General features: G+C 51.2%; 103 protein-coding genes, 2 tRNA genes, 1 other RNA gene and 1 pseudogene (2 of these 107 cut by a window edge). 42 read left to right on the top strand and 65 right to left on the bottom strand.

From position 1 onward, the window contains the following. Positions 1 to 947, bottom strand: partial view of a PTS beta-glucoside transporter subunit IIABC gene (gene bglF / locus RFN81_RS08415; RefSeq protein WP_264498643.1) — the 5' portion only. Its footprint begins 937 nt before the window's first position; 947 of the gene's 1,884 nt are visible here — the first part of the coding sequence; it begins with the start codon at positions 945 to 947; its stop codon lies off the left edge, out of view. A gap of 310 nt (positions 948 to 1,257) precedes the next feature. Beyond that, positions 1,258 to 2,121, bottom strand: coding sequence for a BglG family transcription antiterminator LicT (gene licT / locus RFN81_RS08410; protein WP_264498642.1), 864 nt, complete (start codon positions 2,119 to 2,121; stop codon positions 1,258 to 1,260). Between the two features lie 643 nt (positions 2,122 to 2,764). Here licT and pykF point away from each other — a divergent pair. Together pykF and RFN81_RS08400 are read left to right on the top strand one after the other, a co-directional pair. Then, positions 2,765 to 4,177 (top strand): pyruvate kinase PykF, encoded by a 1,413-nt coding sequence (gene pykF, locus RFN81_RS08405; protein WP_264498641.1) that lies wholly within the window; start codon positions 2,765 to 2,767, stop codon positions 4,175 to 4,177. A gap of 315 nt (positions 4,178 to 4,492) precedes the next feature. After that, on the top strand, positions 4,493 to 4,729 hold the full coding sequence (locus RFN81_RS08400) for a major outer membrane lipoprotein (RefSeq protein WP_005970385.1): 237 nt from the start codon (positions 4,493 to 4,495) through the stop codon (positions 4,727 to 4,729). Positions 4,730 to 4,868: 139 nt separating this feature from the next. On the opposite strand, the gene RFN81_RS08395 is transcribed toward RFN81_RS08400, so the two are convergent. The 7 genes from RFN81_RS08395 to sufA all read right to left on the bottom strand — a co-directional run bounded on the left by RFN81_RS08395 (position 4,869) and on the right by sufA (position 12,023). Further along, positions 4,869 to 5,876 (bottom strand): L,D-transpeptidase family protein, encoded by a 1,008-nt coding sequence (locus tag RFN81_RS08395; protein WP_264498640.1) that lies wholly within the window; start codon positions 5,874 to 5,876, stop codon positions 4,869 to 4,871. A gap of 427 nt (positions 5,877 to 6,303) precedes the next feature. Continuing rightward, complete coding sequence (gene sufE / locus RFN81_RS08390; RefSeq protein ID WP_264498639.1) at positions 6,304 to 6,720, bottom strand: cysteine desulfuration protein SufE; 417 nt, start codon at positions 6,718 to 6,720, stop codon at positions 6,304 to 6,306. A 33-nt stretch (positions 6,721 to 6,753) separates the two neighbouring features. After that, a complete protein-coding gene (sufS, locus tag RFN81_RS08385) occupies positions 6,754 to 7,977 on the bottom strand; it encodes a cysteine desulfurase SufS (RefSeq protein ID WP_264498638.1) in 1,224 nt (407 codons plus the stop codon). After that, on the bottom strand, positions 7,977 to 9,320 hold the full coding sequence (gene sufD / locus RFN81_RS08380) for a Fe-S cluster assembly protein SufD (protein ID WP_264498637.1): 1,344 nt from the start codon (positions 9,318 to 9,320) through the stop codon (positions 7,977 to 7,979). The genes sufS and sufD overlap by 1 nt, the downstream gene beginning before the upstream one ends. Next, entirely contained in the window at positions 9,295 to 10,041 is a 747-nt protein-coding gene (gene sufC / locus RFN81_RS08375) for a Fe-S cluster assembly ATPase SufC (protein ID WP_264498636.1), read from the bottom strand. Before sufC ends, sufD begins: the two co-directional genes overlap by 26 nt. Before the next feature lie 97 nt (positions 10,042 to 10,138). After that, positions 10,139 to 11,638, bottom strand: a complete 1,500-nt coding sequence (sufB, locus tag RFN81_RS08370; RefSeq protein WP_264498635.1) for a Fe-S cluster assembly protein SufB — start codon at positions 11,636 to 11,638, stop codon at positions 10,139 to 10,141. A 13-nt stretch (positions 11,639 to 11,651) separates the two neighbouring features. After that, on the bottom strand, positions 11,652 to 12,023 hold the full coding sequence (gene sufA, locus RFN81_RS08365; protein ID WP_264498634.1) for a Fe-S cluster assembly scaffold SufA: 372 nt from the start codon (positions 12,021 to 12,023) through the stop codon (positions 11,652 to 11,654). Positions 12,024 to 12,426: 403 nt separating this feature from the next. Here sufA and RFN81_RS08360 point away from each other — a divergent pair, with 403 nt between their 5' ends. Next, positions 12,427 to 12,828, top strand: a complete 402-nt coding sequence (locus tag RFN81_RS08360) for a hypothetical protein (protein ID WP_264498633.1) — start codon at positions 12,427 to 12,429, stop codon at positions 12,826 to 12,828. Between the two features lie 45 nt (positions 12,829 to 12,873). Here the strand turns inward: RFN81_RS08360 and menI are convergent, their stop codons facing one another. Continuing rightward, entirely contained in the window at positions 12,874 to 13,290 is a 417-nt protein-coding gene (gene menI, locus RFN81_RS08355; RefSeq protein WP_264498632.1) for a 1,4-dihydroxy-2-naphthoyl-CoA hydrolase, read from the bottom strand. Continuing rightward, positions 13,290 to 16,343: a D-2-hydroxyglutarate dehydrogenase YdiJ gene (gene ydiJ / locus RFN81_RS08350; protein WP_264498631.1), complete on the bottom strand. Its 3,054-nt coding sequence runs from the start codon at positions 16,341 to 16,343 to the stop codon at positions 13,290 to 13,292. The genes menI and ydiJ overlap by 1 nt, the downstream gene beginning before the upstream one ends. Before the next feature lie 287 nt (positions 16,344 to 16,630). Here ydiJ and ydiK point away from each other — a divergent pair, with 287 nt between their 5' ends. The 3 genes from ydiK to apbE all read left to right on the top strand — a co-directional run bounded on the left by ydiK (position 16,631) and on the right by apbE (position 19,313). Next, the gene (gene ydiK, locus RFN81_RS08345) at positions 16,631 to 17,746 is read left to right on the top strand and encodes an AI-2E family transporter YdiK (RefSeq protein ID WP_264498630.1); all 1,116 of its coding nucleotides are present in this window, start codon (positions 16,631 to 16,633) and stop codon (positions 17,744 to 17,746) included. A 327-nt stretch (positions 17,747 to 18,073) separates the two neighbouring features. Further along, an RNA gene (rprA, locus tag RFN81_RS08340) (antisense sRNA RprA) lies at positions 18,074 to 18,176 on the top strand. A gap of 90 nt (positions 18,177 to 18,266) precedes the next feature. After that, the gene (apbE, locus tag RFN81_RS08335) at positions 18,267 to 19,313 is read left to right on the top strand and encodes an FAD:protein FMN transferase ApbE (RefSeq protein WP_264498629.1); all 1,047 of its coding nucleotides are present in this window, start codon (positions 18,267 to 18,269) and stop codon (positions 19,311 to 19,313) included. 172 nt (positions 19,314 to 19,485) lie between these two features. Here the strand turns inward: apbE and ppsA are convergent, their stop codons facing one another. Then, complete coding sequence (ppsA, locus tag RFN81_RS08330) at positions 19,486 to 21,864, bottom strand: phosphoenolpyruvate synthase (protein ID WP_264498628.1); 2,379 nt, start codon at positions 21,862 to 21,864, stop codon at positions 19,486 to 19,488. A 299-nt stretch (positions 21,865 to 22,163) separates the two neighbouring features. Between ppsA and ppsR the strand changes: the two genes are divergently transcribed. From ppsR to RFN81_RS08300, 6 genes are all read left to right on the top strand, one after another. Further along, positions 22,164 to 22,985 (top strand): posphoenolpyruvate synthetase regulatory kinase/phosphorylase PpsR, encoded by an 822-nt coding sequence (gene ppsR / locus RFN81_RS08325; RefSeq protein WP_264498627.1) that lies wholly within the window; start codon positions 22,164 to 22,166, stop codon positions 22,983 to 22,985. Positions 22,986 to 23,174: 189 nt separating this feature from the next. Continuing rightward, a complete protein-coding gene (locus tag RFN81_RS08320; RefSeq protein WP_264498626.1) occupies positions 23,175 to 24,212 on the top strand; it encodes a 3-deoxy-7-phosphoheptulonate synthase in 1,038 nt (345 codons plus the stop codon). A 200-nt stretch (positions 24,213 to 24,412) separates the two neighbouring features. Then, positions 24,413 to 25,465: a hemin-degrading factor gene (locus RFN81_RS08315; protein WP_264498625.1), complete on the top strand. Its 1,053-nt coding sequence runs from the start codon at positions 24,413 to 24,415 to the stop codon at positions 25,463 to 25,465. Beyond that, the gene (locus RFN81_RS08310) at positions 25,462 to 26,280 is read left to right on the top strand and encodes a heme/hemin ABC transporter substrate-binding protein (RefSeq protein ID WP_264498624.1); all 819 of its coding nucleotides are present in this window, start codon (positions 25,462 to 25,464) and stop codon (positions 26,278 to 26,280) included. Before RFN81_RS08315 ends, RFN81_RS08310 begins: the two co-directional genes overlap by 4 nt. Continuing rightward, the gene (locus RFN81_RS08305) at positions 26,277 to 27,281 is read left to right on the top strand and encodes a FecCD family ABC transporter permease (RefSeq protein WP_264498623.1); all 1,005 of its coding nucleotides are present in this window, start codon (positions 26,277 to 26,279) and stop codon (positions 27,279 to 27,281) included. The genes RFN81_RS08310 and RFN81_RS08305 overlap by 4 nt, the downstream gene beginning before the upstream one ends. Next, the gene (locus RFN81_RS08300) at positions 27,274 to 28,071 is read left to right on the top strand and encodes a heme ABC transporter ATP-binding protein (protein WP_264498622.1); all 798 of its coding nucleotides are present in this window, start codon (positions 27,274 to 27,276) and stop codon (positions 28,069 to 28,071) included. Before RFN81_RS08305 ends, RFN81_RS08300 begins: the two co-directional genes overlap by 8 nt. Positions 28,072 to 28,090: 19 nt before the next feature. On the opposite strand, the gene RFN81_RS08295 is transcribed toward RFN81_RS08300, so the two are convergent. The 8 genes from RFN81_RS08295 to RFN81_RS08260 all read right to left on the bottom strand — a co-directional run bounded on the left by RFN81_RS08295 (position 28,091) and on the right by RFN81_RS08260 (position 35,127). After that, entirely contained in the window at positions 28,091 to 29,542 is a 1,452-nt protein-coding gene (locus tag RFN81_RS08295) for a protein adenylyltransferase SelO (RefSeq protein ID WP_264498621.1), read from the bottom strand. 164 nt (positions 29,543 to 29,706) lie between these two features. After that, a complete protein-coding gene (locus RFN81_RS08290) occupies positions 29,707 to 30,723 on the bottom strand; it encodes a lipoate--protein ligase A (protein WP_264498620.1) in 1,017 nt (338 codons plus the stop codon). Positions 30,724 to 30,756: 33 nt separating this feature from the next. Next, positions 30,757 to 31,251 (bottom strand): NlpC/P60 family protein, encoded by a 495-nt coding sequence (locus RFN81_RS08285; protein WP_264498619.1) that lies wholly within the window; start codon positions 31,249 to 31,251, stop codon positions 30,757 to 30,759. A 145-nt stretch (positions 31,252 to 31,396) separates the two neighbouring features. Continuing rightward, entirely contained in the window at positions 31,397 to 32,170 is a 774-nt protein-coding gene (gene btuD, locus RFN81_RS08280) for a vitamin B12 ABC transporter ATP-binding protein BtuD (protein ID WP_264498618.1), read from the bottom strand. A 3-nt stretch (positions 32,171 to 32,173) separates the two neighbouring features. After that, positions 32,174 to 32,725: a glutathione peroxidase gene (locus RFN81_RS08275; RefSeq protein ID WP_264498915.1), complete on the bottom strand. Its 552-nt coding sequence runs from the start codon at positions 32,723 to 32,725 to the stop codon at positions 32,174 to 32,176. Positions 32,726 to 32,771: 46 nt separating this feature from the next. Then, positions 32,772 to 33,809, bottom strand: a complete 1,038-nt coding sequence (gene btuC, locus RFN81_RS08270) for a vitamin B12 ABC transporter permease BtuC (RefSeq protein ID WP_264498617.1) — start codon at positions 33,807 to 33,809, stop codon at positions 32,772 to 32,774. 171 nt (positions 33,810 to 33,980) lie between these two features. Next, a complete protein-coding gene (locus tag RFN81_RS08265; protein WP_264498616.1) occupies positions 33,981 to 34,745 on the bottom strand; it encodes a class I SAM-dependent methyltransferase in 765 nt (254 codons plus the stop codon). A gap of 37 nt (positions 34,746 to 34,782) precedes the next feature. Beyond that, positions 34,783 to 35,127 (bottom strand): cupin domain-containing protein, encoded by a 345-nt coding sequence (locus RFN81_RS08260; protein ID WP_264498615.1) that lies wholly within the window; start codon positions 35,125 to 35,127, stop codon positions 34,783 to 34,785. Positions 35,128 to 35,243: 116 nt separating this feature from the next. Between RFN81_RS08260 and RFN81_RS08255 the strand changes: the two genes are divergently transcribed. Beyond that, the gene (locus RFN81_RS08255) at positions 35,244 to 35,960 is read left to right on the top strand and encodes a Crp/Fnr family transcriptional regulator (RefSeq protein ID WP_264498614.1); all 717 of its coding nucleotides are present in this window, start codon (positions 35,244 to 35,246) and stop codon (positions 35,958 to 35,960) included. 536 nt (positions 35,961 to 36,496) lie between these two features. Here the strand turns inward: RFN81_RS08255 and cobB are convergent. From cobB to lolC, 5 genes are read right to left on the bottom strand one after another with little or no spacing between them, the layout of a single operon-like run. Further along, complete coding sequence (gene cobB / locus RFN81_RS08250; protein ID WP_264498613.1) at positions 36,497 to 37,327, bottom strand: Sir2 family NAD+-dependent deacetylase; 831 nt, start codon at positions 37,325 to 37,327, stop codon at positions 36,497 to 36,499. After that, positions 37,306 to 38,253 carry an N-acetylglucosamine kinase gene (gene nagK / locus RFN81_RS08245; protein ID WP_264498612.1) on the bottom strand — a complete coding sequence of 316 codons (948 nt, stop codon included), beginning with the start codon at positions 38,251 to 38,253 and terminating at the stop codon, positions 37,306 to 37,308. The genes cobB and nagK overlap by 22 nt, the downstream gene beginning before the upstream one ends. Positions 38,254 to 38,271: 18 nt before the next feature. Next, entirely contained in the window at positions 38,272 to 39,519 is a 1,248-nt protein-coding gene (gene lolE / locus RFN81_RS08240) for a lipoprotein-releasing ABC transporter permease subunit LolE (protein ID WP_264498611.1), read from the bottom strand. Next, entirely contained in the window at positions 39,516 to 40,223 is a 708-nt protein-coding gene (lolD, locus tag RFN81_RS08235; protein ID WP_264498610.1) for a lipoprotein-releasing ABC transporter ATP-binding protein LolD, read from the bottom strand. The genes lolE and lolD overlap by 4 nt, the downstream gene beginning before the upstream one ends. After that, positions 40,216 to 41,418, bottom strand: a complete 1,203-nt coding sequence (gene lolC, locus RFN81_RS08230) for a lipoprotein-releasing ABC transporter permease subunit LolC (protein ID WP_264498609.1) — start codon at positions 41,416 to 41,418, stop codon at positions 40,216 to 40,218. Before lolC ends, lolD begins: the two co-directional genes overlap by 8 nt. Positions 41,419 to 41,560: 142 nt before the next feature. On the opposite strand from lolC, the gene mfd reads away from it, so the two are divergent. Both mfd and yegD read left to right on the top strand, forming a co-directional pair. Further along, positions 41,561 to 45,013, top strand: a complete 3,453-nt coding sequence (gene mfd / locus RFN81_RS08225) for a transcription-repair coupling factor (RefSeq protein WP_264498608.1) — start codon at positions 41,561 to 41,563, stop codon at positions 45,011 to 45,013. Between the two features lie 181 nt (positions 45,014 to 45,194). After that, positions 45,195 to 46,547 carry a molecular chaperone gene (yegD, locus tag RFN81_RS08220; RefSeq protein WP_264498607.1) on the top strand — a complete coding sequence of 451 codons (1,353 nt, stop codon included), beginning with the start codon at positions 45,195 to 45,197 and terminating at the stop codon, positions 46,545 to 46,547. Positions 46,548 to 46,568: 21 nt separating this feature from the next. Here the strand turns inward: yegD and RFN81_RS08215 are convergent, their stop codons facing one another. The 6 genes from RFN81_RS08215 to hinT form a co-directional block, all read right to left on the bottom strand. Then, positions 46,569 to 47,108 carry a glycine zipper 2TM domain-containing protein gene (locus tag RFN81_RS08215; RefSeq protein WP_264498606.1) on the bottom strand — a complete coding sequence of 180 codons (540 nt, stop codon included), beginning with the start codon at positions 47,106 to 47,108 and terminating at the stop codon, positions 46,569 to 46,571. Between the two features lie 270 nt (positions 47,109 to 47,378). Next, the gene (locus RFN81_RS08210) at positions 47,379 to 48,683 is read right to left on the bottom strand and encodes an NAD(P)/FAD-dependent oxidoreductase (protein WP_264498605.1); all 1,305 of its coding nucleotides are present in this window, start codon (positions 48,681 to 48,683) and stop codon (positions 47,379 to 47,381) included. Positions 48,684 to 49,047: 364 nt separating this feature from the next. Beyond that, positions 49,048 to 50,076 carry a beta-N-acetylhexosaminidase gene (nagZ, locus tag RFN81_RS08205; RefSeq protein WP_264498604.1) on the bottom strand — a complete coding sequence of 343 codons (1,029 nt, stop codon included), beginning with the start codon at positions 50,074 to 50,076 and terminating at the stop codon, positions 49,048 to 49,050. A 65-nt stretch (positions 50,077 to 50,141) separates the two neighbouring features. Continuing rightward, complete coding sequence (thiK, locus tag RFN81_RS08200; RefSeq protein WP_264498603.1) at positions 50,142 to 51,002, bottom strand: thiamine kinase; 861 nt, start codon at positions 51,000 to 51,002, stop codon at positions 50,142 to 50,144. A gap of 4 nt (positions 51,003 to 51,006) precedes the next feature. Continuing rightward, positions 51,007 to 51,588: a penicillin-binding protein activator LpoB gene (gene lpoB, locus RFN81_RS08195; protein WP_264498602.1), complete on the bottom strand. Its 582-nt coding sequence runs from the start codon at positions 51,586 to 51,588 to the stop codon at positions 51,007 to 51,009. A 124-nt stretch (positions 51,589 to 51,712) separates the two neighbouring features. Continuing rightward, positions 51,713 to 52,069 (bottom strand): purine nucleoside phosphoramidase, encoded by a 357-nt coding sequence (gene hinT / locus RFN81_RS08190; protein ID WP_264498601.1) that lies wholly within the window; start codon positions 52,067 to 52,069, stop codon positions 51,713 to 51,715. A 494-nt stretch (positions 52,070 to 52,563) separates the two neighbouring features. On the opposite strand from hinT, the gene RFN81_RS08185 reads away from it, so the two are divergent. From RFN81_RS08185 to RFN81_RS08155, 7 genes are all read left to right on the top strand, one after another. Further along, positions 52,564 to 53,436, top strand: coding sequence for a MurR/RpiR family transcriptional regulator (locus tag RFN81_RS08185; RefSeq protein WP_264498600.1), 873 nt, complete (start codon positions 52,564 to 52,566; stop codon positions 53,434 to 53,436). A gap of 27 nt (positions 53,437 to 53,463) precedes the next feature. Then, a complete protein-coding gene (ddpX, locus tag RFN81_RS08180; RefSeq protein ID WP_264498599.1) occupies positions 53,464 to 54,045 on the top strand; it encodes a D-alanyl-D-alanine dipeptidase in 582 nt (193 codons plus the stop codon). 47 nt (positions 54,046 to 54,092) lie between these two features. After that, a complete protein-coding gene (locus tag RFN81_RS08175) occupies positions 54,093 to 55,670 on the top strand; it encodes an ABC transporter substrate-binding protein (protein WP_264498598.1) in 1,578 nt (525 codons plus the stop codon). 63 nt (positions 55,671 to 55,733) lie between these two features. Further along, complete coding sequence (locus RFN81_RS08170) at positions 55,734 to 56,750, top strand: ABC transporter permease (RefSeq protein ID WP_264498597.1); 1,017 nt, start codon at positions 55,734 to 55,736, stop codon at positions 56,748 to 56,750. A 3-nt stretch (positions 56,751 to 56,753) separates the two neighbouring features. Further along, the gene (gene ddpC, locus RFN81_RS08165; protein WP_264498596.1) at positions 56,754 to 57,665 is read left to right on the top strand and encodes a D,D-dipeptide ABC transporter permease; all 912 of its coding nucleotides are present in this window, start codon (positions 56,754 to 56,756) and stop codon (positions 57,663 to 57,665) included. A 1-nt stretch (position 57,666) separates the two neighbouring features. Next, positions 57,667 to 58,689 carry an ABC transporter ATP-binding protein gene (locus RFN81_RS08160; protein ID WP_264498595.1) on the top strand — a complete coding sequence of 341 codons (1,023 nt, stop codon included), beginning with the start codon at positions 57,667 to 57,669 and terminating at the stop codon, positions 58,687 to 58,689. Further along, the gene (locus RFN81_RS08155) at positions 58,689 to 59,636 is read left to right on the top strand and encodes an oligopeptide/dipeptide ABC transporter ATP-binding protein (RefSeq protein ID WP_264498594.1); all 948 of its coding nucleotides are present in this window, start codon (positions 58,689 to 58,691) and stop codon (positions 59,634 to 59,636) included. Before RFN81_RS08160 ends, RFN81_RS08155 begins: the two co-directional genes overlap by 1 nt. Positions 59,637 to 59,733: 97 nt before the next feature. Here RFN81_RS08155 and RFN81_RS08150 read toward each other — a convergent pair whose 3' ends face one another. From RFN81_RS08150 to RFN81_RS08120, 7 genes are read right to left on the bottom strand one after another with little or no spacing between them, the layout of a single operon-like run. Further along, positions 59,734 to 60,849 (bottom strand): M24 family metallopeptidase, encoded by a 1,116-nt coding sequence (locus RFN81_RS08150; protein ID WP_264498593.1) that lies wholly within the window; start codon positions 60,847 to 60,849, stop codon positions 59,734 to 59,736. Between the two features lie 16 nt (positions 60,850 to 60,865). Then, positions 60,866 to 62,089, bottom strand: coding sequence for a M20 family metallopeptidase (locus RFN81_RS08145; protein WP_264498592.1), 1,224 nt, complete (start codon positions 62,087 to 62,089; stop codon positions 60,866 to 60,868). A gap of 17 nt (positions 62,090 to 62,106) precedes the next feature. Then, a complete protein-coding gene (locus RFN81_RS08140) occupies positions 62,107 to 63,741 on the bottom strand; it encodes a dipeptide ABC transporter ATP-binding protein (protein ID WP_264498591.1) in 1,635 nt (544 codons plus the stop codon). Next, entirely contained in the window at positions 63,741 to 64,568 is an 828-nt protein-coding gene (locus tag RFN81_RS08135) for an ABC transporter permease (RefSeq protein WP_264498590.1), read from the bottom strand. Before RFN81_RS08135 ends, RFN81_RS08140 begins: the two co-directional genes overlap by 1 nt. Then, the gene (locus RFN81_RS08130) at positions 64,561 to 65,508 is read right to left on the bottom strand and encodes an ABC transporter permease (RefSeq protein WP_264498589.1); all 948 of its coding nucleotides are present in this window, start codon (positions 65,506 to 65,508) and stop codon (positions 64,561 to 64,563) included. Before RFN81_RS08130 ends, RFN81_RS08135 begins: the two co-directional genes overlap by 8 nt. Positions 65,509 to 65,523: 15 nt before the next feature. Beyond that, entirely contained in the window at positions 65,524 to 67,119 is a 1,596-nt protein-coding gene (locus tag RFN81_RS08125; RefSeq protein ID WP_264498588.1) for an ABC transporter substrate-binding protein, read from the bottom strand. Beyond that, positions 67,119 to 68,438: a M20 family metallopeptidase gene (locus RFN81_RS08120; protein WP_264498587.1), complete on the bottom strand. Its 1,320-nt coding sequence runs from the start codon at positions 68,436 to 68,438 to the stop codon at positions 67,119 to 67,121. The genes RFN81_RS08125 and RFN81_RS08120 overlap by 1 nt, the downstream gene beginning before the upstream one ends. Before the next feature lie 77 nt (positions 68,439 to 68,515). Between RFN81_RS08120 and RFN81_RS08115 the strand changes: the two genes are divergently transcribed. After that, the gene (locus RFN81_RS08115; RefSeq protein ID WP_264498586.1) at positions 68,516 to 69,289 is read left to right on the top strand and encodes a GntR family transcriptional regulator; all 774 of its coding nucleotides are present in this window, start codon (positions 68,516 to 68,518) and stop codon (positions 69,287 to 69,289) included. A gap of 108 nt (positions 69,290 to 69,397) precedes the next feature. Here the strand turns inward: RFN81_RS08115 and ptsG are convergent, their stop codons facing one another. From ptsG to yceD, 14 genes are all read right to left on the bottom strand, one after another. Further along, positions 69,398 to 70,831, bottom strand: a complete 1,434-nt coding sequence (gene ptsG, locus RFN81_RS08110) for a PTS glucose transporter subunit IIBC (protein ID WP_264498585.1) — start codon at positions 70,829 to 70,831, stop codon at positions 69,398 to 69,400. A 311-nt stretch (positions 70,832 to 71,142) separates the two neighbouring features. Then, entirely contained in the window at positions 71,143 to 71,937 is a 795-nt protein-coding gene (locus tag RFN81_RS08105; RefSeq protein WP_264498584.1) for a metal-dependent hydrolase, read from the bottom strand. A 15-nt stretch (positions 71,938 to 71,952) separates the two neighbouring features. After that, positions 71,953 to 72,966 (bottom strand): DNA polymerase III subunit delta', encoded by a 1,014-nt coding sequence (gene holB / locus RFN81_RS08100; RefSeq protein WP_264498583.1) that lies wholly within the window; start codon positions 72,964 to 72,966, stop codon positions 71,953 to 71,955. Then, on the bottom strand, positions 72,966 to 73,625 hold the full coding sequence (tmk, locus tag RFN81_RS08095; RefSeq protein ID WP_264498582.1) for a dTMP kinase: 660 nt from the start codon (positions 73,623 to 73,625) through the stop codon (positions 72,966 to 72,968). Before tmk ends, holB begins: the two co-directional genes overlap by 1 nt. Continuing rightward, entirely contained in the window at positions 73,615 to 74,634 is a 1,020-nt protein-coding gene (gene mltG / locus RFN81_RS08090; protein ID WP_264498581.1) for an endolytic transglycosylase MltG, read from the bottom strand. The genes tmk and mltG overlap by 11 nt, the downstream gene beginning before the upstream one ends. Before the next feature lie 11 nt (positions 74,635 to 74,645). Then, positions 74,646 to 75,446 (bottom strand): aminodeoxychorismate lyase, encoded by an 801-nt coding sequence (gene pabC, locus RFN81_RS08085; RefSeq protein WP_264498580.1) that lies wholly within the window; start codon positions 75,444 to 75,446, stop codon positions 74,646 to 74,648. A 128-nt stretch (positions 75,447 to 75,574) separates the two neighbouring features. After that, positions 75,575 to 76,816, bottom strand: coding sequence for a beta-ketoacyl-ACP synthase II (gene fabF / locus RFN81_RS08080; protein ID WP_264498579.1), 1,242 nt, complete (start codon positions 76,814 to 76,816; stop codon positions 75,575 to 75,577). Between the two features lie 79 nt (positions 76,817 to 76,895). Then, positions 76,896 to 77,132 (bottom strand): acyl carrier protein, encoded by a 237-nt coding sequence (gene acpP, locus RFN81_RS08075; RefSeq protein ID WP_012765204.1) that lies wholly within the window; start codon positions 77,130 to 77,132, stop codon positions 76,896 to 76,898. A 154-nt stretch (positions 77,133 to 77,286) separates the two neighbouring features. Then, positions 77,287 to 78,021 carry a 3-oxoacyl-ACP reductase FabG gene (gene fabG / locus RFN81_RS08070; RefSeq protein WP_264498578.1) on the bottom strand — a complete coding sequence of 245 codons (735 nt, stop codon included), beginning with the start codon at positions 78,019 to 78,021 and terminating at the stop codon, positions 77,287 to 77,289. A 14-nt stretch (positions 78,022 to 78,035) separates the two neighbouring features. Continuing rightward, on the bottom strand, positions 78,036 to 78,965 hold the full coding sequence (gene fabD / locus RFN81_RS08065) for an ACP S-malonyltransferase (protein WP_264498577.1): 930 nt from the start codon (positions 78,963 to 78,965) through the stop codon (positions 78,036 to 78,038). 17 nt (positions 78,966 to 78,982) lie between these two features. Next, positions 78,983 to 79,936: a beta-ketoacyl-ACP synthase III gene (locus RFN81_RS08060; RefSeq protein WP_264498576.1), complete on the bottom strand. Its 954-nt coding sequence runs from the start codon at positions 79,934 to 79,936 to the stop codon at positions 78,983 to 78,985. 6 nt (positions 79,937 to 79,942) lie between these two features. After that, positions 79,943 to 80,983: a phosphate acyltransferase PlsX gene (gene plsX, locus RFN81_RS08055; RefSeq protein WP_264498575.1), complete on the bottom strand. Its 1,041-nt coding sequence runs from the start codon at positions 80,981 to 80,983 to the stop codon at positions 79,943 to 79,945. Between the two features lie 29 nt (positions 80,984 to 81,012). Beyond that, entirely contained in the window at positions 81,013 to 81,183 is a 171-nt protein-coding gene (gene rpmF, locus RFN81_RS08050) for a 50S ribosomal protein L32 (RefSeq protein WP_005970518.1), read from the bottom strand. A gap of 17 nt (positions 81,184 to 81,200) precedes the next feature. After that, the gene (yceD, locus tag RFN81_RS08045) at positions 81,201 to 81,722 is read right to left on the bottom strand and encodes a 23S rRNA accumulation protein YceD (RefSeq protein ID WP_264498574.1); all 522 of its coding nucleotides are present in this window, start codon (positions 81,720 to 81,722) and stop codon (positions 81,201 to 81,203) included. A gap of 139 nt (positions 81,723 to 81,861) precedes the next feature. Here yceD and RFN81_RS08040 point away from each other — a divergent pair, with 139 nt between their 5' ends. Beyond that, positions 81,862 to 82,449 (top strand): Maf family protein, encoded by a 588-nt coding sequence (locus RFN81_RS08040; protein ID WP_264498573.1) that lies wholly within the window; start codon positions 81,862 to 81,864, stop codon positions 82,447 to 82,449. Positions 82,450 to 82,521: 72 nt separating this feature from the next. On the opposite strand, the gene rluC is transcribed toward RFN81_RS08040, so the two are convergent. After that, a complete protein-coding gene (gene rluC / locus RFN81_RS08035; RefSeq protein ID WP_264498572.1) occupies positions 82,522 to 83,478 on the bottom strand; it encodes a 23S rRNA pseudouridine(955/2504/2580) synthase RluC in 957 nt (318 codons plus the stop codon). 609 nt (positions 83,479 to 84,087) lie between these two features. Between rluC and rne the strand changes: the two genes are divergently transcribed. Beyond that, the gene (gene rne / locus RFN81_RS08030) at positions 84,088 to 87,402 is read left to right on the top strand and encodes a ribonuclease E (protein ID WP_264498571.1); all 3,315 of its coding nucleotides are present in this window, start codon (positions 84,088 to 84,090) and stop codon (positions 87,400 to 87,402) included. A 55-nt stretch (positions 87,403 to 87,457) separates the two neighbouring features. On the opposite strand, the gene RFN81_RS08025 is transcribed toward rne, so the two are convergent. After that, positions 87,458 to 87,745, bottom strand: a complete 288-nt coding sequence (locus RFN81_RS08025; RefSeq protein ID WP_264498570.1) for a putative quinol monooxygenase — start codon at positions 87,743 to 87,745, stop codon at positions 87,458 to 87,460. A 181-nt stretch (positions 87,746 to 87,926) separates the two neighbouring features. On the opposite strand from RFN81_RS08025, the gene pyrC reads away from it, so the two are divergent. From pyrC to RFN81_RS07995, 6 genes are all read left to right on the top strand, one after another. Further along, positions 87,927 to 88,970 (top strand): dihydroorotase, encoded by a 1,044-nt coding sequence (gene pyrC, locus RFN81_RS08020; protein ID WP_264498569.1) that lies wholly within the window; start codon positions 87,927 to 87,929, stop codon positions 88,968 to 88,970. A 105-nt stretch (positions 88,971 to 89,075) separates the two neighbouring features. Beyond that, positions 89,076 to 89,315: a DNA damage-inducible protein I gene (gene dinI / locus RFN81_RS08015; protein ID WP_264498568.1), complete on the top strand. Its 240-nt coding sequence runs from the start codon at positions 89,076 to 89,078 to the stop codon at positions 89,313 to 89,315. Between the two features lie 91 nt (positions 89,316 to 89,406). Continuing rightward, entirely contained in the window at positions 89,407 to 89,664 is a 258-nt protein-coding gene (locus tag RFN81_RS08010) for a hypothetical protein (RefSeq protein WP_264498567.1), read from the top strand. Positions 89,665 to 89,896: 232 nt separating this feature from the next. After that, positions 89,897 to 90,151, top strand: coding sequence for a biofilm formation regulator BssS (bssS, locus tag RFN81_RS08005; protein ID WP_264498566.1), 255 nt, complete (start codon positions 89,897 to 89,899; stop codon positions 90,149 to 90,151). A gap of 454 nt (positions 90,152 to 90,605) precedes the next feature. Next, positions 90,606 to 91,160 carry a cytochrome b gene (locus RFN81_RS08000; RefSeq protein ID WP_264498565.1) on the top strand — a complete coding sequence of 185 codons (555 nt, stop codon included), beginning with the start codon at positions 90,606 to 90,608 and terminating at the stop codon, positions 91,158 to 91,160. A gap of 25 nt (positions 91,161 to 91,185) precedes the next feature. Beyond that, positions 91,186 to 91,764 (top strand): YceI family protein, encoded by a 579-nt coding sequence (locus RFN81_RS07995; protein ID WP_264498564.1) that lies wholly within the window; start codon positions 91,186 to 91,188, stop codon positions 91,762 to 91,764. Positions 91,765 to 91,816: 52 nt separating this feature from the next. On the opposite strand, the gene RFN81_RS07990 is transcribed toward RFN81_RS07995, so the two are convergent. Then, positions 91,817 to 92,884: a rhodanese-related sulfurtransferase gene (locus RFN81_RS07990; RefSeq protein ID WP_264498563.1), complete on the bottom strand. Its 1,068-nt coding sequence runs from the start codon at positions 92,882 to 92,884 to the stop codon at positions 91,817 to 91,819. Positions 92,885 to 93,098: 214 nt separating this feature from the next. Here RFN81_RS07990 and RFN81_RS07985 point away from each other — a divergent pair, with 214 nt between their 5' ends. Together RFN81_RS07985 and RFN81_RS07980 are read left to right on the top strand one after the other, a co-directional pair. Next, positions 93,099 to 94,193 carry an NADH:flavin oxidoreductase/NADH oxidase gene (locus tag RFN81_RS07985; RefSeq protein ID WP_264498562.1) on the top strand — a complete coding sequence of 365 codons (1,095 nt, stop codon included), beginning with the start codon at positions 93,099 to 93,101 and terminating at the stop codon, positions 94,191 to 94,193. A 256-nt stretch (positions 94,194 to 94,449) separates the two neighbouring features. Beyond that, positions 94,450 to 95,370, top strand: coding sequence for a Kdo(2)-lipid IV(A) acyltransferase (locus tag RFN81_RS07980; protein ID WP_264498561.1), 921 nt, complete (start codon positions 94,450 to 94,452; stop codon positions 95,368 to 95,370). Between the two features lie 122 nt (positions 95,371 to 95,492). On the opposite strand, the gene mdoH is transcribed toward RFN81_RS07980, so the two are convergent. Continuing rightward, positions 95,493 to 98,042 (bottom strand): glucans biosynthesis glucosyltransferase MdoH, encoded by a 2,550-nt coding sequence (gene mdoH / locus RFN81_RS07975; RefSeq protein ID WP_264498560.1) that lies wholly within the window; start codon positions 98,040 to 98,042, stop codon positions 95,493 to 95,495. Beyond that, on the bottom strand, positions 98,035 to 99,537 hold the full coding sequence (locus RFN81_RS07970) for a glucan biosynthesis protein G (protein WP_264498914.1): 1,503 nt from the start codon (positions 99,535 to 99,537) through the stop codon (positions 98,035 to 98,037). The genes mdoH and RFN81_RS07970 overlap by 8 nt, the downstream gene beginning before the upstream one ends. A gap of 438 nt (positions 99,538 to 99,975) precedes the next feature. On the opposite strand from RFN81_RS07970, the gene RFN81_RS07965 reads away from it, so the two are divergent. Continuing rightward, positions 99,976 to 100,416 (top strand): DUF2946 domain-containing protein, encoded by a 441-nt coding sequence (locus tag RFN81_RS07965; RefSeq protein WP_264498559.1) that lies wholly within the window; start codon positions 99,976 to 99,978, stop codon positions 100,414 to 100,416. A gap of 95 nt (positions 100,417 to 100,511) precedes the next feature. After that, entirely contained in the window at positions 100,512 to 101,999 is a 1,488-nt protein-coding gene (locus RFN81_RS07960; protein ID WP_264498558.1) for a PepSY-associated TM helix domain-containing protein, read from the top strand. Between the two features lie 114 nt (positions 102,000 to 102,113). Here RFN81_RS07960 and RFN81_RS07955 read toward each other — a convergent pair whose 3' ends face one another. Both RFN81_RS07955 and RFN81_RS07950 read right to left on the bottom strand, forming a co-directional pair. Next, positions 102,114 to 103,772 carry a methyl-accepting chemotaxis protein gene (locus RFN81_RS07955; protein WP_264498557.1) on the bottom strand — a complete coding sequence of 553 codons (1,659 nt, stop codon included), beginning with the start codon at positions 103,770 to 103,772 and terminating at the stop codon, positions 102,114 to 102,116. A 787-nt stretch (positions 103,773 to 104,559) separates the two neighbouring features. Then, positions 104,560 to 104,841 (bottom strand): hypothetical protein, encoded by a 282-nt coding sequence (locus RFN81_RS07950; RefSeq protein ID WP_264498556.1) that lies wholly within the window; start codon positions 104,839 to 104,841, stop codon positions 104,560 to 104,562. 462 nt (positions 104,842 to 105,303) lie between these two features. Between RFN81_RS07950 and RFN81_RS07945 the strand changes: the two genes are divergently transcribed. Continuing rightward, positions 105,304 to 105,489 (top strand): GhoT/OrtT family toxin, encoded by a 186-nt coding sequence (locus tag RFN81_RS07945; protein WP_264498555.1) that lies wholly within the window; start codon positions 105,304 to 105,306, stop codon positions 105,487 to 105,489. Between the two features lie 89 nt (positions 105,490 to 105,578). On the opposite strand, the gene RFN81_RS07940 is transcribed toward RFN81_RS07945, so the two are convergent. The 5 genes from RFN81_RS07940 to RFN81_RS07920 all read right to left on the bottom strand — a co-directional run bounded on the left by RFN81_RS07940 (position 105,579) and on the right by RFN81_RS07920 (position 110,265). Beyond that, positions 105,579 to 106,007, bottom strand: a complete 429-nt coding sequence (locus RFN81_RS07940) for a universal stress protein (protein ID WP_264498554.1) — start codon at positions 106,005 to 106,007, stop codon at positions 105,579 to 105,581. 251 nt (positions 106,008 to 106,258) lie between these two features. Then, positions 106,259 to 107,047 carry a phosphate starvation-inducible protein PhoH gene (gene phoH, locus RFN81_RS07935; RefSeq protein WP_264498553.1) on the bottom strand — a complete coding sequence of 263 codons (789 nt, stop codon included), beginning with the start codon at positions 107,045 to 107,047 and terminating at the stop codon, positions 106,259 to 106,261. A 636-nt stretch (positions 107,048 to 107,683) separates the two neighbouring features. Further along, positions 107,684 to 108,199 (bottom strand): flagella biosynthesis regulatory protein FliZ, encoded by a 516-nt coding sequence (fliZ, locus tag RFN81_RS07930; protein ID WP_264498552.1) that lies wholly within the window; start codon positions 108,197 to 108,199, stop codon positions 107,684 to 107,686. A 202-nt stretch (positions 108,200 to 108,401) separates the two neighbouring features. Then, complete coding sequence (locus RFN81_RS07925) at positions 108,402 to 109,124, bottom strand: RNA polymerase sigma factor FliA (RefSeq protein WP_264498551.1); 723 nt, start codon at positions 109,122 to 109,124, stop codon at positions 108,402 to 108,404. A gap of 334 nt (positions 109,125 to 109,458) precedes the next feature. Further along, entirely contained in the window at positions 109,459 to 110,265 is an 807-nt protein-coding gene (locus RFN81_RS07920; protein WP_048211281.1) for an AraC family transcriptional regulator, read from the bottom strand. 77 nt (positions 110,266 to 110,342) lie between these two features. Between RFN81_RS07920 and RFN81_RS07915 the strand changes: the two genes are divergently transcribed. From RFN81_RS07915 to RFN81_RS07900, 4 genes and pseudogenes are all read left to right on the top strand, one after another. Then, the gene (locus tag RFN81_RS07915; RefSeq protein ID WP_264498550.1) at positions 110,343 to 112,379 is read left to right on the top strand and encodes an FUSC family protein; all 2,037 of its coding nucleotides are present in this window, start codon (positions 110,343 to 110,345) and stop codon (positions 112,377 to 112,379) included. Continuing rightward, positions 112,369 to 112,584, top strand: a complete 216-nt coding sequence (locus tag RFN81_RS07910; protein ID WP_048822680.1) for a DUF1656 domain-containing protein — start codon at positions 112,369 to 112,371, stop codon at positions 112,582 to 112,584. The genes RFN81_RS07915 and RFN81_RS07910 overlap by 11 nt, the downstream gene beginning before the upstream one ends. Beyond that, positions 112,581 to 113,363 carry an HlyD family secretion protein gene (locus RFN81_RS07905; protein WP_264498549.1) on the top strand — a complete coding sequence of 261 codons (783 nt, stop codon included), beginning with the start codon at positions 112,581 to 112,583 and terminating at the stop codon, positions 113,361 to 113,363. Before RFN81_RS07910 ends, RFN81_RS07905 begins: the two co-directional genes overlap by 4 nt. A gap of 84 nt (positions 113,364 to 113,447) precedes the next feature. Continuing rightward, positions 113,448 to 113,926: pseudogene (locus RFN81_RS07900) on the top strand (helix-turn-helix domain-containing protein). Positions 113,927 to 114,236: 310 nt separating this feature from the next. On the opposite strand, the gene RFN81_RS07895 reads toward RFN81_RS07900, so the two are convergent. Next, a tRNA-Ser gene (locus RFN81_RS07895) sits at positions 114,237 to 114,326 on the bottom strand. A 93-nt stretch (positions 114,327 to 114,419) separates the two neighbouring features. Between RFN81_RS07895 and mtfA the strand changes: the two genes are divergently transcribed. Together mtfA and RFN81_RS07885 are read left to right on the top strand one after the other, a co-directional pair. After that, positions 114,420 to 115,214, top strand: coding sequence for a DgsA anti-repressor MtfA (gene mtfA, locus RFN81_RS07890; protein ID WP_264498548.1), 795 nt, complete (start codon positions 114,420 to 114,422; stop codon positions 115,212 to 115,214). 108 nt (positions 115,215 to 115,322) lie between these two features. Then, positions 115,323 to 115,343, top strand: a tRNA-Asn gene (locus tag RFN81_RS07885); it runs 55 nt beyond the window's last position.

Raw genomic sequence — 115,343 nt, 5'->3', positions numbered from 1 at the left:
ATTAACGGCACCAGTCCCCAATGCAGGCCAAACATAACAAAGACCTGCCATAGTCCGCCCATAAAACCACCGGCAAGCGTTTGGTTGGTGCTATAGATAACCTGATAGCCGGTGGCCAATTGGTGGCTCAACCAGGTAGTGACCGGGCCTATGGCGAGGAATGTCAGCGGAACGGTGATAATCAAACAGAGTGCCGGTGTAAAAAAGTTACGAATATTGGCATGTAAGATCGTATTTAGCGGTTTTTCCAAACGGCAAGAAACCCACGCGGCAAATATAATGGGAATAACCGATGAGGAGTAATTAATGAATGTAATTGGGATCCCAAAAAAGTGTAATGGCTGATAATCAACCGCCGACATCGCATTAAATTCAGCGATCATTGTTGGATGAATAAGCGCCCCCCCGATCACCATGGTTACAAAAGCATTACCACCAAATTTTTTCCCTGCGGTGTAGCCCAAAATGATGGGAAAAAAATAAAATAGCGCGTCGCTGGCCGCAAATAACACTTTATAAACGCCGTTGCTATCGACCATCCAACCACAGGCAAGGCTAAGCGCTAGCAGTCCTTTTACGATACCTGACGCCGCCATTACGCCGAGTAATGGGGTAAAGATACCGGCAACAATATCAATCAGCCGGGAAAAAGGATTCTCTTTTGTACCGCTTTCTCTCTGCTCAGTCTCGGTATTTTCGCTTAATCCGGAAATGTTAAGTAAGTCTTGATAAACATCGCCGACGTGATTGCCGATGACAACCTGAAATTGCCCACCGCTTTCAACCACCATAATGACGCCTGAATTATGCTTCAGCGCTGCGGCATCCGCTTTTTCCCGATTTCTCAATTTAAAACGCAAGCGGGTTGCACAATGTATTACGCTAACGATGTTATCGCGCCCACCGACGCCATCGAGTATCTCATTTGCTAATGCTTTGTATTTCATCGTCTATCCTTAATGCTAAACAGACTAAAGTAACCATAATTTAAGATTGCTAGTCCTGTTTGCGACAAAAAAAAACCTAAACCATTTTCCCCAACAAATATGGGGGAAATGGTTTAGGTTTTGCCTGCCTGCTGAAAATAGCCTGACAGTAACAATCCAATTATTACCAACGCATTTTATGCACCGGCGTTAACACTAAATCTTATTCGATAATCTTCTTTCCATGTACTTTATGCTGCCCTCTTAAATAAGGGCAAGTGATTTTTATCGCCATATCGTTATTTTGTGATGAATAGCAAATTAGCAAATGCTATTCCCCATCTCCGGGTTCTAATCTATCCTGCCCCTCTGTCCGCACTCGTTCTATATGGATCGTTAAGAACATCAATTCTTCCTTGGTCAAGGTATAATGGTATTTGTGCATAATATGCATCTGTATTTTCCCTGCACAACGATAAGACTGTTGATACCGTTCTTTCACCACATCATGTAACGATTCATCATCACTAAAGACCGTATTTTTACCTATTAACCGCTGCGCAAAAAACTTCAAATGTGTCACAAAGCGATGATAACTTAACGCTTGCTCGTTATAATCCAGGTTAAGCTGATATTTTACGATGTTCAGTATTTCCTGCATAATTTTAGTAATTTGCAGGACTTCCGGCATTTCGCTGTCAAGCTGCGCATTCACCAAATGCAAAGCAATGAACCCAGCCTCATCTTCCGGCAAGCGCACAGCCAAACGCTGCTCAATAATATCCAGCGCTTCCAGACCGACGGCGAATTCTTTTGGATATAGACGTTTAATTTCCCATAGCAGAACATTACGAATACCTACCCCTTGCTTGTGGCGTTCAATAGCAAAGTGGCAGTGATCCGTTAAAGAAATATAGACGCTGTTTTGCAGTTTACCCGGCAAACGCGCCTTTGCCAGCAAGATGATCTTGTCAGCCGCAGCGATAACCTCGATCGGAATCTCTGACAATAGTTCTTGTAGACGAGAGGTCATCTCACTGGATTTCATCACAAACACGCGTTCAATCAGCTTTTCGTCCAGAAGATCGCCGGTGTGTTTTTTGAAACCCAGCCCACGTCCCATCACAACCGACTCATTATTGTTTTCGTCAATGACGGTAACGACGTTATTGTTGAGTATTTTGGCAATCTTCATTTTCAAACCCTGGAAACAAAAAAACCAGACACTCGTACACAAGAACGAGCATCTGGTTTTGCCTGCTTACGCAGTAACAATCCGCAATGGTAGTTAAATTACCATCTGTCTTTATCTTCTCAAGAAGCATGACATGAAAACGTGATACGGATCCACAGATAACCAGCAAACTCACCCATCTGAACGTTTGTTATCCACATTTTTAACGCGTTTTTATAACAATCCGCCGCCCCATCTTTGAGACTTTCTGCTATCATCTATCTGTCGATAATTTGGGCAATTGCGCAACAAAATGGGGTAAATCTCCAAATCACACCATTTTTTGCGTAAACAGGACAAAATATTCACTTTCATGTCTTTTGCTATCTTGTTTCTCGCCACTTAATAACTATAATACGGAACGTCGTTTCAATTGAATGGTTTCAGCTAAACAACGTGCCACTATTAATCACTTTATTATCAACGGCATCATCAACGCGACTTTTGTGCGACATGCGGTTACGCACTTCATCCTTCATTCACGGCGACCATCTCTTTTTATCTTTTCCCTACTGTTTCCACATTGCTTCTTGCCAGCGGCCATGCCTATATCGCCACTGGTTAATCCGTTTTTTTATCCATCACAACTTGTAGACATTATCGTATGAAAAAGACAAAAATTGTTTGTACCATCGGGCCGAAAACAGAATCAGAAGACATGCTAGGCAGCTTGTTGTCTGCCGGCATGAATGTTATGCGCCTAAACTTCTCTCATGGAGATTATGCTGAACACGGCCAGCGCATCAAGAACCTGCGCGCAGTTATGGAAAAAACCGGCAAGCAAGCGGCCATATTGCTTGATACTAAAGGCCCGGAAATTCGCACGATGAAGTTGGAAAATGGCGCTGACGTCGCGCTACGTGCAGGCCAGACATTCACCTTCACCACCGATCAGAGCGTTGTCGGCAATCAGGAACGTGTTGCCGTTACGTACGCAGGTTTTACGCAGGATCTCAGCGTCGGTGACACCGTACTGGTGGATGACGGTTTGATCGGCATGCGCGTTACCGCAATCGCTGGTAACGAAGTAGTATGCACCGTGCTCAACAATGGCGACTTAGGCGAGAATAAAGGCGTTAATCTGCCTGGCGTTTCAATTCAGTTGCCTGCCCTGGCCGAAAAGGACAAGCGCGACCTGATTTTCGGTTGTGAACAAGGTGTTGATTTCGTAGCCGCCTCTTTTATTCGTAAACGCTCAGACGTTGAAGAAATCCGTGCTCATCTGAAAGCTCACGGTGGCGAGCATATTCAGATCATTTCCAAGATTGAAAACCAGGAAGGCCTGAATAATTTCGATGAAATTCTGGAAGCGTCCGATGGGATTATGGTCGCCCGTGGTGATTTAGGCGTTGAAATTCCGGTGGAAGAAGTGATTTTCGCGCAGAAGATGATGATCGAAAAATGCAATCTGGCACGTAAAGTGGTTATTACCGCCACGCAAATGCTGGATTCAATGATCAAAAACCCGCGACCGACCCGTGCAGAAGCTGGCGATGTTGCTAACGCCATTATCGATGGCACTGACGCTGTGATGCTATCTGGCGAAAGTGCGAAGGGCAAATATCCCCTGGAAGCCGTTACCATCATGGCGACCATCTGCCAGCGTACTGATTCTGTGATGAAAAGCCGTCTGAACACCATTAAGACTCCCGGTAAACTGCGTATCACAGAAGCAGTCTGCCGCGGTGCGGTTGAAACGGCGGAGAAACTGGATGCACCGCTGATCGTTGTGGCCACCAACGGTGGGAAATCGGCTAAATCGATCCGTAAGTACTTCCCAACGGCCCGTATTCTGGCACTGACAACAAATGAGATCACCGCGCGTCAACTGCTGCTGAGCAAAGGTATTGATACCCTATTGGTGAAAGAAATTGCCTCCACCGATGACTTCTACCGTATTGGAAAAGAAGCGGCGCTGAAGAGCGGCTATGCACAGGCTGGTGATGTTGTGGTTATGGTGTCCGGCGCGCTAGTTCCCAGCGGAACCACCAACACATCTTCCGTACACCGTCTCTAATCCCTGTAGCCAGGTAGTCGATCGGACAAAGCGCCTTCATGGCGCTTTTTTATATTCTGAGGTGGCATCCTACAGTGCGATAACCTAATTAATGCCTTTACGTAACATGCCATTTAATAGCCTAAACCTCGACGTTACGCGATAAAATAACACCGCTTTCTGACATTTTTTATTGCGATGTAAAACCCGCTGGTTCTTTGAGCGAACGATCTAAATTAAGCATGTTCTCATCAAAAATATATTCTCATTAGAAAATAGTTTGTGTAATACTTGTAACGCTACATGGAGATTAACTCAATCTAGAGGGTATTAATAATGAATCGTACTAAACTGGTACTGGGCGCGGTAATCCTGGGTTCTACTCTGCTGGCAGGTTGCTCCAGCAATGCAAAAATTGATCAACTGTCTTCTGACGTTCAGACTCTGAACGCTAAAGTTGACCAACTGAGCAATGATGTGAACGCAATCCGCTCTGACGTACAGGCTGCTAAAGATGACGCAGCTCGTGCTAACCAGCGTCTGGACAACCAAGTTCGCACTTACAAGAAGTAATCGAACGGGTTAAGCTGTAGAAATGGCGCACATTGTGCGCCATTTTTTGATCTGCATTTTTCTTTGCTCTTTGCCGCTTCTTTCATAATTTAGTCTGACGACGCTATGCTCGTCCTTGAACCTCTACTGCCGCTAAATTTCACCGCTCCGAGTTGGCATTGATCACCGTAATTGGCGCAGCCTGATGCGTTTCACGCGCGTCTGGAATCGATTCTTCGGGTAGATGCCCCGCGCTAACTAAAACGGGCATACCAGAACGTCGTACAATGGCGTCAGCCACAGCTTTACTGTCAGTCTCCGTATCCTGAATAAAGGCCTGCACTTCCTTCGTCAACGGAATTGGCATCGTTTGCGGATCGTCCTTATCGGTCTTCGACAACGGCTGGTGCACTTCAACGTAGCGTTTACCGTCGGGTTCAACGGACGTCTTAATCGCATCATTGATAATCTGCACGCGAGTACCAACCGGAACATTGTCATACAAGAACTTAATATCATCAGGACGCAGGCGGATACAGCCGGAACTCACGCGCATACCGATGCCGAAATCCGCATTAGTACCATGCAGTAAATAAACGCCGCCGTGCCCTGATAAACGCAGGGCATGTAATCCCATTGGATTATCCGGGCCTGCCGGAATAACCGCTGGCAGCGTTATCCCCTGCTCTTCAAGATAGCGTTTACGGATATTTGCCGTTGGCGTCCAAGTTGGATTTTCACGCTTCTCGCTAATGCGGGTCGTCATTAGCGGCGTGTTGCGCCCCAACTGACCAATACCAATGGGATAAACGATGACGGTATTTTTGCCTTTCGGATAGTAATAAAGCCGCAATTCCGCAAGGTTGACCACTATGCCTTCGCGCGGAGTGTCCGGCAACAGCATTTGTGTCGGAATGGTAAGCGTGGACCCCGCCGTAGGCAAATAAGGGTCCACGTTAGGATTCGCTTCCATCATACCCAGTAAACCAATCTTAAATTTCGCAGCGATCGCCTCCAGAGGGCGGCCATCATTGGGAACGGTATAAACAATATTCTCACCGATAAGCCGACTACCGGGTGGCGGCAGCGGATATTCCGTCGCCTTGGCGACAGTACTGGTCAAGCATGCTGAGAAGAGCAAACCAAATAAAATTAACGCGCGCTTCATAGTAGATTCCCTACATTAGAACTCACAAAATCAGTAAATATCTGGCTTTATGCCAGGAAGGCGGTATCCGTTGAGTATTCATTCTTCATCCCCTCCCCCCTCAAGCATCTGGCATAATCGCCCGCGATAACGTCATTAATTCGGGGATACCTGGTATCAATACGACTATACCAGCCTCTCATCGCCGCATAAGAGCATAGTAACACGGAGATAACAAAAGAATATTTGATTTAAAAATCAACGGATTGATATTCAATTCTTTACAAAGCTGAACCAGCATAAATTTTAGCGTGGAATAAATATACGGGATGTATTCTGAATATCAGGAAGTTAAAACAATATTGGCAAATGATAATCTGACGTTGGTAACACCATGATTAAAAGCGCTGGACATGCTTATGTCGCAGCGCCTGGCTGTTACGAAAAATTAAAGCAGTGCGGCGGCTTGTGCATGAATCGCACGCAGCATCGCCTCAAGCCCTTGAGAGCGAGAGGGCGTCAAATGCTGAGTCAATGCGAGTGATTCAAAGAACGGCCGCACCTCCAGCGTTACAATCTCCTGCGCAGTCAGCCCCTGATATAGGCTAAAAACCACGGCAATCAACCCCTTCACAATAGCGGCATCACTATCGCCGTGCAGCGTGATAATACCCTGCTCATCGGGGCGTACCACGATCCAAACCTGACTTTGGCACCCGGAGATGATATTGTCCGGGTTGCGCCACTCATCGGGGAAAGGGTCAAGACGCTCCCCCAACTCAATGATATAAAGATATTTTTCTTCCCAGCCACTACAGCGCGCAAAATTACGCGCCAGTTTCTGCGGTTCTGGCAGACTCGCCATGCTTTCCTCCCCAGACAGATGCGCGTACGGCGCTTAACTGCCCAGTAATCGATGGATACGTTGCAACCCGGCAACCAGCCGGTCTATTTCTTCGCGTGTAGTATACGCGGCCAGCGAAGCGCGACACATACTAGGAACCCCATAGTGTTCCATCAACGGCATCGCGCAATGGTGGCCGGTGCGAATCGCAATTCCATATCGATCGAGGAAACTCCCCACATCATAGGCGTGGTGCTGCCCAAGATTAAAGGCGATAACGCCGTAACGCTCAGCCGGGCCGTATAGCGTCAGGTCGGGCACCTGCGTAAGCGCTTCCAGGGCATACTGCATTAGCGCGGACTCATAGCGCTGAACCGCTTCCCGTCCCAACATCGTCACGTAATCCAATGCCGCGCCCAGGCCAATAATCCCACCGGTGTTAGGTGAACCTGCCTCAAAACGCCACGGCGCGTCCGCATAGGTTGTTCCCGTGCGCAGACTAACCTGTTGGATCATCGCCCCGCCGCCTTCCCACGGCGGCATCGCCTGTAGCAAATCACGCTTGCCATACAGCACGCCAATACCCGAAGGCCCATAGATTTTATGTCCTGAGAAGACGAAAAAATCACAATCCAGATCCTGTACATCAACAGGCTGATGCATAATCGACTGAGCGCCATCGACAAGAACAACCGCACCCGCGGCTTTTGCCTGCGCAACCAGCGCTTTTACCGGATTCAACGTCCCCAGCACGTTAGAAATCTGCGTTACCGCCAGCAGGCGAGTGCGTTCATCCAACAGCGCGGGGAGTTGTTCCACATCCAGCGTGCCGTTTTCGGTTAACGGTAATACGCGGATGTCAATGCCGCGCGCTTGCGCCAGCATCTGCCAGGGAACGATATTAGCGTGGTGCTCCATCTCGGTGATAATCAGGTTATCGCCCGGCTGAATGAAGGTACGGCCATAACTGTTAGCCACCAGATTAATGGCTTCCGTCGTCCCGCGGACAAAAACGATCTCTTCCGCTGAAGCGGCGTTGATAAATGTAGCTACCTGCTCGCGCACGGCTTCCATTGTACTGGTCGCCTGCGCGCTTAAGGTATGAATACCACGATGCACGGCAGCATATTCGTGGCGATAAAACTCAGCTTCACGATCGATCACCGAATGCGGTTTTTGCGCACTCGCGGCACTGTCCAGATAGGCTAATGGTAGGCCGTTAACCTCACTCGCGAGTATCGGAAAATCGGCACGAACCCGCTCAATAGGATAATTCATTACACCGCCTTGCCGGCATTTGCCAGCGTATTAGGCAAACGCTGCGCGATGCGTTGCAGTACCACACCTTGCAGAGCCTCATTTTCAATTGCTTCTGTTACTTCCGCCGCAAAAGCGAAGATGATCATCTGTTGCGCATCCTGCTCGGTGATCCCGCGTGAACGCAAATAGAATAGCTGCTCTTCATCGATACGGCCGATAGTGGCACCGTGGCTGCATTTCACGTCATCAGCATAGATTTCCAACTGAGGTTTAGTGTCCACCTCAGCCAGTCGCCCCAGTAGCAGGTTGTTGTTCGTCATCTGACCATCAGTTTTCAGGGCATGCGGCGCAACTTTGATCATGCCGTTAAATACCGCCCTGGCGCGATCGTTAACGATGACTTTATGCAACTGGCGGCTTTCGCCGTATCCTTGATTGTGTTCCAGATACGTGCGCGTATCGCACACTTCGCTACCAACCGGCAGAACCAGGCTATTCATGACCAGATTAGTGCCTTCGCCGTTTAACTGGGCGCTGGTATGGTGACGCGTCAACCCCGCGCCGAGCAGGAAACTGTGGCTGCGTACTCTGGCATCACGCGCCAGCACCAGATCGTTATGCGCGAAGTGGTAGCTCGCCGCCGTTTCAAACGCTAGTTTATAGTGGTTTACATGACTATTTTCTGCTGCATTCACCGTTAAGCGAGCGCCAGTAAAATGAGCATCCTCGTCCAGACTAACGTAGTGCTCAATAATGTCCGCGCTCGCGCCGCGTTCAATGTTCACATGATGGCGGTGGTGAACGGTATTCAACGCTGCCGCCTGGCTGCTGCTAATGTGCAGCAGATAAAGCGGTTTTTCCGCCTGTTGCCCGGCAGGCAGACGGATAATCGTGCTTTCGTTTGCCAGACTTTCGGTCAGATGCAGGAAGACTTCTGACTGGATCGGCGCAGGTAACCCCCCTTGCGCCCGTGATGCCTGTATATCTACCTGATAAGGCCCCCACGCGTTATCGCTCAATTCCGCGTTGAACACGCCATCGACAAACACCAAACGCCAGCAGTCCACCGCGAGCGCCAGCGCATCTACCGCAGCGCGATCAAGATGCCGTTTCTGCGGCGCCACAAACGTGTTGCTCAGAAAACCATCCAGCGGGGTGTATTTCCAGTGTTCATGTTTACGGTGCGGCAACCCCAGGCGCACAACCTCCTGCCAATGTTGTCGCGCCGCTTCAGAACGGCGCGAATCGCCGTCAAACAGACTCTGCCACTGTTGTAGCGCTCGTTCCTGCTTCTGTGCGATACCCGTTTTCCCGGCTACCTCATCACGCGTCACATTATTGCTCGTCGGTAAGCCAGCCATAGCCTTGCTCCTCCAACTGTTTCACCAGCGAGAAATCGCCCGACTTCACGATACGTCCCTGATACAGAACGTGGACGTGATCCGGTTTGATGTAATCAAGAATACGCTGGTAGTGCGTGACAATGATGAATGAGCGTTTGCCATCGCGCAGGGAATTCACGCCGTGAGAGACGATTTTCAATGCATCGATGTCCAGGCCGGAGTCGGTTTCATCCAGAATGCACAGATCCGGTTCCAGCGCCGCCATTTGCAGAATATCATTACGTTTTTTTTCGCCACCGGAGAAACCAACATTTACCGAACGGGTCAATAGGTCTTCCGGCATATGCAATAGTTTGATTTTTTCTTCAATAAAGTCGGCGAAATCGAAACGATCCAGCGGTTCCTGCCCACGGTATTGCCGTACCGCATTAACGGAGGTTTGCAGGAAGAACTGATTGCTCACGCCAGGGATCTCGACCGGATATTGGAAGGCCATGAAGACGCCTTCGCCTGCGCGATCTTCCGGGGCCAACGCCAACAAATCTTTTCCTTTGAAGGTCACCGAACCATCGGTTACTTCATATTCTTCGCGTCCAGCCAGCGTCGCGGAAAGCGTACTCTTTCCTGAGCCATTTGGGCCCATAATTGCGTGAACTTCACCCGGCTTAATGGTGAGATTCAACCCTTGAATAATCGCTTTGCCTTCTACGCTGACTTTTAAATTTTCAATGCTTAACATGCTTATTCCTTCCAACGCTCAATATGGCGAGCGCTTAATGAATTCCGGGACCGATGATTCTCATTATTCGTCTGTGAAAATCCCGGCGACCAACGAATTAACCGACGCTATGCTCCAGGCTAATCGCCAGTAATTTTTGTGCTTCTACCGCAAATTCCAGCGGCAATTCAGAGAAGACGTCTTTACAGAATCCGTTTACGATCATCGAGATGGCATCATCTTCGCTAATACCGCGTTGCAAGCAATAGAACAGTTGGTCTTCGCCGATTTTCGACGTCGTCGCTTCATGCTCCAATTGCGCGGTATTGTTACGCACTTCCACATAAGGGAAGGTGTGCGCACCACATTCGCTGCCAATCAGCATCGAGTCGCACTGGGTAAAGTTACGGGCGTTGGTCGCACTCGGCATGATCTTCACTAGACCACGATAAGTATTCTCGCTGCGCCCGGCGGAAATCCCTTTGGAGATGATAGTCGAGCGGGTATTTTTACCAATGTGGATCATCTTAGTGCCGGTATCGGCCTGCTGGCGGCCATTAGTCAAGGCGACAGAGAAAAATTCACCGACAGAATGGTCACCACGCAAAATGACGCTCGGATATTTCCAGGTGATTGCTGAACCGGTTTCCGACTGCGTCCATGACATTTTTGCATGATCGCCAGCACACAACGCACGCTTGGTTACGAAGTTCAAAATCCCGCCAGCTGCATCATCTTTGCCGGAAAACCAGTTCTGTACCGTGGAATATTTCACTTCCGCGTTCTTATTAATAATGACTTCCACCACGGCGGCGTGTAGCTGGTAAGTATCGCGCACGGGAGCAGAGCAACCTTCGATATAACTAACATAACTGTCATCGTCGGCGATCAGAATCGTGCGTTCAAACTGACCGGTTTTTGCCGCGTTAATCCGAAAATAGGTCGATAATTCCATCGGACAGCGCACGCCTTTCGGGATATACACAAACGTGCCGTCGGATGCCACCGCGGAGTTCAACGCGGCGAAGAAGTTATCATTTGGCGGAACGACAGAACCAAGATACTGACGCACCAGGTCGGGGTGCTCTTGAATCGCCTCGCTGAATGAACAAAAAATAATGCCCTTTTCGGCCAGCTCATGCCGATAGGTGGTGGCGACAGATACGGAGTCGAAAATGGCATCGACCGCGACCGATTTCCCTTCACGGACGGGAACCCCCAGTTGATTAAAGGCATTTTCCACTTCGCTGGTCAGGTAATTATTGACCTCGGCAATTCCGGATTGCTGCTTTGCGCCGGGTTCAGAACCACAACTATCATCACAGTGACCGCAGGACGGCGCGGAATAATAGCTATAGTCCTGATAGTCGAGTTTCTCATAATGGGCTTTCAGCCAATGCGGTTCTTCCATCTTGAGCCACGCCTGATAAGCGTTAAGACGGAATTCCAGCATCCACTCAGGTTCATTACGCTTTGCCGAGATCGCCCGTACAACATCTTCATTGATGCCATGCGCCAGCTCATCGGTTGCCAACTGCGTGAAAAAACCTTCTTTATAGTGTCCATCACCCATCCAGATCTGGACATCATCAGGTACATCTACCGTGCTACGTGCCATAATTTTTCATCACTTAAATGCCAAAGCTTTCGCCACATCCACAAGCATGCTGCGCTTTGGGATTATTAAACTTGAATATCTGATTTAGCCCTTCACGGACGAAATCGAGTTCTGTGCCATCAATAAAAGGCATCGCTTTTAATGGGACATATAACTTTGCACCGTCGTGTTCGAAGACCAGATCGTCACTTTCAAACTCCTGCACCAAATCCAGCACGTAGCCAAACCCCGCGCAGCCCGATTGTTTAACGCTAAGCCGTAGTCCCAGCACGGCTTCATTCTGCTTCATCAGATGCTTAATCTGCTTTGCGGCGTTGTCCGTCAGCGTCAAGCCTTGCCAGACATTGTCATCCAGTGAAAATGTCCCTACATTTTCCGCTTGCATATGGAATACCTCATTACGTGTGGTACCAGTTTTAGGCTGGTTTCCCCTAATGTTAGTGATAATGAAACTAGCTTCAACCTCTTGTTTCGCAGGGCTATTCGTAACATTTGATTTTTCAGTGAACGAATGGTGTCATTTTATGCGCCTAATACGTGATGAATCACGCAACGATGCATTTCATAATGCCTTGATATTAATGCATTAAATTCATCACCCAGGCGTAATCAGCCCAAATAAAAATTATCATTTTATTAGCATTATTATAACATCCATCGGTGATACCTATTTATAAAACAGCGCAGATAAATGAATATTTTTAGCATTAACGCTAATTTGCCCATTGATCGCGTGCTTTTTTATTAATATGATAATGATTATCATTATACTTCTAGGTTCAATAACCATGCTTTCTGCGAATGCCTGGCTGCGCCACAAGATTGACGACTATAAATTTCAGATTCGCGATGCTACCGTCGATTTCTACATGGCCGAGGCTCGATTAAACCGCGCTGGCAGCAATATTGACCATTTACGCCGTTATCATAACGCGTGTATGACGATGGTTGAACTCTGCCGGAAAAATGGCGATGACGACAGTTATCTGCATGCACTGGTTAAACTACATAACCGATTAATCAAAGAGATTAATAATGAAGGGCGCTGCCACCTCTTTCGCGTACAAAGCTACTATTTTGCACGCAATACGCTGAAATCGATTTGCTATCAGCTCAGTATGCAAGGTGCCTGGGATAAAGCCACGGCATTTCAGACCGACTTCGTCAAACGCGTGCCTTTTCTGCCCTGAAACGCCGCAACCCCGAGGCCTTGGTCACCGGGGTCACGGCATCGGCTAACCGGTTATGACAGCGGTCGTAAGACGCGAAATACAGCTCAGGCGCCCCTGATTATCAAAAATCTCAATCTGCCATACCTGACTGCGGCGACCCACGCGGAGCGCCCGGCATACGCCACGGACTTCCCCTTCTCGCACCGCATGTAAATGATTGGCATTGATTTCGAGCCCAACCACCTGCTGTTCACCCTCAGTACATAAATATCCCGCAACGGAACCCAGCGATTCCGCCAGTACGACGGACGCACCGCCATGCAATAAGCCAAACGGTTGGCGAGTTCGTGCATCTACAGGCATCACCGCTTCCAGTGCATCATCCGTTATTCGGGTATAGCGGATGCCGACGTGACCAACCATGCACGTTTGGCTTTGCTGATTCAGTTGCTCCAGCGTAATCTGCCTTTTCCAAAGCATCAAACCATCTCCAGCAGCGCCTGTAAGGGGTGACGCAATGCGTCTCCTTCCATGCGTTTTACCTGACTGCGGCACGAATAGCCGGTGGTTAGGCAACGCTTCTGAGGTAATGACTGCAAGGCCGGTTGCCAGGATAACGCATAGATGCCCTGCGAGTTGGCCAGGTTTTTGGTCTCATGTCCATACGTTCCCGCCATGCCGCAACACCCAACGCTAACCGCCTCCAATTTGGCGCCAAAGCGCGAGAAAATTTCAGCCCACTGCTTCGAACTGTTTGGTAACGCCGTCGTTTCGGTGCAATGGCCAAGCAGATACCACGTCTCTCCCGTCGTAGGCTGAGGCGTGCTAGCTGCTAATGCCGTCGCCAACCATTCATGCACCAATTGCACCTGAAAATCGCCTCGTTTTTCGCCTAAAATTTCCCGGTACTCATCGCGATAGCAAAGCACTAACGCCGGATCGACACCGACCATCGGCATCCCTAGTTTAGCAACGCGATTAAGAAAATCCGCCGTCTTCTCTGCCGTTTTCGCAAAGCGCTGTAAGAAGCCTTTAATATGTTGAGCCTTGCCATTCGGCGAGAAAGGCAGCAACACCGGTTTCAACTTGAGTTTTTCTATCAGATGCACGAAATCGGCCACCACTTGTGCATCATAATAGCTGGTGAACGGATCCTGTACGATCAATACATATTCCTGGCGTGCTGCCTCCGGCAACTGTTCCAGTTGCTCTAACGTCATATTTACGCCGCGATGCCCGGCAAACTGCTGACGTAGCGAGGGTGATGACAGTAAAGGCAAATCCACCATGCCAATCTGACGGCGGCTGAGCGTATTGAGCAATGGCATCTTCAAGAAAAAGTTAAATGTCTTCGGGCTACGCGCCATCAGCGGGGCGTAGCTTTCGACGCCAGCGACCAGATAGTCACGCAGCGGCCGCAGATAGCGCGTGTGATAGAGCTGGAGGAAACGCGAGCGGAAGCTAGGTACATCAATCTTGATGGGGCACTGTGTGGAGCAGGCTTTACACGCCAGACAGCCTGACATGGCCTCTTTAACTTCATGCGAAAAATCGTAATCGCCCTGCCTGGCCAGCCAGGTATTGCGAGCTTTCTGAACCAAAGCGCGCAGGCTCAGTTTCTGCTGCGGCAACGCGTTCTCCAGGGCCACGGGATCGACGCCCTGTTCCGCCAGCAGACGTAGCCATTCACGCACCAGTGCGGCGCGACCTTTTGGGGAATGAATCCGGTTACCGCTAATTTTCATCGATGGGCACATTGGGCTACGGGCATCGAAATTAAAGCACAAGCCATTTCCGTTACATTCCATCGCGCCACGGAACGCGGTACGAACCGTTAGCGGGATCGTGCGGTCAAACGTGCCGCGCTTGACTGCATCGACTTTCATCATCGGCGCATCCACATCCAACGGGGCGCAAATCTTCCCAGGATTGAGCCGATTATCGGGATCGAACGCCGCCTTGATACGGCGCAGCTCGGCATAAAGTTCCGGGCCAAAAAACGCGGGGCTATATTCAGCGCGGAAGCCTTTACCGTGTTCTCCCCACAGCAGGCCGCCATATTTAGCCGTGAGCGCAACAACCTGGTCAGAAAGCTGTTTCATCAGCATTTCCTGCTGCGGATCGCACATATCCAGTGCCGGACGCACATGCAGCACCCCGGCATCCACATGGCCAAACATGCCATAGGATAGATTGTGGCTGTCCAACAGCGCGCGGAACTCTTCAATGTAATCCGCCAGATGCTGCGGCGGCACACAGGTATCCTCCGCGAAGGGAATCGGCTTCGCCTGCCCCTTACTGTTGCCCAACAGCCCCACGGCTTTTTTCCGCATGGCGTAAATACGTTCGATTCCCGCCAAATCATTGCAAACTTGATAACCAATCACGCCGCCTTCCCGACTCGCCAACAACGCATCCAACCGCTGACAAAGGGCGTCAACCTGCCCATTGATCAGCACGTCGTCATCGCCCGCAAATTCGACGATATTAAGGCCAAGCATCTCTTGATTCGGCACATCGGTAATCAGCTCGCTGACGGAATGCCAGACGATATCTTCGCGGGCCAGGTTTAAGACTTTTGAGTCCACGGTCTCGACGGATAGCGCTTTCGCTTCCACCATGAACGGTGCATTGCGCAATGCTGAATTAAAAGAGTCGTACTTGATATTCACCAGTCGGCGTATCTTAGGCAGCGGCGTGATATCCAGCGTCGCTTCGGTAACGAATGCCAGCGTGCCTTCGGCGCCGGTCAGGATTCGCGTCAAATCAAAAGTACGCAGGTCGTCGCTGAATACGTGCCGCAAATCGTAACCGGTCAGAAAACGATTCAGTTTGGGGAACTTCTCGATAATCAACGCGCGCTGGTCGCGGCAACGGTGCAGTACCGTATGATAAATCCGGCCAATCGGGGTATCTTCTTGCGCCAGTTTTTCCGCCAACTCTACCGGCATTGCTCGCGTATCGAGCAGTTCGCCGCCCAGCAACACCGCTCGCAATCCCAGCACATGATCGGAGGTTTTACCATATACCAACGACCCCTGCCCTGAGGCATCGGTATTGATCATGCCGCCGAGCGTCGCACGATTACTGGTCGACAACTCCGGCGCAAAGAAATAACCATAGGGCTTCAAATACTGATTAAGCTGATCTTTAATCACGCCGGCTTCAACGCGTACCCACCCTTGCTCGGGGTTAATCTCCAGGATCCGGTTCATATAACGCGACATGTCGACCACGATGCCGCGATTCAGCGCCTGTCCGTTAGTCCCCGTACCGCCACCGCGTGGCGTAAAAGTAAGTTCTGAAAAACGCGCCTCGCCCGCGAGTCGGGATAAGACCGCCACATCGGCGGTTGATCGAGGAAAAACTACCGCATCCGGTAAAAGTTGATAGATGCTATTATCCGTTGCCATGGTCAGTCGATCGGCGTAGTTGGTCGCCGTATCGCCCGTAAATCCATTCTTTTTCAATGCTTCCAGAAAATTAAGCACCGGCTGAGTCAGCCCGGGGGATTGTGTGATCTGTGGGATCATTATTTTTTGACCCTGTCCGTACATGATGTGTTTGCCAAGATGTCGTAGAATGCCTGCTGTCGACGCCCGTCCGTCGGGGGACATCACGTTTTATCATATTTCGCCACCGTGTGCGCCCTCGGATCGGCAAAAACGGACAGCATGTTGGCAAACCGGCGTTTCACCAACAAAATGTTCAATCGACTGTCAAAACCTCTGGAAATATCTCATGATGAAGTAGCGATTAGCGCAATTCTTCCCCATTACCTCAACTTCAGCCTTTTCTTTTGCTATCGAGGAACGATTCATTGAGCGAAAATTCTCAACCACCGCGATTTGATCTGGCCAGGATCCTGTTCAGTCTGGTGTTCATTACCATCATGATTATTGCCTGTTTTTGGGTGGTGCAGCCTTTTATCCTGGGATTTGCCTGGGCCTGTACGGTGGTGATTGCCACCTGGCCGATGCTGATTAAATTTCAGGCGTTATTGTGGGGACGCCGGTCTCTGGCCGTACTCGTTATGACACTGCTGCTCATTCTGCTGTTCGTCGTGCCAATTGCTATTCTCGTCAGTAGCGTGGTGGACAACAGTTCGGCGCTGATGAGCTGGGGCGCCCGGCAGGAAAACTTTTCGCCGCCGACGCTGGAGTGGCTGACATCGATTCCCGTCGTTGGCGAAAAATTATTTAACAGTTGGCAGGCACTGCTACAAAGCGGCGGTAGTGGTCTTTTTGCCAAGGTGCAACCCTATTTCGGCAAAACCGCGACCTGGCTGGTGGCGCAGGCGGCCCATGTCGGGCGTTTTCTGATGCACTGTTCCCTGATGCTGATTTTTAGTGCCCTGCTCTATTACAAAGGAGAAGCCGTTGCAAAAGCGGTGCGGCATTTCGCCATTCGGCTAGGGCAAGAACGCGGCGATACCGCCGTAATTCTGGCGGCGCAGTCTATTCGCGCTGTCGCTCTGGGTGTCGTCGTTACGGCTATTGTGCAATCCGTACTTGGCGGTATTGGGCTGGGGCTATCGGGGATCCCGTATACCACGCTATTAACCGTGCTGATGTTTCTCTGCTGTCTGGCGCAGTTAGGGCCGCTTCCCGTATTGGTTCCTGCCATTATCTGGCTGTATTGGTCTGGCGATACTTCCTGGGGCACAGTGCTTTTGGTGTGGAGTTGCGTTGTGGGCACCATCGATAACGTGATTCGGCCGGTGCTCATCAGAATGGGGGCCGATCTCCCCATGTTGCTGATCCTGTCCGGCGTAATAGGCGGATTGTTGGCGTTTGGCATGATCGGGCTCTTTATCGGGCCGGTGGTGCTTGCCGTTTCTTATCGACTACTGCTTGCCTGGATGCATGAAATCCCAGAGCCGTCACGCCTTCTCTCCGTGACCGCCGCCGACAAAATGCGCAAAGATAATCAATAGAGCGTAAGCCGCTGCTCGCGCACCGCCGCCTTGTAAGGGCGGTGCGCCGCCAAGACAATCGCCGCCAAGACAGTGTGTATTTCCCCCTCGCCGCCGTTGTGCATTGGTTCTTCATTAGGATACAAGCGTCAATAGGTTAAAATAGCTAATGATTAACCTTCTATTCTTAAGGAATAATCCTAAAAATTCTGATATGATTTTGCTAATTAACCAATATTATTGACAATATTAAAAACATCCTCTTTCCATTGTTAAAAAATAATTAACCATTAGGAGGATTCTTAATGACTAAAACCCGCGTAATTCATAGAATTAGTGCTGAAACGAGTGGTAATTTACTGTTAGTCAATGAGGTTTCCTTCTCGTCAGAGTAAGTAACGAATTGCTGTGTGTAGTCTTTGCCCATCCCCTGAGATGGGCTTTTTTTTTCCTTTCATTTCTGTTTCATTCAATTACGCTACCCCTTTTTTTGTTAGTCTTCCTTCTGCCAACCTTCAGAACAGTTTTTCAGGAGTTCTTCATGAAGCCCCTCGTCGCAAAACGATTACTCCTCTGTAGCTTATTCAGCCTTCTGACTGCCTGCGATAATCCCTCGCCTACTGCACAGCGTCCGCTATTAACGATTGAAGGCAAAACGATGGGAACGTTTTATAGCGTAAAAATCAGTGGTGATATCACCATCGATAAAACGCAGTTGCAACAGGAAATCGATAGGTTGCTTGAGAACGTCAATCGCGACATTTCCACCTACCGTGACGATTCCGCGCTTTCACGCTTTAATCAATATCGTGGGACAGATCCACAACCAATTAGTAATGGTATGGCGGATATCGTTTCGACCGCGTTGCGAATCGGCAACGCGACGCATGGCGCGATGGATATCACCGTCGGCCCGTTGGTTAATCTCTGGGGATTCGGCCCACAAAAGCAACCAATACATATTCCCGACCAACCGCAGATCGACGCGGCGCGGCAAAAGGTGGGGTTACGACATTTGACATTGATCGCCGATGAAAAAGGAGAATGGATTCAAAAAGATCTCCCTGATTTATATGTCGATCTCTCTACGCTGGGCGAAGGCTACGGCGCCGATGTCCTTGCGCAGTTAATGATGCGCAAAGGGATTACTAATTATCTGGTTTCTGTCGGCGGCGCAATCTCTACCCGTGGCGTCAATGCCGAAGGCGCGCCATGGCGCGTGGCGATTCAGAAACCGACCGATCGGGAAAACGCGGCTCAGGCGGCAGTGAACTTACAAGGTTATGCGATTAGCACCTCCGGTAGCTATCGCAACTACTTTGAGAAAGACGGCAAGCGTTATTCTCATATTATCGATCCCATAACGGGCAAGCCCATCACACACCAATTAGTGTCTGCTACCGTGATTGCGCCTACCGCGCTGGAAGCCGATGGCTGGGATACCGGTTTAATGGTGTTGGGAACAGAGAAAGCGCTGAAACTAGCAGAACAGCAAGGACTGGCGGTGTATCTGATTACCAAAACGGATAAGGGATTTAGCGCGGTTATGACGCCGCAATTTAAATCCTTCCTGATTGCGGCACCGTAAGAAACGCCAAGGCCAACGGCAACCCCATCGCGATGAGATCGAGATACACGGTACGACCACGAAGTGAGGCATCCCTGCGGGAACCTCATCTCCGTGTTTCCCCTAAAATCTGACATCGTCGGTTACCATGACGCCCGGCAGTCACCGGGCGTCATAGCATTCACCGTACTAATTACTTGTGCTCAGCCAGATTTAGCCAGGTTTGTACCACTGTATCTGGGTTGAGCGACAGACTGTCGATACCCTGTTCCATCAGCCAGCGCGCGAAATCTTCGTGATCCGATGGCCCCTGACCGCAAATACCGACGTATTTACCCTGTTTCTTCGCCGCCTTAATCGCCATTGACAGCAGCGCTTTAACCGCATCGTTGCGCTCGTCAAACAATGCCGACACCACGCCAGAGTCACGATCCAGGCCCAACGCCAGTTGCGTCATGTCGTTTGAACCGATGGAGAAGCCATCAAAGTGTTGCAGAAATTCCTCGGCCAATAGCGCATTGGACGGGATCTCACACATCATGATGATTTTCAGGCCGTCTTCACCTCGACGCAGTCCCTGATTCGCCAACTCAGCAATCACGGCTTCCGCCTGCGCCACAGTACGCACGAATGGGATCATGATTTCGACATTTTTTAGTCCCATTACATTACGTACGCGCTTGACCGCTTCACATTCCAGCGCAAAACAGGCTTTGAATTCTGGCGATACGTAACGACCTGCACCGCGGAAGCCTAACATCGGGTTTTCTTCTTCCGGCTCGTAGCGCTCGCCGCCAACCAAGTTAGCGTATTCATTGGATTTAAAATCTGAGAGCCTAACGATAACGCGTTTCGGTGAGAATGCCGCCGCCAGCGTGGCAATGCCTTCCGTTAGGCGACCGACATAGAACTCTATCGGATCGTCGTACCCTTGCATCAGCGTTTTGATTTCGCGCTGCAATTCGGGCGGTTGGCGGTCGAATTCCAGCAATGCGCGTGGATGTACGCCAATCATACGGTTAATGATGAATTCCAGCCGCGCTAGCCCAACCCCCTCATTCGGCAGGCAGGCAAAATCGAATGCGCGATCGGGGTTACCCACATTCATCATGATTTTCAACGGCAGTGCGGGCATTTCGTCAATCCGCGAGCTTTTTACGGAAAAATCCAGCAAATCCTGGTAGACATAGCCCGTGTCGCCTTCCGCACAGGAGACGGTCACTTTCTGCCCCTGGCGCAAACGCTCAGTCGCATCGCCACAGCCGACAACGGCAGGAATACCCAGCTCACGCGCGATGATTGCCGCATGGCAGGTACGCCCACCACGATTGGTGACAATTGCCGCCGCTTTTTTCATGATCGGCTCCCAATCTGGGTCGGTCATGTCGGTAACCAGTACATCGCCAGCGTTGATCAAGTGCATCTCGCTGATGTCCTGAATCACTTTGACTTCACCGGCGCCAATACGATGACCGATCGCACGGCCTTCCACCAGCACCGTACCGCTGGCCGGCAAGTGATAGCGCTCCATCACCTGGCCGTTGGAACGCACCGTTTCTGGACGCGCCTGCACGATATAAAGTTTACCGGTATGACCATCCTTTGCCCACTCGATGTCCATCGGGCGACCATAGTGTTCCTCGATCAACAGTGCCTGACGCGCCAACGCCTGTACTTCCTCGTCCGTCAGGCTGAAACGCGTCGTTTGTTCTGCCGGTACATCCTCAATCCGCACCTGTTTGCCATGCTCCTGGCTCGCGGCATAGACCATACGGATTTTTTTCGATCCCATAGTACGGCGCACAATCGCAGGCTTGTTACTCCGCAGTGTTGGCTTGTGAACATAGAACTCGTCCGGGTTCACCGCGCCCTGCACGACCATTTCACCCAGTCCATAGGCTGACGTGATAAACACCACCTGATCAAAACCGGACTCGGTATCAATGGTAAACATCACGCCCGCCGCCGCCAGATCGGAGCGCACCATACGCTGCACGCCCGCCGACAGCGCGACGCCACGGTGGTCATAGCCCTGATGAACCCGATAGGAGATGGCGCGATCGTTAAATAGCGACGCAAAAACGTGCTTTACCGCGATCATTACCGCATCGATACCCTGCACATTTAGAAACGTTTCCTGTTGACCAGCAAAGGAGGCGTCCGGCATATCTTCCGCCGTGGCGGAAGAACGTACGGCAAACGACGCCTCCTCCTCGCCATCGGCCAATTGCTGATAGGCGTCACGAATCGCCTGTTCCAGCGCAGGTTGGAATGGCGTATCAATAATCCACTGGCGAATCTGCGTACCGGCATGAGCCAGTTGGTTCAGATCGTCGATATCGGTGCGATCGAGCAGTTCATAAATGCGCTGGTTAATTCCGCTTTGATTAAGAAAATCATTAAACGCCTGCGCCGTTGTCGCAAAACCGTTGGGGACGGCGACGCCCAATCCTGAAAGGTTGGTGATCATTTCACCCAATGAGGCATTTTTGCCTCCCACCCTCTCAACATCGTGCATACCGAGCTGGTTATACCAAAGGACATTACGCAAATCAGAGCCATTATTGGACATCGAAAATAATCCTTCCTGCATACAATTAGGGTATGAAAATTTCGGTTGAGAATTGCCTCAACGACATCAGGTTAGCATAGCGTTTTGAAGAGCATAGACAGGTGAATCGATCAACCTAGGAAAAAAAACCATTTTCATGGCTAAACATTGCCAAACACGGCATAAAACTCATATCGTTGAAGATTAGCATGTTTAATCATAAAGATAATGAAACGACGTTTTAATAAAAGTAGCGGTTAAATGCCGTTTTTGACGAGGTAAATATGTTTGTACGGTCGGAAAGATCTCCGGAGGGAAAGATGGAAAGAAGCGTATTTTATATCTCGGATGGCACCGCGATTACGGCTGAAGTGCTGGGTCACGCCGTGCTGTCCCAGTTCCCGGTTAATACGGTCAGTTACACGTTGCCTTTCGTTGAGAGTGAAGCACGGGCTAAGGCAGTGTGTGAACAAATTAATACACTATACCAACAAACCGGTATCCGTCCGCTGGTGTTTTATTCCATCGTCACCCCAACGGTACGAGACATTATTACCCGCAGCGAAGGATTCTGTCAGGATATCGTGCAGGCGCTGGTGGCCCCTTTACAAAAAGAATTGAACACGCCGCCAACGCCAGTGGCTAACCGAACTCATGGCCTCACCGCCAATAATCTGAGCAAATACGACGCCCGTATTGCTGCTATCGACTATACCTTGGCGCACGATGACGGTATTTCGTTACGTAACCTTGATCAGGCTCAGGTCATTCTGCTTGGCGTATCGCGTTGTGGCAAAACGCCGACCAGCCTGTACCTGGCAATGCAGTTTGGCATCCGCGCCGCCAATTACCCTTTTATTGCCGATGATATGGACAACCTGCGCCTGCCTGATGCACTGAGGCCTTTTCAGCACAAACTCTTCGGACTCACGATTGATGCCGAACGTCTCGCCGCGATTCGCGAAGAACGCCGGGGCAATAGTCGCTATGCGTCCTTGCGCCAGTGCCGCATGGAGGTGAGCGAAGTGGAAGCGCTATTTCGCAAGCATCAAATTAACTATATCAATACCACCAATTACTCCGTTGAAGAAATTTCAGCCAAAATCATCGACATTCTCGGCATGAGTCGAAGAATGTACTAGTACATGGTGTATTTTTTTCTCTGGCACGGTTGTATTACGCATCATTTCCGTTATTGTGGGCGGCATCACTTCCCGGTATTGCACCGCAGAAGCAACCCTTTTACTGAAAACTGATCGGTAACCTCCCTTTACCGCGACGCTGTCACGCGAGTGATGCGTATTCAGTTTGACCGGATACAGAGACAAAATATGTTACCAACAGATGCACAGCGTATCGCCAGTCTGGTTACGCCCCAGGAATTACTCTCCAGACTCCCGATCACTTCCGCTATTGACGAAAATGTGACCGCGTCACGCCGGAGAATTGAAGCTATTCTCGCGGGCCGCGACCCCCGATTACTCGTCGTCATCGGCCCCTGTTCCATCCATGACCGCGACAGCGCACTAGAATACGCACGCCGTCTGGCCTTATTACGTACGCAGTATCAAGATCGATTGGAAATCGTCATGCGTACTTACTTTGAAAAACCGCGCACGGTAGTGGGTTGGAAGGGGTTGATTGCCGATCCCGCGTTGAATGGCACATTTCAGATCAATGAAGGGCTTGAGGTGGCGCGCCGCTTACTACTGGAAATCAACCGGCTCGGCTTGCCGACGGCGACCGAGTTTCTCGATAGGATTACCAGTCAGTATATTGTTGACTTAATAAGTTGGGGAGCCATTGGCGCCAGAACCACCGAAAGTCAAACGCATCGTGAAATGGCGTCGGCGCTGCCGTGTCCTGTCGGCTTTAAGAACGGCACGGACGGCAATACCCGCATCGCCGTAGATGCGATTCGCGCCGCACGCGCGCAGCATATGTTTCTCTCTCCAGATAAGCAGGGGGTAATGTCGGTTTATAAAACGCCGGGTAACCCGTTTGGCCACATCATTATGCGCGGCGGAAAAACACCAAACTATCACGCCAGCGATATCGCTGACGCCTGCGCCTGTCTGCGTGAATTCTCCTTACCGGAGCATCTGGTCATTGATGTCAGTCACGGCAATTGTCAGAAACAACATCGCCGTCAGCTTGAGGTTGCGGATAATATCGGTCAGCAGATTCGCGCGGGTTCGCGCGCGATTGTCGGCATTATGGCGGAAAGTTTCTTAATAGAAGGCAATCAGTCGGCGCTTACGCCACACACATTGACGTATGGTCAATCCATTACCGATCCTTGTCTCGGCTGGCAGGACAGTGCAACGCTGCTGGCGCGGCTGGCGGATGCTGTCGATAGCCGTTTTTAATTTGACTAGGCTGGCCCCCTTCGTCTTGCGACGGTGCCAGCCTTTTGCCTGATTTTCCTTTCGCCTGTGACTACTTTCTCTAACGCCTCGTTAATCCTACTTATTAAGAAAACTTCACTTGAGGTTGCCATTTTGTTACATGAAAATGATTCTCATTTATTGCTATAATCTCTACGACAACGAGTAAGGGAACCAACGAGATGCAGACCTCCATTTATCAACAATACCTCCAGGCTAAAGTTGAACATCCGCGTAAATATGCCCGCGATTTGGCGGCGCTACTCGGCATCAGTGAAGCCGAACTGACTCACGCGCGCGTTGGGCACGACGCACAGCGTTTGCAGGGTAATGCCAAAGTTTGGCTTAGCGCGTTGGAGCAAGTTGGTAACACTAAGTCAATTACTCGCAACGACTATGCGGTGCATGAGCATACCGGCCACTATCAAAACCAAACACTTGACGGCCATGCCGGTCTCATCCTCAACCCGCGCGGACTCGATTTACGTCTGTTCCTTTCTCAATGGGCCTCGGCTTTTGCGCTACGAGAAAATACCGCGCGCGGCGAACGTCAGAGCATCCAATTTTTCGACCATCAGGGTGATGCTATTCTCAAGGTCTATACTACCGAGACTACGGACATGGCCGCCTGGCAGCAGTTTATTGAGAAATTTGCCAGCAGCGAAAATCCAGCCTTGGTACGTCGGCCAGCGACTGATAACGCAGCTAATACGGCGATTGTCGCTCATAATCCGCAATTTGAAGCCGACTGGCGGGCAATGAAAGACGTTCATGATTTCTTTATCTTACTCAGACGCTATAACCTGACGCGTCAGCAGGCGTTTAATTCGGTCTCCGACGATCTGGCTTACCGGGTCGATAACGACGCGTTATCACAGATTCTGTTCGCCGCCCGGGAAGATCAAAATGAGATCATGGTGTTTGTCGGTAATCGTGGTTGTGTACAAATCTTCACCGGTACGCTTGAACGCGTAGAGCGCCTGGAACAACACGCGCAATGGATTAACATTTTTAATAAGGATTTTACTCTGCACCTGATCGAGAGCGCGATTGCGGAAAGCTGGGTGACACGCAAGCCCACCGCCGACGGTATCGTAACCAGTCTCGAACTGTATGCCGCAGACGGTACTCAAATTGCGCAGCTCTTTGGTCAACGCACCGAGGGTACGCCTGAGCAACAGCAGTGGCGTAAACAAATCGACGCGCTGAAACCCTACAAGGAAATCGCCGCATGAAAAACTGGTTATTCTCTGTGTTATTCATACTCCCATTCGGTGCATCCGCCGCGGAACGTCTCGTTTCCATCGGCGGCGATGTCACGGAAATCATCTATGCGTTAGGGGCAGAAAAGGATCTGGTGGCACGCGACAGCACCAGCCTGCACCCGGAAGCGGTAAAACAATTGCCAGATGTGGGCTACATGCGCCAACTAAATACCGAAGGCATTCTGGCAATGAAACCTTCGTTGGTTATCGCCAGCGATCTGTCTCAACCCTCGCTCGTGCTACAGCAGGTAGCAGAGAGCGGCACGAGGGTAATTCAGGTTCCGGCACGGCCTTCATTGGATGTCGTGCCGCAAAAAATCGACGCCGTTGCGCAGGCGCTGGGCAAAACGGCCGAAGGGAAGACGCTGGCCGACGCCTATCGCCAACAATTAGCCACGGTTAAGACCTCACCACTGCCGGTAAATGCCCTTTTCATCCTTAGCCACGGCGGAATGACGGCAATGGCAGCGGGCAAAAATACGCCTGCCGATACCATTATCCGCCACGTAGGGTTGAAAAATGCTATGCAGAATGTTGAGCGCTATCAACCGCTCTCTCAGGAAGGCGTGATTGCCAGCGCGCCGGATCTGATTCTGATCTCTCGTCAGGGGCTAAAAACGCTGGGAAGTGAGGCACAGGTGTGGAAATTACCCGGCCTGGCGCTAACGCCCGCGGGTAAGCACCAACGATTGCTGGTGGTCGATGACATGGCAATGCTGGGTTTTACTCTCGATACTCCAGCGCTGATGGCAACACTGCGCCAGACGGCTGAAGCAATAAAATGACAGCACGGTTTCACCCGCGATCGTGGTTGATTGCCTTACTGTTATTGCTGGTGGCACTGATGGTCGGCGCGGCGAATATGGGTGCGCTGACCCTCTCGCTTAAGATGTTATGGCAAGCGCCGTTCGACGATCCTATCTGGCATATTTGGCTGAATATTCGTGTTCCCCGCGTACTGCTGGCGATACTTGTTGGCGGTGCGTTAGCCTGCTCCGGGGCGATTATGCAGGGATTGTTTCGCAATCCGCTCGCCGACCCTGGTCTACTGGGTATCAGCGGCGGCGCGGCGCTCTGCGTCGCACTGACTATCGTACTGCCGATAAGCCTTCCCCCTTTGCTCGCGCTCTATAGCCCGATGTTCGCCGCTTTTGCGGGCAGCCTGGCGATTACAGCGATCATTTTCATCCTCAGCCGCTCCGAACAAGGGGGATTAACGCGGTTATTGCTGGCCGGCATCGCGCTTAATGCGCTGTGCGTCGCGCTGATCGGCGTATTGACCTATATCAGCACCGATCAACAGTTACGCCAATTTTCACTTTGGGGCATGGGTAGCCTCGGTCAGGCACAGTGGCCGATGTTGCTGGTTGCCAGCACGTTGGCAATCCCCGCCATGATCGCGACATTGTACTATGCGCGTCGTCTCAATTTATTGCAGTTAGGCGATGAAGAAGCGCACTACCTTGGCGTCAATGTGACACGCACCAAGCACACGCTGCTGCTGTTAAGCTCGCTACTGGTGGGCGTTGCGGTGGCGGTAAGCGGAGTGATTGGTTTCATCGGCCTTATCATTCCGCATTTGATGCGCATGCATCTGGGGGCCGATCATCGCTGGCTCCTCCCTGGCGCTATCCTCGGCGGCGCTTGTCTGCTGCTCTTCGCCGATACGCTGGCTCGCACGTTACTTTCGCCAGCAGAAATGCCCGTAGGGTTAGTCAGCAGCCTGATTGGCGGCCCCTATTTCTTTTGGCTGATCGTTCAGCATAAAGGACGCAGCAATGACTGATGTAACACGCAATCACACATTGGTCGCCCGACATCTCTGTTATCAAACCCACGGCCGCCGTCTGACCGATGATGTGTCTCTGACGCTTCACACTGGGGAAATCGTGGCGATGATTGGGCCTAACGGCGCGGGGAAATCGACGCTGCTACGTCTACTAACGGGGTATTTGACACCTGACGAGGGGGAATGTCTGTTAGCCGGAATCCCCCTAGCGCAGTGGCAGCCGGGCGCCTTGGCAAAAACGCGAGCGGTAATGCGTCAGCAGAGCGGCATGGCATTTGCGTTTAGCGTGCGGGACATCGTGGCAATGGGCCGCGCCCCTCATGGGCGTTACGCCAATAACGATCGCGTCGTGCAACAGGTGATGGCGCAAACCGGCTGCCTGGAACTGGCAAGACGCGACTATCGTCAGCTTTCCGGCGGAGAACAGCAACGCGTGCAGCTCGCTCGCGTGCTGGCGCAGTTGTGGCACCCCGAACCGACGCCGGGGTGGTTATTTCTTGATGAGCCGACCTCAGCACTGGATCTGTATCACCAACAGCACCTGTTGCGCCTGCTCAGGCAGCTTACGCGCGCGCAGCCGTTATCCGTGTGCTGTGTTCTGCACGATCTGAATCTGGCGGCGCTGTATGCCGACCGCATTCTGCTGCTGCACGAAGGGAAGCTGGTTGCACAAGGCACACCCGCGCAAGTATTACAGGCAGACACGCTAACCCACTGGTATCACGCCGATCTCAGTGTCGGTTCACATCCTGACTACCCCCTTCCGCAGGTGTATCTGCGACAATAGTCAAGCCACCTGCTCCGGTTTAGCTGGAGCAGGAAATTTCCAGATGTTTGCCCCACTCTGGCGGTAACGCCGCTAAATCGCCCTTCTCCGGCTGTTCGTCAAACGGCTGGCACAGCGCCTGATGCACACGTGCAAGCACGCTGATGTCGTCGTTTTCCGCCCGTTCAATCGCCATTTGCGCCAGATAATTACGCAGAATATATTTTGGATTCGTCGCATTCATTAGACGACGACGTTCGTCATCGCCCTGATCTTCCTGCATCAGCCTTTTGCGATAAGTCGCAAACCAGCTATCGAACGCGGACCTGTCAATGAACTCATCACGGAGCGGCGAGTGCGATGTCTGCTTTTCGCTATCTGCCAGCAGGCGAAACGTGCGGGTGTAATCACTGCCTTCCTGCTGCATCAGACGCAGCAGTCCGACCAGCACGTCATTATCCTCCGCGCTCGCGGTAAACAAGCCCAACTTGGCGCGCATCAATGTGCCATAGTGCTTCATTAGCGCCGGTTCATAACATGCCAGCGCACGCGTCAACGCATCTGAGTCCATCAGCCCCGATAGCGCCTGTGCCAGCCGATGCAGATTCCACAACCCGACTGCCGGCTGATTATCAAAGGCATAGCGCCCGCGATGATCGGAGTGGTTACAAATAAAACGGGGCTGATAGGCATCTAAAAAGCCATAAGGACCATAGTCGATAGTCAGCCCCAGGATCGACATGTTATCGGTGTTCATTACTCCGTGCGCAAAACCGACCGCCTGCCAATGCGTAATCAACCGGGCGGTGCGTTCGACCACATCACTAAACCACCATTCATAGCGGCGCTTATCGTGTTGCCATTGCGGCCAGTGGCGTGCAATCACATACTCTACCAGTTGACGTACCTTTTCTGGTTCACGGCGGTGGTAGAAATGCTCAAAATGGCCGAAGCGCACATGGCTTTCCGCCACCCGCATCAGCATCGCCCCCTTTTCTTCCTGCTCACGCTGCACCGGGTGCGTACTGGTAACGATCGTCAGCGCCCGTGTGGTGGGGATCCCCAGATGATGCATCGCTTCCGAGGCTAAAAATTCACGAACCACCGAGCGCAGCACGGCGCGGCCATCGCCCATTCGCGAATACGGCGTCAACCCCGCCCCTTTCAGGTGCCAGTCCACGCTACGGCCATCGGGTAACTGTTGCTCCCCCAGCAGAATACCGCGCCCGTCGCCCAGTTGACCGGCCCACATGCCAAACTGATGGCCGCTATACACCTGCGCCAACGGCTCCATTCCTGGTAACAAACGCGCGCCGCTCCAGACGTCATCCTGTTCTGGCGTAAACCCATCGGGAGATAAACCCAGTTCCGCAGCTAGCCCTTCACTATGATAAAGCAGGCGCGCTCCCTGCAATGGTGTCGGTGCCAGCGTGCTATAGAATTCCGGCAAGTGGCGAAAATAGTGGTTATTGAATAACGGTGTTTGCTGCATCAACGCTCCCTAATACTCCCTCGCAAGTCACACGTTCACTGCGTATTGACTGGGAAGATATGGGAAGTGTAGAGGTCGGGGCGCGAGATTAACACGGAGAAAATACAGGGGTATTATTTCCCTTAACGTTTCCTGATTGCCAATTCGCGCCGAAAATACGCGGGTTAACGTAGATTTTGCGTCAGCCAGTCTGTCAGTTCTTGCAATTCATTGTGCTGTTCGGGGAAAGCGGCAATCAGTGCCTGACACGTTGCCGCCATATCCTCTGGGCGGTAGGCCGTTCCTTGTAATGCACACGCCAGTGCTTCTAACGGTGCCGGATTCAGGCTATCGGTAAAGATCTGCGCACGAACAATTACGCCGCGTTCCACATCGAAATGCAATTCAATGCCGCCCCAGGTAAATCGGTTATCGAGTAAATGCGAGAAATCCGGCGCCTGACCGAAATTCCATTCCCAGCTGCGCTGGCGCGCAAACTGTTCAGCGAAACCCGGTAAATCCGGGTAGGAAGTGGGGGAAATTATTTCCGGATCGCAGCGTTCGCCAAAGTAGTCAAAGAAGGCCTGCGTCACCGCCTGACAAATCACCTGATGATCGATAGAAGGCAGCAGTTCCACCAGATTGGCGACGCGCGAACGGACGGACGAAATGCCTTTCGCCTGAAGCTTTTTCCTATCCGGGTTCAAATAATCCGCTAACCGACTGAGGTCAGCATTCAGCAGTAGCGTGCCATGATGGAAACCCCGATCCTTGGTTTCACGATAGGCGGAACCAGACACTTTGCGCACGCCGTCCGCGGTTTCCACCACCAGATCGTTACGCCCCGACGCGCTGGCCGTTAACCCCAATGATCTCAATGCATCCAATACAATTTGCGTTGAAACGCTTTTATCGTACTCCGGTTTCCCCGCCATAAAGGTAAAGCAGGTATTACCGAGATCGTGAAAGACGGCCCCTCCGCCGCTACTGCGGCGCGCTAACTTAATGCCATCCTCTTCCATCCGCCGAGTGTTACACTCTTTCCACGGGTTCTGCGCACGACCAATGACCACGGTTTCCGCATTACGCCATAAAAACAACACCCGCTGCGTGGTAGGCATCTGACGAAAGATGCACTCCTCAACCGCTAAATTAAACCAGGGATCGTAGGAATCGGACAGAAGTAAACGCAGAGAAGACATGAAAGCTCCATACGGTAGATTGATAGCGAAGCATTAGATGCGGCGAGCCTGCCAGTAAGCCCGTTTCCAGTACACGTTATCCAGTGACGAACGAATAACGCCCTGACTGGTGGAAGCATGGATAAACTGGTCGTCTTTGTCGTAGATGCCGACATGCAACCCGCTGCCGCCGCTGCCCGTTTTGAAAAAGACCAAATCACCCGGTAGCAAATTATCGCGATCGACGCGCTCACCTAACTCGGTTTGCGCTTCCGTGGTGCGCGGCAATTGTAGGCCAAACTTATCGCGAAACGTCAAATAAACGAAACCGGAGCAATCGACACCATTACGATCCAGCCCGCCATAGCGATAAGGCGTTTTGTACCATTGTCCCAATTGATCGTCTAATTGCACCATGACCATGATCGGGTCGCTCAGCCGCGCATTAGGCGGTGGGTTATTATACCGACTACTGCTACACCCAACCAAAATCAGGCTGGCGAGGATCAAACCGTGTCGTAACATCAAACCATATCGTAAACCTATCATGCGCGGTTACCTTAAATCAGCGGGGCATCGCCCAATGCGGCAGAGAATAGCGCTAACACCTGAATAAATTTAGCGTTTAATCAGGATGGCTGGCAAGTAAAGGCGATGATTCCGGTTATCTGCGCAGGCCATGTACTGCTGCCCGTTAGGCGCGACGCGTCATGAGCCAACGATGACCGTCGACATCCACACAGTGAAACGCCACACCAAATATGGGCGACAATACGTCTGGTAGCATGACATCCGCCGTGTTGCCCTGCGCTACCAGCGCCCCTTCAGACAGCAACCACACGCGATCCGCGTGTTGGGCGCTATGGTTCAGATCGTGCGCGCACATCACAACAGCTACGCCTTGACGACAGAGTTCACTAAGTAATAGATCAAGCGCCGCCTGCTGCGCCACATCCAGGCTGTTGAATGGTTCATCGAGCAACAGTAGGCGAGCATGCGGGTTGATGGTCGGCCAAATCTGCAACAGCGCCGCCGTCAACCGAACACGCTGCCACTCTCCGCCTGACAGCTGTGCAAGCGGACGCGCGAGTTTGTCGGTTAACTTCAGGTGTTCCGCCAGAAGATGTACGACCTCTTCAACCGCATTTTCTTCAGCCAGCGGCGGTTGATGTCGTTGCCAATACTGAAAAACCGGCATTAACGCCAGTGGGGAATGTTGCTGAGCAAGATAGGCGCGACGCACGGCCAAATCTGCTGCTGAATACTGTGACAGCGGCATGCCAGCCAGATAGACTTCGCCGCCACCAGCTTGCAGGCCCGCTATTCTAGCCAGCAAGGTGCTTTTCCCTGCGCCATTCGGGCCAATGATGTGCAGCAGTTCACCGCAATGCAGTTCTGCTGTCATCGGCAACAGGCGTGGCAGGACGCTCACCTGTTTTAGCTGTAATATAGAAGAGACCTTCGGCATCAATTATTCTGCCAATGCCCGCTCTATGGCTGTTACGATAATGTCATGGTCAGGCGACATATCCGGCGCAAAGCGTTCAATCACACGCCCTTTACGATCCACCAGAAACTTCTCAAAATTCCACAGAATGTCTTCAGGGTTCTTAGGCTTACGGCCTTTATTGACCAAGCGCGCGAAGAAGTCGCTCTTCCAGGTTCTGTTAGCTTCCGGCTGCTGACGAATCAACAACTGGTAGAGCGGATGGCGGTTTTCACCGTTAACGTTAATCTTGCTGAACATCGGGAACTCAACGCCAAATGTTCCACGACAAAATGCCTCGATTTCCGCTTCCGAGCCGGGTTCTTGCCCCGCAAATTCGTTAGAGGGGAACCCCAGCACGACCAGCCCTTTATCGCGATAGGTCGCGTAGAGTTTTTCCAATGCCTCGTATTGTTTCGTCAAGCCGCATTGCGAGGCGACGTTCACGACGAGAGCAACCTTTCCTTTGAACGCGGCAAATGTGATCGTTTTACCGTCAATCGTGGTCAGCGGAATAGCATAGATTTCAGTACTCATCATGGTGCTTCCTTCAGTAATAAAACAGATAAAACTCGCCGTATCGCTACCATCGGTGGCGTAATAACAGCCAGATAAACCACGGCGATCCCAGCGTAGCGGTAACCACGCCTATCGGCAACTCGGCTGAACTGAGCGCGATGCGCGCTACCGTGTCCGCCAGCAGCAGAATTCCCCCACCGGCGAATGCGCATCCGCTCAACAAATACCGCTGATCGGTTAGCCCACACAGCCGCAACATGTGCGGAATCACCAATCCGACAAACGCGATAATACCGGCTAGCGCCACGCTTAGCCCCACCTGAATCCCCATGACCAGCACAAGGATCGCGCGCCAACGGTAGACAGGAATGCCTAATTGTCGAGCTTGTATCTCACCCAGCGTTAACCCATTAAGCGCCGCCCCCTGGCGGCTTAACCACAGCACTAACGGCAACAGCGTTAACATTAACCAGAGGTGCCGCCAGTCAATCCCACTAAAACCGCCCATCATCCAATACATCAATTGACGCAAATCGAGACTGGTACTGAAATAAACCGCCCAGGTCATCACCGCGCTACAAATAATGCCGAGCGCGATGCCAACCAGGAGTAAACGGGTATTGGAAATATGACGACGGGCGAAATGGAGTAACAAAAAGGTGATCAGCAGCGCACCGGCAATCGCACTCAGGCTGAGCGTCCAAACTGGCCACACCCCTTGCCCTAGGAGAACGGTTAATACCAGCGCCACGCCAGCGCCGTTTGCCACCCCTAACAGCCCCGGTTCCGCCAGCGGATTGGCAAAAACAGCCTGCATGACCGCGCCCGACATCGCCAGACTGGCGCCCACCAACATCACCGCCAGCGTCCTGGGTAACCGCAGTTGCCAGACAAACAGTCGCTGAGTGTCATCCAGCCAGGCCGTCGGCCAAATCCAGTGTTCTCCGGCGCACAGGCTAATCACCAGCGTCAACACTAGAAACACCAATAACAGTATCACGCTACGGCGATCGCGCCTGCATTGCTGTAATTTTAGCTGACGATAATAGGGTAACGACGTAACGCGTTTAAGCCGAGTATTACCCGGTGGTAATGACTGCATGGTTCACCGTAACAAAGGTTCCCGCGCGATGAAACGCGCAATGGCAGGCACGCGCTGTAAGCGTTACGCCACACAGGGCGTCCCTGAATATTGTCACGTATGTTAGCTGATTTTTCTGGCCTTACCCCGTTTTTCCTCGTTATTACGACGCAATTAAAACGAAGAGAGCGGTTACTTGGTGCTGCATACCGCTATATAGTTAAGCTGTTTGCGATTGCGGCGAAAGGTATGAAACATATTGAAAAACATAGGGCGATTCTCCTTTTTCAGCGCATTTTTTACAATACGCGCCGCGCCGACGATGCCCTCATCGTAAATCAGCCCTCGTGGCGTCAGCAGCGTCATCGCACCGTTATCGTAGTTAACCTGGCTAAAACCACAGGCGCGAAACAGCGCAACCCACTTTTCTTGCGGCATCGGCTGCGCATGCACGTTAATCGCCTTATGCATCTGTTCCACCGCCTGCAATGCGCCGGAATCATGCTCGGAAAGTAGCATGATATCGTGTGTGATCAGACGCCCTCCCGGTTTTAGCACGCGATAATATTCGGCAATAATGCGGCTCTTGGCTTTGTCGGCATACATCGTCAACATGGCTTCATTAATCACTACATCAAAGTGATTATCGGGGAACGGCAACGCCAGCGCATTTGCCTGCATAATGGTGACTTGCGCTGCCAGACCATGCGCGGCGACATTTTCCTGCGCCTTCTGAAGTGCCGTGGTGTCCATATCCACACCAATGACCTGGCAGCCAAAGCGACGCGCGATTTCCATCGCTGTCGTACCCATATTGCAGGCAACTTCCAGCACCACGCTATCCTGGCGGAACCCAGCGTGATTGAGCAACCATTCGGTTGCCTTTCTGCCACCCGGCCGCAGCCGTTTTTTCCCCAATCGCGCCAGGAATTTGTGGCCTGCTTCACGATTGCTCATTCTGTCACTCCCTATTACGTTCTGGTGCAATCGCAATTTACCCTTGCGTTTTCAGCGTCTTTAACATCGTCAGCAGCATGCGTGATGTTTGTTGCGCATCAACGGCATGGGGAATATTGGCCGGCATCCGCACCAGCGCCCCCGGCCGCGCGATGACCGGTTCACCACCGATCGTCAGCACTAATTCGCCTTCGAGCACCATAACCAACGCATCATAAGGCGCGCTATGCTCGCTTAACCCCTGCCCTTGATCGAAGGCGAATAGCGTGACATTGCCGCCATCGGTACGCGCCAGTACGCGGCTGGCGATACCCTGTTCGGTCGGGGTAATCAGATCGTGGAGAAACAGCGCCTGAGCTGCCGGAACGGTATTTTCTTTCATGGCAATACTCCGTTATTTTCGTTTTTGCACCCGGTGATTTTGCTTGCCGAATCTATGCAAGTGATTATTATTTGCATTCACTAACCCGATGGTAATACTCGCCTCTGGGAGGACAAATGACATTTGTCAAAAAAGCGCTATCACCTGATGATGACGGCGAGGTGCTGTTTCAGCATGACTGGATGCGGAATGAACCCTGTCATGTCGTGAGTGCGTTACTCGCAAAAAGCGAGCGTTTGTTTTTTCGTCAAGACGACATCCTGTTCCGTGAAGGCGACAAGATGCAGCATTGTTTGCTGGTCGAAACCGGGAAATTGCAGGCTTTCCGCCATACCTATAGCGGAAGTGAAAAAATTTTCGGACAGTTTGGGTGCGGCGAGTTTGTCGCTATCGCCGCCGTGTTTATGGACCACGGGCGCTTCCCGATGACGATTCGCGCGCTTAGTGAGGGCCATACGCTGATGATTCCACGTCAGGATATTCATCAATTTTGTCTACAGCGCCCGGAACTGGCGCTGCGTTTACTTAACTATCTGGGGAAAAAACTCTACTCGACCATCAACCAAATCGACTGGCTGACATCCAGTTCCGCACCACAACGGCTGGCCGATTATCTGCTGCGCCAGTATCACATCCAGCAAACGCAGCAACTGACATTACCGATGAACCGAGGGCAACTCGCGACTTCACTCGGGATGCGCGGTGAAACCTTGAGCCGATTGATGTCCGATTGGAAACGGCAAGACCGAATTACCTATCGGGGGCATCAGATAACATTGTGCGATTTACACTATTTGATGGGGCTCGCCGCCGAAGCCAGGCGGACATTCTGACCGCACCGCCTTTAGCGCATTAAAATAGACTGAGCCATCGCGAGCGTGGCTTTTTGACAATTGTCATTCTCACATGATCGAATTATCCACTACGCTTAGCCTATATTGATGAGAATAACTCTCATCAGAGGATTATCTCGTCGGCACTGATGGGATATTGTGAGGTAACGCTATGTTGAACTTTATTCGCCGCATTTTGACACGCCAGAACAGGCCGCAGCCGTCTCATCCACAGAGGGTTTCTCCATCGGAGACCGCTGCACATCGGCACTGTAGCGAGAGTGAATACGCTTTCTTTAACCACACCGCTATGTTGCCATTCGATCAGATCGATGAATGCTGTTGCGGCAAACATCAATCAGAGAAAAGGCCATCCTCCGCGGCAATACCGTTTACTTAAGCGTGGATTTAAGGGCAACACAGCGATGAGGTCTTCGGTAGGGACGCCTCACCCCGTGGTCACCCCCGTCTTCTCGATTCTTAAACGATCGACACTAATCCTCAGTGGCGTGATGATGTTTTACGGTGCTCCACGTTCAGAAACGGGTGCTTTTGCCATGCCGCAGCCAGGCATCGACGAATTCGGGCACCACTACGCTCGCGGGGCCATAAATTTTTTTATCGAACTGGTTTTCAACCTGGCTGGGCTCCAGATTCAACTCAACCGTATAAGCGCCGTGCGCATGCGCCTCATGGACAAAGCCTGCCGCCGGGTACACATGGCCCGAGGTGCCAATCGCAATAAAATAATCGGCCTGCGAGAGCGCAGAATAAATCTCGTCCATGTAGAGCGGCATTTCACCGAACCACACGATATGCGGGCGCAGGAGCGCGGGAAATTGGCAACAGTGGCAGCGTTCACCCGCGGCGAGATCGCCGGTCCATTCAAAAACCTGCCCACTTTGACTACAGCGTATTTTCAGCAGTTCGCCGTGCATATGCAGCACGCGCTGGCTACCGGCGCGTTCATGCAGATTATCGATGTTTTGCGTCACCAGCAAAAAATGGTCTCCCAGCATCGCTTCCAGATTGGCCAATGCCAGGTGCGCGGCATTGGGCACAATTTCCGGCTGCTGTAATTGACGGCGCCGGGCGTTATAAAACGCCTGCACAAGTTCAGGATTACGCTGGAAGCCTTCCGGGGTTGCCACATCTTCAACGCGATGCTCTTCCCACAGGCCATCGGCCGCGCGGAACGTGCGGATGCCCGATTCTGCCGAAATACCGGCGCCGGTCAGAACAACCACGCGCGGTTTTTTCACCTCGCTGGCTGCCAGATAATCACGATGAAAAATGCGTGCGCGAAGACGCTGTTGTCGCATACGCCTCCCCTTATGAAAACGTCCTAATCGTTGCCGCGTGTACATACTTTCTCCAACGTAGTATCCATTAAGTGTAGCAACGCCGCACCGCGGACGCCGCCCGCATCGCCGTGACGCGCTTTTTCTATGCGGGGTAATTGCGCAATAGGTAAAAGTCGCGCAGGAAGACGCGTCGGCAAAATTTGATACATCTCATCAAAATTCGACAGGCCGCCGCCTAGCACAAGCAGATGCGGGTCGAACAGCGTGAGAAGATTACCCAGACAGGCTGCGAGTAAATCCATAAAGCGATCGACAAATGCCAGCGCTCGTTGATCCCCGTTACGATAATGTCGGATGATCGTTACCGCTGGCAGTTCTTCACCATACAGATGCGCAAACAGCCATTCAAAACCACGACCCGAAATATAATTTTCGATACAACCCAATTGACCGCAGCCGCATTTCACCCGGGGAATGTCTACGCCTAGAATATCCAGCGCATCGGACGGCAAGCGAAGATGGCCGATTTCACCGGCGATACCGTTATGTCCATCCACCGGGCGTCCATCCACGATCAGACCGCCGCCCACTCCGGTGCCCAGAATCATGCCTAATACGACGGGGTAGGAACGAAATTCCGCATCCCAGGCCTCGGAGAGGGCAAAACAGGTTGCATCATTATTGATGCGAATGTCGCGCTGCAAACGATGCGACAGATCCGCACGCAACGGTTTTCCCATTGTCGCGGGCAGATTGGCGGTAAACAACGCCCCCTCTTTCCCCGTTGGCATTCCCGGCACGCCGATGCCCACATTACCTGGCATTCCGACCTGCGCATCGGCCTCATGCACGAGATCGATAAGCGTCGTAAGCAGTTCATCATAATGCTCACGCGGCGTTGGCACCCGCTTTTGCCATACCTTGTTCATTTCAGCGTCAAATACACCCAACGCTATTTTCGTCCCACCGATGTCAAAACCGTAGTACATGACCGCTCCTTACCACGTTTATTGCCCGCTCAACACGCGGGCAGGGTCAATGCGGCTGGCGCGCCGCGCCGGATACCAACTCGCTATCAGGCTCAGGAGCAACGATGTGCCTAGCACGATAGCAACATCGCTCAGATGTAATTCCGACGGCAGGAAATCAATAAAGTAGATGTCGCCGGAGAGCAGCTTATGGCCGATCAGCGCTTCAACACCATGAATGATCGGCGTCAATTGCAGCGTGACGACAACGCCACATAGCGTGCCGATAACACTCCCCAACAACCCGGCCAATAGCCCATACCAGATAAAGATAGCGCGAATCAGCCCATCTGACGCGCCCAATGTCCGTAGCACGGCAATATCGCTACGCTTATCTTTCACCGCCATGACGAGCGTTGACACAATATTAAAACAGGCCACGCCGATAACCAGGATCATCGCCAGATACATGATGGTTCTCACCATTTGGATATCCCGATACATATAGCCATAAGTGCCAATCCAACTGCGAATAGAGACATAGGCATTCGTGACGCTACCCGCGTCACGCACCAGTTTATTAGCCGAGAACACATCGTAGGCTTTAATGGCGATCCCCGTCACACTCTGCCCCATGTCCAGATAAGTTTGCGCATCCGTGAGAGGAATCAGTGCCAGACCGTGATCGAGTTGACCGCTGAGCTGCAAAATGCCGCTCACGTGGAGTCGGATGCGTTTCGGCTGCATGAGCTTCATTTCCGGGTCACTATTTGGGATCATGACCGTCACCCAATCCCCTTCGGTAACATGCAGCGCCTTCGCCACGCCCTGGCCAATAATGATCTGTTGCTGACCGGCGCGAAACCGCTGCCAGGCGCCATTAAGAACGTAGTTAGGTAACGCGCTGAGACGTGTCTCCTGCTGGGGGTCGACGCCCTTTATCTGAATCGCCTGGAGCCTCGCGCCATTTTCCAGCAAACCGGTAAAATTGATATAGGGCGCAGCAGCGGCAACACCAGGCACCTGTTCAATTTTCGGTAAGACGGACTGCCAGTCATAAAACGGCTGATTAACCCGTTCGATCTCGCCGTGCGGCACCACGGCGAGAATGCGGTTTTTTAGTTCACGTTCAAAGCCATTCATCGCACTCAAACCGACAATCAACACCGTCACCCCGAGCGCGATCCCCAACGTAGAAATCACCGAAATCAGCGAAACCATGCCGCTACGCCGACGCCCACGGCTAAACCGCAAGCCTATCAGCAACGAGAGCGGAGGAAATGTCATTGCCGCACTCCCATCAGGGTCAGTTCCGGCTGCAACTGACCATCACGCATTTCCAGTTGGCGACTCAGTCGGCCAGCCAGTTGCAGATCGTGCGTCACCACCAGAAACGCTGTGCCCTGCCGCACGTTCAATTCGCCTAACAGTTCGAAGATCGTATCCGCCGTGCGTTGATCGAGATTACCGGTCGGCTCGTCCGCCAACACCAGCGATGGATTGTTAACCAGCGCCCTGGCGATCGCAACACGCTGACGCTCTCCGCCCGACAGTTCCGACGAACGGTGGTGGCTGCGCGCTTCCAGCCCAACGGCCGCCAGCATTTCTCGTGCTTTTTCTCGCGCTTGAGACGCCGAAACCTTGCCGATCAGCAGCGGCATCGCCACATTTTCCAACGCGGTGAAATCCGGCAGCAGGTGGTGGAATTGATAAATAAAACCCAGTTCGCGATTGCGTAACTCCGCTTTTGCCGCCGCCGAGAGCGTGCTCAGTTGCTGTCCTTTAAAAATAACCTCGCCCGATGTCGGCGTATCCAACCCGCCAAGCATATGCAGTAGCGTACTTTTACCGGAACCCGAACTCCCGACGATCGCCATCATTTCTCCCTGGCGCATTTCGAAAGAAACGCCGCGTAACACGTCAGTAGACAACTTGCCGTCCTGATAGCGTTTTGACAGGTTATTACACCGCAATAATGATAAATCACTCATAACGTAAAGCCTCTGCGGGTTGAACGGCGGCCGCGCGCCATGACGGATAAAGTGTCGATAACAGGGCTATCACCATTGCAGAAAGCGCAATAGTGATGACCTGCGTTGGATCGATCGCTACCGGCAATGCCGCGCTATCGAGCAGCACGCCCAATATCGGCATCAGCGTATTTAATTGGCTGGCCAGTAACGTCCCCAGCAAGGCACCCAATAGCGCGCCAACAATGCCAGCGCTGCCCCCCTGTACCATGAACACCGTCATTATCTGACGTTGCGTCAGCCCCTGCGTTTGCAGAATGGCGACTTCCCCCTGTTTTTCCATCACCAGCAAACCCAGCGACGTAATGATATTGAACGCCGCCACGGCCACGATCAGGCTGAGCAACAGCCCCATCATATTTTTCTCCATACGCACGGCCTGAAACAGTTCGCCTTTACGTTCGCGCCAGTCTTTCCAGACCGTGCCTTGCGGCAGCGTTTGCGTGCTTAGCGTATCGACGGAAAGCGGTTTATCTAACCATAAACGCCAGCCGGTAATGACGTTTTCCGGGTAGCGCATTAAGCGAGAAGCATCCTGTTGATTCACCAATAGTTGATAGCTATCCACTTCACTGTTGGCAGCAAAGGTTCCGGCAACGGTGAAAATACGCTGGCTAGGGATACGCCCCATCGGGGTGAGTTGGCTCGCACTCGTCGCCATCATTCGGAGGCGGTCGCCCACATTAACGCCCAGTTGCATCGCCAGTTTTTCGCCCAAAATAACGCGATACTGACCAGGTTGTAATTGTTGCTGCGAAACATTTACCAGATAAGGCGAAAGCGGATCGGGTTCGTCGGGGTTAATTCCCAACATCACACCAACGGCGACGCTGCGGGCACTTTGCAGCACTACATCCCCCGTCGTTAGCGAGGCAATTCGCGTGACGCCGTTCAAAGCGCGTAAAGACGAGGCAGGAATATGGGCCGGGTTTAGTGAACCCTGAGGCGTCGTGATTAGCGCCTGCGGCATCACGCCAAGAATATTATCCTCCAACTCGCGTTCAAAGCCGTTCATCACGGACAGTACGGTAACCAGCGCCATCACGCCTAAGGTGATACCAATGGCGGATAACCAGGAAACAAACCGACCAAAGCGGTCTGATGCGCGCCCGCGCATGTAGCGCAGGCCGATAAATAAAGCGACAGGTTGATACATGAAATCCGTCTGGATAAGGTTGCCAAAGCAAAGTGATCAAGGATAATAAAGGGTAGCACTGCTTTATGGAACCCTAACACCCTCACTCTACGGCTTTTTCTTAACGGCGGCCGGATGCAGAGAGGCGAGATCAGATAACCCAATGATGCCTGAAAATTACCGTTATTCGCTGCCCGCAAAACCCGGTGAGCAGCGCCTGCTTGGCCAGTTAACCGGCGCGGCCTGCGCCGTTGAGTGTGCAGAGATCGTTACACGCCACGCCGGTCTGGTGGTGCTTATCGCACCAGACAGACAAAATGCACTGCGATTGCGCGACGAGATACAGCAGTTTACTGACCAACCTGTCACCACCTTGCCTGATTGGGAAACGTTGCCCTACGATAGCTTTTCCCCGCATCAAGACATTATTTCAACTCGCCTGTCCACGCTCTACCACTTGCCCAACATGACGGGCGGCATTCTCATCCTGCCGGTCAACACACTGATGCAGCGCGTTTGCCCGCACCGTTTTTTGCACGGCCACGCGCTGGTGCTGCAAAAAGGCCAGCATCTCGCGCGCGATACGCTACGTGCGCAGTTGGAGCAGGCGGGCTATCGTAGCGTCGATCAGGTGATGGAGCACGGCGAGTATGCCACGCGCGGCGCACTGTTAGACCTGTATCCCATGGGAAGCGAAGAGCCCTATCGCATCGATTTCTTTGACGACGAGATCGACAGCCTGAGACTATTCGATGTCGATACGCAGCGCACGCTGGCCGAAGTGCCCCGAATCAATCTGCTACCGGCTCACGAATTTCCGACCGATAAAGCCGCCATTGAGCTTTTCCGCAGCCAGTGGCGCGAGCAGTTCGACGTCCGACGCGATGCCGAGCATCTATACCAACAGGTTAGCAAAAGCGTCTGGCCGGCGGGGATCGAGTATTGGCAACCGCTTTTCTTTGCCGAGCCGTTACCGTCACTCTTCAGCTACTTTCCCGACCACACACTGATCGTCAACACGGGCGATATTGAACAGCACGCCGAACGCTTCTGGCAGGATATCCAGCAACGTTTTGAGAGCCGCCGCGTCGATCCTATGCGGCCTTTATTGCCGCCGGAGTCACTATGGTTGCGCGTAGATGGGTTATTTTCGGCGCTGAAAGCGTGGCCACGAGTGCAGTTGAGAACCGACTCGCTGCCAGATAAAGCGGCCAACGTGAATCTGGCATACCAGCCGCTCCCCGCGCTGGCAATCCAGCATCAGCAAAAATCTCCGCTGGATGCGTTACGCCGTTTTGTCGAAACGTTCGACGGCCAGATCATTTTCTCGGTCGAGAGCGAAGGCCGCCGCGAAACGCTGCAAGAATTGCTGGCACGCATCAAAATAAGCCCTACGTCTATCAGTACGCTAGAGCAGGCTCAGACACGCGGGACCTATCTGATTATCGGCGCCAGCGAACACGGTTTTATCGATACACTGCGCCAGCGCGCGTTGATCTGCGAAAGCGATCTGTTGGGCGAACGCGTTAATCGCCGTCGACAGGATAATCGCCGCACGATCAATACCGATACGCTGATTCGTAATCTGGCAGAGTTGCGCCCAGGGCAACCTGTCGTCCATCTCGAACACGGCGTTGGCCGCTATGCCGGGTTAACCACGCTGGAAGCGGGCGGCATTAAGGCCGAATACCTGATTTTGACCTATGCAGGGGAAGACAAGCTCTATGTGCCCGTGTCTTCACTGCATTTGATCAGCCGCTATGCAGGCGGTGCCGATGAGAATGCCCCGCTGCATAAATTAGGGGGTGATGCCTGGTCGCGCGCGCGCCAAAAGGCGGCAGAAAAAGTGCGCGATGTTGCCGCGGAATTGCTGGATATTTATGCCCAGCGCGCGGCGCAAAGCGGGTTTGCCTTTAAGCATGATAAAACGCAGTACCAGCTCTTCTGCGAAAGTTTCCCCTTCGAAACGACCCCCGATCAGGCGCAGGCGATCAATGCCGTCCTGAGCGACATGTGCCAGCCGCTGGCGATGGATCGTCTGGTGTGCGGCGATGTCGGCTTTGGTAAAACCGAAGTCGCGATGCGTGCGGCGTTTCTCGCAGTGGAAAACCATAAGCAGGTAGCCGTTTTGGTGCCGACGACGCTGTTGGCGCAACAACATTTCGACAACTTTCGCGATCGCTTCGCCAACTGGCCGGTGAAGATAGAAATGATTTCACGCTTTCGCAGCGCACGCGAGCAAACGCAAGTGCTGGAGGAGACGCAGGAGGGCAAAGTCGACATTCTCATCGGCACCCATAAGCTGTTACAGAGCGACGTGCGCTGGCGCGATTTAGGGCTGCTGATCGTTGATGAAGAACACCGCTTCGGCGTGCGCCACAAAGAGCGCATTAAAGCGATGCGGGCCAACGTCGATATCCTGACCCTCACCGCTACGCCAATTCCGCGCACGCTGAATATGGCCATGAGCGGCATGCGCGATCTGTCGATTATCGCCACGCCGCCGGCGCGTCGTTTGGCAGTCAAAACCTTTGTGCGGGAATATGATCACCTGGTGGTGCGCGAAGCTATTCTGCGCGAAATTCTGCGCGGCGGGCAGGTGTATTACCTCTATAACGATGTCGAAAATATCGAGAAGGCGACTCAGCGGCTGGCGGAACTGGTGCCAGAAGCCCGCATCGCGATCGGTCATGGACAAATGCGGGAACGTGAACTGGAACGGGTGATGAACGACTTCCATCACCAGCGTTTTAACGTGTTGGTGTGTACCACCATCATCGAAACGGGGATCGATATTCCCAGCGCCAATACCATCATCATCGAACGCGCCGATCACTTCGGGCTAGCTCAGCTTCATCAACTACGCGGGCGTGTCGGCCGCTCACATCATCAGGCATACGCCTACCTGCTAACGCCGAATCCAAAAGCGATGAGTGCCGATGCGCACAAACGTTTGGAAGCGATCGCCTCGCTGGAAGATCTTGGCGCTGGCTTTGCGCTGGCGACGCACGATCTGGAGATTCGCGGAGCGGGTGAACTGCTCGGCGACGATCAGAGCGGTCAGATGACCAGCGTCGGTTTCTCGCTCTATATGGAACTGCTGGAAAGCGCGGTCGACGCGTTAAAGGCGGGACGCGAACCGTCATTGGAAGATCTGATCAACAGCCAGACGGATGTTGAACTGCGTCTGCCCGCGTTGTTGCCTGAGGATTTCATCCCTGACGTGAATACGCGACTGTCGTTATACAAGCGCATCGCCAGCGCCAAAACCGCCGCCGAGCTAGACGAATTAAAGGTTGAGCTGATTGACCGCTTCGGCCTCCTTCCCGATGCCAGCCGCCATCTATTACAGATCGCCGCCCTACGCCAGCAGGCACAAGCGCTGGGTATCCGCCGTATTGAAGGCAACGAGAAAGGGGGTTTTATCGAATTCAGCGAGCAAAACCGCGTCGATCCCTCCCATCTTATCGGTCTGCTACAGCGCGATCCGGGCACCTATCGCCTTGATGGCCCAACCCGTCTGAAATTCATAAAAGATTTGAGCGACCGGCCACAGCGCATCGCATTTATCGGCTCACTGTTGGAGGATATGGCGCAGCATACGCTGGCAGCCTGATGTCACACACGGGAACCCCTGGGTTCCCGTAAAACTGGCGCTGAGCACATGCCTCTTCCTGGCATCCACCTTTACACTCCCCGTGTAACGCAGTAGAGTCGCCACCCTTTTGATGATTCGGGCCGGCGCAGGGACAACGTTAACCTTTTCTGCCAACATTTTCTTAGCATGGAGACTCTCGATGTTTATCGGTTTTGACTACGGTACCGCCAACTGTTCCGTAGCCGTCATGGATGCAGGAACACCACGGCTACTTCCGCTGGAAAAAGGCTCACCCTATCTCCCTTCCCTATTATGTGCGCCCACGCGTGAAGCGGTGAGCGAATGGCTATGGCGACATCATCAGGTCAATGCCGAGGGCGAGAATGCACTATTGCTCAAACGCGCCATCAGCAACAACCGCGAGGAGGATATTCGCGTGCAGCCCGATAGCGTGAAATTTGGGCGCGATGCGTTACGCCACTATATGGATGACCCGGAAGAGACGTGGTTCGTTAAATCACCGAAGTCCTTCCTCGGCGCCGTCGGGTTGAAAGCACAGCAGATTGCGCTATTTGAAGATCTGGTTTGCGCCATGATGCTGCACATCCGTACGCAGGCAGAAAACCACCTTAATCACCCTATTCGTCAGGCCGTTATCGGTCGCCCGATTAACTTTCAAAGCATTGGTGGCGAAGATGCCAACCAACAGGCACAAGGCATTTTAGCGCGGGCCGCACACCGTGCCGGGTTTAACGATATCGCTTTTCAACTTGAACCCGTGGCGGCCGGGCTGGACTTTGAATCCACACTCTCACAAGAAGCACGCGTATTGGTTGTGGATATCGGCGGCGGAACCACCGACTGCTCCATGCTGCTAATGGGCCCGCAGTGGCACAAACAGCACGATCGCGCACAAAGCCTATTGGGACACAGCGGCTGCCGTGTTGGCGGTAACGATCTGGACATCATGTTGGCATTCAAACAGTTGATGCCGCTGCTAGGTATGAATGGCGAAACGGTGAAAGGCATTGCTCTGCCGATCATGACCTGGTGGAATGCGGTCGCCATTAACGATATTCCGGCGCAACAGGCGTTTCATAGCACCGCTAGCCGCGCGTTAATCAATGATATGATCCGCGATGCGCGCCAGCCTGAACGAGTGAAAAGACTGTTGACGGTGTGGCAACAGCGCCTGAGCTATCGTCTGATTCAGCGTGCGGAAGAGAGCAAGATTGCACTCTCTCATCAAGACGTGACAGACGTCGATTTGAATTTTATAGAACCCGGTCTGGCTACGCGCATTCATGTTGACGATCTCAATGCCGCTATCGATAATCCACTCATGCGTATTCAGCAGCAGGTGACGCTGGCGCTAGAAACCAGCCAGACGCCGCCGGATATCATCTATCTGACTGGTGGTAGCGCACGTTCTCCCCTGCTGCGTCAGGCTATTCAACAACTGCTGCCTGATATTCCCCTCACCAGCGGCAACGATTTTGGTTCCGTTACCGCCGGGCTGGCTCGCTGGGCAGAACGCCTGTTTCGTCGTTAAGCGACGCAAGCGTCAGGTCAATTAGCTCTGCGAATGAAGGATTAATTGACCATTGCTGTCTAGCGGAATCTGCGTTCCAGGATCGCGATCCATACGGATTTTCCCCTGTCTATCGTCGATTTTATAGGTGACATCGTAGCCCAGTAGCTTTTGCGATTTATCGTACACCGTCTGGCAGCGCTGCTGCTGTGTCGTATACGTGTCATTTTCCTGCATGCCACTTTGCACACGATTCCCGGTGTATCCGCCAGCCAAGGCTCCCGCGACCGTGGCGATGTCCTTACCGCGTCCGCCGCCAAACTGGTGCCCCAAAACCCCACCAGCAACTGCTCCCAACACCGAGCCGGCGATCTGATTTTCATCCTGTACCGGGCGACGATGCGTCACACTCACGTTACGGCACACTTGTCGGGGCGTTTTAACCGTCTCTTTAATCGGTGTTGCTGCCAGTACCTGCGCAAACCGTGGTTTAGTGGAAAAAACGTCCATGCTCGCCACGGCTGCCACCCCTAATGCCGCCGCCACACCAATACCTACTCCCGCTAACATCGATTTGTTCACCGGATACCTCCTGAATCTGTTATCACGCATGCCCTATCGGCACTCTCGCCCTCTGTAAACATGGGAAAGTCTGCGCAATGTCTTGCCCCCTCACAATCAGACAAGTTACTTAAATGAAGCCATTTCGTTACATAACGCTATCGTTTGGGAATTATCTTACCGATAAGGCGGAGAGCGACATGATAGGCGGAAGGCAGCGCGGGGGAACAAAATGAATACGGGCGTGAGAGCATCGCCACACCCGTATAAGAGAACATCAGAGTAGGAAAATTAATGCAGCTTCAGACGCGGGCGTATCACCCGGTTAATGCCGCCGACCAACATCATCAGACCCGTTTTCACATAACCATGCAGGGCTACCTGGTGCATACGATAGAGGGAGATGTAAACGAAACGCGCAATTCGCCCTTCTACCATCACAGATCCCCGCATCAGGTTGCCCATCAGACTGCCAACGGTGCTGAACTTAGACAATGACACCAATGACCCGTGATCTTTATAGACGTAAGGCTTCAATGTCTGCCCGTTTAGCAACGCGATGATGTTGCTGTGACAGCGTGATGCCATTTGGTGGGCAGCCTGTGCGCGTGGCGGCACAAACCCACCGCCTTCCTGCGGGCAGGAGGCGCAATCGCCAATCGCGAAAATCGCAGCATCGCGCGTCGTCTGCAATGTAGGCTCGACCACCAGTTGGTTAATCCGGTTGGTTTCCAGACCCGCGATCTCTTTCATCGCATCTGGCGCCTTAATGCCCGCCGCCCAAACCATGAGATCGGCATCGATAAACTCGCCGTCCTTGGTATGCAAGCCGCCTTGCTCCGCACTGGTCACCATCGTTTTTGTCAGCACGCGGACGCCGATATTGTTCAGTTCCTGATGGGCGGCGGCAGAAATACGGGGTGGCAACGCCGGCAAAATACGCTCCCCCGCCTCGACCAGAGTCACGTTCAGCGTTTTATTATCTAAGCCATCAAAGCCATAACTATGAAGTTGTTTCACCGCATTGTGCAATTCCGCGGACAGCTCAACCCCTGTCGCCCCGCCGCCCACGATCGCGATATTAACGCGATCTTTTTTATCCTGATTAGCGGTGAATTTCAGGAACAGATTTAGCATTTCATTATGGAATCGGCGGGCTTGTTTCGGGTTATCCAGGAAAATACAGTGATCCTTCACGCCCGGAGTGCCAAAATCATTTGAAGTGCTGCCTAACGCTATCACCAGAATGTCATAGGGAATACGACGTGCCGCCACCAGCACGTCACCCTGCTCATCGCACACTTCAGCCAGTTGAATCTGGCGCTGCTCACGGTCGATATCCGTTAACATGCCGAGTTGGAACTGAAAGTAGTGATTGCGGGCGTGCGCCAGATAGCTCAACGCGTCCATATCGTCGTCCAACGATCCCGTTGCCACTTCATGAAGCAACGGTTTCCATAAGTGGCTGTGGTTACGATCCACTAGCGTAATCGCTGCTTTTTGTTTCCGTCCTAACGCATGACCCAAACTCGTAGCAAGTTCAAGTCCGCCGGCTCCCCCACCGACGATGACAATTTTTTTGATTGGTGATGTCAAAATAACCCCCTAAAATGTGAACCAATAGTTAATAAAGAGTAAAAAATAATATCCTTATATAACATAGGGTTCTCGTAAGTTGAGACTGATATTTGCGGCAAGAATAGCACGTCCGGTTATTTGGTCATACCAAAATTGATATATATCAATTTATTTTATTACGCCGTTTTATCTCTCAAAATTTACATTGTTGTTTCAGTGGATTAGCGGATGCTAGCGTGAAGCTGAATGGTTAGAGAATACACGTTCAGTCGCGATGCGCTGGCGGCCAGGTGTTCCATCCTGGCCGAAGGAAGATAAACCAGCCGCTAACGCGCCACTTTACGGCAGGCCGTCATGCTCCTTACCGAGTCAGATACTGCAGCTATCTATTACCCTCCTTATACGCCTGCCAGCGCTCACTGAGTAAAGTGAGATCTTGGTTTGCCTGCTTCCAGCGCGCGGAATCCAATAATTCCTGACGTGAAAGCGTTCCATGGTGATACAAGCACGCCAACCGATCGACCTGAGTTGGCGATAGGTTATCCAGTACGCTGATAGCACCCTCCCGATTATTGCACACCAGAATCATGTCACACCCTGCCTGTAACGCCGCCTGCGCCCGTTCTGGATAGCTTCCCATCACAGCAGCGCCTCCCATCGAGAGATCGTCGGAGAAAATAATACCGGTAAAACCCAATTCTTCACGCAGCACGGTTTTAAGCCAATAGGGCGACCCGCTGGCCGGATGTGGATCGACCTCGCTATAAATCACATGGGCTGGCATGATCGCATCCAACTGTTGGCGTTGGATGAGTGCTTCATAAATCAGCATATCGCGCGCCCGGATTTCAGCCAGCGGACGTGTGTCCCGCGGCGTCTCCTCATGTGAATCGGCATCAACCGCACCATGGCCGGGAAAGTGTTTACCCGTCGCTTTCATACCCGCACTATGCATGCCGCAAATAAAGCGTTGCGCCAGCGCTAACGCCTTTTCCGGCTGTTCATGAAATGAGCGATCGCCAATCGCTGCACTCTGGTGCCCAATGTCCAGCACCGGGGCAAAGCTGATGTCGATGTCCATCACGATCATTTCTGACGCCATTAGCCAACCCGCCTCTTCCGCCAGTCGATGAGCCTCGGATTCGCTATTTAATGCAGCATATGCCTGTGCGGCGGGTAGGCGGGTAAATCCGTCGCGAAAGCGCTGAACTCGCCCCCCCTCCTGATCGACTGACACGATGAGGCGTTCGCGCGATGCCGAGCGGATTTGGCGCACCAATTCGCGCAACTGCGTCACATCATGAAAATTACGGGTAAACAGAATAACGCCGCCAACCAGCGGATGCTCAAGCACTTCACGATCTTCTGCGTCCAGCTCATAGCTGGCGACATCTAACATTACCGGTCCCATACAAACCTCATTCTTCAGATATGACCACGTGGTCAGTCAATAACCATTACCCAATCCACATAACGTTAGCTAAGTAGTAGACGCTGACGTAATGCGGGAATTGTTGCCAGAAATTCGGGAGACTTCGTTTGCTGCCAACGCATTTCAAACCACATCAACACCAGATAATCAACCCAAGGGAACCATTGCGCGATCTGCTTCTCCAGGCGACTTACGCTAAGATCGGGCCACTGGTGCTGATAGCTTTGATAACTTTGTAGAAAAGACGTCGACACCTCGCTTTCTCTGGAAAGCGCTCGTACAACCAATGCCAGTTCAAAAGCGATATCGCCATCGGTCGCGTACTCCCAGTCAATCAGCATAGTGCCCTGCGGCGTTATCAGCCAATTTCCGGCATGCACATCCAGATGAAGCGGCGCAATTTTGAGGGGTGTTGGTAACACCGCCCGTTGGAAATAGTGATGGGCACGCAGTAGCGCCGGGGAACGGCGACGCGGATCCATCCACTGCCAGTAATGAGCGAATCGTGACTTAAGATCGAGGGAATAACCGCTACGCGGCTGATGATGCACCTGCGACAATACGCGCGCCACGTCGCCATTTCCCAGCAGCGTCAGGAACTCGTCAGCCGTGGCAATACGCCCTGGAACCCACTCGACGATGAGCCAGCCATCCCGCCACAGTAATGGCCGTGGCGCGAGCCCCACGGCCGACATCTGACGCAGTAGCGCAAACTCTCGTCGGCGTTCAACGCCCATTTCCCGCGCGGTTAGCGATTGACGGCGTGCCAGCCATTCGATTTCCGCCCCCCGGATGCGCCAACTGTTGCTACTCAGCCCACCGATTGGCTCAAAACGAATACCCGCTAATTCCACAGCAGGTCGGTATTTTTGGAGCGTCGCGACTAATTGTTGCAGCGTGCCCATCGATTTATGGCTGCACGGCACCACTGCCCGACCACACTATTTCCCCGGTCTGTACCAGCATCAATTGCATGTCGAGCTGTGGCGATTTCACGTCGCCGTTAACGTCACTGTACAGGACATATTGCGCTCCTACATAACGTGCCAGACCGATCGCTTTACTACGCGATCCTAAGCTGTCGTCAACCGAGAGGCCCAACGTTTGTTTCGCGGCCGCCAATTGCTCACGCGGCACCAGCGTGAACACATTCGCGGAGGATAACGCGTCATATAATGCGCCCGTCGCTTTCGCCATCGGCAATGCACCATTGGTATTGTTTTTTACACTATTGACTAACAATATGCTTCCCGGTGTGACGCCATCGGCTTTCAGCATCTGCGCCACTAGCGGATTAACACTGGCTTGCCAGTTTAATGTCTGGATTTTGGGCGGTTGCGGCACGGGTTCTCCTGGCGGCGGCGTTGGCGTCGTCGGCACCTGAGGCTCAACCGGTTCGATCGTTGCTGGCGGTTCAGTCGGCTCCGGCGGACGGCTAGGACAGCCGGTCAGAACCAATACCGCCAGTATCACACCTAGATACTTTTTCATCTCTTCTCTCTCTGCATACTACCTGCCAGAAGAACGCCATCGGGCGCGTGAACAGAGAACATACCGAATTACGCATGGTGTTCTCGTATGAAAGGATGCTCTCAGAATGAGAAAACAACGCCGATCAAACCGAGTCCGCCAGCAGGGGTCCTAAGGCTCGCCCCCCCAGCAGATGCATGTGGATGTGGTAAACCTCCTGCCCACCGTGACGATTACAGTTAATAATCAGGCGGTAGCCGTCCTCGGCAATGCCTTCCTGCCGCGCAATTTTACCTGCCACGGTCACCATGCGCCCCAGAGCGGCCTCATGCTCCGGCGCGGTATCGTTAACCGTGGGAATCAGGACATTAGGAACAATGAGGATGTGCGTTGGCATACGAGGAGCAATGTCACGAAAGGCAGTGACGAGTTCATCTTGATACACGATATCGGCAGGAATTTCCCGGCGAATGATTTTACTAAAGATGGTTTCTTCAGCCATGATTGATTTCCTTGTTAGCGCTGACGTTAAACGAAATTGACGTAGGCAGTATGAGTGACACATTCCCTATGTTTCAACTTTCTTCACCTATTTCTGATGCAGATGGCGAAAATAGGGCGTGCGACCCGACCGAGCCGCTTCTCCACTACTGCTACCGCCTTAATTACCCAGCCGATTAAGACTGGATGTTATTTTCTCATTTAGCCTATTAATTATTAATATAAAGTATTGCTCGGCATCACCATTTTTCTTCGTGGCGTCTTTTCTCTGCGCTATTGCACTAAAAGCACTCATAAGCTGCCTAATTACTGTGCAAATGGTCACAGTGAAATTCTATTCTGATTGGCCTTCCTTGCCTTTTCCCCTCGTCAAATCCCCATGAATACCGTGCGGGTACACAAGTTCCGCCCATTTTTCGACATTGGCACACCCCGTGCATGTTAATTCACTAACAGCGATGATTTTTTGACAATGAAACAACAGAGGATTCACCGATGCAGCCAGCGCAGGATGTGATTGATCAACTCGAAGCCTCGTTCGCCAAACAGACACCAACGGGTAAACGCATTGCGAGTTATTTGCTGGCCAATCTGGCACAGATCCCGTTTGAAACGGCGAACAGCATCGCGCGTAGCGCGGCAACCAGCGGGATTTCCGTTGGGCGTTATCTGCGCAGTCTGGGCTATCGCAACCTGGATCATTTCAAACAAACGCTGCGCCAGCAAAGCGGCACGTCTTATCAGCCGTGGGTGGTGACCGACCGGCTTGGCGCTTACCGTGAACGGAGTAAACAGCCTCAGCAGGAAAAACTACAACAGTCACTGACGCTTGAACTCGAAGCCATTAATTATGTGTATCAGTTGGTACAAACTGACAGTTTCAAGCGGGTCAGTCGGCGTCTTGCTGATGCTGAAGCGGTATTTATCCTCGGCATACAGTCGGGACGTGGCATTGCCAACAATTTCTCCAGCTCTCTCGAATATTTACGCCCCAAAGTCTATTTCGCCGACGGGCTTTCCGGCACCTATGTCGAATCGCTGAATTCAGAATTCGCCCAGCCCTATTTGGTAGTCACCGACACCCGTGCCTATTCGAAAATGGCACGGACCTATTGTGAAGCGGCCTGCGAACGCGGGCTGAATCTGGCTCTGATCACCGACATTTACTGTCCGTGGGCGCGTGATTATCCGGTGGATTTATTACAGGTGAAAACTGACACCGGCCAGTTCTGGGATTCGATGGCGCCGCTCAGTTGTCTGTTCAATCTGCTGTGTTCGGCGGTGCTCGAACTGCGCGGTAACGATGTAGAACAGCGTCTGGCGAATAACCGGATTTTGCAAAAACAGCTCGGACAATTTGAGTCCTGAACGTCTAAACCAGCGGACAACTTATTGATGAACATGAAAACCCCTGATGTCGCTCTTATCGATCTGGCTGAAATATTGCCTGATGTGGTGATCGACCTGAAATATGCCACTGCCGATAACCTGACCGGTCAACCGATTTATCGCGAATCCCGCTGCCTGTTACATCCCGATGCCGCTGCCGCGCTGGTGCGGTGCGCCATGGTCGCGAAACTAGCCGGATTTACCCTGAAAATTTATGACGCTTATCGGCCGCAGGCGGCGCAGGCCTGCTTGTGGGCGGCGTTCCCGAACCCGAATTACGTCGTGGATATCAAACTCGGTTCGCACCACAGTCGCGGTGTGGCGGTGGATCTGACCTTGCTGGATGAGCGGGGAGACGTGCTGGATATGGGCGCGGGCTTTGATGAAATGACCGAAGTCTCTCATCCGTTTTACCCCGACTTACCGCCACAGATTCAACGTAACCGTTTGTTGCTCAACGCCGTGATGGCGGCGGGCGGCTTTAAGGGGATCACCAGCGAGTGGTGGCACTTTGAATTACCGGATGCCAAAACGTATCCGTTGTTGGAAGAGCGGTTCGGCTGCTATCCGCCGGTGAATGCCGCGTAATTATTGCACGTCTCTTATCACTTTTTGACAGAACCAGGAGTTCTCCAATGAGCAACACAGCAATCAACACGTTCCGCAAAAATACCAAAACACAGATCGCCGGTGCCATTTTTCTCGCCTTGTCAGGCTTCAGTTTTGCCGCGCAGGCCGCCGTGCCGAAAGATATGCTGGTTATCGGCAAGGCGGCGGACCCGCAAACGCTGGATCCGGCGGTGACTATCGACAACAACGACTGGACGGTGACCTATCCGGCGTATCAGCGTCTGGTGCAGTATAAAACCGAAGACGGCAAAGGCTCGACGCAGGTAGAAGGCGATCTGGCGGCCAGTTGGACGGCTTCACCGGATCAACGGGTCTGGACGTTCAAACTTAAACCAGGCGCCAAATTTGATGACGGCTCTGACGTCAATGCCGATGCGGTAAAATGGTCATTCGAGCGTCTGATGAAAATCGGTCAGGGCCCGTCCGAAGCCTTCCCGAAAGATATGACTGTGACGGTGGTGGATCCGATGACCGTCACTTTTACGCTGAAAACACCGTTCGCCCCCTTCCTCTACACGCTGGCAAACGCTGGCGCAGGCATCGTCAACCCGGCGATCGCCAAAGCCCATCCCGCCGATGAAGGCAAGGCGTGGCTGGCCGGACACACCGCCGGTTCCGGCCCGTATAAACTCGATCGCTGGCAGAAAGGGCAGCAACTCATGCTGGTGCCAAATCCGCATTACAACGGCGCGAAACCGGCGTTCAAACGTGTGACCGTGAAAATTATTGGTGAAAGCGCCACCCGCCGCCTTCAACTGTCGCGCGGGGATCTGGATATTGCCGATTCCCTGCCGATGGACCAGTTGGCCGCACTGAAAAAAGAAAATAAAGTCGCGGTGGAAGAATTCCCGTCACTGCGCGTGACCTATCTGTATCTTAATAACGCTAAAACGCCGCTCAATCAGGTGGATTTACGCCGGGCGATTTCTTCGGCTGTCGATTATCAGGGCATGGTGAAAGGTATTCTCGGCGGCAATGCGAAGCAAATGCGCGGCCCAATCCCAGACGGGATGTGGGGCTTCGACCCGACCGCGAAGCAATACACGTTAGACCTGACGCAGGCCAAAGCCGATCTGGAAAAAGTTAAAGACAAGCCGCAAACGCTGGATTTCCTGTATTCCGACAACGATCCGAACTGGGAATCTATCGCGCTTTCGGTGCAGGCCAGCCTGGGTCAGGTCGGAATTAACGTGAAGCTGGAAAAGCTGGCCAACGCCACCATGCGTGACCGTATCGGGCAGGGCGATTACGACATCTCGATTGGGAACTGGAGCCCGGATTTCGCCGACCCGTACATGTTTATGAACTACTGGTTCGAGTCCGATAAAAAAGGCCTGCCGGGTAACCGTTCGTTCTATTCCAATCCGGAAGTGGACGCGTTGCTGAAAAAAGCCGTGTCAGTGACCGATCAGAAACAGCGCACCGACTATTACCAGCAGGCACAGAAAATCGTTATCGACGAAGCGGCATACGTTTATCTGTTCCAGAAAAACTATCAGGTGGCGATGAACAAAGACGTCAAAGGCTTTGTTTTCAACCCGATGCTGGAGCAGGTGTTTAACGTCGGGCAGATGCATAAGTAATTGCAGCCTCATTATTTACGCAAGCCCCTTTCTCGTTTTGAAGGGGTTTTACGGGGAAACACGATGACTTTTTGGATTCTGATCAGGCAACGCTGCTGGGGGCTGATATTGGTAATGGCGGGGGTTTGCGTCATTACCTTTATCATCTCGCATATGATCCCCGGTGACCCGGCGCGACTCCTGGCGGGCGATCGCGCCAGTAATGAAATGGTCGAACATATCCGTGATCAACTTGGGCTGAACCAGCCGCTATATGTACAATTTTTCCGTTACGTCAGTGAGTTGCTGCACGGCGATTTGGGCACCTCGATCCGCACCGGGCGTCCGGTACTGGAAGACCTGAAAGCGTTCTTCCCAGCGACGTTAGAACTGGCCATCAGCGCACTGTTTCTGGCGATTGTGTTCGGCATTCCACTGGGAGTGTTGTCTGCGGTCTATCGCAATAAATTCCCGGATCATCTGGTGCGACTGCTTTCCGTGCTCGGGATTTCCACGCCTGCTTTCTGGCTGGGGCTGGGGGTTATCATCCTGTTTTACGGTCATCTGAACCTGCTGCCGGGCGGTGGCAGGCTGGATGACTGGATGGACCCTCCCACCACTATCACCGGCTTTTATGTCCTTGATTCGCTGCTGACGGGGAACTGGGACGCCTTCTGGAACGGCCTGCAACATCTGGCGATGCCTGCGCTGACGCTGGCGTTTGTGCATATGGGGATTGTGGCGCGGCAGATTCGCTCGGCGATGCTGGAGCAACTGAGTGAGGATTACATCCGTACGGCGCGCGCCAACGGGCTGTCGCACTGGCGGATTATTCTCAGTCATGCCTTGCCAAATGCGCTGATCCCGTCGGTCACCGTACTCGGGCTGGCGATGGGCGATTTATTGTATGGCGCGGTGCTGACCGAAACCGTTTTTGCCTGGCCGGGGATGGGCGCCTATGTGGTGAATTCGATTCAGGCGCTGGATTTCCCTGCGGTGATGGGGTTTGCGGTGGTGGTGTCGTTTGCCTATGTCATCGTCAATTTATGTGTGGATTTACTGTATGTGTGGATCGATCCGCGCATTGGCCGTGGAGGGTGAACCATGTCTGTGATTGAACCGGGCGTCAATAATCATCGGGCCGATATCGCGGAACCGGACGTCAAACCGCGTTTCGCCAGTTGGCGGCGCACCTTCCATCTCCTGACTCGCAGCCCGCTGACCATGCTAGGGCTGACGATTATGCTGATCGTGCTTTTCATTATGATCTTTTCGCCGTGGCTGGTGCCGCACGACCCGAACGCTATCAACCTGACCGACCGTTTGCAGGCGCCTTCTGCATTGCACTGGTTTGGTACCGACGAAGTCGGTCGCGATCTGTTCAGTCGCGTGCTGATTGGCAGCCAGCAGTCGGTTGCCGCCGGGCTGGCGGTGGTGATTATCGCGGGCACGATTGGCTCATTACTCGGCTGTTTCTCTGGCGTGGTGGGTGGCCTGGTCGATGCGCTGATCATGCGCTGCATGGACATCATGCTATCAGTGCCGTCGCTGGTATTGACCATGGCGCTGGCCGCCGCACTCGGGCCAAGTTTGTTTAATGCCATGCTGGCTATCGCCGTAGTGCGCATTCCGTTTTACGTGCGGCTGGCCCGTGGGCAAACGCTGATGCTGCGCCATCAGGCGTATATGCAGGCCACGCAGACGTTTGGCGCTTCACGCTGGCATCTGATTACCTGGCACGTATTACGCAACGTCATGCCGCCGTTGGTGGTGCAGGCATCGCTGGATATTGGTACCTCGATTCTAATGGCGGCGACGCTCGGTTTTATCGGTCTTGGCGCGCAGCAACCGACGGCAGAATGGGGCGCGATGGTCTCCAATGGCCGCAACTATATTCTTGATCAATGGTGGTATTCGGCATTTCCGGGGGTGGCAATACTAATCACTGCCACCGGTTTTAACCTGTTCGGCGACGGTCTGCGCGACCTGCTGGATCCCAAAAGCAGAGGACGCTGAAATGATAGAACACCCCACCACGCCGGTACTGGAAATCGACAATCTGCAACTGACCTTTCCGGTCTATGGCGGCGAAGTCAAAGCCCTGAATCAGGTTTCGCTTTCAGTTAACGCGGGCGAAATCGTCGGCGTAGTCGGCGAATCCGGTTCCGGCAAATCGGTCACCGCCATGATGGCGATGCGCCTGTTACCACCTGACGGTTTTACCGTCACCGGCGGTAAATTACGTATGCTCGGCACCGACGTGATCCATGCCAGTGAAGAACAGATGCGCACCTTGCGTGGCGCACGTGTGGCGATGATTTTTCAAGAACCGATGAACGCGCTGAATCCGACGCGCAAAATTGGCCGCCAGATGTGCGAAGTCATCTGCCTACATCAGAACCTCAGCAAGACGCAGGCATGGCAAAAAGCCATCGGGCTGCTGGATGATATGCAGATCGCCGATGCAGAACAGGTGATGTCGCGCTATCCGTTTGAACTCTCTGGCGGTATGCGCCAGCGGGTATTGATTGCGATGGCCTTTTCGTGCGAGCCGGAACTGATCATTGCCGACGAACCGACAACCGCGCTGGATGTCACCGTGCAGCGGCAGGTTCTGCGTTTACTCCAGCGTAAAGCCCGCGCCAGCGGCACAGCGGTGTTATTTATCACCCATGACATGGCGGTGGTATCGCAGCTTTGCGATCGGGTTTATGTGATGTACGCCGGTCACGTGATTGAAAGCGGTAAGACCACGGATGTGATCGACACACCGGCGCATCCGTATTCCATCGGCTTATTGCAGGCGGCGCCGGAAAACGGTGAACCGCGCAGCCTATTGAAAGCCATTCCCGGCACGGTGCCGAATCTGTCACAACTGCCGCAGGGTTGCGCGTTTCGCGGACGTTGCAATCACGCCGACGATCGCTGCATGACTACGCCTGCACTGGCGCCCTTACCGCAGTGTCCAAAACAGTCGGTAGCCTGTTGGCATCCTCAGCGTCACGCCGACCAAATCCAACACATTGAGGAGCATTTCTGATGGTTGCTGATGTATTACTAGCGTTGCAGGATGTCCGCGTACACTTTCCCGCCAGTGTTAACTGGCGTGGCAGACCGACCAGTTATGTGCATGCACTGAACGGGCTTAATCTCAATATTGTCCGGGGTGAAACGCTGGGGATTGTCGGTGAATCGGGCTGTGGCAAAAGTACGCTGGCGCAATTGCTAATGGGATTACTTACGCCGAGCAGCGGAGAAGTACACCGTGCTCGCAACGATAATTCCTGGTTCGGCTCAGGCATGCAGATGGTGTTTCAGGATCCGCAATCGTCGCTGGATCCACGCCTGCCGGTCTGGCGGATTATCACCGAACCGGTTTATGTACAAAAACACAACAGCCGTCGCGAACGCCGTGAACTGGCTGCCACACTGGCGGAGCAGGTTGGAATTCGTAAAGAATACCTCGACCGTCTGCCGCATGAATTTTCTGGCGGACAGCGTCAGCGTATCTCCATCGCCCGCGCGTTATCTTCCGAACCCGACATCATCGTGCTGGATGAACCGACTTCCGCGCTGGATATTTCCGTGCAGGCGCAAATCCTCAATTTACTGGTGGAGCTGCAACGCCAGCGCAACCTGACATATGTACTCATTTCTCACAACGTGTCTGTCGTGCGACACATGAGTGACCGCGTGGCGGTGATGTATCTAGGGCAAATCGTCGAACTAGGCGCAGCAGAAAATGTATTGTCTGCACCGCAACATCCGTATACCCGATTGCTGCTCGATTCCGTCCCTCGCGCTGGCCGCGCGCTCGATGACGGGATTGTGGATAAAAAAGGTGAATTACCGAGTAATCGCAACCTGCCAATGGGCTGTTATTTTCGTGAGCGCTGCCCGCTCGCGGGTGGCGGCTGCCAGATGCCACAGGACCTGGTTTATGGCGCGAACAGTGTGGCGGTGAGGTGTCACAGGGTAACGCTATAACCAGAGCAAGAGGTATTAAACCACCTTAGAGCCAACATCGTGGGGACTCGGTCCATGATGTTGACTGTAAAAAGCGATTTAAAAAGGTTCCTTATTTTTAAATCACTATGGCGTCCCGCGGTAAATAACTCATCCGCTCGCCACCTCCGGCTTTAACCACGACCGTCTCGCTAAACGCCAGTCCGGCCGCTGAAGTATACATATGGAACACCATATTTTCTTCAAGGTGCCAATTGGCCGCAGGCGTAAAACAATGCGAGAAATCGCTTGGGCGCGGCGTGCGGGTATAAAGCCCGAGCGCGTAGCCAGTGGCATTACCATATTCGGCACGCAGACCGGCGTCGAGTATGGCATTGCGTAAAATTGCGTCGATTTCACTGGCTTTCACGCCAGGTTTCATCGCGGCAATCTGCGCATCCTGCAGGGCTATAAGTTGGCGGGCAATGTGTTGTTGCTCAGGACTGATTCCACCGGGGATAAACGGACGCATCAGGCGTGCGCTGTAATGTTTCACTTTCGGGATCAGTTCCACATGCAAGATGTCGCCAGCATGGATCACCGCTTCATGCGTCTGCGCATGCAGAAAACCGTTGTCACCGACGGAACGAACAATCGGGCCGGTTTCACCGGTATCCGCGCCTTCAGAAAGGAAAATGTGGGCGGCCAGCGCCGCGATATCCCGCACACGCCAACCCGCGTTGACCTGCTCTTTCAGTGCCAGAAAAGTGGTATCCGCGATTTGTGCCGCCTTCTGCAAGATATCCAGTTCGTACTGAAATTTCACCTGCCGCAACTGGTCACTGATGCCCGGCATAGGCCGCCAAATAACATTTGGTAAGTATTCAGAGAGCTGTTGCCAGGTTTCCACTGTCATGCTGTATGAGCGGGTATCCACGCCCAGACGGCAATCGCGGTAGCCACGAGCAAGCAGGCTGTCTGCTACGCATTTCCACGGATTCTGATGATCGTAATACGTGACAATGTCACTCAACCAACTTAACTGGCGACAAGGCGCTTCATCGAGCTGGCGCAACACCATCCACGGCTCGCTGCTCAGTGGCACCAGGCAGGCGCGATATAACGTTTCCGATACAGTAAAACCGGTCAACCACGCCAGCAACTCACCGCTGTCGACCAGCATCACTTCAACGTCCGCCACACGCATAGCGTCGCGCAGGCGGCTTAATGCCGCCAGATTCACCGCTACTGACATCTTATTTTCTCTCAGATCAAGCTTCAATGGGTTGACAGATTTCGAGTATGGACAGAAGGTAAACCCGCACGATATCGAGGAAATCTTTAATATGGACGCGCTCGTCCGGCATGGTGTTGAACTTGCCTCCCGGCCCGCAAACTACTCCTTCCATACCCAACATCTGATAAAAATGCGCGGCGTCGGTGCCATAAAATGCGGGAGGCGTGATCACCCCGGTAGGTTGCTGTTCGCCTCGCACGGTCTGATAAGCACGGTTAACCGCATTTACGATTGGTGAATTTGGCGACACCTCAAACGGCAGCATGGTAGGACGATGGCGTTTACCGTCATCAAACAGTTCTGCCTGTAAACCCGGAAATTCACTGCACAGGTTATTGAGCAACGCCTGTAAATCAGCCAGCACAGTTTCGACGGTTTGTCCCGGTGCAAAACGCGCCGAACCACTCAAGCGCACGAAATCCGCTACCTGTGGCGGGCGCCATTCCTCAAGATCGCGCCCCAGCGCGCCGTGAATGGTGCCAATATGACCGCGGTTAATTTTGCGGTGGTCGTCTGTTTCCGCGCCGCTAAAAGTGATGCCATTGATTTGCGGTATCAGCCGGATAGCCGCCTGAATGGCATCAACCGCTTCTTCACGTTTGGAAAGATGGCGCGTATCGCCGGTCAGTTCAATAGTAAACATGAGCGATCCTGCGTGCATGGTCAACGCCTGCACATCGGTCGGTTCGGCGTTAATAAAGTAATCGGCTTTGATGCCCTGCTCAATAGCGGCAATCGTGCCGATCCCGCCCTGTAACTCACCGACTACATAAGTCAGGATCACGTCGCCTTTAAGTTTTACACCGTTATCGATCAGCGTTTTCAGTGCACAAAAATAGGCCGCATCTCCAGCTTTCATATTAGATACGCCGATGCCGTAAATGAATTCGTCATCAATGTTTCCTTCCCACGGATCAACCGTCCAGCCTTCAGTCACCGGATTAGTATCAAGGTGACCGTTAAATAGCAGACTGGGGCCACCGCCTTCTCCTCGTAACGTGCCGATGGCATTCAGCCGCTCGCCCGGCACCGGTTGCAGTTGTGTTTCCAACCCGAGCATTTGCATCTGGCTGGCCATATATTCTGCCAACTTGCGCTCGCCATCAGTCTGGCTGTAGCTTTTGTGCTGCACCATGCGCGCCAGAAAATTCAGGCAATAGTCGTCGTCAATCGCGGCCAGTAATTGTTGAGAATTCATATGTAACCCTTTCAATTTCAGAGATATCCCTTGATGGCCGTTTCAGGCGTATGCACCGCCGCCAGCAACGCCTTCGTATAATCGTGGCTGGCCTGTTGCACCATGGCATCACCCGGCAGCACTTCCAGCAAATCCCCGCGATACATCACCGCCACGCGGTGTGCAATCTGGCGGACTAAGTTCAGATCGTGGGTAATAAACAGATAGGCTGTGCCGTAACGACGGCGCAGGTCCAGCAATAACTCAATGACCGTCGCCTGAACGGAGACATCGAGCGCGGCGGTAATCTCATCGCAAATCACCAGTTCGGGCGGATGAGAAAACGCACGGGCAATCGCTACACGCTGCTTCTGCCCGCCGGAAAGTTCATGTGGGAAACGCTGTGCGAAACTGGCGGGCAGGCGTACATCTTCCAGCAGTCGTGCCACTGCCTGCGCTTCGGTTTTACCCGTAGGCAATCCATACAGCCTTAGCGGACGGGCAATAATCTCTCCGATACGCTGGCGCGGATTAAGAGAGGCGTCAGGATGCTGAAAAATCATTTGCACGCGGCGACGATAATCCTTATCCATTTCAACACGACCAAATAAGTTGTAACCGTTGAAATCGACTTTACCGCTGAACGGCACCAGACCGGTCAGGGCTTTCGCCAGCGATGATTTGCCGGAACCGGACTCCCCCACTACACCAACGATTTCTCCTCTATGCACTGTCAAGCTAACATTCGATGCAGCACGAGTTTTCCTGTTTTCACGACGAAACAACCGATCCAGTAAACCATGACGGCCATAATCAATATTGATGTTTTCCAAACTAAGTAAAGGCTGCTTCGAGACTGGTGTTGCGTCCGTTAGCCGACGCATAGGATCCGGGACTGCCGCCACCAGCTTTTTCGTATACGCATGTTGCGGCGAAAGGAACAGTTTATGCGCGGCGGCTTGTTCAACGATATGACCTTTTTCCAGCACACAGACACGGTCTGCCACCGCTGACACTAACGCCAAATCGTGGGAGATATACAGAGAGGCAACGCCGGTTTCTTCGCGCAAACGGGCAAACAGCGCGAGGATCTGTGCCGAACTGATGACATCGAGCGCGGTAGTCGGCTCATCAAAAATCAGACACTGCGGCTCGCAGGCGAACGCGGTGGCAATAAGCACGCGCTGTTTTTCACCACCGGACACCTGATGAGGATAACGTTTCATCATCGCCGCCGGGTTTTTCAGTTCGACATTACTGAGCAATTGAATGCCCAGCTCAAGCGCCTGTTTTGCATCCATCCCGCGGTGGCGAATCAGCATTTCTATCACCTGCTCGCCCAGCGTCAACGTCGGGTTCAGCGAGGCACTCGGATCCTGAAAAATCATGCCCAACCGGCCGCCACGCAGCTTTTCAAGCTGCGGTGTCGACATCTGACATAAATCCTCTCCGTCCAGCAAAATACGCCCGCCGCGTTCCCGTGCATTGGCGGCCATATAACGCATAATCGACCAGCCCAGCGTGGTTTTTCCCGAACCCGATTCTCCAACCAGGCCAACCACTTCACCGCGTTGTACACTGAGCGAAATATCCTGCAAAACCTGTAGCGGTTCCGCCTGAGGCAACAGGTAATCAAGGCTATAATCTTCTATCGCTAATACGATATCGCTCATCAGTGGTTCCTCGGGTTTAGCACATCGCGCAGACCATCGCCCAGCAGATTAAAACCGATCGCTACGAGTGCGATCGCCACACCCGGAATGAGCATCATCCACGGCGCGTTAAAGAAGTAAGCGCGAGCTTCCGACACCATCAGCCCCCATTCCGGCTCCGGCGGCTGTGCGCCCAGACCGAGAAAACTCAATGTTGCAAACAGCATGATGGCGAAGGCCACGCGAATAGTGGCTTCCACGATGATAGGTGCAGCAATATTGGGCAGCATTTCCCGAAAAATAATGTAGTGCGGGCCTTCACCGCGAGCAATGGCCGCGCTGATGTAATCCTGTTGACGCGCTGCCAGCGAGACGCTGCGGGCAATGCGCACCATACCGGGAACAAAAGCAAGGGTAATCGCCAACACCGCATTGAAACTACTCTGGCCGAGGGTGCTGACAATCAACAGCGCGAACAGCAGGCTCGGGATGGACATCACCGCGTCCATAGTGCGCATAATCGCCTCATCCGTTTTGCCGCCCAGATATGCGCTGGCGGTGCCTATCACCGCCCCAATGACCATCGACATTAATGTCGCCAGGAGTGACAGCACTATCGTGGCGCGTGCGCCAACCATCACGCGGCTGAAAATATCGCGCCCAAGCTGATCGGTGCCAAACCAGTGCTCTGCTGACGGCGCTCTGTAACGCGTCAGAATCGAAATCGCTTCAGGATCATAAGGTGCGAGATGCGCCCCGCCACACACCATTAGCGCGGCCACTATTAAAATAAACAACCCGACAGCGCCCTGCGGCGAACGGATTAAATGCTTCATTACATCACGCATAACTGATCCGTTTATCGAGGGAAATATAGGCCAGATCGGCCAGGAAATTGACTACGGAATAGGTCGCTGCAAGAATTAACACCCCGGCCTGGATGGTCGGTAAATCCCGCGCCTGTACCGCCACGATCAGCTCACGCCCAATCCCCGGAATGGCAAAGATTTCCTCCACCACCACAATGCCGCCTAGCAGATACCCCACATCGAGTGCCACAATGGTGATAGTCGGCAGCAGGCCATTACGCAGCGCGTGACGCCATAAAATCCGGCGGCGCGACAGGCCTTTAAGATGAGCCGCGCGGATATAATCGGTCTGCAATACATCGACCATTTCCGAACGCACCATGCGCGATACGTGCGCAACCAGTATCATCGCTACAGTCACCGATGGCAGGATCAGATGACTAACGCCGTCCCAGAAATCCTCCGTTAGCGGCACATAACCTGTAGCAGGCAGGATTTGCCAGACATCGGAGAACAGTAAAAGCAGCAAGGTGGCGGTAACAAATTCAGGGAAAGAAATGCCAACATACGACAACACGCTAACTAACATATCGGCCGGTTTTCCACGCCGTACCGCCGCCCAAATACCCAGCGGAATAGCCACCACCAACATTAGCAGCAATGCACACACCGCCAGCAACAGAGAACGTCCGAGCGCCGTCATAATCGTGGGCGCCACCGGCAAACCGTTACGCATCGACACACCAAAATCACCGTGCAGAACGCCGCGCAGCCAGTGCCAGTATTGCAACCACTCCGGATCATTAAGTCCGAGGCGCGCACGCACGGCCGCCAGCGCTTCTGGGGTGGCGTTTTGCCCGAGCAGCGTTACAGCAGCATCTGCCGGTAACAACTGTGTAATGCCGAAAACCAGTAACGACACCACCAATAAAGTGTAAATCACCAGAATGAAACGTTTTAATAGATAATTCGCCGTCACTATCCATGCCCCCTGCTATTTTCGGGTCGGGGCTTTCGCCGTCAGCCACACATGATCCAGACGGAACACTGCGCCACGCGGATGCAATTGATAACCGGCAACATAATCGCGCCCTGCCGCCAGCAAATCGAAAAACGCCGGGATAAGCGACGGCACTTCGTCGTGCATCAGTTTTTGCGCCTTGCCATACAGCTCAGTACGTTTTGCCGGATCGGCGGTTTCACGCGCCGCTTTCACCGCAACATCAAACTCGGCGTTGTTCCAACGGGTTTCGTTCCAGGATGCGGTCGAGGTATACAGTAGGGAGAACACGGCGTCCGGCGTGGGCTGCATGTTGTAAAAACCGACGTAGAAATTGCCTTTTTTCCATACCTGATCGAGATAGGTGCTGTGCGCCATAGTCTGCACCTTAATGCGAAAACCGCCCGGTTTGGCCATTTCACGTAGTGCTATGCCGAGCTGGGTACGCGTTGACGGCTTATCGGAAGCAACCAGCGTTAAATCTAATCCATCGGGATAACCAGCGTCTCTCAACAACGCTTTGGCTTTCGTGTAATCCGGCGCTTTCAGCGGTTCCTTCCGATAATATGGATAGGCAGCGTTGAGCGGCGTATCGTTGCCCACCGTGCCGTAACCCTCGGCGACAAAACCTACGGTGGCGTTGCGATCCACACACAGCGCCAGCGCCTGACGGACGCGCACATCGCTAAAGGGTTTGGTATCGCACCCCATGTTCACATTAAGGAACTGGCCAGACGGCACACGCAGCGGCACCACGCCAGTAGATGTTGATAAACGTGCAAATTCGGTAGCGGCGGCGGAAAGCATCAGGTCGGTATCACCGGCAATCAGCGCCGAACCTTCAGCGATTGCATCGGGATAGACGACTACTTCTACACGATCCAGATGTGGGCGTAACGGATCGTAGTAATGCGGATTACGTTCCACCACAATCAGACGTTCCGGGTCAAACGACACCAGTTTGAACGGCCCGGTGCCGATCGCTTCTTTGCTCAGACGTTCCAATTGTCCTTTGGCAATCTCCGCAGGAATAATCTTCGCATCGGGATACGCCAACATCACCGGCAAGTCGGCGTAAGGGCCATTGGTACTAATCACAACCGTGTCGGCATCCGGCGCAGTCACGGCAGTGACAGGGCCGATGTTGTGTTGACCCGGTGAGGCATTTTTCGGATCAAGAATGGCATTCAGACTGGCCACCACGTCAGCCGATGTACAGACAGAACCGTCGTGGAACCTGAGTTTTTTGCGCAGAGTAAACGTCCACTGAGTGAGATCATCGCTGGCTTTCCAAGACTCGGCTAAATCCCCTTCCGCTTTCATGTCCTGCGTCAGCCGTGTCAGCCCGCTGTATAACAATTCGGCTACCAGATATTCAGGATTGACGCGCGCCTGCAGCGGATTAAGCATGCCCACGGCCTGATCTACACTGATACGAAGCACCCCGCCCTTACGCGGTGAACCGCTAACATCAGTGGCGCTGGAAACGGCAGCGGTAACATGCCCCGACCACGGCAACATGGCCGCGCCAGTGAGGATAGTGGATCCGGCGATAAACTGACGGCGACTAACGCCTTTCATGGCACTCATTAGTAAATCCTCTCTGCTGAATTCGAAAAAATCTGGGTTGGCGAATTTTCGGTGGGAGTAAAATCTGAAGCGAAATAGGCAAGAATTGACTGAGATAATGCAACGATGTCCTGCATTGTTGTGTACTCGTCCGATGCGTGGATACGGTTTTCCGGACGGGCAAGCCCACCGAGTAGAATTTCCTGAATACCTGCCTGCTGCACCCAACCCATGTCAGAACTGGTGGATGAACCCCAGACAGCGAAATCGTTTGCGTGGAAACCGAAACCCTGGCTGAGCGCCGCGAGCCAGCGCGGCCAGTGCGGACCAGTCGGATTACTGACCGGGGCGAGATGACCAATCAAGTAATATTCCACTGCCAGTGCTGCGGAGTCTGCCATGGCCTGACCGATGCAGTCAGTGAGTTCTTTTAGCACGGTTTCAAAAGGTTCTTCCGGCGAATAACGGCGGTTAACCAGCAGTTCAAAGCGGGCGGGAACGGTCGAACCTTTGCCTCCGCCTTGGGCGGCAGCCAGCGTAAGACGCGAAGTCAGCGGACGTCCGTCGAAATGCGGTGGGGCCGGCATGATGGAAACACGCTGCTCAACCTCACGTTTAAGTGCATACAGCGCATTAATTAGCGGCAAACTTTCTTCAATAGCATTGATGCCACCGACCGGATCGCCGGAATGCGCCGAGCGGCCTGTGATGCAAATTTTCAGGTCTATGCTGCCGAAACAACCGCCCCAGATACGTGGCACCGCACCGCCGTTAAAGCTGAGCATGTGACCGGAGAATAACTTCTGCTCGGCCAGATATCGCACGCCGGGATACAGGCCGCCTTCTTCATCGGTACATAACAGCAGCACCGGATTAAATTTTAGCGCCAGCCCGTGACGTTGCGCGGCGCGAATTGCCGCCAGCGTCGCCACAATGGTGCCTTTCATGTCTGCGGCGCCACGGCCAATCAGTTTGCCTTCGGCCTGCGTCAGAGCCAGTGGCGGATAATTCCAGCCCTCGCCCGCAGGCACCGTATCGACGTGGAAATAGAGATTACAGGCTTCGGTTGCATTGCCCGGCAACGCGGCAATCACATTGACCCGCTCACCCTGAGCACTGCCGTCGGGCGTTTGCCACAGATTCTCCGGCACGCTAACACGCTCACAGACAAAACCCATCGGCTCAAGCAGAGATTCCATCAGGCTGGCAAAGGCGGGATAACCAGCGCCAGGCGGAAAGCAGGTATTTACCGCCAACATCTGGCTGAGATCCTGTAAAATAGCAACTTCGTCTTGCCGGATGGAATCCAACGCAATTTGCAAACTTCCTTCGCACGACATGCTATACTCGCTTTATTCTATTTCTATATAGTTTATAGATAAAGCAGATACCCGTTCAGGTCAATAGATAATCACTTATGACACAACAAAATAAATCAGAGCAGGACGCATCCCCTTTTGGCCGCTTAAGCGAAAGGGAATCTGCACCATTATATGAAGTGGTGAAGCGCCACATCAGCGAATCTATTCTGATAGGCGAGTTGCCGCCGGGTACCGTGTTGCCAAGTGAAAACGCTTTGGCGGCGGACTTCGGGGTTTCGGTCGGGACGGTACGTAAAGCCCTGTCGGCATTGACTGCGGAAGGAATGCTGATGCGCCGCCGCAAGACCGGCACCGTGGTCACTGGATGGGCACCATTGCATAATCTAAGCTATTTCTTCCAGTATTTCCGTATGCATGGCCGCAACGGTGCGCTGCTAAATTCCGAAACGATTCTGTTGGATTACCAAATCGGCGTTGCCAATGCGCATGAAGCCGAAAAGCTGCAAATCAATACAGAGGCATCGGTGATCCGCATTCGTCGGTTACGCCGAGTAAATGGTATTCCTGCTATGCACGAGCGGCTAGTGTTACCGGCTGAGCGTCTTCCCGATTTCCCTGCTGCCGATAACTTACCGCCTCTGCTGTACCGCTTTCTTCTGGAAAAATATGGTATTCGTGTGGCGGCGGTGCGCGAGCAGTTAATCGCTGAACTGGCTGATACTGACGACCTGAAATGGCTGGAGCTTAACGCGCCGCACGCGGTGATGGTGATAGACGAAGTGTCTTTTGATCAAAGCACCATACCGGTGATCATGGCGCATCACCGGTTTAATACCGATCATTTTATGTATGTGAATGAGATTAGATGATCGCAAGAGCCGATGCCAACTGGCTTACTCTTCCACAACCCTACTTCAAAAAGGGGCTTTCGCCCCTTTGCCACATGTCAATGTCACATCAGTGGTTATCAATGGTAATCAGTGGTTACGAATGTAGTCATCCATATCGGTTTTCAGGTTATCGGATTTCGTGCCAAATATAGCCTGAACACCCGATCCAGCAATGACCACACCGGCGGCGCCGAGTTTCTTCAGGCCAGCCTGATCTACCTTGGCAATATCGGCGACGCTAACACGCAGACGAGTGATGCAGGCATCCAGATTTGTGATATTTTCTTTTCCGCCAAATGCGCTAACCAGGGCGGCCGCCATTTCGCCGCTATCCTGCGTTGCCTGTTCAGCCGCGCTATCTTCACGCCCCGGTGTCTTCAGGTTGAGTTTAACAATCAGCACGCGAAACAGGGTGTAGTAAACTAGCGCATACCCTAGCCCTACGATCGGAAACAGCCATAGGTTGCTACCGTTGCCGCTAAGTACCACGAAATCGATTAGGCCATGAGAGAAGCTGGTACCGTCGCGCATCCCCAGTAAGATGCAGATTGGGAATGCCAAACCAGCCAGAATGGCATGAATCACGTACAGGATTGGCGCAACAAACATAAATGAGAACTCAATAGGCTCTGTGATCCCCGTGAGGAACGAGGTCAGCGCCGCTGAGATCATAATACCGCCTACTTTTGCGCGGTTTTCTGGTTTGGCAGAATGCCAAATAGCAATAGCGGCTGCCGGCAGACCATACATTTTGAACAAAAAACCACCGGAAAGTTTTCCTGCGGTCGGATCGCCAGCCATGTAGCGAGGGATATCACCGTGGAATACCTGGCCCGCCGCATTGGTGAATTCACCGATTTGCATTTGGAAGGGCACGTTCCAAATGTGGTGCAGACCAAACGGCACCAGAGAACGTTCAACCAGTCCGTACAGGCCAAACGCCAGAACGGGATTCTGATAAGCCGCCCAATGAGAAAACGTTTGGATGGCGCTTCCCACTGGCGGCCAGACGAAAGAAAGCACCAGACCGGTGGCAATTGCCGTCAGGCCGGAAATAATCGGTACGAAGCGTTTACCGGCAAAGAACCCCAGATATTCCGGCAATTGAATACGGTAAAAACGGTTAAACATATAGGCGGCAATCCCACCCGCGATGATCCCACCTAGTACGCCGGTATCGGCCAGATGCTTTTCCGCTATCTCCGCCGCCGGAAGATTAAGGACCAACGGCGCAATCGCCGCCATCGTTTTCACCATAATGCCATAGGCAACTACTGCCGCCAAAGCGGATACGCCGTCGTTATTCGTGAATCCTAGTGCGACGCCAATAGCAAATATCAGCGGCATGTTGGCAAATACTGAGTCACCGGCTTGCGCCATGACGCTGGAGACGATCGCGGGCAACCAGCTAAAATTGGCCGAACCGACGCCTAGCAGAATACCGGCTATAGGCAGTACGGATACGGGCAGCATTAGCGATTTACCTACTTTTTGCAGGTTGGCGAATGCATTCTTAAACATAATTGAGTGTGCTCCTGAGTAATAGTGCTTTCACTTCCGATACAACATTTGACCAAAGACGCGGGGCGGCTTTGCGCAATGGGGTGTCTTAGCCCCCTTTAATTTTTACGCAGAGTAAAATAAATAGCGGTCGCAATGTTTGATTACTATCACGTTTCGACAACCCCGCAGCCTGAACTCGAATAAATGTTGCGATTTTTAGCGATATCTCGCTAAAAATCAGGCTCAAGGGAAAAGAAAAAACTCCATGTCAGGGATGTTACGGCACGATTAATTACACAGATTAAAATAATTAACCTCTTCCCGCCCCATTAGGCAGATGTCAATCGAAGTGGATCGACATGGAATAAACGCGAGAAGTTTTCTGTCGTTGTTGCGGCAAGCGTTTCCAACGGTATTCCTTTCAGTATCGCGAGATGTTCCGCCACATCCCGTACGTATGCGGGTTGGTTTTCCTGCCCCCGAAACGGCACTGGCGCCAGCCAAGGGGAATCGGTCTCAATCAGCATGCGTTCCAGCGGTACGTAGCGCGCGACACTGCGCAATTCTTCGGCATTACGGAATGTCACGATCCCCGAAAAAGAGATATAGAACCCCATATCCAACAAGGCTTTCGCCGTTGCCAAGTCTTCCGTAAAACAGTGCAGGACACCGCCACATTTCTCGGCATGTTCTTCGCGTAGAATTGCCAACGTATCTGCACGAGCAGAACGCGTATGCACGATAACCGGCTTGTTCAGATCATTGCCAATACGGATATGTTCGCAAAACGATGACTGCTGCTGGGCTTTCGTCTCCTGTTGATAGAAATAGTCCAGACCGGTTTCTCCCAGCGCCACCACACGGCTAGCGCTGGCAAGCTCACGTAATTCAGCATAATCATAAGGCGCTTCTTGATTCAACGGGTGCACACCGCAGGAGAACGCAACGTCATCACGCTCGCCGATTAACTCCACCATGGCGCGATAGCCGGGTAGCGTTGTGGCAACCGCCAAACAGAAACCAACATCGCGACGTTTCGCTTTCTCCAACACATCGGAAACGTCGTTATGTAAAGACTGATAATCCAGGCCGTCAAGATGACAATGAGAATCGACTAACAACATGATAGTTACTCAATATTAATTAAACAGAAAGGGATGGCTGTCGCGCACCACCGGGGAGACAAACGTACGTTCGCTATCAAGTAAACGTTCCGTTAGCAGTAGCTCTCGATTCACGCCAGTAATGGTCAACAATTTTTGTCGGCAGGACAACCACATCGACAGCTCGTACTGCAAATGTGCAGCAGGTTCACTTGCCAAACGCGTAACCAATTCTACCTGATCCAGATTCACCACCGATGCGCCCGCCCCCAATTGCCATTTCATCGCATCCAGCAATAATGTCGTCAACCAGTGAATACGCGTATCGGCATCTTCATGATTCAATGTGGGCAGTAACGCAAGCCCATCGCGAGAAGTCAGCGCGGCAGACAATACTTGGCATAATGCACTTCGTTGCTGCCAGCGCTCCGGTTGCAATAACGCTTCTGCGGCGAGCGGCGCCCCCGATTGCAATCTTAATGCCGTACGTAACGCTTCGGCGTCATAAGGATGGCGGGCGTTCAACCACGGTATACTCTGCCTCTCGCCAGGAACATCCAGATAGTAATACAGACAGCGGCTGCGCAATGTAGCCAGTAATCGAGCGGGATCACGGCAACCCAATAAAAAATAGGTATTCTGCGGCGGCTCTTCCAGCGTTTTCAATAACGCATTCGCGGCGGCATCTGTCAGAAGCTCGGCGGCAGACAGCCAGATCACTTTTGCGCCGCCTTGTTGAGAATGCTGGTATATCTTTTCTACGACGTCACGTACTGGATCGACGCCCAGATTTTGTTTGCCTTTCTCCGGGCTTAACCTATGCCAGTCTGGGTGCGTCCCCGCCATCATTAGATGGCAAGCGTGACAATGACCGCAACTTTTCACCCCATCGGGCCGTTGGCAGATCAACCATCGGCTTAGCGCATAAAAAAGCGATTCGTCGCCCATCCCCGGCAAAGCGTGTAATAGCACCGCATGATGCCCCCTACCCGCTTGATATTGAGCGATAAGCTGGCGATAAGGTGCATTCAGCCACGGATACCACTCCACTAGCATCCCCCTTGCACGGCAGGCTTCAGCCCTTGTTGCTGCAACCATTGCTCTAGCACGGCGCGAATGTCCGCACCGACGACATCAAGAGGCTGTGAAGCATCGATCGTCAGAATACTCTCGTCCTGCCCTGCCAGTTCCTGATAGCGCGCGCGGATACGCTCAAAGAAATCCAGCGACGCCTGCTCAATCCTGTCCAGTTCCCCTCGCTGACGCGCGCGCTGCAAGCCGATCGCGGGCGGTAAATCAAGGTAAAGCGTTAAGTCAGGTCGGAAATCTCCCAGTACGGTATCGCGCAGTGTACGTAACAGATGCTGATCGATGCCGCGCCCACCGCCCTGATAAGCCTGTGAAGAGAGATCGTGACGATCGCCGATAACCCATTGCCCATTAGCCAGAGCCGGTTTTATGACGTTATCCACCAGTTGCACTCTGGCGGCATACAACATCAGGACCTCCGCTTTATCGGTAATCTTCTCATCGTCCATTCCTTGTTTAATGAGTTCACGTAACTTTTCCGCCAACGGTGTACCGCCGGGTTCACGGGTAAATACCACGTCTTTCACACCGTGCAACTGAAGCGTTTTCAATACGATGTTGCGTGCGGTCGTCTTGCCTGCGCCCTCCAACCCTTCGATGACGATAAATTTACTGTCCATCACGTTCCTTTAACGTTGAGCGGTATACCCTTACGGCACGATTATGATCCGCCAGGTTAGTGGTAAAACGGTGCCCACCTTTCCCATCCGCCACAAAATAGAGGAATGCCGTTTTGGCCGGATGCGCCGCCGCATCCAGTGATGCTTTTCCGGGCATGGCAATAGGTGTCGGCGGCAAGCCGGAAATGATATAGGTATTATAAGGTGTCGGCGTGTCTAGTGCTTTACGCGTTATCACGCCTTTATAATCGTCGCCCATGCCATAAATTACCGTTGGGTCAGTTTGTAAACGCATGCCTCGTCGTAAACGATTGACAAAAACAGAAGCGACCTGCTTGCGCTCTTCATTGATCGCCGTTTCTTTTTCAATGATAGATGCCATCGTTAACAACTCGCCTGGCGTAGTATACGGTAACCCTGCTTCTCTCCCTTTCCATATTTCATCTACCATTTTTTTCATACGCTGATGCGCCCGCAGCAATAGCGCGCTATCGCTCGTACCCGCCGTATATGAATAGGTATCGGGATAAAACCACCCTTCCAGGCCGTTAGTATTGCGAATGCCTAACTGACCGGCTATGACCTGCTCAGTTTTGCCAACCAGCGTATGCTGAATATAGGGTGCTTGCTGCAATATGTTCAGCCATTCTTTCAGACGCGAACCTTCGATAAAACGGATAGAAAATTGTGCTTCCTTCCCACTGGATAACAAGGCAAGCATCTCACGGACGTTCATACCTTGAGTAAAACGATACGTTCCCGCTTTAAATTGCGCCAATTCCGGTTCAAAACGCAGCAGCCATGGCAAAAAGGCGCCATCGTTAATGATTTTTTGATCGAGAAGCAGCGTTTCCAGCCCCTCTCTTCCCGTTCCAGCCGGAAGCGTGAAAAGGGTCTCTTTTGTGATAGCCAATGGCGAATCAGCAAAACGCTGCATTTTCTGCCATGCTATCAGCAACATCAGAATACCCGCCGCGATAATCAGTAAAGCGATTCTCTTTATCTTCATTAATCAACCTTCTACTCGCCGTCAGAGCTCAGAAATTGATAGAGCGTCCGTGAGTGGTAGCGCCAGACATGTGCCTGATTGACAGCAACTACCGGCATTAGTGCATTACAGATCAACACCTCTTCCGCCTCGGCTAATGCGCTTAGCGGTTCACTGACAATCTGCAACTCGAAATCGGAATCTGCCAGTGAAGCGATAATATGTTGCCGGGCAACGCCATTCACCCCCGACTGAGAAAGATCCGGCGTATAAACTTGCTTTCCTTTCCGCCAAAATAAATTAGCGGAACTGCACTCCACCAACGCGCCATCCGTGTCGAGCACAAGCGCGTCATCGGCGGAGGTCTGGTCGAGATGCGCGCGAATCAGCACTTGTTCGAGCCGATTCAGATGCTTAATTCCCGCTAGCAACGGACTTTTAGCCAGCGCAACAGGGCTGAGATTCAGGGTGATCCCTTGCTTGCGCCAAACGGCGTAATGCACTGGATAATCTGACCGGATGACAATTCGCGTCGGCGACATGCAACCCCGCACGCTGTAGCCTCGCCCCCCGGCCCCCCGCGTGAGCATCGCTTTCACTACCGCGCTGGCCTGCCCCCGAGCCGCCTGCTTCATCTCCGCGATCAAACTTTCCCAGTCAACCTCTGGGAATAATAGACGCGAAGCGGCCTGTTGCAGACGCGCGATGTGGCTATCCAGCCACATCACCTCTCCGGCGTGGACTCTCGCTGTCGTGAAACAGCCATCACCATATTGTGTTGCCCGATCGAACACCGAAAGCTGTTCCTGTAACCGGCCATTAACCCATAACATAATCGGCTCCGCTCTATTCATTACCGCCAGCTTGCCAGTGAAGCAAGGTGGCAAACAAGTAGGCATATCTGATTTTATCATCGGCAAAAAAAAACCCGGAAACCGGGTTTTTCACATCACAACGGCGATCAAATCTTACGGAAGATCAGCGACCCGTTGGTTCCTCCGAAGCCGAAAGAATTACAGAGTACGTATTCCAGATTGCTAACCTGACGCGCTTCATGTGGCACAAAATCCAGATCGCAGCCTTCATCAGGATTATCCAGGTTAATCGTTGGCGGAACACTCTGGTCGCGCAGGGCAAGAATACTAAAGATAGATTCCACTGCACCCGCGGCACCGAGCAAATGCCCCGTCATCGATTTCGTTGAACTCACCAGAACGCGACGTGCATCGTCACCAAAAACCGATTTCACTGCCTGTGTCTCTGCCTTATCCCCGGCAGGCGTAGATGTACCGTGCGCGTTGATATAACCAATCTGGCTCGTTGACACACCAGCGTCGCGTAGCGCGTTTTCCATCGCCAGCGCCGCACCCGATCCGTTCTCCGGCGGAGACGTCATATGATAGGCGTCGCTGCTCATACCAAACCCAACGACTTCGGCATAGATTTTCGCACCGCGTTTTTTCGCATGCTCATACTCTTCAAGTACCATGAGGCCAGCGCCATCGCCCAGTACAAAGCCATCCCGATCTTTATCCCACGGGCGGCTTGCCGCTTGAGGATTATCATTACGCGTTGACAATGCGCGGGCCGCGCCAAATCCACCGACGCCTAGTGGCGTACTGGCCTTTTCTGCGCCACCGGCCAGCATCACATCCGCATCGTTATAAGCAATAATACGCGCTGCCTGGCCAATATTATGCACGCCAGACGTACAGGCCGTCGCAATAGAGATACTCGGGCCACGTAGGCCGTACATAATAGTCAGGTGCCCTGCCACCATATTGACGATAGTTGACGGCACAAAGAACGGACTGATTTTACGCGGGCCGCCGTTCACCAGTGCAGTGTGGTTATCTTCAATAAGACCCAGACCACCAATACCGGAACCTATTGCCGCACCGATGCGTGGGGCATTCTCTTCCGTAATTTCCAGACCGGAGTCCTGCATGGCTTGAATGCCAACAGCAACCCCGTATTGAATAAAGGCATCCATTTTGCGTGCTTCTTTACGCGAAATGTATTCCTCAGAATTAAAATTCTTTACTAAGCCAGCAAAACGCGTTGCGTAGGCACTAGTATCGAAATGGTCGATTAGGCTGATACCACTCTGACCGGCAAGAAGAGCACTCCAGGTAGACTCAACTGTGTTGCCGACAGGAGATAACATGCCAAGTCCGGTCACAACTACTCGACGCTTAGACACGCTTATCCTCCAGGGAGGGAAAAAAAACACTGCGGGACAAAAAACTTAGGCGGTCGAATGACCGCCTAGATATGTTCGCTTACTGCTGGTTAGCCTGAATGAAATCAATGGCTGCCTGAACAGTCGTGATCTTTTCGGCTTCTTCGTCTGGAATTTCAGTGTCGAATTCTTCTTCCAGAGCCATTACCAGCTCAACGGTGTCAAGAGAATCAGCGCCGAGGTCATCAACGAAAGAAGCATTGTTCACGACTTCTTCCGGTTTAACACCAAGCTGTTCAACGATGATTTTCTTAACGCGTTCTTCGATAGTGCTCATACTCTTAAATTTCCTATCAAAACTCGCTTTCGCGATGGTTTTCGTAGTGTATAAAATGTTTGAAAAGATGCAACAAAATCTCGGCTGGTCGAACCACGATTTTATGCTATTTTGCGGTTATCACCGCAAATAATGCAAATAGTTTTCGCGCTTTTTAGATCATATACATGCCGCCATTCACATGAAGCGTTTCTCCGGTGATGTAAGCGGCGTCATCAGAGGCTAAAAATGCAACAGCACTGGCAATTTCTCTCGCTTCACCGAGTCGGTTAGCTGGAACCTGCGTCAAAATGCCTGCTCGCTGTTCATCTGTCAATGCCTGAGTCATATCTGTTTCAATAAACCCAGGCGCAACAACATTGACGGTAATGCCACGAGAAGCGACTTCGCGGGCGAGGGATTTACTAAAACCAATCAGCCCCGCCTTCGCGGCTGCATAGTTGGCTTGCCCCGCGTTCCCCATGCATCCTACGACCGAACCAATAGTAATAATCCGCCCAAAACGTTTCTTCATCATGGTACGCATTACTGCTTTAGACATACGGAATACCGACGTTAAATTGGTATCAAGAATATCCTGCCATTCGTCGTCTTTCATGCGCATCAGCAGATTATCGCGGGTGATGCCGGCATTATTAATGAGAATGTCAACATCGCCAAATTCGGCGCGAACCTCCGCCAACACCTGTTCTACCGATGCGGCATCGGTAACATTCAACCGATAACCTCTACCGTTTTCACCTAACCAACCGCCAATCTCCTCAGCGCCTTTGTCGCTGGTCGCAGTACCAATGACTTTTGCCCCGCGGGCAGCCAACGTCTCGGCGATAGCACGCCCAATGCCACGGCTTGCACCTGTAACCAGGGCAACTTTCCCCTCAAAACTCATTGTTTTCTCCGTTCTTATTTTCCAATCGCTGCTGATAGCGAAGCAGGATCGTTTATCGCCGCTGCGGTCAACGTATCGACGATTCGCTTGGTTAAGCCAGTCAGCACTTTACCCGGCCCAACTTCCAACAGAGATTCAATGCCCTGAGAAGCCATAAATTCAACACAATCAGTCCAGCGCACAGGACAATAAAGTTGGCGCACTAACGCATCGCGAATGGCTTCGGGTGTCGTCTCTATGCGGGCATCAACGTTATTAACTACCGGAATTAGTGGGCGATGAAAGACCACCGACTCCAATGCGATCGCAAGCTTCTTCGCTGCAGGCTCCATCAGTGCACAGTGTGACGGCACGCTGACAGGCAGCGGTAGCGCACGCTTAGCTCCCGCGGCCTTACAGGCTGCACCTGCTCGCTCAACGGCATCCTTATTGCCAGCAATGACCACCTGACCCGGTGAGTTGAAGTTCACCGGAGAGACAATCTGCCCTTGTGCGGATTCTTCACACGCTTTGACAATGGCATCGTTATCAAGCCCGATAATCGCAGACATCGCCCCGGTTCCTTCCGGAACCGCTTCCTGCATCAATTTGCCACGCAGTTCGACGAGTCGGACTGCTTGCTGGAAGTCTAAAACACCGGCACACACCAGCGCAGAATATTCACCAAGACTGTGACCAGACATCAGCGCAGGGGATTTCCCACCCAACTGTTGCCAAATACGCCAGATAGCCACTGATGCGGTCAGTAACGCAGGCTGCGTCTGCCAGGTTTTATTTAACTCTTCAACTGGCCCGTGCTGGGTAAGTCGCCACAAATCATAGCCTAACGTTTCAGAAGCCTGAGCAAACGTCTCAGTTACGATCGGGTGTACCGCCGCCAACTCAGCCAGCATTCCCACCGTTTGCGATCCCTGACCGGGAAACACCATTGCAAATTGCGTCATATCACAATCCTGTTTAATTAAAAACGAATCAGGGCGGAACCCCAGGTAAAACCGCCCCCGAAGGCTTCCAGCAGCACCAATTGTCCTGGTTTAATACGCCCATCGCGCACGGCTTCATCAAGCGCTGAAGGCACTGATGCCGCAGAGGTATTACCATGGCGATCGAGCGTCACAACGACTTTATCCATCCCCATCCCCAACTTTTTCGCCGTCGCAGTAATGATGCGTAAGTTGGCCTGATGAGGCACAAGCCAATCCAATTCACTTTTATTCAATTGTGCTGCTTGGAGTGTTTCATCAACAATGTGTGCCAGCTCCGTAACAGCGACTTTAAAGACTTCATTGCCTGCCATCGTCAGATAGGCCGGCGCATCCGCACGATTACGGCCTTGATGTGGCAGTGTCAATAATTCGCCATAGCGACCATCGGCATGCAGGTGGGTTGAAAGAATGCCGGGCTGTTCTGAAGGCGTTAGCAGCACCGCTCCCGCGCCATCACCAAACAGTATTAACGTACCGCGATCTTCTGGATCTAATGTTCGGGACAACGTGTCAGAACCGATCACCAGCGCATATTTTATTGCGCCATTTTTAATATATTGATCGGCCACACTTAGCGCATAAGTGAATCCCGCACAGGCAGCAGCAAGATCAAAAGCTATCGTATCTTTAATGCCTAATAATTGCTGAATCTGACAAGCGGCACTTGGAAAGGCATGACTTGATGAAGTGGTCGCAACAATAACAAGGCCTACGTCACAAGGATCAACACTCGCCATTTCTAGCGCTTTCTGCGCGGCACGGTATCCCATGGTTGCGACGTTTTCTTCCGGCGCGGCAATACGTCGCTCACGGATTCCAGTACGCGTAACAATCCAGTCGTCCGTCGTCTCGACCATTCTTTCCAAATCAGCGTTGGTCCTGATTTCTTCAGGCAGATAGCTGCCCGTTCCGATTATTTTTGTATACATGTACGCTTAGTCACTCTTGGGTAATACCGCTTCTAAACGAGCGGCAATCCGCTCGGGAAGCTGCCGCTGTACCGTCTGCATGGCCTGTTCAATAGCAACCGCAAACGCCCCTTGGTTTGCAGCGCCATGGCTTTTGATTACAATGCCCCGTAATCCTAGCAGACATGCGCCATTATATTGGTCAGGATTCAAATGACCGAAACGCTTTGACAGGCGTTTTTGTAACAAACGCCCCAGCCATCTCAACCACCAAGACCGTTTTTGCCCTGCCCCAGACGCTGAGGGTTTCAGCAGTAAGAGGAACATCCTTACCACGCCTTCCAGCGTTTTAAGGGTGACATTCCCGACAAACCCGTCACAGACCATCACATCCGTTTTCCCAGTCAGCAAGTCGTTGCCTTCCAGATATCCTATATAATGTATTGATGGCGTCTCTTTCAGTCTCGCCGCAGCGTCGCGGATAGTACTCGGCCCTTTGCATTCCTCGGCGCCAATATTCAATAACGCAACCCGAGGATTAGCGAGTCCCAGCACTTCTTCCGCCATCACTGAACCCATCACGGCAAACTGCACCAGCATCGTACTACTGCAGTCAACGTTCGCACCCAAATCCAACACTACCGTCTGTCCACGTTGCTGATGAGGCAACACGGACACCAGTGCAGGCCGCTCAATGCCAGCAAGAGGCTTAATCAACAGCTTCGCCAACCCCATCAATGCACCGGTATTGCCAGCACTCACACAGGCCTGTGCTCTACCATCTTTGATCAATTCAAGCGCAACGCGCATTGATGTCCCACGACTGGTTCGAATCGCCTGTGACGGCCTTGCATCACTCGTGATAACCGATTCAGCCGGAACGATTTCTAAGCGAGAAAGCAAACCAGAATTGACTTTGGCAAGTAATGGAGTAATGGCAGCAGGATCGCCGACTAATAACAAATTGAGAGCTGGATTAGAAGCCAGTGCCTGCAATGCAGCAGGCACTGTCACGCAGGGACCAAAATCCCCGCCCATCACATCTAACGCCAGAGTTAGGCGTGTCAACGTATTGCCTTGTGAATAATTCGAAAGAATTACTTGGCAATGACCTTACGACCGCGGTAATAACCATCCGCAGTGATATGGTGACGCAGATGAGTTTCCCCGGAAACTTTATCTACAGAAACAGAAGCGGTAGTCAGCGCATCGTGTGAACGACGCATACCACGTTTGGAACGGCTAGGTTTGTTTTGTTGTACGGCCATGGACCTTACTCCTTAAATTACTTACGCTTTAAACTGGCTAATACGGCAAATGGATTTGGCTTTTCCGCCTCTTCAGGCAGTTGACCAAACACCATATCCGCGTCGGACACTTCACAGTGTTCAGAATCATGCACCGGAACGATAGGCAACATCAGAATAATTTCATCTTCAATCATTGCCAGCAGATCAACTTCACCAAACGCATCAACATTGATCGGCTCATATGCTTCCGGTAACGCTTCGGCCTGCTCATCATTGACGACCGGGCTAAAACAGAATGTCGCATGGACTTGGTGTTCAAACGGCGTACCGCAACGTTGGCACATCAGCGTCACTGAAACGTCGGCATTACCTTCAATGACGACAAGACGCTGATTATCAATGTTGAAAGATAAGGAAGCCTGAACATCACTATCCACACTCACCACTGATTCGGCAACACGCACTACCTGTTCAGGCGAATAGATACCAACGTAATCTAAACGCTTCTGGGCGGTGCGAGCCGCATCAATGGTTAAGGGTAATTTTACCTTTTGCATAGGGCGCGCATATTAACGTCGTAACGATATAGAGTCAAAGAAAAAGGCAGTGATACACCGCCTTTCCCCATATTCGCTTCCAGAGCGGCGTTCAGTTTAAAATGCCTTTCATCATTACGCTACGGTTTATCAAAAAATTATGCAGCAGATCGTTCTCGCTTCAACCTCATCATATCGCCGAGCCCTATTGGAAAAGTTAGCCATCCCATTTATTTGCGCGTCACCAGACGTCGATGAGACACCTTTCGTAGATGAAGATGCAGCCGACCTCGTGATCCGCCTGGCGCAAAGCAAAGCGCAGGCGTTAGCCACACGCTACCCTCATCATTTGATTATTGGTGCCGATCAGGTTTGTGTTTTGGATAATACCATTACCGGAAAACCACATAATAAAGTTAACGCGACGCGGCAACTTCAGCAGGCAAGCGGGAAGTGCGTTTCCTTCTACACAGGATTGGTGCTCTTTAATAGCGCGACACAGCATATTCAGCGCATTGCGGAGCCTTTCGATGTGTATTTCAGGTCACTTACGGATGCGGAAATTAACGGCTATCTGAACAAGGAACAACCGTGGGACTGTGCGGGAAGCTTCAAAAGTGAAGGATTAGGAATCACTCTCTTTGAACGATTAGCCGGGCGAGACCCTAACGCGCTCATCGGGTTACCGCTGATCGCACTGGTGCAGATGCTCAGAGAAGAAGGAGTTAATCCGCTGACATTGTCATAACGAACATTGGGATAACAGAATGTGTTGTCCCAATATTGTTCTAATATTCAGTACGGTAAATAATGCTGGTCGTTATCCTTTCATCGCGCGTAGCGCTTGAAGACAGCGGCGTAGCCCGCTATCTAATGGAGCCTCGACTCTCAGCGTTTCCCCCGTGTTGGGATGGTCAAAACGCAGCGCCTGAGCATGCAGAAATAAGCGTTTTAACCCCGTGTTCGCCAATCGTTCATCAAACTCCCGATCGCCATAACGATCATCAAAGGCGATCGGATGCCCAGCATACTGTGCATGAACACGGATTTGATGCGTGCGCCCCGTGACCGGACTTGCCCTTACCAGCGTCGCATTCTCAAAGCGCTCTTCGACTTTAAACCGCGTTTCTGACGGCTTACCTTCACTATTTACGCGGACAATTCGCTCACCGCTTTGCAATAAGTTCTTCAATAAAGGGGCTTGCACGACCTTACAGTGCGACTGCCACTGGCCACGCACTAATGCCAGATAGTCTTTTTGCATGCCTTTCAACCGTAGCTGCTCATGCAGCGCGCGTAGGGCTGAGCGTTTTTTTGCCACCAGCAAAACACCCGAGGTATCGCGATCGAGGCGGTGCACTAGCTCCAGAAAGCGCGCTTCCGGGCGTAAGGCGCGTAACCCTTCAATCACACCGAAGCTCAGGCCACTCCCACCATGAACGGCTGTCCCCGAGGGCTTATTCAGCACCAACAAGTAGTCATCTTCATAAATAATGCATTCGGCCAACGCCGCGACTTTGCCAAGACTGGCAGAAACTGGCGCTTCATCCCGTTCAGCCTGCCGAACCGGCGGAATGCGAACCTCATCGCCATCAAGTAATTTATACTCAGGTTTCACCCGTTTCTTGTTTACTCTTACCTCACCTTTTCTCAGGATCCGGTAAACCAGGCTCTTAGGAACCCCTTTTAAGTAGGTATGTAAAAAATTATCGACGCGTTGTCCCGCATCATCTGCGGAGATTGCGACAAACTGTACTGAAGGATTATCTGTTTTCATGATGCGCGATTCTAAATAGAGCGACCCAATAGCGCCACTTCTTTTTCTGTGCTTAACTGTGAGTCTGTCCTAAAGAGATTGTGTAGCACCGTTTTTGAGGCAAAGAGGCAATCGAGTTGTCGCATTAACTCCCCGCCCATTTTGGTGATGAAAGTACTTGGTGATGGCAATAGAACTATCTTTTGTACAGACAGGCAAAGTCGCCTTGCTATAACGGTATCAGCAGTGGAATAATGCTTTTGCGTTTTCCATGCGGATTTCCGATAAAACAAGGGAAATTGTGAAGTTACTCAATTTGCCTGATAACGCATACACGCAGCAATGGCGTAAGACGTAATGCGGAATCAAGCAGTTAGCGGGCTGCGGATTGCAGCTTGACCGGCAAATGGAATCAGATCTGGCAGCATTATTCAGAAACTATTCCCTCAGTAAATGCACTGTATTCCATCAGAAATACAGGCTACCGAAACATGCGCCTCTATGCAGGCGACAGCCGTGAGGTTGACGTCCCTGCGATAAGCCACGAGGCCATCGGTTCATTCCGGTCATGCGGTTCTTGTGTCCGTAGCTCTATCAATAATGTAAGTAAAAATAACGAGTAAGTTGAAGATGAAAAGAATGTTAATTAACGCAACTCAGCAAGAGGAGTTGCGTGTTGCTTTGGTTGATGGTCAACGACTGTATGATTTGGATATCGAAAGTCCAGGTCATGAACAGAAGAAAGCAAATATCTACAAAGGTAAAATCACCCGTATCGAACCCAGCCTTGAAGCGGCTTTCGTTGATTACGGCGCAGAAAGGCACGGTTTCCTCCCGCTTAAAGAAATTGCCCGCGAATATTTCCCCAGCAACTACACGTCTCATGGGCGTCCTAACATTAAAGATGTGTTGCGTGAAGGCCAGGAAGTTATCGTTCAGGTAGATAAAGAAGAGCGCGGTAATAAAGGCGCGGCGCTGACCACTTTTATCAGTCTGGCAGGCAGCTATTTGGTTTTAATGCCGAACAATCCCCGCGCTGGTGGTATCTCACGTCGAATTGAAGGTGACGATCGTACCGAGCTAAAAGAAGCGTTAGGTTCGTTACAATTACCTGATGGAATGGGGCTTATTGTTCGTACTGCTGGCGTGGGTAAATCCGCTGAAGCATTACAATGGGATTTGGCTTTCCGCCTGAAACACTGGGATGCGATCAAAAAAGCGGCAGAAGGCCGACCCGCGCCGTTCTTGATTCATCAGGAAAGCAACGTGATTGTCCGTGCTTTTCGAGATTATTTACGCCCGGATATTGGGGAAATTTTAATTGATAATCCCAAAATCCTCGATTTAGCCAAAGAGCATATTTCTGCACTGGGACGTCCTGATTTTAGTAGCAAAATCAAATTGTACAGTGGTGAAATCCCGCTTTTTAGTCATTATCAGATTGAATCGCAGATCGAGTCAGCTTTCCAGCGTGAAGTTCGTCTACCGTCTGGCGGCTCAATCGTTATCGATACTACTGAAGCGCTGACGGCCATTGACATCAACTCCGCCCGCGCAACGCGCGGCGGTGATATTGAAGAAACGGCGTTCAATACCAATCTTGAAGCCGCAGATGAGATTGCCCGCCAGTTGCGCCTGCGTGATCTTGGCGGCCTCATTGTTATCGATTTTATTGATATGACCCCGATTCGCCACCAACGTGAGGTTGAAAATCGCTTACGTGATTCAGTGCGCCAGGATCGTGCCCGTATTCAGATTGGCCGCATTTCTCGTTTCGGCCTGCTAGAAATGTCGCGTCAGCGCCTAAGCCCCTCCTTGGGGGAATCTAGCCACCATGTTTGCCCACGCTGCAGCGGTACGGGTACAGTGCGCGACAATGAATCGTTGTCACTGTCTATTCTGCGCCTGATTGAAGAAGAGGCATTAAAAGAAAATACTAAAGAAGTTCACGCTATTGTTCCTGTCCAGATTGCGTCTTATCTGCTCAACGAGAAGCGTGATGCTGTAAACGCCATTGAGAAACGTCAGGGCGATGTTCGCGCCATCATTGTGCCTCATGATGGTATGCAAACGCCGCATTACACCGTTGTTCGCGTTCGTAAAGGCGAAGAGAGCCCGACGCTCAGCTATTTGCTACCTCAGCGTATAGAAGCTGAAGCGCAACAATTGCAAGACGAACAAACGATTGAGCGGAAACCACCCGAACAACCCGCGTTAGCGACATTCAACATGGCTGAAATGCCGACAGAAGCCGCACCTGCGGTTGCCGAAGCGACCCCGGCTACAGTGCAAGCCAAGACCAAAGAAAATGCTCAACCCACCTTTATTAGCCGCTTGTTCCGCGCGCTGAAAGGCGTCTTCGCTCCTGATGCCGAAGTAAAAACCACAGAGATTACCCACGAGAAAACACCAGCAGAGGAAGGCACCGGAGAGGTTCAACGTTCCGAGCGACGAAATCCGCGCAGACAAGGGAATAATCGTCGCGATCGTGGCTCGCGAGATAACCGTGAATCGCGTGACGAGCAGCGCCGTAGCAGGCGGCAGAGTGAAGATGTTGTTGTGGAAAGCGTAGGGAAACCTAGCGAAGAATTGCCGCATCGCGAACCTCGGCCTGAGCGTCAACGTCGCCGTCAAATGCCTCAAGCGGAAGCCAAAGCACAACAACCTGTATTGGATGATTCCGATGAGGCAATCACCGAGCAGGATAAACCGACTCAGGTGATGCCACGCCGCCAGCGTCGCCAACTGACGCAGAAAGTACGCGTTCAATCTGATGATCAGCAGGTCGCTCTCCCTGAAGCGGTTTCTTCCATCGCTGAAATAGCCGAGCCGACTCAACCGACTATTAAGCCGAGCGAGCCCGTTCTTGATGTTAACGATAACGAGACGGATAACGAACTCAACGACACGAATCGCGTCAACGGTGAAAATGGAGGAATGCCGCGCCGCTCGCGCCGCTCTCCCCGCCATCTGCGCGTTAGCGGCCAGCGCCGTCGTCGCTATCGCGATGAGCGGTATCCGTCCCAATCAGCAATGCAGTTAGAATTTGCCGCGGCATCGCCCGAGATGGCGTCAGGAAAAGTATGGGTTAGCTATCCGGTTGCCCAACCCCAGCTGTCCGAAGGCCAACGGGGAGAAGATAGTACCGCCGCGACGGAAACCGCGTTGTTACCAGCCGTTGTTGAAAATGCGGCTGTAGCTCAAGTAGGTACTACGATATCTGATACGGGCAAACAAAATGGAATAGCGGAAAGCGAGATTCAGGATAAGAGCGAAGTTACCTCACTGATGCAACCTACCGATGCTATTCAGAATAGCAATGTGGCAAGTGCCGAAGTGAGCGTAGCTAACGCAAATATGGCTGAAGCTGAAGATGTTGCTATTGAGAGCACCGCCACCGACGATGCGACCTCTACAGTTGCTGTCAGTGCCGAGGCGGATGTCAACACTGATGTTGCTGCAACGGTAACTCCTGAACCGCTGATGACTGATAGCGCGGAGAATGAGCCTGTTGCAACGGAAGCTGTCACTGAAGACGCACCTGGCGAGCGCAGCATCATTGAAGCTTCCAAGGATGCCGTTGCTTCAGAGAAAGCGGTTATTGCACCGTTTTCTACCCTTGCGACCCCGTCGGAGGAAATCAGCCCGTCACAAACCAATCAGGGCGAGCCTGTTGTAATGGTTAACTGCGAACAATCAGCAGTGGAAAAAGCGGCACCGCAGGCAACAAAAGTCGTAACCGCGAGCGAGGAGCCCCGTTGTAAGCTCCATGCCACGGCTCCCATGACGAAAGCGCCAGCGCCGATATACCGCGCCGAGCCAACCCGGCACAGTGATTGGGTGCGCTCCCCCTACGCCTTCTCAGGAAAAGGTGCTGCGGGAGCACATGCGGCGGTGACTCATGCGACCGCTCCTGCAACCAAGCCTGAGCCTATCAACGATTAATGCTATGCTTATAAACAAACACCCGCCAATCGGCGGGTGTTTGTTATTTAGACTTTTAATCTAACTTATTCAAAATTTTGATATCCATACCATCCGTTTTTCCATCAAGTTCTTTCACAAAATTTTTAAAGTGCGCACTTTGCTCATGTTCCGCAAGGGCCGCGCGATCCTTCCAGCGTTCAAAAAATACAAACGCCCCCGGTTTATCCGCAACTTCATGCAAATCATACTGTAGATTGCCAGCTTCTTGACGACTGGGCGACACCACCTGTTTTAACGTAGCGCTCACTTCATTAATAAACTCAGCTTTTGCCTGAATAGTGGCAACAATACGAATTTCCATATATATCCCTTATTGATCAATGAAAGATAACTCTATCAAAAGTCAATCCGCAGTTAAATTCAAGCTTTCATCAACTAACGGATGCAATCAAATAACTTTACGCTTATTCTTATCCCCCGCCGTATCAGTCCCAATCTAACGGGAAGACATCGTTTCCTACTGACCGCCGGAGTTCAATTCCATGATTGCACAGCCCACAGTTCTTAAAATCCGTCGCCCTGACGATTGGCATCTTCATCTGCGTGACGATCGAATGATGGAAACTGTTCTTCCCTATACCAGTCGTTTCTTTGGCCGCGCTATCGTTATGCCTAACCTAACGCCGCCGATTACCAGCATAGCTAGCGCCGTCGCCTATCGTCAGCGTATTTTGGACGCTATTCCTAAGGGGGATGATTTTCATCCCTTGATGACCTGCTATTTAACCGACGAACTGGCGGCGAATGAAGTCGTAAGCGGTTTCGAGCAGGGCGTTTTTAGCGCCGCTAAACTCTATCCAGCAAACGCGACAACCAACTCCAGCCATGGTGTTACCAATACCGCCAATATCGCTGGTATCCTGGAAAAAATGCAACAGGTAGGGATGCCGTTACTCATTCACGGCGAGGTAACTGACCCCGCCATCGATATTTTTGACCGGGAGGCTCGCTTCATTGATACCATTCTGGAGCCACTGCGTCGTCAATTCCCTGAGCTAAAGGTTGTTCTTGAACACATTACGACAAAAGAGGCTGCGCAATATGTGGTTGAGGGTAATGATTATCTTGCCGCGACCATTACGCCACAGCACCTGATGTTTAATCGCAACCATATGTTGGTCGGTGGCATTCGCCCTCACCTATACTGCCTACCTATACTAAAGCGCAATACACATCAGCAGGCATTACGTCAAGCTGTAGCTAGCGGCTGTCAACGCCTTTTCCTCGGGACTGACTCCGCACCTCACACAAAGCACAAAAAGGAATCCAGCTGCGGCTGTGCCGGCGTGTTTAACGCGCAGGCTGCCCTAAGCGCATACGTCACTGTTTTTGAAGAGATCGGCGCCCTTGATAAATTTGAAGCCTTCAGTTCCCTGAACGGCCCGCAATTTTATGGTCTGCCCGTGAATGACAGTTGGATTGAAATCCACCGTGAGCCCAGCACATTTCCGGAAGAAATTCCGCTAGGAGAGGAAACACTTATTCCCTTCCTCGCAGGACAACGTCTCAACTGGTCAGTTCGCTAATGGATAAGCCTACGGTATGATGCCTGAGGGGCTAAATTTTATTGCGCATCTTGTTCTCCATTCACATTGACTGTATAAATAAACAGTTAATATTTGGGGGGCAATATGCGCGTAGAAATCACTCTTGCAAAATCAACACCTTTACCCGAAGGGGCCATTGAAGCCCTCAGGCATGAACTGGAAAGACGTATTCACAACATTTATCCGACTTCATCAATCCAGGTCCGTTATGCCTCAGCAAATAGCTTGACGGTCATGGGCGCTGGCAAAGATGACAAAGAATGCATTTCCGCAATATTACAAGAAACGTGGGAAAGTGCCGACGATTGGTTTTCCGCCGAATAATCTAAGTCTTGAAACATAGCGAAGATATAGGCTGTAATGATAGTTGCAAGCAGTAATTCGCCATAGGTAGTAATAACCGAGGAGATCTGTTATGACGGTAGAAAAACCCGAAGAGGCTATGACATTTGGGGAACTGTTGGCGTTGATTGGCGAGCAACAGCGGAAAATCGATGCTCTGGAACTTGCCTTTTCATCTTTAGCCTTTTGCCTTGATGAAAAAGCCAATAAGTTGATGATTCATAATCTGACAGTAGAGTCTCAGAATGAGAACAGGGATCCCGTAATGAAGAAGTATCTTGCTCGACTTGCTGCCGCATTAGAGGAAAAAACGGGCACCCATATGGAATAACGGTTATCTTCTGCATCGCGTCTTTCAGCGAGAGCGATCTCTCCCCTTCACTGGGTATCTGGATCATTATTTATATTTTCACGATAGACGCTAATATTTTTAGTGAAAATTTGAAAATATTTCCCATAAATTAAATAAGCGGCGGTATACTGAAAGCGGTTGTTGAAAAATAATGTACTACCTGAAGCCTCGTTAGTCACTCATGTTAGTAACTAGTCAATAAGGGGTATTTATGGATAGAAAAGATGAAGTTATTCAGACACATCCTCTTGTAGGTTGGGACATCAGCACCGTTGATAGTTATGATGCCATGATGATCCGTTTGCACTACTTATCTACCGCTGACCAGGCACCCGATGAGGCGGATGTAGACCGAACGCTTTGGCTAACGACCGATGTTGCCAGACAACTGATACACATACTCGAAGCCGGTATTGCCAAGATCGAATCGAAGGATTGTGACGTCAGTGATTACCGTAAGCATTAGTAATTGATAACGTTATTACTATTACATTTAATACCCATTAATTGTGTTAACTGTCTTTACGGTATAAAGCTAACCAGCAGCGCTGCCTTTATTGGCAGCGCTGCTGGTTTATCTCCAGAGCAATTTTTCCACCACACCAAAAAGAACGATTTATTGCCCTTTTAGGGGTTACAACAACCCTCTAAGAACCTGACCACCTCACCGCCCTTTCGTATGTCGCTTTGCCAATTTCCACAATGTATTTATTCGCTTTCTTTCCGGAAATCTCTCCATAAATACCTATTTTAATTAAAAGTTTTACATAACAAAATTGAATAATAAATAGGTTTAAATTCAAAAAAATTGCCGATCTTTGTAAAGATGTTTCAATATGAAATTTTATATTGCTTTTATGTTTCTTCATGTTAAGTTTTTGCCAGATTGATCACATTACGATCTGATAAGGAGTTATCTCATGGCTTGGCGCAATACCGCTTCCCGTTATGGCCATATCAGCGTTTTTCTGCATTGGGTTTCCGCGATAATCGTTTATGGCATGTTCGCTTTGGGATTATGGATGGTCACATTAGGGTACTACCATGTTTGGTATCACCAAGCTCCGGAGATCCATAAAGCCATTGGCATCTTGTTGTTTGCCATCTTATTATTTCGTGTGCTGTGGCGAGTGATATCCCCTCCGCCACCTCCGTTAAAAAGCTATTCTACACTGACCAGAATTAGCGCGACGCTCGCGCATATATCCCTTTATGTCCTGCTATTTGCCATCCTCATTAGTGGGTTTCTCATTTCCACCGCCGAGGGGCATTCCATCTCCGTTTTCGGCTGGTTTTCCATCCCGGCCATTGTCAGCGGCTTAAAAGATCAAGCTGATATCGCAGGCGACATACACCTTTACCTTGCATGGGCGGTGGTTGCCCTTTCTGTACTGCACGGTTTAGCTGCATTAAAACACCACTTTATCGATGGTGATAACACGTTGAAACGTATATTCGGTCACAACGTTTCTTAATTTTTGTATTTATGGAGAAAAAACAATGCTAAAGAAAACATTACTGGGCCTGACAGCACTATCAATGCTGGCTTCTGCGAGCTCTGCGCTGGCGGCGGAGTATAAATTTGATAAAGAAGGCCAGCATGCATTCATCGAATTCCGCATTAAACATCTTGGTTACAGTTGGCTTTATGGTAGCTTTAACGATTTTGATGGTTCATTTACCTTTGACGAGAAGAATCCGTCAGCTGACAAGGTGAGTGTCACGATTAATACCGATAGTGTTGACACTAACCACGCTGAACGCGATAAACATCTACGTAGCGCGGACTTTTTAAACGTTAGCAAGCATCCGCAGGCAACGTTTACCTCAACTGAAGTAAAGAAAGACGGTGAGGGGTACGATATCACCGGTAATCTCACCCTGAATGGCGTCACTAAACCCGTTAAACTTGATGCCACACTTATTGGTCAGGGCGATGATCCGTGGGGAAACTATCGCGCAGGTTTTCAGGCTGACGGAACTATCAAGTTAAAAGACTTCGGCATTACCACCGATTTAGGTCCGGCCTCTCAGGAAGTAGAGTTAATTATTGCTGTCGAAGGGATTCGTCAGAAGTAAAGCCGTTCACGCTTCGACAGCCCCCGCCCGATTCTACGCAATGGGTGGGGATTTATTTGCCCTGGCCTTCCGCTTCGGGTGGTGGAATATGTAACGTGGATTGTAATAATCCTTTGGATTTATTGAATATTTTCATTCCATTTTCGCGACCACTCCGTCTCGCCCGTTGTTCTTCCACCGGAAGTTTCATTTCATCCTGACACGCCGCACTACAACAGCCATCATATTTCTCAGCACAGGCAGGGCATTGAATGAACAAAAGGTGGCACCCTTCATTACGACAGTTGGTATGGCTATCACACGGCGTACCGCACTGATGGCAATGCGCAATCACATCATCAGAGATGCGCTCCCCCATACGTTCATCAAACACGAAATTCTTACCGATAAACTTCAGCGGCAACCCTTTTGCTTTTGCCTGACGCGCGTACTCAATGATTCCACCCTCGACGTGATACACATGATTAAAACCGTGGTGCTTCAAGTAGGCACTGGCTTTTTCACAACGAATTCCCCCCGTGCAGTACATAATAATATTTTTATCACGCACGCTATCAAGCATATCCACCGCCATTGGCAATTGCTCACGAAACGTATCCGACGGCACTGCCAATGCATTCTCGAAATGCCCGACTTCATACTCATAATGATTGCGCATATCAACAAACACGCTATCAGGATCGTCAGCCATCGCATTCACTTGCTCAGCTTTTAGATAGTGGCCAACATTTGCCGGATTAAACGTAGGATCGTCAATTCCGTCAGCAACAATCCGATGGCGGACTTTCATTCGCAGCACCCAAAACGATTTTCCGTCATCTTCCAGCGCAATATTTAAGCGAATACGGTTGAGTGCCGGGTGCGCATTGAATAACGCCGTCTTAAAGGCATCAAATAGATTATTGGGCACGCTAATCTGGGCATTAATCCCCTCTGTCGCAATATATACACGACCGAAGACCTTACATTGATCAAACAGGATATATAGGCGATCGCGGAATTCATTCGGATCATCTATGGTAAAATATTTATAGAAAGAAACTGTGGTGCGCGGCTCGGTTTCCGCAAGCATACGCGCCTTCAGTTCCTCATTGGACACTCGGTTATGTAACACTGGCATGGTGTACGTTCCTGTCTTCATTGAGGGTTGCGTGTGATCATTATCAGTAAAACCTGACCACACAGTGAATCACCCGGCATCATACCTGACGGTATAGACACTGTCAGGGTATAAAAATGAATAGCGTGTTGGTAAATAGCGATCTACTGTAAAACAATAACCTCTGGGATTCATTTTGGTTCTATGTAGTTTCACTCTCGAAGGATATGTCACTATGAGTCAACTTTTTACTCCCCTATCACTAGGTAAACTCGAATTACCTAACCGGATCATTATTGCCCCCATGTGTCAGTATTCAGCAGAGAACGGGAAAGCGACGGCCTGGCATACAATGCATTTGGGTAATTTGTCACATTCCGGTGCAGGGCTGCTCATCATTGAGGCTACCGCCGTTTCTCCTGAAGGCCGAATTTCTCCGTGCGATCTCGGATTATGGGACGACGCAACTGAACAGGCACTTACCGCGACCATACACGCGGTCAAAACCTACTCGACTATGCCACTCGGCATACAGTTGGCACACGCAGGACGTAAAGCATCAACGGATGTTCCGTGGAGCGGACGAGCCTTTCTACGCCCGGAACAAGGTGGATGGCAGACTATCGCGCCATCCCCACTTCCTTATAATGCCAGCGATGTGCCGCCAGTAGAGATGTCGGAGCAACATATTCACACATTAATTGAATCCTTTGTTGATTCGGCGAAACGTGCTGACCGCGTGGGTTTTGATCTCATCGAAATTCACGCCGCTCATGGCTATCTACTGCATCAATTCCTGTCACCGTTAACCAATCAGCGTACGGACAACTATGGTGGAACGTTACAAAACCGCATGCGTTTGGTGCTGGAAATTTATCGCGCGGTACGTGATGTTTTCCCTGCCAACAAAGCTGTCGGTATCCGCATATCTGCTACCGATGGGGTTGATGGCGGATGGGATCTCGAACAATCCGTGCAACTTAGCAAAGCGCTACACGATTTGGGTTGCGATTTTATCCATGTTTCCAGCGGTGGGCTCTCCCCATTACAACAGATTCATCCGGCGCCGAATTATCAGGTGCCGTATGCGCAAAGGATTAAACAAGAGGTTGGTATCACCACTATCGCCGTTGGATTGATAACCGAACCTGAACAGGCAGAAGCCATCGTTGCTACCGGCGAAGCCGACGCTGTCGGATTAGCTCGCGCCATTCTTTTCGACCCGCGCTGGCCATGGCATGCAGCAGTAAGGTTAGGCGCACAGGTCTCCGCCCCTGCGCAATATTGGCGTAGTGAGCCACGCTATGCCCGAGGTATTTTTAAACAATAACAACGCTGTTACTTTCCGGCGATCTTCTCAGGTCGCCGCCCTCCTGCTCCACCGAGTTACCTGCCACCAAATGTTAAACCTCATACGCTGGGGATGATAAAATCGTGATCGTTTTTTTGCTTGAATATCAACCAATAACACAGCCGTAATTTGTATTATTGGCAAAGCGCCGTAATAATCTATCTAACAGTAAATCTCTCGCCCGTTTTTCTAACGGTTGGATGCTGACCGGCACTAACATATTGACACTGAGGCTATGACAAAAATCCCTTCTTTTAATCGATCATTGTTACATCCGCGCTATTGGTTCACCTGGCTGGGAATTGGTGTCCTTTATCTTGTCGTTTTGCTCCCCTATCCCGTGCTTTATCGCATCGGCACTCTTCTTGGCTACTTAGCTATGCGTCTATTGCCAAATCGCGTTAGCGTTGCGGCCCGCAATCTTGAGCTATGCTTTCCTGACATGCCACAGGCAGAACGGGACGTATTGATAAAGAAAAACTTTGAATCCGTCGGCATGGGGGTGATTGAAACGGGCATGGCCTGGTTTTGGCCGGACTGGCGTATTGAACGCTGGTTTACCGTGACTGGCCTTGAACACATACGCGCTATTTTGGAAAAACGACAAGGTATCTTGCTCATCGGCCTGCATTTTTTGACATTGGAATTAGGTGCTCGCATCTTCGGTATCCATAATCCGGGCATTGGCGTGTATCGCCCAAACGATAATAAACTGATCGATTGGTTACAAACATGGGGGCGGTTGCGTTCGAATAAATCTATGCTGGACCGTAAAGATCTCAAAGGTATGATCCGCGCACTTAAGCAAGGCGAGATTATTTGGTACGCCCCCGATCATGATTACGGCCCGCAAAGCAGCGTATTTGCCCCATTCTTTGCCGTTGATAATGCGGCGACAACGCGCGGCAGCTATATGTTGATCAAGACAGCGCAACCCGCCATCATTCCTTTTGTTCCACGCCGACGGCCTGATGGCAAAGGCTATGAGCTGATAATCCAGCCAGCGAGGCAAGATGCTCCCATAGATAATGAAACGACGACCGCCATTTGGATGAATCATGTGATAGAAGAAAATATCCTGCTCGCGCTCGATCAGTATATGTGGCTGCATCGTCGTTTCAAGACCCGGCCCGAAGGCGAACCCTCACTTTACTAACCATTGCAGGTGCTACATGCGAGCACCCTTGCATCAAACGATCCCTGGCCTAGCAGGGGAATTAGATACAAAAAAGCAACGGAAATCGCCGTTGCTTTTTACCTCAACATACCAACCTGCGGTTAACTTTTTATCTGCGGAGCGGGCAGTTTCTGATATGCCTCAACCCATGCCGCGTACACATCCGGCTTTTGCCACACGTGATAATGCAAGCGAGCAAGGGTAACAGGATCGCTAAGCAGCGCCAGACGTTGACTCAGCCCCACCGTTTCTGGTGTGCGATTCAATGCATCATGCACATTCTGTTCCCGTACTTCCTCGTTCGCCCGACAGATTCGATGTCGTGCGGTTGCCATGGCACTGGCAAGCGCATTTATTGACGGATCAAATACGGCCTGTAAAAACCCGTTATTCAATTTGCGCTGCTGGTTCAATCGGCAATATTCATCTGTCGCGACCAATTCCCGCGGCGGATTGGACTCTTCCGGTATCAGCAACAATTTTGCGCGTTTACAGCCTAACCCCAATGATGCTCGGCTCGAATAAACCGAAACAAACGGCGATAAAATCAACGAGAAGACAATGGGAGACAGCCACCATAGAAAGCGCAGATCCAGCCAGGCCATACCAATAGCCCAAACCAGCCCCAGAAGCAGCTGAGAACCGTGACGCACAAACGCCTCACTCCAGGGTGTAGCATCATCGTCACGCTGTGGCGAATTCCACTGTACCGACCAGCCGAGAAACGCGCTAACAACGAATACCGTATGGAACAGCATTCGCACCGGCGCCAACAGAACCGAGAATAGCATTTCCAACAACAGTGACAGGAAAACCCGGACAGCGCCGCCGTATTCCTTCGCCCCTTTTGCCCACACCAGAATCACGCTTAATAATTTTGGTAAGAACAGCAATACTAATGTCGTCGAGAAAAGCGCAATCGCCAGCTCAGGCCGCCATTGCGGCCAAACGGGAAACAATTGCCGGGGCTGTAAGAAATACTGAGGTTCCATGAGCGTATGCACCACCTGTAACGCCGTTGAAAGCATCAGGAACATAAACCATAGCGGTGCTGATAAATACGACATTACACCCGTCAGAAAAACGGCTCGATGAACTGGATGCATTCCCTTCACCAGGAACAACCGGAAATTCATCAGATTACCATGGCACCAGCGACGATCACGCTTCAGCTCATCCAGCAGGTTAGGTGGCAATTCTTCATAACTCCCTGGCAGATCGTAGGCAATCCATACCCCCCAACCGGCCCGGCGCATCAACGCCGCTTCGACGAAGTCGTGAGAAAGGATTGCACCGGCGAATGAGCCTTCGCCCGGCAATGGCGCCAGCGCACAGTGCTGCATGAAGGGTTTGACGCGTATGATGGCGTTATGTCCCCAATAATGCGATTCACCTAATTGCCAAAAGTGTAGACCGGCGGTAAATAACGGACCATAAACGCGGGTAGCGAACTGTTGGCAACGTGCGTACAACGTGTCCATACCCGATGCTTTTGGTGAAGATTGAATGATGCCGGCATTAGGATTCGCTTCCATTAGCCTGACCAGCGATGTCAGACATTCGCCACTCATAACGCTATCGGCATCCAGGATCACCATATAACTGTACTGGCTCCCCCAACGGCGGCAAAAATCATCAATATTACCGCTCTTACGTTTGACGCGACGACGACGACGACGGTAGAAAATACGCCCAGCGCCACCAACATCGCGACAAATCTCCATCCAGGCTTTTTGCTCTGCCACGCAAATATCGGGATCGTTACTATCGCTCAGGACATAAATATCGAAATGATCAAGATTACCCGTCGCCGCAACTGATTCATACGTCGCTCGTAACCCCGCGAACACCCGCTCCACATCTTCATTACAAATCGGCATGATCAGGGCGGTTCGATGCGCCGGATCCAGCGCTTCATTGCCCACCGTAGTGGAAGAAATGCTGTATTTATCTCGCCCTATCAGCAACTGTAGGAAGCCCATCAGCGCCGTCCAGAATCCGGCCGATACCCAGCAAAACAGCACCGCAAACAGCACCAGTATGCCGCTTTGCAGTACATAAGGGAGCAGTTGCATGAGCGACCGCGTCCACGGCTGGTCCGCCATCTCAAACGGATCGATGAGTGCCCATCCTTGATATGGCAGGATGGTTTTCATATACCAGGTCGCGACCGCGGTCTGGAGCAAGGTCAACACCAACAGGATATAGCGACGAATCGTCCCCACCAGACGCCAGCGATTTTCAGAGATCGTCTCTTCTGGGCTGTAATGATGCCGAGGCGGTTTGGCACGGCCAAGTAAACTTTCCCACCAGCGCACCAAGGGGTTCGTACGCCAAACATCCGGGCTCATCGCAGTACGAGTGATGGCAGGCATCGCCTTTAATACCGCCCGTCCTTCTTTGTCTGTGCTCAGTTGCTTGCCGTCATTCAACCCTTCGGGCCAGGCCATTTCAAGACGCGCCCGCACAGAATTCAACGTAACGTCGTCTTCCGTCTGCATGGTGGGCCGATCGCCATCAGACAAAGCCTGATGCAAAACGGCCTGATCGTTGCAGGCCGCTTGGGGGAGTTTTTGGCGAAGCGCCTCTGCCTGCGCCGCAGACAGAGGAAGTTTCTCGATGTAATCGAGAGAAGAAGTTGACTTATTCATTAGCAGGTAGCTGATTGCTCCAGGTTTCCGTCAAGGTTGTATCGCCGTTAACCAATGCCGCTCTCATTTCAGTCGGTTTTTTTGCGTCTTTCACACGTATACGTAGTGTCAAACGCCAGCCATGAGTTACAGGGTTATAACGGACATTATTTTCTACAATTTCACCGTTGTCACCAATACTGGCTTGTGAAGCGACCGGTGTGTGCTCATCCAGCTCTTTTAAGTTTTTACCTATAAAATCAATAATATATGCTATCGTCCCATCAGGTTGGCGGATCAAATTAGATTGCTTCACATCACCAGTGGAACGGCGAGTCTGTTTCACATAGGCGATATTGGGAGAATGAAGTTGATCTTCGTCGCGAGTGAAGTGCAGGCGATACTTGATATCCAGTGGTTTGCCAATCTCTGGCAACACGTCAGGTGTCCAAAAGGCGACGATATTGTCGTTGGTTTCATCAGCTGTAGGGATTTCAACCAGCTCAACTTTTCCTTTACCCCACTCGCCTTTAGGTTCTACCCAACCACTAGGCCGTAAATCATAACGATCATCAAGATCTTCATAGGCAGAAAAATCTCGACCACGCTGCAAAAGACCAAAGCCTTTTGGGTTTTCCACCGCATAAGTACTGACAGATAGATGCTTTGGATTATTCAGCGGACGCCAGATCCATTCGCCATTGCCGGCATGAATAGAAAGACCGTTAGAGTCGTGCAGTGCGGGCCGATAGTTTATCGTTGGCGAAGGCTGGTTTGGGCCAAATAGATACATACTCGTCAGCGGCGCGATCCCCAGTTTACCCACTTTATCACGCATGAACACCTTAGCATGCACGTCTACGCGGCTGTCCCGACCAGGATAAACGGTAAAACGATAGGCACCCGTTGCTCGCGGCGAATCCAGCAGAGCATAGATAACTAACTGTTTCTCATTGGGTTGGGGACGTTCAATCCAGAACTCGCGGAAACGCGGAAACTCTTCGCCTGAAGGCAGCGCCGTATCAATAGCCAAACCACGCGCTGACAAACCGTAAACCTGACCTTTGCCCACGACACGGAAATAACTGGCGCCCAGCATGCTGACGATTTCATCGTTTTTATCGGCTTTATTGATCGGATAAAGCACCTTAAAACCGGCAAAGCCAAGATTTTTAACGGTTTCAGGATCGTGATTGACGGAACCGAAATCAAAATAATCAGGCGAGTATTTAATCTCGTTAACCGTTGTGGCGGTGACTTCATTGATTTTCACCGGCGTGTCGAAATACATCCCCTGATGATAAAACTGGAGCTTGAAGGGCGTCTGTATATTATTCCAGTATGATTTGTCGTTTTTGAAACGAATTTGCTGATAGTCCGCAAACTTCATATCGCGGAATTGCGCAGGAAGATTGCTCTTCGGGGCTTCAAACCCCTTTTCAGCCAGCTTTTCTGCCCGTTGCGCCACATCCTCAATAGAGAATGCCCACGCGGGTGCTGCACATATCGGCAGCATAACGGCGGCAGACAGCCAGCGAAGGCTGGCAACCCGCTGTTTTAACCCAAATTTATTATTCAGCACAGCTCCCCCTGTTCATGTGCTTCAATCAACTAAAATCCATATTAATGGATAAGTTAGCTTCCCGACAACTTGATAAAGATATTGTTAATCATAATAGGTCAGCGTTTAAACAACGAGAACGCTAAAGCACAATAATCTGCATGGTAAATGGGAAATAATGTCGGACTATAACGAAGATCGCCCAACGTAGGCGTAGGATTTTTCCGTTTACGCAGCGGAATTTTTTGACGAGCTACTGATGAGTTGACTAATAAATTTTAACGGCCGTTCATCACGCGTTCCGCATCTGCCAGTATAAACATTTGTGTAACAAAGCAGAGACAAGTAAAGTAGCTACCCTTAACGAACCTGGTACGTTGAATTAAGACTGCTATGCTTTTATCCACGTTGTTAAGACGAAGTTTTCCAGCCTGGGTCGGCATCTTCGCTATCCTGACCATCTTCGTTGCTCCGGTGATTTCACAAATTCGGATACTTCACGATCGCGAACCGGTTTCCTATGAGCATCAGTTGCATGAATATAAGTCCAATAAAGAAGGCGCAACAGCCTCTTCCCATCACAACGACGCGGTAGCCACACAGGACCATCACGCAGGGCATGGCTCTTCTCACTCGTCATCGTCTATGCCGAGCGATCATGCCGCTTGCGGTTACTGTGTCCTTTTTGCATATACACCTGCGCTCTTCGCTTCAGGTTCATCCCATCCTCCGTTGGCCTCGATTTTATCCGAAACGCGAATTGTACGCTTCGTTTCGCGTCTTATTTCTCCGGCTCGTTATACGTCTCCTGTAGTTCGCGCCCCACCTTTCTGAAAGACGTCCCTGCCTTAGCACATTGATAGTCTGTCGCATCATTCCCTTTCCGGCATGATGACCGATTTTTTTATTAAAAAATTTCAGAGAGTGACATGACACACCCAGATCAGCTTTCATCTACTGGCGCGGCTTCCGGCTTTCGCCCAGATAACGACTCACCACCGAATCACGCCAAAGTAAACGGTGTATCGCCGCGTGCCGCGATCATTGCTCTATTCATCCGAATTCATTTCTATATTGGTCTTTTTGTTGGGCCATTCATTTTTATCGCCGCGTTAACGGGAACACTGTATGTGTTGACGCCGCAGATTGAAAACCATCTGTACGCACACCAGCTTTTTACCGATAGCCGAGGCACGCCACACCCGCTGTCAGAACAAATTCGAGCGGCACAAGCCGGCTTTACGCATTATCAGGATGCAAAATTACTTGCGATACGCCCTGCCCCCACATCGGGAGAAACAACCCGCGTAATGTTCGCCTTACCGGGATTAGGGCCGTCAGAAAGCCGGGCTGTCTTCATCGATCCCGTATCACTGGAAAATCGAGGCAGTGAAGTGGTTTACGGCACCAGTGGCGTACTGCCATTTCGTACCTGGCTTGATTATCTGCATCGCGGACTGCTGTTAGGCGATATCGGGCGCAATTACAGTGAGTTAGCCGCGTCCTGGCTGTGGGTTGCAGCGTTAGGAGGAATCGTCATCTGGTGGTCAACGCGCAAAATGTCGTCTGCCGCCAAACGGAGAAAGGGTAAAAATCGCCAATCGACAGTAGCGAAGACACAGCGGTTGCGCCATTGGCATACCACGATGGGACTCAGCCTGATACTTGGTTTACTCTTTTTTTCCGCTACCGGATTAACCTGGTCGCAGTGGGCGGGAAATCATATCGCTAGCGTACGTACCGCAATGGGGTGGCAAACGCCTTCGGTTAATACCCTGATATCGCACCATGACGCAATGCGCGGACATAACATGGCGGTAGATGAACACGCTGAACACCATGCGTCAATGCCAATGGAAAATGTCAAAACCTATCCGCTGTCGTTATTTGATGATGTGCTCAACAGCGCGCGTCATGCGGGCATTGATGCAGACAAAATCGAGATCCGTCCGGCCAACCAACCCCATCGCGCCTGGACCGTCAGTGAGATTGACCGCTCTTGGCCGACACAGGTCGATGCCGTCTCCGTCGATCCAGAGACACTGAAAATTATCGACAAAACGGATTTCACTACCTTCCCACTCGCCGCAAAACTCACTCGCTGGGGTGTCGACGCGCATATGGGCATATTATTCGGTTTGCCTAATCAACTGATCCTTGCCGCATTCGGCGTTGGTCTCTGTGCGATGATCGTGTGGGGCTATAGAATGTGGTGGATACGTCGTCCGTCAAGCCGTCTCACAACAAACCCCGTTAATACCTTGATGTCGGCATTTTTATCGGTTCCGCGTGGACAACGTATTCTTATTGCATGCATAACGCTACTGCTCGCGGTGAGTTTGCCCGTGATGGGGATCAGCCTACTCATCTTCCTGCTGATTGATACTGCTCGGTGGTATATTGGTCAGCAGAAGTAGGCTTACCTCGCGTACAGCGCCGCTTTGACGTGGTTAGCGCGCGCCCAGCACCACGCCTTAAATACCGCCATGACGTCCATGGCGGCAATCAAGACTTACTCTTATGGCCGACGATTAATATGCCGTCCAGTCTGACAATTCTGCTTTAGCTGGTTTTTTTTCTGCTCTGATATTTTCAGGTGCCGCAAGCGCAACCGCGCTTTCCGTTAACGCAACGCGCTTATAGGATGACCCAAGATTGAATATGCCGACCGTATGCGCAAGGCTTTTAGCTTGATCCTGCAAAGCCAAAGCGGCAGCGGCAGACTCTTCGACTAACGCGGCATTTTGCTGGGTTGTCGTATCAATTTGCCCAACGGCCTGGTTAATTTGGTGGATCCCTTCACTTTGTTCACGACTGGCCTGTGCAATTTCACTGATGATTCCCGTTACACCTTGCACATCGGCTACCAGCGAATTCATCGTGACGCCGGTTTCCTCCACTAGCCCCATGCCCTCCTGTACTTTACGGAACGATTCATCGATTAACACTTTGATTTCTTTTGCCGCCGTCGCACTTCGTTGGGCCAGTGCCCGCACCTCGCTGGCGACTACGGCAAATCCTCTGCCCTGTTCGCCAGCACGTGCCGCTTCAACGGCGGCATTTAGCGCCAGGATATTAGTTTGAAAGGCAATACCATCAATGACGCCAATAATTTCCACCATACGCTGTGATGAATCGCGAATACCTCGCATTTCCTGCGTTACCCTATCCATCATGGCGCCGCTTTTCTTTACCGTTTCCGATGCGTTAACCGCAAGATCTGTTGCTTGTGTCGTATTCTCCGCAGTGTTTCTTATCGTCGACGTCAACTGTTCCATTGACGATGCGGTTTCCTCCAATGAACTGGCCTGTTCTTCCGTTCTGGCGGAGAGATCCTGATTGCCTGCGGCAATTTGCGCTGAGGCGCTAGAAATGGTTTCAGCACCATCACGAACCTGACTGACAATGTGCCTTAAACTATGGTTCATATTATTCAGGGCTAACAATAGTTGACCTGTCTCGTCTTTACTGTGGGTAAAAATTTCCGAGCTCAAATCACCTTTTGCAACATTATCGGCTAGCGCTAGCGCGTCCTGTAGCGGTCGAGTGACGCTCCTGGTAATTAACGCAGCAATAACCAATCCAGCCAACGTACTGCTGATAATAATGGTGGCAAGAATCATCAGCGCATTTTGATAGCTCCTTCCCACTTCCTGGGCTGACGATGACATTTTTTCATTCTGTATGCCGATAAATTCATTGACTTTACTGGTATATTTTCCCTGCAACACGCGTGTTACATTAAAGTATTCTTGGGCTGCTGCCTCAGTATTTCCCGCAATAATAAACGAAGTAAGTTTTTTCGCAGAGTCCAGGAAATCACTACGGATACTGCCAATATCCCGTAGCACAGTGATCGATTTATCATCACTTACAGACTGATTTAAATACTCCATGAGTGAAGATATATTTTTAGAATGCGCGTCATTAACCGTCAATTGTTTATTGATTTCGCTTTGGGATTTGAGTAACAGCAGCAACTGTTGATTATTGAGATAACCATTGAGTTCATTGATCAGATCATGGCTTTTTACGGTTAGTGGATAATTTTGCAAGACAATATCATCCATACTTTCATGAAAGTGTCCTAACTTCGACATAGCAACGCCACCGATTAATAACAGCATCAATACTAAAAAAGAAAACCCTGCACCTAATCGATATCCTATACGCCAGTTGGAAAAACCCATTAACATCTCCTTAATTAAACATCTCAATCAATTTAAAAACAGGTAATAAAAAGCAATATCCCTTCAAAAAGCATACCCGTGTCAGGCCTCCGGCATGCGACGATGAGATTCATTAATACCGTCCTGATAAAAACTCACCAACCACCTCTCTTACGGTGTAAACAATTTGACCTAAACGAATACAGTTTGTGAAAGCGAAGTCCTGCAGAGATTGGCGTAAAAAAAACACAATTTTACCTCTCAACCACCGCTTCGCCTCTGACTACGCACCTCATGCCAGAATTCAACACTGGGTTTCTTATCTTCGATTGAATCTCAAAGCAATATCGTCACGGCTATTAAAATTTAATAGTCGCAATAACGCGTCAATATCAGTCAGGTCTCATTTTTGCCACACCAAAGACGGTATCGGCCTTATGTTGATAATCTTTATATTTCTTAACGTAGAACTTTAATATCTATCTAATCGATCGTTAATTTAAAATCTATCTATTTATAAGATAAGCAACATTTTGATAACCAAATTTACCTTTGCCAGATAATAATAGATATCAAAAATAAATAATAATAACTCCCAATAAATTTAATAACACTATCGGATTTAACATCTTTATCTGGAAATAACGATAATGACACTGCATTTAAAAATATGAATGTTTGCCATTTTTAAAACCTACTGCCGTATTTTGATAAGACTATAAAAAAACGCCCAGACGCTTTTAAACGGCAGTCTGGACGCTTATTTTTTATTTAACACAGCATTAGAAAATCATCATACGCTACAGAACTATTTTTTTCTGGAAGCTGATTTGGATTTTCCTTTCAGTAGCTCCCGAAGTTTCTTCAGCTCTTTCTGCGTTAATGGCGCTTCAGTACCAATTTCTTCAGTGGCCTGATTATCAACGGATTCAGAAGACAAAGCGGAAGGCTGATGAATATCGTCAAAGCTCTTCAGCAATCGAGCACTCACTTCTGCGCTAATGGATACACCATTTTCGACAGCTGCAGCTTTAATTTTTTCTTTCAGCTCGGGAGAAATTTTCAGGGACAAACTTGATATCTCACTCATTTTATTACCTTTCTCATGGGGTAAAATAGTAAGCTATGACAGCTGGCAGATAATGTCTATACTGAAATAAAAATTTAATATTTCTGTCACAATAGGAAATTAATTAATTTCTTAGCGTGAGGATGATTACCTTGCTCTTATATTTATCGCGTATACCCAGTATTGGTCAGCATCGCAATAAGAGCGCTTGATAACGAAATAATCAAATTTATGATCTATCCATCAGAAATTCCGCCATTTTCTACCATACTGAATATTGACATGGAAAAAAATCATCATCTATGCCCGCGCCAATCGCGGGTATCATGGTCACACTGAAGCGTCATTCAGCTCGGTAAGTCATCATTGTAGTACAATATACATGCTGTGGTGCCCATCGATAGCCCATTATAGGTTAAAGAATTGATCATAAAATTTTAACACCATAGAATGCAGGCGCGACGAGAATAAAAGGAAGCCAATGTGTCACACCACGCCCTCTGGGAACTCATTAAACTTATCTATATGTTTGGTTTTGTTATTTCTTTAACTGTTACTTTCTTGTTAAGTAAAGATAAATCGTTGTTCATGCGGTTTTTGGCATCATTGATGATAGGGCTGACCTGGCCATTGAGCTTCCCGGTTGTATTATTGTTCTCCATTTTCTGAGGCAACAAGCAGCGCAATATTCTTTTCAGGCATCTGGTGAAACGCTTGGCCGCTTAAGAACACACCCGGTGTGCAGCACAACGTAACAATTAGCGAACAACTAACACGGATATCTTTGCATGACGGACAATGGCTGCCGCATTTGACCCAAGCAGGTAGGTTTTTACATTCGGTCGTCGCGAACCAATCACGATAAGATCGGCCTCCATCTCCTCTGCCAGCGCTAACACTTCGTCTCGTGCCGCGCCGAAGCTGACACTAAAAGATAAACGCGACGCAGGCAAATCAATTTTTTGCACCAGTGATTTCAATCTATCACTTGCTTTCACCACCGCCTCATTCTCGAATTCTTTGATACCAAAAGAATACGCAGATAAAAATGCCGACGCATCGGGTAGAGAATGAAAAAGATGTATTGCTGCCCCTGACATTTTCGCCAATCTGACCGCATGCGTTAGCGCCTGCGACGTCAGTTCATCTTCTTCTATATCTATTGGTACCAAGATATTCGTGTACATTATTGCCTCTCCAGTAGGGTGATTACTTATCTATAGATAAAAAGCGTAGTCTGCTCGTCGTTAACAAAATATGATCCCGTTCACTGTTACACCTCATCGTGGCTATTTTAACCACGCCGCGCAGCCACAGAGAGGAAAGGTAAGACATGATCTACATGGTTAAACTTGGGACCCCGCACAAAAAAACGCCTTTGGCATAAGCAAAGGCGTTTTATGATTAGGCCGCTAACCAAGCCCGCGCCGACCAGATATCAGTCGTATGCATGAAGTGTGCGTTGGCATAATGCCGAACGCACACAGTCCTCTTTGCCGAAAGTGACCACGCCAATCATGTCATCCTCAGCGAACCGTTCCAATGCATCACTCAGTCCAGATTTTACTCCAGTGGGCAAGTCACACTGCGTTACATCACCATTAACGATAACGGTGACATTTTCACCCAGTCGCGTCAGAAACATCTTCATTTGGCTCACCGTCACATTTTGCGCTTCATCCAGAATCACCATCGCGTTTTCAAACGTCCTCCCACGCATGTAGGCAAAAGGTGCAATTTCTACCTTGGCAATTTCTGGTCTCAGGCAGTACTGCATAAAAGAGGAACCCAATCGCCTTAAGAGAATGTCGTAAACCGGGCGGAAATATGGCGCAAACTTCTCCGTGATATCACCGGGTAAAAAGCCAAGATCCTCATCGGCTTGCAACACCGGGCGTGTAACAATAATACGCTCGACTTCTTTATGGATTAGCGCTTCCGCTGCTTTCGCTGCGCTCAGGTAGGTTTTACCGCACCCCGCTTCACCCGTGGCAAAAATAAGCTGTTTATTTTCTATCGCAGACAAATAATGTTCCTGGGCAACAGTACGGGCTTGAAGAATCGAATTATCGCGGCTCTCACGAGCCATTCCGATGGTTTCAATGCCCCCCATTTGTACCAGAGAAGTGACCGATTCTTCCTCTCGCTGACGATGGCTACGCGACTCACGACGAATAACACGTTTCGCTTCACGACGAGCTTTGATCACTGCTTTTTGTCTTCCCATAGTGACACCTTACAGTTTGTTTCACTTACCGCACTGCTTTGCAGTGCGCGACGTTTAACTCACTAACGAGGTCAGGCTTCCTTATTAAGCCTATAGCGGACAGAAAGTACTCATGATTCATCCATGATGCTAAGTGCAAAGCGAGCCGAGCATCTATGAATAATAGGATAATCAAAGAAAGAGAAAGTTGGACTTGGGTAAAAAAAGAATGACACAACATCGAAGATAAGTGGAAGGGGTATCCCTCGCGACGGCGAGTCAGCAGTGTAAAATTTTGACATCGACTACTACGTCCACCAAAGGACATTACCATTCGCGCTCCTCACTATGTCAAAGACTATTCCACAGAACAATGAATGATCGCACGACAGAACCCATGCCTAAAAATTAGTGTTGAATGATTTCATTAGTATGACAGTGCAATAATTTACCCCTGTGATGCAAGCATTTTTACACTGCCATAATACTTACATATAGTCAGCTTTTAGCGATTTGGCAATCTCGTCCTGAGAGACAAGGTGCCCTCAAGTACTGATATTTTTTTAGTCTCCTCACCAACATTGAATGCTTTCTAAAGTACATGCTGGCACCTAGAGGTGATACGCGCTCACATCTAGATGCGATGCACCTGTGCTGTCAAAAATGTCTCTGCCAGTTCAGATATTGATCGTATTTGCGTAGGGCGCTACGGTAAATACTTTGTTCAATGCCGGGTAGATAATCACACACCCGTTGCTGCACACCATATTGGTTTTTCGAAAAAGTCTCCGCAGGATAATTATTAGCAACGAGTAATTCATCCAAACGCCGCAGACGAATGACATACTCTCGCATTGTACTTTGACGAACATCGGTTTGTTCGATTAAATATTGAGTGAATGCTTTAATATCGAAATAGCAAGCATGGGTATTGCATAATATTTCGCTACAAAAGCGACAAAGTGGGATTAATTCTTGTTGCAGGTCTGCCCACATTGCATCGTCGATCAACCTGTCAATACTACCAATCGATTTTTTATTGATAAGTTGATCACGAAATACTAAAGAAACACGGTCAAGTTTCTTATCACATTGTGAACAATGGGTCTGTCTCTGTTTAAAGTCTTTCAGATAACGGCTTAGCAGCTGTTTCTTCCGAATTGATGAGTGCATGAATCCATTCCATGACAAAAATATATATATCAGCGAGAAGCCATAATTATGCTTATTACGATAGAAGTTGAATGCAATAAAACAGGCTAAATGACCATCTCAATGCGACTGCCTAATACTCAACAGCACTAGATGGTTACATTTTCCTACGGCTTCATTGGCCAAAAATATATATTAATAACAATATTACTACGTTGCGCAATTAAACATCATTCATTAATTTCACACGTAGACGCTTTATCGCCTGGCTATGCAACTGACTGACCCTAGACTCCCCTACTTCAAGAACAGCACCGATCTCTTTCAGGTTCAATTCTTCCTGATAATAAAGCGTCAATACCAGTTTCTCACGTTCTGGAAGGCTATCGATCGCATCCATGACGCGATTGCGTAAACTGCCTTCCATGAGTTGATAAAGTGGATTCGCCTCTTCGTTGCCTTCCAATAGGGCCTCAGCACTATCACCATGCTCTTCACGCCATTCATCGTAAGAAAAAAGCTGGCTGTTATTCGTATCCAGCAATATCTGTCGATAATCTTCAAGCGAAATATTCAGAGCCTGAGCCACTTCCTGCTCCGTTGGCGCTCGGCCAAGTTGTTGTTCAGCCTGCTGCATTGCCTGTGCCACTTCCCGCGCATTACGCCGCACACTGCGTGGAGCCCAGTCACGGCTACGTAATTCATCCAACATCGAACCACGGATCCGTTGAACGGCATAGGTTGTAAATGCTGTACCTTGTAACGAATCATAGCGTTCGACGGCACTGAGCAAACCGATACCCCCTGCTTGCAGCAGATCGTCAAGCTCAACACTCGCGGGGAGACGAACCTGTAAACGCAAGGCTTCATGGCGCACCAGAGGAACATAGCGCTTCCAAAGGGAATTTTTATCCATTGTGCCTTCGGCGGTATACAAATCGCTCACAGTGACAAATACCTACGATAATGATGTTATCGACACTATTATGCTTTTAGGTAGGGTAGCCAATCGCCTGAATAGGGGCGTAAAAGGCGGGTTATTTAGGATACGGCCTGCGCCATAGCGCTTAATGCCCCGCCTAATCAGGGCCAACATCGGGGCTAATTCTTATATAAAACGTGAGGTAGCGCTCATACTTCATACTAGCAATCCCATCATCGCACGTGTTCCATGCGATAAAGATTCTGTGGTGCGGTACCCCGCACAGGGAGACGGATACATCAGGATGCTGCATACGGCTCTATGACTCACCTCTGGTTTCCTGGATAACCTGATGTCGCTAAATATCGGTTAGGTGTGCGCTTGTTTTCCTTTCGGCAAAATAGTGCGCGGGTGTACTGCCCATTGTTTTTTTGAACATGGTGATAAACGCATTAACCGATTCATACCCCAGATTAGCTGCAACATTCTGAACTGAAACGCCGCTAGCCAGTTCCCGGAGAGCAATTATCAGTTGCAGTTGCTGACGCCAGCGTCCGAACGTCAACCCGGTTTCGCGCAGCATTAAACGCGCGAGAGAACGCTCGCTAAGCGCCAGTCTTTTTGCCCATGCTTTGAATGTGCTTCGGTCATCAGGTTGACTGACCAGAGCATCGGCCATGGCGCGGATTTTAGGATGCGACGACACAGGGAGGCTCAGTTTCTGCTGAGGCATGGTGGCTAATTCATCGAGTGTTACTCTGGTCAGTCTGGCGGGATGGCTTTCCGGTGGATATTCGACGCCCTCGCGGGTTAAACGGGCAACAAGTTCTTTAATCAGACTGGAAATTGCCAGAGTACAGCATCGCTCCGGCAGCGCGACAGCTCCAGGTTCGATAAACAGATAGTTGAGATGCGCATTCCAAGTAGCTTTGGCGCTGTGCGGCACTCCCCCAGGGATCCAGACGGCACAATCAGGCGGCACGATCCAGATATCATTTTCGGCGCGACAAATGACCGCCCCATAGAGGGCAATAATCAATTGCCCTTTGCGGTGCGTATGCACAGGCACTTCGGCCGCGTAATCGACAAAATCCAAATGACGCGCGACTGCGGGGCAGGGGGTGGCATCCGGATCAAACAGCGTATTGGCGAGTGGGGGTAACATAGATTGGCAACATTTAGGTATTTTTTTGACAGAATAGAGTATTTAAGTGGATATGCAAGCCGGTAATAATTTCCGGCATGAAAAAAATTAACGCGAGTTACTTTCATTTTTTACACACGATATGCCAACGTCTTCGCGGTATGGCTTTTCCTTCACTACTGAATGATGCGAACGCTCTGCTCTATTCCGCGAAGAGTTTTGCCGCAGCGATGCTCGCATACTACATTGCACTGTCAATTGGCCTGGAGCGGCCTTCTTGGGCAATTATCACCGTGTATATTGTTTCCCAAACCTCCGTCGGAGCGTCGCTGAGCAGAAGTCTGTATCGTCTGGTGGGAACGGTAGTCGGCGCGGGCATAACGGTATTAATTGTACCTGCTTTTGTGAATATGCCGTTATTTTTCAGTGTGATACTTACGGGCTGGATCACCTTCTGCCTCTATTTATCCTTGCTGGAACGCACGCCCCGCGCCTATGGTTTCGTCCTGGCTGGTTACACTGCGAGTCTGATTGGCTTCCCTGCGGTATCCGATCCTGGTGCGATTTTTAACATCGCTATTGTTCGGGTACAGGAAATCATGATCGGTATCTTCTGCGCGGCACTTATTCATCGCTATGTATTGCCCGCGCGCATCTCAGGCCAGTTCAACAGTAAATTGTCGCAGACGCTACTCGCGGCGCGACAGCGTATCGCAGAGACTTTAGCAGGCAAACCCGACGCTGCTTCCGGGCCGCTGCATATGGCACTGGCATTACAATTCCTGCAGGGTATCAGCCATCATGTCCCTTATGATTTTGCGTTCTCTGTACCGGTCCGGCAAGCGAGAAAAAGGCTTCATGACAGGCTTGCGCGATTAGTCATTGTTAACTGTGAGTTACGCGACCGTTTAGCGCTGATAGCGACGATACCTGTAGATGTGCAAATTCTGCTGGGTGATGTTGAGGTCTGGTTGGCCTGCAAAGATGAAGGAAAATTCAAAAGCGAGGGTGAAGCGCTCAAAAAAAGGAGTGAAAAATTACTACAGCGCTATTCAGTGTATGAGCTGACGTTTGAAGAAGCGCTGCGTCTAAGTTTTATGCGCTACCTGTTAGAGGCCATTGTCCTCGTGCAGCAGTGCTATCGTCTTTCGGATGCTATTCATCACGCCAATCAGATGCCTGCGCACCCGGAAATGAATACCGTGAAAGGGTATGTATTCCACCGCGATCCTCTTACTGCTGCCCGCACCGCACTGGGCGCTTTCACTATCATTCTGAGCGGCTGCATGGTGTGGATTTTCTCGGCATGGCCTGATGGCGGTACGGCAGTATCTATCCTTGGCGTTTGTTGCACACTGTTTGGCAGCTTCGATACGCCTGCCCCACATATTGTGAAATACATTATTGGCTCCCTCTGGGGGGTTGTGATAAGCCTGATCTACAGCTTCGTTCTCCTACCGCAAGTCAGTGATTTTATCGTGCTGGTAACGGTTTTAGCTCCGATCTATCTGCTGGCTGGATCGCTCCAGGCCAGACCGCCCACCACGTTTATGGCGATGGGGATCACACTGACGCTGCCTATTTTGTGCGAACTGGGTGCACATTACAGCGGGGATTTTGCCGTGGCGGTGAATACCGCTATCGCACTATTTTCTGCAACTGGCTTTGCGGTATTCAGCATGGGCTTTCTGCAAACTGTACAGGCAGATGCGGCAATAAATCGCCTGCTTCAATTATGCCAGCGAGATATTAACCGCAGCGTGAAAGGTGTGCTGAATACAGACGAAACCCTCTGGACCAACCTTATGATCGATCGGGCAGCGTTGATACTGCCGCGATTGCAGCGCAGCGGACAGTCACCGGAACGGGCACATCATTTGTTGTACGCCCTGCGTGTAGGGCTGTGTGTAATGCGATTACGCCGATGTGATGCGCATGCGAACAAAGAAATAAAAGAAGTGCTCACCCTTCTTACACACTCGACAGATATTGACACCTTACTTCAACGGATCGCCAGTCTGACTGAGCGCAGCTTGAGCGTAACAGATGAACTATCGCGGCATTATGTTGATCAACTGGTTGATCTTTACTGCGCATTAAGCGTTCAGAAAATGGAGCCTGCTAATGATCAATGATTTCAATATTGAGGGCGTTTTTGTACCCGGTCTGCTGGTAATTGCCCTCGTTGCACTGACCTGTACACTATTTCTCGTACATCTTTTCTCTTTCAGCAAGGGTTACCGCCGCTTGCCCTTTAGACCGATGATCGATTTTTCCGTCTTCATTATTACTTTTTACCTGCTGTTGCAGGGGCTGACCGAACTGGGTTTTTTTAAATGAAATCGTTACTTTCTCTACTGGGCCGCTACGTGCTGACGTTCAGCGCTGTGGCGGTGGCTACGCTTTTGGCTTTTATTCTCTGGAAACATTATGCGCAAACCCCCTGGACCCGCGATGGTCGAGTTCGTGCGGATGTCGTACAGATTGCGCCGGATGTCTCCGGACCGGTGCTGAATGTGGCCGTCCGCGATAATCAGTGGGTTAATCGGGGCGATGTGCTCTATTCCATTGACCCGCACTGGTTGAGATTGGCTGTGGTCAGCGCACAGGCTGATGTTGAGGCGAAACGTCATGAAATGCTGATGCGCCAGGATGCGGCGAGGCGACGCTCTCAGATTAAAGGGGTGATTTCCAGCGAGGATTTACAGCAAACAGCCAGCGCAGCCAGCGTCGTTGCGGGCTATGTCACACATTTGCGGCTTCGCCCTGGCGACTATGCCACCGCGGGAGAAACTAAAGTTGCCATCATTGATGCCCATAGTTTTTGGGTGGTTGGTTATTTTGAAGAGACTAAGTTGCAACATATCCGCACGGGAAATACTGCACACATTACGCTGATGGGATTTAAGCCGGTGATCACAGGTCATGTTGAGAGTATCGGACGCGGAATAGATGATAACAATGACGAGACCGGGGGGCTTGGCCTGCCTAATGTCGAGCCAACCTTTAGCTGGGTGCGGCTCGCGCAGCGTATCCCGGTTCGGATTCATATAGACACGTTGCCGGAGGGGGTTGAATTGGTGGCTGGACTGTCTGCGAGTATATCCATCACACCATAATAAAAAGTAGGGTCTCTATATTGAGGATTTATGCAGACCTTCGGTGTGTGATTCATAGACATCATTTCACTATAATGACTCACTGTGAACAGAGAAATCCAGCAGCGGCTACAGTGGGTAAAACGCTATGAAACGTCCGGTGATGCCGGGTTCGTATGCCGCCGCAGTGGCATCTCTCGCCCCACATTGCGTAAATGGTGGCGCGAATATCTGGCTCAGGGCATCGCTGGCCTGGAAAGCCATAGCCGCCGCCCTAAATGCTCACCATCAACGAAAACTGGCGCTAGCGAAGTCGCTCTGATTATGGAGTTACGTTCCCTGCGAAATCTGGGTGGCAGCATTACTATAACTGGGTACGTCCTCATCGCGCTGACAACGGTAAAACGCCGATGGAGCGCTACTTCGAACTTGCTGAGCAAATGCCATACTCTGATGCCGTTCAGACAAACTATCAGCCCAATGAAGAGCATATACAGGAACAGAATTACAGGCTTGAGCTGAGAAAATTGAAACGATGTCTATGGATCACACAGCTAATGGTTAGCTCCTGTAAAACATCATAGTTACTCAGCTTGAACCACTGTTTTACCGCTTTCATCTCTTCACTTGCTTTCATCTACTTCCCGTTTCCCAAACAAATATGTGAATCCACCAGCCAGAGCGATTTTCGCGTGCCAGCAAAGGCCTAAAGATAATTTGTTTTGAGAGTGTGAGCTAGAGGGGGTAAAAGTGGATGCCCAGCAAGAAGCAACATGATAAAAATGGCAGCGTTAAAAGCAAGAAAATTGGGTGAAAGAAACCAATTTTAATGCTGGGGATGTATGCATTACAAAATCAAAATCGTCGTGTAAGATGTTGATTTTATTGAATGGTTGGCGGAGAGAGGGGGATTTGAACCCCCGGTAGAGTTACCCCTACTCCGGTTTTCGAGACCGGTCCGTTCAGCCGCTCCGGCATCTCTCCGTTTAACGGTTGCTATGATGCCCGCTTTTGCGGCATTTTAACAGTATCAACCCTCGCCTTTAAATCCAAGTGATGACTAAACGAGCAATAATAATGATTAAATGGCCGTGGAAAAACACTCAACCTCCTGTGCAATTATTTGAACAATGGCAAGCTGCGATTTCTATGCCGCTTCTCGCCCCTCTAAGTGATGAGGAGCTACAACGACTGGTTGTAATTGCCGCCCAGTTTTTGAAACAAAAGCGCTTGATTCCCTTGCAAGGATTGATGCTAACGGAAACCATGCAGCAGCGTATCGCGCTATTATTTGCATTACCGGTTTTATCGCTCGGCGTGGATGCGCTGGATGGGTTCCATGAAGTCCTTATCTATCCCGGCCCATTTATGGTCGAAGAGGAGTGGCAGGATGATTATGGGCTCGTACATAAAGAAAAAATGATGCAGTCTGGGCAAAGCTGGGAGCAGGGGCCGATAGTTCTTAATTGGCAAGAAGTGCAGGACTCCTTCGACCTATCGGGTTTTAACCTCGTTATTCATGAAGTCGCACATAAGCTGGATATTCGCAGCACTGGCTTGGCAACCGGAGTGCCTCTTATTCCGTTGCGTGATATTCCCGCCTGGGAACGGCAATTACATGGTGCGATGGATGCCTTACAGGAGGAGATTGATCTCGTCGGTGAAGAAGCTGCCAGCATAGATCCTTATGCGGTGCACGATCCAGCGGAATGCTTTGCTGTATTATCGGAATATTTTTTCAGCGCGCCTGAGCTTCTCGATGAACGGTTCCCCGATTTATATCGTTGTTTTCAAAAATTTTATCGTCAAGATCCTCTTGCCCGTCTAAAGCGTTGGCAAAACTGTGTCGATCACGGCGCCTCTACGGACTAACTTATCAGGATGGCAAACTGTATATAGCCTAAACAGTCAGGCAATGAAGCGGATTTTGCCGTTGACAGTGCCGAGGTGGACGGCTATCATCCGCCCCGTTCACACGATTCCTCTGTAGTTCAGTCGGTA

The sequence above is a fragment of the Pectobacterium cacticida genome (assembly GCF_036885195.1).
Lineage (GTDB): Bacteria > Pseudomonadota > Gammaproteobacteria > Enterobacterales > Enterobacteriaceae > Pectobacterium > Pectobacterium cacticida.
Note: the sequence above shows the minus strand (reverse complement) of the source record. Positions and strands in the feature narration are given on the sequence as shown.

Excerpts from the sequence above, each read along its gene's own strand:
- lolC (WP_264498609.1), bottom strand. The coding sequence starts at position 41,418 with ATGTATCAACCTGTCGCTTTATTTATCGGCCTGCGCTACATGCGCGGG.
- pyrC (WP_264498569.1), top strand. The coding sequence starts at position 87,927 with ATGATTGCACAGCCCACAGTTCTTAAAATCCGTCGCCCTGACGATTGG.
- licT (WP_264498642.1), bottom strand. The coding sequence starts at position 2,121 with ATGAAGATTGCCAAAATACTCAACAATAACGTCGTTACCGTCATTGAC.
- RFN81_RS08305 (WP_264498623.1), top strand. The coding sequence starts at position 26,277 with ATGACAGCACGGTTTCACCCGCGATCGTGGTTGATTGCCTTACTGTTA.
- ppsR (WP_264498627.1), top strand. The coding sequence starts at position 22,164 with ATGGAAAGAAGCGTATTTTATATCTCGGATGGCACCGCGATTACGGCT.
- bssS (WP_264498566.1), top strand. The coding sequence starts at position 89,897 with ATGGATAGAAAAGATGAAGTTATTCAGACACATCCTCTTGTAGGTTGG.
- rluC (WP_264498572.1), bottom strand. The coding sequence starts at position 83,478 with ATGAAAACAGATAATCCTTCAGTACAGTTTGTCGCAATCTCCGCAGAT.
- rpmF (WP_005970518.1), bottom strand. The coding sequence starts at position 81,183 with ATGGCCGTACAACAAAACAAACCTAGCCGTTCCAAACGTGGTATGCGT.
- RFN81_RS08295 (WP_264498621.1), bottom strand. The coding sequence starts at position 29,542 with ATGCAGCAAACACCGTTATTCAATAACCACTATTTTCGCCACTTGCCG.
- RFN81_RS08360 (WP_264498633.1), top strand. The coding sequence starts at position 12,427 with ATGCTTTCTGCGAATGCCTGGCTGCGCCACAAGATTGACGACTATAAA.
- RFN81_RS08040 (WP_264498573.1), top strand. The coding sequence starts at position 81,862 with ATGCAGCAGATCGTTCTCGCTTCAACCTCATCATATCGCCGAGCCCTA.
- RFN81_RS08260 (WP_264498615.1), bottom strand. The coding sequence starts at position 35,127 with ATGAAAGAAAATACCGTTCCGGCAGCTCAGGCGCTGTTTCTCCACGAT.
- rne (WP_264498571.1), top strand. The coding sequence starts at position 84,088 with ATGAAAAGAATGTTAATTAACGCAACTCAGCAAGAGGAGTTGCGTGTT.
- RFN81_RS07960 (WP_264498558.1), top strand. The coding sequence starts at position 100,512 with ATGACACACCCAGATCAGCTTTCATCTACTGGCGCGGCTTCCGGCTTT.
- pabC (WP_264498580.1), bottom strand. The coding sequence starts at position 75,446 with ATGTTATGGGTTAATGGCCGGTTACAGGAACAGCTTTCGGTGTTCGAT.
- sufE (WP_264498639.1), bottom strand. The coding sequence starts at position 6,720 with ATGGCGAGTCTGCCAGAACCGCAGAAACTGGCGCGTAATTTTGCGCGC.
- RFN81_RS08000 (WP_264498565.1), top strand. The coding sequence starts at position 90,606 with ATGGCTTGGCGCAATACCGCTTCCCGTTATGGCCATATCAGCGTTTTT.
- RFN81_RS08010 (WP_264498567.1), top strand. The coding sequence starts at position 89,407 with ATGACGGTAGAAAAACCCGAAGAGGCTATGACATTTGGGGAACTGTTG.
- RFN81_RS07995 (WP_264498564.1), top strand. The coding sequence starts at position 91,186 with ATGCTAAAGAAAACATTACTGGGCCTGACAGCACTATCAATGCTGGCT.
- ddpC (WP_264498596.1), top strand. The coding sequence starts at position 56,754 with ATGTCTGTGATTGAACCGGGCGTCAATAATCATCGGGCCGATATCGCG.
- RFN81_RS08150 (WP_264498593.1), bottom strand. The coding sequence starts at position 60,849 with ATGTCAGTAGCGGTGAATCTGGCGGCATTAAGCCGCCTGCGCGACGCT.
- sufD (WP_264498637.1), bottom strand. The coding sequence starts at position 9,320 with ATGGCTGGCTTACCGACGAGCAATAATGTGACGCGTGATGAGGTAGCC.
- btuC (WP_264498617.1), bottom strand. The coding sequence starts at position 33,809 with ATGCAGTCATTACCACCGGGTAATACTCGGCTTAAACGCGTTACGTCG.
- mltG (WP_264498581.1), bottom strand. The coding sequence starts at position 74,634 with ATGAAGATAAAGAGAATCGCTTTACTGATTATCGCGGCGGGTATTCTG.
- RFN81_RS08155 (WP_264498594.1), top strand. The coding sequence starts at position 58,689 with ATGGTTGCTGATGTATTACTAGCGTTGCAGGATGTCCGCGTACACTTT.
- ydiJ (WP_264498631.1), bottom strand. The coding sequence starts at position 16,343 with ATGATCCCACAGATCACACAATCCCCCGGGCTGACTCAGCCGGTGCTT.
- pykF (WP_264498641.1), top strand. The coding sequence starts at position 2,765 with ATGAAAAAGACAAAAATTGTTTGTACCATCGGGCCGAAAACAGAATCA.
- sufS (WP_264498638.1), bottom strand. The coding sequence starts at position 7,977 with ATGAATTATCCTATTGAGCGGGTTCGTGCCGATTTTCCGATACTCGCG.
- RFN81_RS08140 (WP_264498591.1), bottom strand. The coding sequence starts at position 63,741 with ATGAGCGATATCGTATTAGCGATAGAAGATTATAGCCTTGATTACCTG.
- menI (WP_264498632.1), bottom strand. The coding sequence starts at position 13,290 with ATGCTTTGGAAAAGGCAGATTACGCTGGAGCAACTGAATCAGCAAAGC.
- RFN81_RS08395 (WP_264498640.1), bottom strand. The coding sequence starts at position 5,876 with ATGAAGCGCGCGTTAATTTTATTTGGTTTGCTCTTCTCAGCATGCTTG.
- sufB (WP_264498635.1), bottom strand. The coding sequence starts at position 11,638 with ATGGCACGTAGCACGGTAGATGTACCTGATGATGTCCAGATCTGGATG.
- mtfA (WP_264498548.1), top strand. The coding sequence starts at position 114,420 with ATGATTAAATGGCCGTGGAAAAACACTCAACCTCCTGTGCAATTATTT.
- RFN81_RS08400 (WP_005970385.1), top strand. The coding sequence starts at position 4,493 with ATGAATCGTACTAAACTGGTACTGGGCGCGGTAATCCTGGGTTCTACT.
- lolD (WP_264498610.1), bottom strand. The coding sequence starts at position 40,223 with ATGAGTGATTTATCATTATTGCGGTGTAATAACCTGTCAAAACGCTAT.
- lpoB (WP_264498602.1), bottom strand. The coding sequence starts at position 51,588 with ATGAAAAAGTATCTAGGTGTGATACTGGCGGTATTGGTTCTGACCGGC.
- phoH (WP_264498553.1), bottom strand. The coding sequence starts at position 107,047 with ATGGGAAGACAAAAAGCAGTGATCAAAGCTCGTCGTGAAGCGAAACGT.
- cobB (WP_264498613.1), bottom strand. The coding sequence starts at position 37,327 with ATGTACACGCGGCAACGATTAGGACGTTTTCATAAGGGGAGGCGTATG.
- RFN81_RS07950 (WP_264498556.1), bottom strand. The coding sequence starts at position 104,841 with ATGAGTGAGATATCAAGTTTGTCCCTGAAAATTTCTCCCGAGCTGAAA.
- nagK (WP_264498612.1), bottom strand. The coding sequence starts at position 38,253 with ATGTACTACGGTTTTGACATCGGTGGGACGAAAATAGCGTTGGGTGTA.
- RFN81_RS07920 (WP_048211281.1), bottom strand. The coding sequence starts at position 110,265 with ATGTTACCCCCACTCGCCAATACGCTGTTTGATCCGGATGCCACCCCC.
- RFN81_RS08300 (WP_264498622.1), top strand. The coding sequence starts at position 27,274 with ATGACTGATGTAACACGCAATCACACATTGGTCGCCCGACATCTCTGT.
- RFN81_RS08275 (WP_264498915.1), bottom strand. The coding sequence starts at position 32,725 with ATGAGTACTGAAATCTATGCTATTCCGCTGACCACGATTGACGGTAAA.
- RFN81_RS07955 (WP_264498557.1), bottom strand. The coding sequence starts at position 103,772 with ATGGGTTTTTCCAACTGGCGTATAGGATATCGATTAGGTGCAGGGTTT.
- RFN81_RS07990 (WP_264498563.1), bottom strand. The coding sequence starts at position 92,884 with ATGCCAGTGTTACATAACCGAGTGTCCAATGAGGAACTGAAGGCGCGT.
- RFN81_RS07965 (WP_264498559.1), top strand. The coding sequence starts at position 99,976 with ATGCTTTTATCCACGTTGTTAAGACGAAGTTTTCCAGCCTGGGTCGGC.
- RFN81_RS08185 (WP_264498600.1), top strand. The coding sequence starts at position 52,564 with ATGCAGCCAGCGCAGGATGTGATTGATCAACTCGAAGCCTCGTTCGCC.
- tmk (WP_264498582.1), bottom strand. The coding sequence starts at position 73,625 with ATGGACAGTAAATTTATCGTCATCGAAGGGTTGGAGGGCGCAGGCAAG.
- dinI (WP_264498568.1), top strand. The coding sequence starts at position 89,076 with ATGCGCGTAGAAATCACTCTTGCAAAATCAACACCTTTACCCGAAGGG.
- RFN81_RS08290 (WP_264498620.1), bottom strand. The coding sequence starts at position 30,723 with ATGTCTTCTCTGCGTTTACTTCTGTCCGATTCCTACGATCCCTGGTTT.
- ppsA (WP_264498628.1), bottom strand. The coding sequence starts at position 21,864 with ATGTCCAATAATGGCTCTGATTTGCGTAATGTCCTTTGGTATAACCAG.
- RFN81_RS08060 (WP_264498576.1), bottom strand. The coding sequence starts at position 79,936 with ATGTATACAAAAATAATCGGAACGGGCAGCTATCTGCCTGAAGAAATC.
- nagZ (WP_264498604.1), bottom strand. The coding sequence starts at position 50,076 with ATGGGACCGGTAATGTTAGATGTCGCCAGCTATGAGCTGGACGCAGAA.
- RFN81_RS08160 (WP_264498595.1), top strand. The coding sequence starts at position 57,667 with ATGATAGAACACCCCACCACGCCGGTACTGGAAATCGACAATCTGCAA.
- RFN81_RS07985 (WP_264498562.1), top strand. The coding sequence starts at position 93,099 with ATGAGTCAACTTTTTACTCCCCTATCACTAGGTAAACTCGAATTACCT.
- ptsG (WP_264498585.1), bottom strand. The coding sequence starts at position 70,831 with ATGTTTAAGAATGCATTCGCCAACCTGCAAAAAGTAGGTAAATCGCTA.
- RFN81_RS08125 (WP_264498588.1), bottom strand. The coding sequence starts at position 67,119 with ATGAGTGCCATGAAAGGCGTTAGTCGCCGTCAGTTTATCGCCGGATCC.
- btuD (WP_264498618.1), bottom strand. The coding sequence starts at position 32,170 with ATGCCGAAGGTCTCTTCTATATTACAGCTAAAACAGGTGAGCGTCCTG.
- mdoH (WP_264498560.1), bottom strand. The coding sequence starts at position 98,042 with ATGAATAAGTCAACTTCTTCTCTCGATTACATCGAGAAACTTCCTCTG.
- hinT (WP_264498601.1), bottom strand. The coding sequence starts at position 52,069 with ATGGCTGAAGAAACCATCTTTAGTAAAATCATTCGCCGGGAAATTCCT.
- lolE (WP_264498611.1), bottom strand. The coding sequence starts at position 39,519 with ATGACATTTCCTCCGCTCTCGTTGCTGATAGGCTTGCGGTTTAGCCGT.
- fabD (WP_264498577.1), bottom strand. The coding sequence starts at position 78,965 with ATGACGCAATTTGCAATGGTGTTTCCCGGTCAGGGATCGCAAACGGTG.
- RFN81_RS08285 (WP_264498619.1), bottom strand. The coding sequence starts at position 31,251 with ATGATAGGTTTACGATATGGTTTGATGTTACGACACGGTTTGATCCTC.
- sufC (WP_264498636.1), bottom strand. The coding sequence starts at position 10,041 with ATGTTAAGCATTGAAAATTTAAAAGTCAGCGTAGAAGGCAAAGCGATT.
- fliZ (WP_264498552.1), bottom strand. The coding sequence starts at position 108,199 with ATGCACTCATCAATTCGGAAGAAACAGCTGCTAAGCCGTTATCTGAAA.
- RFN81_RS08175 (WP_264498598.1), top strand. The coding sequence starts at position 54,093 with ATGAGCAACACAGCAATCAACACGTTCCGCAAAAATACCAAAACACAG.
- apbE (WP_264498629.1), top strand. The coding sequence starts at position 18,267 with ATGAAGCCCCTCGTCGCAAAACGATTACTCCTCTGTAGCTTATTCAGC.
- RFN81_RS07940 (WP_264498554.1), bottom strand. The coding sequence starts at position 106,007 with ATGTACACGAATATCTTGGTACCAATAGATATAGAAGAAGATGAACTG.
- RFN81_RS08315 (WP_264498625.1), top strand. The coding sequence starts at position 24,413 with ATGCAGACCTCCATTTATCAACAATACCTCCAGGCTAAAGTTGAACAT.
- RFN81_RS07915 (WP_264498550.1), top strand. The coding sequence starts at position 110,343 with ATGAAAAAAATTAACGCGAGTTACTTTCATTTTTTACACACGATATGC.
- RFN81_RS07980 (WP_264498561.1), top strand. The coding sequence starts at position 94,450 with ATGACAAAAATCCCTTCTTTTAATCGATCATTGTTACATCCGCGCTAT.
- RFN81_RS08135 (WP_264498590.1), bottom strand. The coding sequence starts at position 64,568 with ATGCGTGATGTAATGAAGCATTTAATCCGTTCGCCGCAGGGCGCTGTC.
- RFN81_RS08170 (WP_264498597.1), top strand. The coding sequence starts at position 55,734 with ATGACTTTTTGGATTCTGATCAGGCAACGCTGCTGGGGGCTGATATTG.
- RFN81_RS07970 (WP_264498914.1), bottom strand. The coding sequence starts at position 99,537 with ATGCTGCCGATATGTGCAGCACCCGCGTGGGCATTCTCTATTGAGGAT.
- RFN81_RS08255 (WP_264498614.1), top strand. The coding sequence starts at position 35,244 with ATGACATTTGTCAAAAAAGCGCTATCACCTGATGATGACGGCGAGGTG.
- RFN81_RS08025 (WP_264498570.1), bottom strand. The coding sequence starts at position 87,745 with ATGGAAATTCGTATTGTTGCCACTATTCAGGCAAAAGCTGAGTTTATT.
- fabG (WP_264498578.1), bottom strand. The coding sequence starts at position 78,021 with ATGAGTTTTGAGGGGAAAGTTGCCCTGGTTACAGGTGCAAGCCGTGGC.
- RFN81_RS08320 (WP_264498626.1), top strand. The coding sequence starts at position 23,175 with ATGTTACCAACAGATGCACAGCGTATCGCCAGTCTGGTTACGCCCCAG.
- thiK (WP_264498603.1), bottom strand. The coding sequence starts at position 51,002 with ATGGGCACGCTGCAACAATTAGTCGCGACGCTCCAAAAATACCGACCT.
- RFN81_RS08265 (WP_264498616.1), bottom strand. The coding sequence starts at position 34,745 with ATGAGCAATCGTGAAGCAGGCCACAAATTCCTGGCGCGATTGGGGAAA.
- yceD (WP_264498574.1), bottom strand. The coding sequence starts at position 81,722 with ATGCAAAAGGTAAAATTACCCTTAACCATTGATGCGGCTCGCACCGCC.
- RFN81_RS07905 (WP_264498549.1), top strand. The coding sequence starts at position 112,581 with ATGAAATCGTTACTTTCTCTACTGGGCCGCTACGTGCTGACGTTCAGC.
- acpP (WP_012765204.1), bottom strand. The coding sequence starts at position 77,132 with ATGAGCACTATCGAAGAACGCGTTAAGAAAATCATCGTTGAACAGCTT.
- RFN81_RS08120 (WP_264498587.1), bottom strand. The coding sequence starts at position 68,438 with ATGTCGTGCGAAGGAAGTTTGCAAATTGCGTTGGATTCCATCCGGCAA.
- RFN81_RS08105 (WP_264498584.1), bottom strand. The coding sequence starts at position 71,937 with ATGTTGTTAGTCGATTCTCATTGTCATCTTGACGGCCTGGATTATCAG.
- sufA (WP_264498634.1), bottom strand. The coding sequence starts at position 12,023 with ATGCAAGCGGAAAATGTAGGGACATTTTCACTGGATGACAATGTCTGG.
- RFN81_RS08310 (WP_264498624.1), top strand. The coding sequence starts at position 25,462 with ATGAAAAACTGGTTATTCTCTGTGTTATTCATACTCCCATTCGGTGCA.
- RFN81_RS08145 (WP_264498592.1), bottom strand. The coding sequence starts at position 62,089 with ATGAATTCTCAACAATTACTGGCCGCGATTGACGACGACTATTGCCTG.
- RFN81_RS08115 (WP_264498586.1), top strand. The coding sequence starts at position 68,516 with ATGACACAACAAAATAAATCAGAGCAGGACGCATCCCCTTTTGGCCGC.
- RFN81_RS07910 (WP_048822680.1), top strand. The coding sequence starts at position 112,369 with ATGATCAATGATTTCAATATTGAGGGCGTTTTTGTACCCGGTCTGCTG.
- yegD (WP_264498607.1), top strand. The coding sequence starts at position 45,195 with ATGTTTATCGGTTTTGACTACGGTACCGCCAACTGTTCCGTAGCCGTC.
- ddpX (WP_264498599.1), top strand. The coding sequence starts at position 53,464 with ATGAACATGAAAACCCCTGATGTCGCTCTTATCGATCTGGCTGAAATA.
- mfd (WP_264498608.1), top strand. The coding sequence starts at position 41,561 with ATGATGCCTGAAAATTACCGTTATTCGCTGCCCGCAAAACCCGGTGAG.